Source organism: Alcanivorax sp., from assembly GCF_002733835.1.
GTDB lineage: Bacteria > Pseudomonadota > Gammaproteobacteria > Pseudomonadales > Alcanivoracaceae > Alcanivorax.
Window position 1 is genome coordinate 1 of record NZ_NVWY01000006.1, and the last position, 115,343, is coordinate 115,343.

The following is a 115,343-nucleotide window of genomic DNA, read 5'->3' on the forward strand; positions in this document are numbered from 1 at the left end:
CACCCGCTGGCATTGATCAGCAATTTTGACTGGCGGCCTCAGTGGGAAGAAGAGGTGGTGGGTGCCGCCCGCAGCCTGAAAGCCAGTGGGGCGCAGTTGGCCGACAAATTGGCGTCGCTTGAGAAGGCCTTGGGCATCAGTCTGGGTGTGGTGAGCCTGCCCAAGCTGGCGGCCATGGCCGAGTGTGGGCAGGTTTTGCTGGACGCCTACCGCCAGCAGGCCTCATTTGCGCTGGAGCCGGATGCAACGGATCGACTGGACGCGCTGGAAGAAGCCGTTACACAGCTGAAGGCCTACATTGATACGCAAGCGAAGCTGAGTTGCACCTATGAGCCGTTGGCCTGGCAGAAGCTGGATGCGGCGGTGCTGGGGCAAGCCTGGGCGGAAGCCAATGACACCTGGTGGCCCAAGAGCTGGTTTGCCAAGCGCAAGGTCGTCAAGCAAATGCGGGAAGGCGGAGCGCAGGGTGATCCGGACCCGACCAATGATATTCCCGTGCTGAAACAGTTGCGGGAAACCGGTGGTCATATCGACCGCCTCGATGGTGTGCTGAAAGGCCTTCGGGAATGGGATTCCTATAACTCAGACCCCAGCGCCATGGCCGCGCTGAAGGCGCTTGGTTCACGGGCTCGTGTTGCGGTTGGCAAGCTGGCAGATGATGCGGAATCCCTGGCGACCCTGCGCGGCAAGATTCGCACGTTGCTTTATGATGCCAACGACCTGTTGGCACCGGATGCGCCAGTGGGGCGAACCATCAATGATTTCAAGGCGGCCTTCGAAGCCTTCTCTGCCAACAAGGAAAAGTTCGAAGCACTGATCGGTGCCTCGCTGGATGGTCGATTGCCTGAAGGTGTGGCCGCCCTTGAGTCTCTGGGCGTGCAATGTCAGGAAATTATCGATCATCACATCGCCCTGCGGGATTGGTGTGCTTGGGTGCGCCGTCGCTCCGAGGCACTGGACTTCCAGCTCGGCCCGCTGGTCGAAGCCATCGAAAATGGCTCTGTGCCCGCCTTCCAAGTGGAAGAGGTCTTCGAGGCCGCTTATTGCAGCTGGTGGTCGTCGGCGGTGATCGGTGAGGATGAGGTGCTGCGTACTTTCTCTTCTCCGGAGCATGAGGCGACGATTGAGAATTTCCGCGAGCTGGATACCCGGTTCAGTGATCTGACCGCGAAATATATTGCCGCAAATCTGGCGGGTGAGATCCCGCACCAGGAGACCACCAAGAAAAAATCGTCCTGGGGCGTGCTGGCGCATGAACTGCAGAAGAAGATGCGTCACAAACCGGTGCGGGAAATGATGGAAACCATCCCGGACGTGATCACGACGCTGGCCCCCTGCTTGATGATGTCGCCACTGTCGATTGCGCAATTCCTGTCCGCCGGGCAGGCTCAATTCGACGTGGTGATTTTCGATGAGGCTTCCCAGATCACCGTGTGGGATGCGGTGGGCTCTCTGGCCCGTGGCAAACAGGTGATTGTGGCCGGTGATCCGAAACAGATGCCGCCCACCAACTTCTTTGGTCGTTCTGATGATGACCCGGATGGCGATATCGACGGCGAGGGGGATCTGGAAAGTATCCTGGATGAACTGATCGGTGCGAGTATTCCCCAGCGCGTGCTGAACCTGCATTACCGTTCCCGAAGAGAAAGCCTGATTGCCTTCTCCAATAGCCGCTATTACGACAGCTCCCTGATTACCTTCCCGGCGCCAGTGCACCCTGACAAGGGGGTGTCACTGGTGAAACCGGAAGGCTTCTACGCCCGAGGCAAGGCGCGTCATAACCAAGGTGAGGCCAAGGCCATCGTGGCGGAGATCGTGCGTCGATTGACTTCAGACGACCCCGCTGTTCGTAGCCAGTCCATTGGGGTGGTGACGTTCAATACCGAGCAGCAGAGTCTGATTGAGGATCTGCTTGATAAGGCAAGAGCGGAAGACCCGGGCATCGAATGGGCCTTCTCCGAGGACGAGCTGGAACCGGTGTTCGTGAAGAACCTGGAAACCGTGCAAGGGGATGAGCGGGATGTGATCCTGTTCAGTATCACCTATGGTCCGGATGAAGCCGGTCACGTCACCATGAACTTCGGCCCTCTCAACCGTACCGGTGGTGAGCGCCGCTTGAACGTGGCCATGACCCGCGCCCGTTCCGAAATGGTGGTGTTCTCCACCATGCCGCCGGAACGTATTGATCTGGCCCGCACCCAGGCACGCGCCGTGGCGGACCTCAAGCACTTCCTGGAATACGCTGAACGTGGTGCCTCCGCCTTGGGCGCGGCGGTACACGGCTCCATGGGTGACTTTGAATCCCCCTTCGAAGTGGCCGTGGCCAGAGGGCTGCAGGAAAAAGGCTGGACAGTGCATCCCCAGATTGGCGTCTCCGCCTACCGCATCGACATGGGTATTGTTCACCCCGACAAGCCCGGCATTTATCTGGCCGGAATCGAGTGCGATGGCGCCATGTACCACAGCTCTGCCTATGCCCGAGAGCGCGACAAGATCCGCCAGGGTGTATTGGAAGGGTTGGGCTGGACGCTGTTCAGGGTGTGGTCTACTGACTGGTGGACGAATAAGCATAAGGCTCTTGAAGAGCTGGATGTGATGCTGAAAGCGCGACTGGCAGCGTCTGAGTAATTAGGAAATATCAATAAGGCTTTTGCGGGGGTAGATCTGACAGTCTGACCGCTCGGTGTAAAAGGATGAATGTTATGTTTAATAGAAAGCTACTAATGCTTGCATCACCGGCTGCCTATTTTGCGTTGGAGGCGTACGAAAAGGGGGTTGGTAATGGTAGGGAGGTGCCCGAGCCAGAGAGAAAAAAGCCGGGGATGTCTGATAAGGAAAAGAATTTGGCTATTTTTCAGGCTGCATTGATTGGCTCGGCAGCTCATTCGGATGGAATTCTTCATAGCGAGCAAGAAGAGTTACTTAAAACGTACATTGATGGAATATGTTCCACCTACTCAGGGGTCTCTGATGAGCTTTTGTTAAAGATAAGAAGCTTGCTTTCCAGAACTGTGCCATTTTCAGAACTAAGAGATATTTTGGGAGCTGTTGATAAGAGTGCAAATGGCTTTCTTGAACTTAGAAATAAGGTGAGTGATGTAGTAAAGGCAAACTCGCGTGTTGTTGATGCGGAGAGGGCGTTTGTTTTTAAATGTGAGCTCTTGTTCGAAGGCATGCCGGATGTGCATATTTTCAAATACAAAATTCATATTTCTGAAAGTGATATTGATACCGAGTACATGAGTTGCTTGAGCAGTGAAGATGTGAGGAGCCGTTTCCCAGAAACAGATGTTACTGCATTGAACGATGGTGTTCTCTACACGGTTCACCCATCTAGTGCCTCAGAGCTGGTGCCTTTTGAATATCTTCTGAGCGATAGTTTTGCTGCCAGCAAGCATTCTGAGCTTATTAATGCCGCCAGAGAGGCGGGAGCGAGCCGAATAAGAATTGAAGTCGCATCATCTCAGTCAGGTAAGTGTCAGTCGGGTAAGAAGGCTGGCCTGGATATGGAAGTGAAAGTCCATGAAGACGCAGGAACGGACTCTGCCCGCTGTAGTGCTGGTGTTTCCGGAAACAGGATGATCGATGACTTTCATAGCCTTGATGAGGGAAAGGTCATCGAGTATGAGTTTGAAGGGAATAGGCCATCTGGTTGGTTTAACTTTAAAGGGCAGTCTGCGGATCAGATTCTTTCTCAGTCAAGGTGGCTTAAAGAGGATGATAATTTAGTTACCTTGGTTAAAGGTTTTTTTGGAAAAAATAGGCTTGTTTCTCATAGTTTTGAGACTGATTATTCAGCGGTTGGGAAGGGCATGAAACTTGGAGGGATAGCCGCGAAATGTGATTTTCCAATGGTAAAAGCCAGCTTGTCTCACGACTGTGAGGAAAGGCGAGAGGAAATGATGAAAAGAAATTTACGTTACTACGTGGATTTTAGGAAAAGGTAAGAATGAATCGCCACCGTTTGAGCCGAGTCGAAATTTTGGATGACCCGGTGCAGGGCATGCGGGCATTTGATCTCAATAGCTACCTGCGTAATGGCAATATGAATCTCCCTTACGGAGAGCGGATTTCTCTTGAGCTTCTATTTTACGATCAGGCGGGGGCCACCTTTACGAAACCCCTCTCCATCAGAGCCAAAAGCTGGCTCAGTATGACGAGGGGGTTATTAAAATGACGGTAGATGTTGAGCATACGGAAGAACTGAAATGGTGGATTCTCGGCTTTGGTGCCAAGGTCGCCGTGCTTGCCCCGGCATCACTCCGTGACGAGATAAAGGCTGAACTGGATACGGCGGTGCTGCGCTATCGGTAGTTGAGGTGGGGGTTATTCGCCCCCGCTCACTTTTGCCGAAAGGGCCTCTTTCAGGCTGGTTGACTGCTTTGAGACACTGGTGTCTTGGTTGGCCTCATTGCGATAAAACTCCTCCGTAACCTGAAGCCCCTCATCCTCTGAATACTCGAACTGCGCATTCATCAGGCCTGCCTGAGCAACCTTGTCTAACTCGGCCTGATTGATTCCCAGATTCACCTGAGCCTGGGATTCTTCCCTGGCATGGGTGACAGCCCCTTTCATGGATTGTTCTGCACGTAGGGTCAGATCCACGTAGTAGATCGGTGCCCGGTGGCTCTGGGCGGTGCTCTTGCCGCGTAGCTTAAGCTCTAAGGGCAGGGAGGCCAGGTTGCCGCCACTGATGGCGTGGAAGTAGCGCAGTCGTGCGGCCAGGGTGCGGATGCTGTTGTAGCCGGTGGTCCGGAACACGAAGCAGCCCAGTTCATCCTCTTCCCCGATCCGTACATACAGCCGCCCGTAGGGTTTGCACAGCCCATGGCTGCCGTAGTCACAGAGGTCCGGTGATGGGCAGGGTAGGGATTCCAGGCCGTTCTCGGTATGGCGTCGGCAAGTCTCTCCGTTGCCTGCACACAGCGGCCTGCCGCTCTTGCGGTCAAAGAAGGTGTATTCCGCCCGTAGGTTCAGGTCAGGGTCATTGAAGGGCAGGGTGACGGGAATGCTTCGTAGCTTTTTGCCCTGTACCTCCTGGCGCAGGGCCTCATCCAGCGGGTGCGGTAGCCAGCCGTCCCGGGTCTGTATCTGGGTGGTGATGGTGAATTGGTCGTCTTTCTCCGGCAGACGCTTGCCGTTCTTCTCCACTACGCGACCGATGCTAATGCGGCCAATGACGGGTGGGGTAATCGCGAGTCCTTTAATCATGGGATTCTCCTGATGGATAACAGGCATAGGCGCAGCCGGGCCAAGCCCGGCTGTTATGCCGTGAGTCGTAGAGGTTAAGCATTGGGACGAACCAGGAAGCGACGGCTCCCGGCTTTGTGCTTGGGGTATTGCTTGAGCAGATCCGGCTGGTCCTGCAGCAGGGCTTTGGTGTCCAGGCTGGTGGAGTCCTTGCTGCGCTTCCAGGTCACGGAGCCCTCCGTGAAGGTGGCCTTGCTGGCCAGCCCCATGGATTGCTGGATGCGTTGTTTGAGGGTGGATTCCCGCTCGGTCAGTCGGCTCAGCGTGTCACGTAAATCCAGTAGCTCATTGAAATCGCCTTCCATGGCAGGGTTGTCCGCCAGGTTGACGGTCTCGCCCTGATCGCGAGGATAGAGCGCCTGCAGGGCCTGACCGGCAGAGCCGGAGCCATCCGGGTCCGGTGGGGTGTCGGCTTCTACCAACTGCCAGAACTCCCGCTCCAGCTCGTACAGGTGAGCGATTAACGCCTCATCCCGCTTGATGCGGTGAATCTGCAGCTCCTGCCCGCAGATCAATACGGCCACATCGGCTGCTTGCTTGCCGGTGACGGCCAGCTGATGCTGCACCTGACACTGGATGTACTCGGGAACCCCGTCCGCCCAGAGCTTGGCGCCGTACTGGCCAGTGGTCTTGCACTCCAGGATCTGTACATCGTCATTACCGACGACGGCGTAATCTAGGTTGGCCAGCATCCAGGGCTTGTCGTCATCCGGATGCTGCAGCACGGCATTCACCCGCCGTACTTTGTTGCCAGTGATCTTGGCGTAAGCCTCGGCTACCTTCGGCTCCAGCAGGGTGCCCCAGTACAGGGGGGATTGAATGTCATCGGGATCAGGGGCGGGCAACAGAGCATCCCGCCCGGTCTTGATCATCCACAGTTCCAGTGGCGACTGGTACGGGCTGATGCCCACTGCCGCTGCGGCATCACTGGCGCCGATACCTTGCTTACGGATCTTCAGCCAGTCTTCGCGGCTCATGCGTTTGGTGGACACCAGGCGCAGGGCAGGGCGCTGGGTGGGAATCGTGCTTTTCGGTTGTGCCATGAGTGTTCTCCTGACAAAGAAAAGCCCCGGCACAATGGCCGGGGCTAGAAGTAAGGGAAGGGGATGGAATGCGAGAGATGCCAAACTGACATCATGTGGCGTGCCCTGACGACGAGGGCGACTCATCGCCCATCTCGAAGAAGTCATTCACTAGCGCTTCGATATAACGCTCAGCCTGTTTGTTGCTTGGCAGATGGCCAGTAGTGAGCAGTTGCTCACCCAGCCACTCGCCTAACTCACTGACCACTTCGTACTCGAAGATGCCGGGGCGGCCACGGGGCTGATACCAGATGTGGGAGACCGTCTGCCAAAGCGGGTCCAGGTATTCACAGGACGCGATGATCAGCTCGATGCAGCCACTGTCCCAGGCTTCCAGTATCCGGCGGGGCCGGCCAGGATCGCCGGGGTGGCACATCAGGCCTTCATGCAGGAACGCACCCCACACCGCTGACAGTTCAGCAGGCATAGGGCGACAGTCCCATACCGCCAACAGGCGGTAGAGCCATTTCAGATTCATGGTGTTCTCCAGTTGTCTTTTAAAAGGAAGTAGAGAGAGGGGAGAGGTAAGCGGTCAGCGTGGATCAGGCGAGGAGCAGAGAAGTTTGCTCCAGAGCACGCTGCTTGATCTGGGCTCCCTTGCCGAACCAGGCAGAGTCCAGCCGGTTGTCGGTACTGCGAGCGCGGCGTTCATGGTCCACGAACTCGGTGACCGCATTCAGCAGGCCGTAGGCCGTGTTCTTGGCGGACGCCAGCTCAGACCCGCGACCGGCACCCTCATACAGAGCCATGGCTTTCTTCATGGCCTGTTCGTTGGCCTTCACCGGCATGCCAGGTGGCTGATAGCCGGTATCCGTGAAGATGGTCTGCATGACCTTCTCGGCGGTCTTGCGGGTGATGCGCCGCTCGCTAAGGGCCTTCAGGCGATACATGAAGTCATCCCAGGCAGAGACGGAAATCCCCAGCTGCTTCTTGACCGCTTGCGGATCGAAGGTGGTGCTGTGGCGGACCTTCACCGCATGCGTGTTGCCATTCAGCGCTACCGCGAGGGTGTTGTTACACACCACCCGAATACTGGTGAACTGCGCCGTGGTCGCCAGGGTGCCGTCACAGGCCGTGGCCAGCAGCACGTAGCCGTTGGTTTGGTCATTGCCTGCCAAGGAGCCTGTTTGCCCAGTGCGAGCCAGCGCCCACAGCTTGCGGCCCCCTTTCAGGACGCCCGCCGTCTCCAGCTCAAAGCCGGATTGCTCGGTGAGATCGCGGTAGAACTCCAGTACCTCACGGGGCTGAACCACCTTGAAGCGGTTACTCACTACCGACAGCGGTGCCTGATTGTCGGAGCGGAACAGCACCTTCTGATCCGGGAAGGAAGAAATCTGCCCGAGAGTGCCTGCCTCGCTACTGATAAAGCGCACCGGGGTCTCACGGATCTCCCAATCCATGCCGGCTTCGCGCATCCAGACTTCCAGCGGTTGTTGGCTGGCCAGCTGGTTGCCCAGCCCGTGCCAGGGTGTGCGGCCCACATAGGCCATGTTTTCGACAAGATGTGCCATGGTGAATCTCCAATGAATAATGAGAGGGTGATGAGAAAGGAAGGGGTTAAACCATGCCGCGTTCGGCCAGGCTGACCCACTCGGAACGGGACACCACAAAGTGGTCGAGCACCCGCACATCAATCAGTGCGAGGGCATCAGACAGGCGCTTGGTGATTTGCTGATCTGCCCGTGAGGGCTCACAGCAGCCGGAGGGGTGGTTGTGGGCAAAGATCACGGCGGCGGCATTGCACGCTAAGGCGTGCTGTACGACCACGCGGGGATACACCGCCGCGCCATCAATGGTGCCGGTGAACAGGGTCTCGAAACTGAGCACCTTGTGTTTGTTGTTGAGGAAGATGGCGGAGAAGACTTCGTTCTTCTCCTGGGCCAGGGCCAGCTGCAGGAACTGGGCGACATCGGTAGGCGCGGTCAGCGCTTCCCGGTCGGTGAGCTCATCCAGCAGGATGGTGGCAGCAGTGCTGACAATTTCTTCAGGTTTCACGCAGCCCTGTACGTGGTACAGGCCCTGCTCGTTCTTTACGAAAGTGGGAATATCCATTCAGGTCTCCAAAACGGCATAAAGAAACCCGCATAAGGCGGGCTTCAAGAATGAGTAGATAAGGGGTAAGAGAAGGGGTTACTCGGAATCCAGGCGGAAGCTGTGCTCGCAATCCAGGCATTCCAGATTGTCGAGATAGGTGTCATCGAGCTTGGCTCCCAGCGCAGCGCCGGCTTCACCGCCGGCGACTCCTCCGGCCAGGCCGCCAAGCACGGCACCGGCGATGCCGCCAATAGCTGATCCAGCAGGCCCAAACGCCATGCCAACGGTAGCCCCTACGCGAGCTCCGCTAGTCGCCATGGCAACGCCGCTGGCGGCACCAGCAACAGTGCCGACAGAACCGCCAACCTTGCGGCCATTTTGCAAGGCGACGACCCGGATAGAGCGGCAGGACGGACATTGAATGATCATGAAGCCTCCATGAAGTGGGACCAGGAAGGCCATTCCTTCCTGGCTTCATGGGGGTGATATGTGGGTAAAAAAAACTGGAATCGAGCATGTGAACTTGCAAGCAAGAGTGAAAACCTAGAATTTAACCACGGTAGTTTAATTTTTCTTATATTCGTGCTGTTAGTCGAAAACCAAGCCTATTGAAATTTGTGACATGTTGTCGTGTCATAGAACCTAACGGTTGTAGATACTCGGCATCTGTAGATGAAATAGCCGTTATACAGATTACTAGCTAGGTGCTTTGTGTGTCAGAAGATCAAATTAAAAACATAGAGAATCGTCCGAAGGAGCTCGAAAACCTTCCTTTCTATAAAAATCTACCACTGATGCCAATCAGAATTGATGTCGAGGGGGCTATTGGTGACTTTTTGAACTACGACATATTTCAGCTCGACGGAGTTCAACCACTAGAGAAAAGACATGTTGAAGCTAATAACGGATTGATAGGTGTCAATGCATCTCAGGAGTCGATTGAAATATATAAAAAAGAGCGTGTTAATTTTCAGCTTATATATGTTGTCATTAATGCCTATGGCTTCAGAGATGAAAATGGCGAGTTAGTAGGTAAGCCCTACCGTATTTCGTTAATGCCAGCTAGCAAAAGAGGGGCGATTTCCTCTGTCCCGCCGGAATGGGTAGAGAATATCGATCTTGAGCGAATGGGTGGAGTTCCAAAACTGTATAAAGGGTTTAATCCGTTTCGAGGTGCGTTTGGTTTACATATGTTAGGCATGCACGATTACTCGGATATTGAGTCGGACATGCTGGGTTTTGTTCATAGCGTATATGCACTAGCCGACAAGTTCGAACACAGTGAGGTGCTTCTGCCAGGAATCCCGAAGCTGCAAGGCCATGGCCAAGTCCTGAAAGACTATAAGAAATATAGAAATAACTGGTATTTTAAGAGTTTTAGAAAGCTGAAGCCTAAAAAAATATGGGGCTGTGATTCGCCCATTGAATTGTTTCTCTTGCATGCGATGGATTCTATCGGATTGAACCCTGAGCTACAAACAATTATCTGCGAGGATGGGTTTACAGTTCCTGGCTTTCATAAGCTTTGGGAGAATCTAAAATCTCGGAAGCGTCTGAAAAGTATTACTGATGCTGATTTTTATTTTCCGGATAAGAGGCTGGCTGTATTTTGTGATTCGGTCGCCCACCATTCATCGCCAGAAGCCAAGAAGAAAGATCGAGAAATTGATGAGAAACTGAATAAAATAGGAATCCAGAGCCTGCGGATTTGTGGCACTGATATTGCGAGATCGCCAATGGAATCTGCACGGATTGTTGAATCTGAGTTAAGGAATCAATATAAGGACTTGGTGAGATGAATGGGGTTATTAAAATCTGTGCTAAAGCACCGGGGTAGAGGGGGTAGAATTATTGGTAATAATTAATCTTTAAACGAGATGGTCTTTGCCAAGACTTGGCCGAATTGATGAGGTTGATGGGCCGCTGACATGATTGAAGGATGATTTAGGAAAGAATCAATCCGGACGAGAACCAATAATTTCTGGCTATATTGGTTTTTAGGTCAGGCGTGAAGCTGCGCAGGGAGAATATGGAAATGGATAATAAAAGGGAATAAATGGAACATCCAGACGATTTTTTAAAAGTTATTTTTCATGAGTTCAGTGGAACCGGGGATGATTTAGCTCTCTGTGCAGGATTTGAACGTGGGGAATGGAGGAATGACCAGTTAGCAGACCACATGATGGAGTGGCTGCCCGAGTTCGCATTGGATTATTCAGAGTTGAGCGATATAGGTCACGCTAATGCATTGAGGATGACGAAAAAGGCAGCAAAAATTGTTTATCAAACAGAAAAATACGGCTTAAGGGGAGAGTTTGGTGAGATTTTGCTGCATATAGCTATTCGTCAAGTTTATGAAACGCTGCCTGCTGTCAGCAAGATTTATTATAAAAGCGCAGTTAATGAAACAGTAAAGGGATTTGATGCTGTGCATGTTGTCAGGAAAGATGGTGATCTTGAGCTGTGGATAGGTGAGACTAAGTTCTATGAAAATATAACCAGGGCTGTTTATGATGTTTCTAAAGAGGTTGTTGACCATTTGGAAACTGATTACTTGAGGTCAGAGTTTATTCTCATAAAAAATAAAATTGACCCCGCTTGGCCAGAGGCTGAAGAACTTAGTAAGTTGTTGCATGAGAATACATCTCTGGATTCTGTTTTCAATCAAGCGTGCATTCCGATACTGCTTACTTATGATAGCGATGTTGTCGGAGTTAGCGAGAGTGACAACGAGGAGTACAGAGAGAAAATTAAAGTCGAGATGAGAGATGCCTATGCTAACTTAAGAAGGAAAATAAATCATGAATATGAGAAAAGGTTCAATCAATATTTTCCTCTTGTTGTTCATGTTATCTTTGTCCCATTAAAAGAAAAAAAACAGCTTATAGCAGCTCTTGATGCACGACTTAAGGCATTGCAACTATGATAAATATTTCTGCTATTCGTGAAAAGCTAAAATCAGAAACCTGGACAAAAGATCCCTTCGTTATTCTCTCAGAAATAGCGAATGTTTGTTCTTCTAGTATCGATTTAGGCCGTGATCTGGTGATTCGAGCTCTTGAGGGGCAGGATTTCCTCGATCAAGAATATAGAAATATACTTAATGATTTGACGATGCAGGTGGGCCTCTACCCATATGTTTCAGATCTTGAGGAACTTTCTTTAAGAAATGCACTGATGCATGCCGCTCATCGGGCTGATGGGGTAATGGGCGAGTATGTTTTGCATAGGTCGCAAGCTCGCGTATTGAACTGGCTAATGTCAGGAGCTTCTGTGATCTTGAGCGCGCCTACTTCTTTTGGAAAAAGTCTTCTAATCGACATAATTATATCAGCAAAAAGATTTGATAATGTCGTATTGATAGTACCAACTTTGGCGTTGGTAGAAGAAACTAGGCGACGAATGTCAAGATTCGTCGATGAGTATTCGATAGTCACTTCTAGTAACCAAAAAATAGCTGATAAAAATATATTTGTTCTCACCCAAGAGCGTTATCTCTCTTTAGAAAATGATATCCCAAAAATTGATTTTTTTGTGATTGATGAATTCTATAAGCTTTCTATATCAAGTGATGGAGGTCGTTCGACTCTGCTAAATCAGGCTTTCCTGCGATTATCCAATACCGGGGCGCAGTTCTATATGTTGGGCCCTTCAATTAAGTCAATACCAGCTATTGTTAAAGAGAAGCTAAATTGCAAATTTCTCATTGAGGACTTTCAAACAGTAGCTGTTGAACTTCATTTTCTTAGGAAAAAGCCAAATAAGGATGAAGCTCTAGCTAATCTTTTGGATGAAATTGACGGCCAAACGATGATTTATTGCCAGTCTCCCGCAAGTACAAGAAAGTTAATTAAATCTTATCTTGATATAAGAGAAGTGGAGATGACTCAAGATGGTGAACTTTTAGAGGCTGCGAGGTGGACCTCCGAGAATTATCATGATGAGTGGTTAGTCTCTGTGGCTCTTCGGCATGGAATTGGAATTCATCATGGGCGCCTCCCTCGTGCGCTTGGGCGTTTTATGATCCGCGCTTTTGAGGAGGGTAAAATTAAAATACTCCTCTGTACTTCTACGCTGATTGAGGGAGTGAATACCTCTGCTAAAAATGTCGTGGTCTACGATAGTAAGCTTAATAGAAGATCACTAGATTTCTTCACTTTTAGCAATATTAAAGGGCGATCTGGTCGTATGTTTCGTCATTTCATGGGGAATATATTTGTTTTTGATGCTCCCCCTGAAGAAGAACTTCCCTTTGTGGATATGCCTGCCATAAACCCAGGAGAGAACACGCCAAGCAGTCTTCTGATTAATCTTTCAGAAATGGATGTTCCGCCGACACTTCGAGAAAAAGTTGACTCATTGTTAAGGCAAAAACTCCTTCCTGTTGAGCTTCTAAAACAACATTCAGGCATTGAGCCTGAGTATTTATTGGATACCGCTAAGGCACTGATTTCTTTAGAGGTTAAAGATTTGGAGCGCTATGTATGGGCTTCAAGGCCAGTGTATGATGACATCAAACTTACGTCTGATCTGATTTGGACGCAATTAGGTGGGGCGGCAGCAGCTAGGCAGAGTTCTATGCGAAGTGCAAGCATGATGACATTCTGGATATGGCGTCTTTACTCTTCGCGCAATGTGCCTCTATTTAGAAGAGAAATGATAATAAGCCAAATAGAGCGGAATACTTCGCCTGACGAAGCGGTAGAGAATGTGCTTGCCTTCTTGAGAGGCTGGGCATCGTTTAATTATCCTAAGTATCTTGCTGCGCTAAATGATGTCGTCAATCATGTTTTGCAATTGAAGGGCTTGTCAGGATGTAATTATTTACCTTTTGCTATGATAATAGAGCACTTATTTCAACCATCATCTTTTTCCGCACTTGAAGAGTATGGCCTGCCGACAGAAATTTCGGAAAAGCTCTTGAATGGAAGGGTTTTTAACAGGGACGATTCATTAGATGTGGTCGTGAACAATTTGCGAAACCGAAAGCTTGATCGTTTTGGTGATGGAATCTTTGAAAAGAGGGTCATTGAAGATTTTCAGCGGGGTATTGGTGCGAAGATCAGCTAGTTGATCGCAGCAATCTGACAAAATGTCCGCAGAGCGCGGCGTCAATTCAGGTGGTTGGCATGGAAAGTAATGTTATAGAAGGCATTGTGGTTGGTGCCTCTGGTGGCGCAATTGCTGGGCTCACAGTCTACGGGGTCAAATACCTGCATGAAATGGTCCGTGAAGTATTTGAAATGAGAAGAGTCAACGTATGGCTCCAAGGGAATTCAGTAGGCGGAAAGTGGCGTAGCACTAGGGTAATTGCGAGCTGGACTAATCTTACTGAAGATAGAGTTCAGTATTTGTGTAGCAAGAGCAAAAAAATAAAGCTTTCGACAGGGGTAAACGAAGGTTTGTGGGGGCACCGTGATTCAATAAATATTACGGACTGCTAGGCATTAAATGCAGATTTGGCTTCGGCTACCAATTAACCATTTTACTGGTATATTTTACACCCCTGATAAAAGTGTAGGAAATAGCGTCTAAACTATCGTGTTAAAGACAGATGGCCTTTTTATCCATATGTCAGATACCTTTGTATTATTGGTGTTTATCAATAAACCTATTCTTTGACTATTTTTCTTGTAAATCTTTGATCTCTGATGTATCGATTTATCTGCCATTAAGAAAATTCGATCTATATTTAAAATTCGAATTTGTAATAGGGATTCGATCAACAGGGAGCTTTCAATCTCGTGCCAGGATCTTGGCTGCAATAGGTGAGGTGATCATCTGAATCACTGCAAAAAAAGCGGCTGGGATCGCTATTTCAGAGGGTAATCCGGATGCGGCTACAAAAGCAGCTGCGATGCTGAATTCTTTTTTACTTACAGTAAAAATATATGTAATGACTTCTTTTCGGTCAATGGTTATCAATCGTGATGCCATTCCTACTAGATAACCAATCAGGTTCAGCAATAAGGCTGCGCCAGCAATCACAAAAGCGTACCAGCCATAGCCAATGATAGTCTCTGCGTTGGGGCCGACTACGGCTAGCAATATCAAAAGATATATAATTGATCCAAGCCCGGCATAAGCGGAATCATGTCGTCCAAAGAACGTAGGAAATCCTGTGCGTAAGCTCACACCTATGATAGTTGGGATGAGAACAATCAAGACCAGTTCGAGAATGATCGAACCGAGCGGGACTTCCAGTTTTATGCCTGTAAGCCATAGAAAAAGGAAAGGAACTATAAAAGGGGATAGCGCAGTGTTAACTGCATTAAAAACGGCAGCAAGGGCAATATTGCCTCGTGCCATCAGTACGAGGAGAGGGGACGATACATCTGTTGGCAGTGTGCCAAGTAAAGTCTGGCCTGCTGCCAGTGAACCGCTCCCAAAGAAGAGGCGACCCGTTAGCAACCCGGCAATCGACATTGGACCATAAACCAGGATCAGTGCCAAAAACTGCCTGGATGGTTTACGAAGTACCAATCGCACATCATGGGCGTCGAACGTCAGGCTGATAACAAGCATTAACAATGCAAGTAATGGTCCTATGAATGATGCAAAGAAATTCCCAGTCTCCGGTATTATTAATCCCAGTCCAGCTGCAACGATGACAAACCATACGAGGTGAGACTCAACGAAAGAGATTAGTCGGCTCATATTTCCAAGTTCCAATTGATGGTTTTTAACCGATGGCGGCGGGGCATTATCAGGTAATTTTTTTGAGCTGTTTTAGATGATTTCTGAGAGGGGGAGGCCCGCCATAGCCCCTTGAACTGAGCGTTTTGGCGGGCGGATCATAACATTAAGCGCCGATTGGCATCGGCGCTCATTCTTTCAGACTACAGAATCATCCTCTGCGCCATCCTCGATCCTGATGGCGCGATTGACGTCACTGACGAAGACGCGGCCATCACCACGCAGGCCCGTGTGGGCCTCGGACTTGAAGGCCTGTACAACCTCGTCCACGTATTGATCGTGGCAAACCACCTCAACTTTAACGTGTTTGACGAAGTCGGCGGCACCGTCAATCGGATTTGCCGCGCTGGTATGCACCTTACTGCGCCCAAAACCGCGCACTTCCGACACGCTCATGCCGGTAACGCCATCGATCCGATGCAGGGCTAGTGTTACCGCTTCCACCTTGTGGAGCTTGATGTAGGCTTTTATCTCTTGCATGTGACTATCTCCAGTTAGTGGCTTGCGCCGATATCAGCGGGCTTGTCGGCAAACCACTGATAGAGTGCGGGGAGGACAAGTAAGGTCAGCAGCGTGGCGGTTACCAGGCCGCCAACAACAACTGTTGCCAATGGCCGCTGCACCTCGCTGCCCGTACCACTGGCAAACAGCAGCGGGAACAGCCCCAGGGCGGTGGTTACTGCCGTCATGATGACGGCGCGCAGGCGTGAGCAGGCAGCTCTCACACTGGCTTCTGCAACGGGAACCCCGTCTCTGACCAACTCATTGAGATAACTGACCAGTACGAGGCCGTTTTCCAGCGCGATGCCAAACAAGGCGATGAAGCCCACGGATGCGGGCACCGACAAACTCTGGCCGCTCAACCACAATCCGACAATGCCGCCCACTAGGGCCAGCGGGATATTGAGCATGATCAGCAGGGCATTGCGCAGTGAATTGAAGTTCGCGTAGAGCATGAGGAACACTAGGCCTAGGGTGATCGGTACCACAATCATCAACCTTTTGTTGGCCTGTTGTTGAAGCTCGAACTGACCGCCCCACTTGAGAAAATAGCCAGGTGGCAAATCGACCTGCTCAGCAATGGCGGCATCGGCCTCGGCCACAAAGGAGCCTATATCCCGTTCACGTACATTGGTCTGAATGGTTATGAATCGCTGATTATTCTCACGCGTGATCTGCCGTGGGCCGACCACTTCCTCGATGTTGGCCAGCTCTTCCAGCGGGATGCGCTGGCCTGCGTCATTCTCGATGATCAGCTGCCGGATCACATCCGCTTCATCGCGTGATTTTTTCTCCAGGCGAACATAAATATCGAAGCGTCTGATTCCCTCAAACACCTGGCCGGCTTCACTGCCACCCACGGCAACGCTCAAGGTTTTCTGAACATCACTGACGTTGAGGCCATAGCGAGCAATCGCGTTGCGATTTAGGGTGATGCGCAGTTGCGGTGTGCCACCGATTTGGTCACGCTGAACATCCTGAGCACCGGGTACTGTGCGCATAACCTGCTCAATGGCCTGGGCTTGTTTGGCGAGCACGTCCAGATCATCACCAAACAGCTTGGCTGCAAGCTCTGCTTTGGTGCCTGTCAGCAGTTCATCCACCGCAGCGGCGATAGGCTGAGTGAAGTTGAACTTGGCGCCGGGAAAATTCTCGAACTTTTTGCTCATGGCTGCGTAAAGCCCGTCCAGGGATTCTGCGCTGACCCATTCCTCCTGTGGCTTGAGAGAGACGAAAATCTCCGCATTATTGACCGGGTCGGCATGAGCGCCGACCTCGCCACGACCAATGCGTGAGACCGCCTGGGTTACCTCGGGAAACGCCTTCTTCAGCTGCCGTTCGAAGACGGTGATGGTGTCTTCGGCTTTCTCCAGAGAAATGGACGGTGCCATGGTGGCGCGGATCAGCAGGTCGCCTTCGTTCAGCCGTGGCACGAACTCCGACCCAAGAAACGGCGCCACTGCAATACCTACAGCCAACACCACTCCGGCCACAGTTACGGCGATCCAGCGACGGGCGACCATGAGTTGCACCATTGGCTGATAGCCTTTCATCAGAAAACTGATGATGTCCTTGCGCGGCTTATCATCTTGTTTCTGTGGGCGTTTCATCAGCAATAACGAGGTCACCGGTGCAACCACAAGGGCGAAAATCAGTGAACCGAGCATAGCCACCGCCACGGTATAGGCCAGCGGTCGGAACGTTGCCCCTTCCACGCCCTGTAGGGTAAACAAGGGCAGGAACACGATGATAATAATACTAATGGCGAAGAGGATCGGACGTGCAACAGCCTGACAGGCTCGTGCGACGATATGCAGACGGGATTCATCCGGCGAGGATTCGCGCAGCATGCGATCAACGTTTTCCACTACTACGACCGCCCCGTCCACCATCATGCCAATGGCAATGGCTATCCCGCCCAGTGACATCAGGTTTGCCGAAATGCCGAAGAACTTCATGGCAAGGAAGGTAAAGCCCACAGAAAAGGGTATGGAGAGCGCTACTACCAGGCTCGGGCGTAGCCCTCCCATAAAGGCCAGTAGGACCAGTGCTACCAGAATGATCCCTTGTAACAAGGCGTTGATTACGGTGCTTACGGCGGCTTTCACCAATGTAGCCTGATCATAGTACGGCTGGACCTCAATCCCTTTCGGGAGGTTGTCGTTGATCGTTGCCAGCTCCTTCTTGACTGCATTGATCACCTCGGAGGTGTTGCTGCCGATCAACTTCAATACCATGCCGACAACGACTTCACCGTTGCCATCCTTGGTGGTAAGTCCGCGTCGAATCTCGCCACCAATCTTGAGCTCGCCGAGCTGCTCCAGATAGACGGGCGTGCCGTCGATGGTTTTGACCACGATGTTGCGCAGTGAAGCCAGGTCCGTGGCGAGGCCCACGGACCGCACGATGTACTCCTCATCGTTCTTGACAATAAACTGGGCGCCGGCATTAGCGTTGTTCTCCTCGATGCGCTCCTTGATCTGCGGTAGCGATACGTCGTAACGAATCAAGGCGTCCGGGTCCACGCGGACCTGAAACTGTTTTACCTCGCCGCCAATGGAAAGTACTTCCGTGACTCCCTTGACTGTTTGCAGGTTGAACTTGACGATCCAATCCTGGATTTCACGCAGCTGGGTATTGTTGTATTCGCCGCTAGTATCTTCCAGTACATAAAACAGAATCTGCCCGAGGCCGGTGGTGATCGGCCCCATGACTGGTTCCCCAAAGCCGTCAGGAATTGACTCACGGGCAACTTGCAGACGCTCACCCACCAGCTGTCGAGCGAAATAAATATCGGTGCCGTCCTCGAAATAGATATTTACCACCGACAAACCGAAGTTAGAGACCGAACGTACGTGATCCAGTTTCGGCAAGCCATTCATGGCGCTTTCAACGGGGTAAGTGACGTATTTTTCGACTTCCTCCGGTGCCAGCCCTTCGGTTTCTACGAACACCTGCACCAGAGACGGTGAGATATCCGGGTAGGCGTCCACAGGCAGGGTGCGATAAGCGAAGTAACCGCCGATCAGTGTTGCCAGAGATAACACGACCACCAACAGCCGGTTCTCCAGCGCAAAACGGATGATGCTTTGCATGCTGTTCTCCTGTGTTAGTGGTTGTGACCTGATTCAAATTCGCTTTTCTGCAGCTCTGCTTTGAGCACAAAGCCGCCCCTGGAGACATATTTTTCACCCGCTTCCAGGCCTTTCAATATTTCTACCTGATCGCTGTCATTGCGGCCAAGCTTGACCGCTCGTGGTTGCCAGCGCTCCCCTTGTCGCACAAATACGGTGGGCTGGTTTTCGAAATCAATAACAGCGCTTCTGGGTACTACCACGGCTGCAGGGAATTTACCGACGGTAATGGTCGCCTCGACGAACATACCAGGCTTCCACTCTCGGTTTTTGTTGGTGAGAAAGATGCGAGCTAGGCCGGTACGCGTCCCTTCATCTACCAGCGGGGCAACATAATCGATACGGGCGTCGACCGGTGCTGGGCCGTGTGAGGTTGTGATGCGCACAGGTTGACCGGTTTTCACGCGCGGTATCTGTTTCGGATAAAGGGCAATGTCTACCCACAGAGTTGATAAATCCGCGACAACGAAAGCGGTGTCGTCAGGGGATAAATGTTCGCCCGTCGCCACGTGTCTTTTGATCACCACGCCGTCTATCAAGGATTTCAGCGAAAAACGCACCAGTGTTTCTGAGCTTTCTGCCGCCGCAAGGGTTTCTCCAGCCTTAATATTGTCACCAATATTGGCCCGTACCTTGGTGATTTTTGCCGCGAAACGGGGAGTGATGTGGGCAACGGCTTCCTCGTTGAGTCGCACTTCCCCAGGCAGGGATACTTGCTGGTGAATCACCCCGGCCTGGGCAGACGCAATTTCACCACCGAATTCACGTAACAGCTCGGCGCTAAATGTCAGCTCGGGCTCTTCACTTTTCCCGTGGTCCTCATGGCCATTTTCTGCTGCGCGGTCCTCTTCTTTGTGTGCGCCATGGTTATCCTTATCGTGTTGCTCTTCGTCGTGGCTTTCCTCGTGCTCCTCTTCGTGGCCATCCTGGTGATCATCAGGCGAGCCTGATTCGTGCTGAGCGTGTTGCTTTTTTTCTTCTTTTTCATGGTGTTCTGATGCATAGACGGTACTGGAGCTAGCCAGCAGTAGAGTTGCCATCAGATGTGGGATAATTTTCATTGTGCGGTCTCCTGTTCACCGGCGTTGGAGAGCGTCATGCCGGTGAGGCGTTCAATCTCGTTACGGTGCTGGTGGAAGCGAGCTGCTAGGGCAATGGCACGCTCTTCAAGGGCAACTTGCTCTTGCTGGGCACTAGTCAGATCAAGCAGGCTGTAGCGGCCGGCCCGGTAACCTTGCTCAATATCGCGATACAGTTGCCGGGCAAGGGGCAGGGCGGTGTCCTCGACCAGGGACAGTTCTTCGCGGATAAGCTTCAGGTTTCGGTAGAGGGCTTCCAGGGTGGCTTCCAGCTCAATGCGGCGTGCCTTCTTTTGTGCCTGGCTTTCTGCCAGTTCTGCCTGGGCCTGGGCAATGTTGCCGCGATTGGGATTCCGTAGGTTTAATGGCAGTGAAAATCCAGCGACCAGGGTGTTGTTGTCGCTGAGCCGATCATGGCGAGCCCCCAGGGTGACTTCGAGGTCGCGTCGGCCATTGGCTTGTGCCAGGCGTATCTGGGCTTCACGCAGGCGGGTTTCGTTGGCCAATCTCAGCAAGTCAGGGGCCTGCTCCAGTTGCGCCTTGATGTCTGCCAGTGGCGGAAGCGTGGGTAAGGGACGCAGGGCGGTAGTTGGCAGCAGGTCCGCGACTCCCGTTTCTCCCCAGAGTGCAGCCAGCTGCTGGCTGGCGGTATCGCGTTTGACCTGGGCGCGTTGCAGAGCAATGCTGGCTTGGCGGCTGGCCAGGGTCAGGCGGGTAAGATCGGATTGCGGGGCCGCACCCGCATTGACCCGGCGTCGTGCGGCCGCTTCTGATTGCCGCGCCAAAGCCAAGCTTCGTTCTGCCAGTGCAACCCTTTCCTGGGCTTCAGCCAGCATCACATAACGACGCACGGCTTCGCCAAGCACCTCAAGCCGGGCCTGATCATAAGCGAGTTGAGTGTTGTCCAGCGACAGGCTGGCCACTTGGGTACGTTGACGTCGTTTGCCACCAAGTTCGATCAACTGACTCAGTGCTACGGTTATTTCCGCGCCATTGATGCCATCAGCTGGCTCGTCACCGGCCAGGTTTTCCGCCTCCACAGACAGGGAGGGCTGTGGCATCAGACTGGCCTGCAATTTTTCGGCATCAGCAGCACGTAATCGATAGGGGAAGGTAGCGAGCCCTGGATTTTTTTCGAGGGTCTCTGCTATGACTTCTTGCAGGGAAATCCGTTGCCCTGTATTGGTTTCTGGCGGCTCTGTTGCCATGGCCGATTGCCATACCAGCACTGCCGCCATGGCTGCTGCCCACAGGCAGGCGCCGCGTAATCGGTAAAACATGGGATTCTCCCGTTCAGACTGTGTCGAGCGGCAATTGTCGCCGCAGAAAAGCGTCAGACGAGCGGTTGCTGATCGGGAGGGGGAACCGGGGGACGGTTATGGTTGGAAATCAGGCGAGTGCGATAATGGCTTTCCCAGTCTTTTTGAGCACCACTGGGATAGTGTGCAAAACCGACAACAGGCAGGTTCATCGGTGAATGGCTGTGGCAGCCGTGGTGGCTTTCGCAATCAACGTTGTCGGAGAGTGGGGGGTGTGTGCCTGCATCGTGGAAGGCGCCATGCTGGATGTCAGCCAGAGTGCTGTCGTGGACAGAATGATCAGCTTCCTCACCGACTACGACCACAGCATTCAACAACATGAAAAGCGCAAGCACCATTGCCGTTACAGCGCTTTTTGGAGTATGGCGATGACTGGACATGGCGCTCTGTATCCAATGTTGGCTTTTGAGCAAGGCTAAGTATGCTAACAAGTCAGGCACACCTGTCAACCTGCCAGCATTATGAAGACTCATGGCGAGCCTGGCGCAGTATGGAGAACGCGCTGTGAGTAAATAGGCTCGCCATCACCAAGGCAAGAATCAGATCCGGCCATGGAGAATTCAGCCAGGCCACCAAGCCTGCTGCGGCTATAACCCCTACATTACCGATGGCATCGTTGCGGGAACATAGCCAGACTGACCGGATATTAGCGTCGCCGTTGCGAAAGCGCATCAGCAGAAGGGCACTGGTCACATTGGCCGCCAGGGCGAGTAGAGCAATGCCTCCCATCCAGCCTGCCAGGGGGGGTGCAGCGTTACCAAAACTCAGCAGAGTAGTAACTAGGATTACCAGCCCCATGACCAACAGAGATGCGCCTTTGAGGGTAGCGGCTCGGGTACGCCAAAGTAATGGCTTGCCGATTACCCACAGGCTAAGGGCGTAAGTACCTGTATCTCCGGCAAAATCCAAGGCGTCGGCCTGTAACGCCTTTGAGCCGGAGAGGGCGCCCGTCACAATTTCCACCGCAAACATAACCGCATTGATGGCAATCACAGTCCACAGTACCCGGCGGTATTGCGGACTCTGGCCATCGAATTCAATCTCATTGTTGCAACAGCCGGGCATGGAAACACTCCTTGCGATCTTGCCAGTTCGGGTGCCAGTATAAAACCTACAATAGTTGCAGGTTCAACCATATGCTCACTATCGGGAAGCTTGCGGATGCCTCAGGTTGCACCGTTGGTCTGATTCGCCACTACGAAAAAGAAGGGTTGTTACCGCCGGTGGCACGTAGTGAAGGCAACCAGCGGCGATATATGCAGATCCACTTGCAGCGCTTGCTGTTCATTCGTCACGGACGAGAGCTGGGCTTCACCCTCACCGAGATTCGTGAACTGATCGTGCTGTCCAGTGAGCCCCAGGCGTCATGTCAGGCTGTCGATGAGCTGACCCGCGCCCACCTAGAGCAGGTGAAAAACCGAATAAAGCGATTGCATGCTATGCGTGACGAACTGGAAAGGATGCTTGGCCAGTGCCAAATTGGCAGGGTAGCGGATTGCCGAATCATCGAAACGCTTTCGGACCATGAGCTTTGTGATCATAGCCAGGCTCAGGCTGATCACCTTCAAGGCTACCGAACGTTGTCGATGGCTTCCAGCAGCGAGTAGCGACGCTGACGCCGATAAAGTGACTGACAGCGTGAATCAGGGGCTGATCAACTCAACCGCGTGTGGTGTCGGGTTCCTATTGGAGGCCGGGGTGTGGTTAAGCCTGCCGGATGCATTACGGTATCAGATCTCAATGCGGAAAAGTCAGACCAGTAGACCGAGGAATACAAAGCAAACAATTGTCAGCACAATGCTACAAGCTGCTATGGCAACTAGGAATCCCCAGCGATCCAACATTAAAGGAAACAGGACAAACATGGGGGGGCGGAATTGGTCCTACCCACAAAAAGTAGACACTGTTATGCGCACCTGCGCTCAAACTCTGCTGGACTGATGTTTCCAATCGCAGAGTGTCTCTGTTTGCGGTTATAAAAGATTTCTATGTATTCAAAGATACCGGATCGGACTGCTTCGATGGAAGCATATTGCTCCGCATAGATCAGCTCCACCTTGAGCCTGCTATAGAAAGACTCCATTACCGCATTATCCCAACAATTACCCTGGCGACTCATGCTCGGCAAACAGCCTCGTGAACGAACCAGATCGAGATATTTCACGGAACGGAACTGAACCCCACGATCAGAGTGAATTATCAGTCCGGGCTGGATATCCCGATTTGCGTACGCCATTGCAAGTGCATCCATCGCCAGCCTCTCTGTCATTGAGGTATCCAGCTTCCAGCCAACGATGGCACGAGAATAAAGATCCATTACCGTCGCAAGATAGAGCCAGCGCCCATTGACCCAGATATAGGTGATATCCGTCACCCATTTCTGATTTGGCCCCTCCGCCCGAAACCGACGACGCAACCGGTTCTCTTCCACATTGATCATCGTCGGGCTGGCTGGGCGATAGTGAAACCCCTTACCGTTGCGTGCCCGGATACCCCGCAACCGCATGATATTGGCTACAAAATTCTTCGAACATGGCAGACCCGCATCTGCCAATTCATCAGCAAGCCTGGGGGCGCCATAGCGGGCCTTGAACTCCGCAAACAGTTCAACAACCTTGCTCTCCACCTGTTCGCGCCGTAGCTGAGCAGCACAGGGCGGGCGCTTCAGCCACTTGTAGAACCCTGAGCGGGATACGTTCATGGCTCGGCACATCAACACGACGGAGTAATGTCCCAAATACTCGGCAATGACCGCGTACTTCACTCTTGGTGCTTCGCAAAGTACGCAGCAGCCTTTTTTAGGAATTCGTTCTCCTTACGCGCTTCATTGAGCTCGCGCTTGAGGCGTCGCACTTCCTCGGATTCGTGTTTGGAGTAATCGACACCGTCCAGGCTATTGAATTGCTTATCGGAAAGGCGAGAAAACTGGCGGCGCCAGTTATAGATCTGGCCGGGGTGCAAACCCAACTCCTTGGCAACCGATACCGCCGTATTCCCTGGTTGGTCGGATCGGCGGACGGCTTCTCTACGGAAGTCTTCCGTATATGCTTGCCGCTGTTTCTTGGCCATGACACACCTCCATTAGGGGCTACCCTAACTATAAAGGGTGTCTACTCTCTGTGGGTAACTCGGGAATTGCATGCCAGGAGGTGTGCCTAGAGCGGTTGTTGATTCTCTTCGTGCTAAAAAAAGAGGTAGAAGTCCTTAGCTGCTAATGACTAATAGCGTTACTAGGCTTGAAGGTGTGTGCAGGTGGGCTCCGTATTGTCCGCTAGATTCCATGGTGATCCGTCACGATCCAGAAACCAAGTGTAGGTTATGGTATAGCAAGTGACCCTTTTGGCAATGATGGCCAGTTAAATAAGCCTAAACACACCTGTGCATCATCGGCGTATGTTGGCTCAGGTCCGCGCTCACAGGTCCTCCGGAGAATACATCATGGTTAAAGTCGGCCATGATAAAGGGATTGGTGAAAGGAATCATGACAGATCTCCATGGTCGTGCGACGGGCCAGGGAGCCTGGCGTGGTTTGTTTTTAATAAACGGCAAGCAGAACGGGCAAGAGGGAAGGGTGATGACAAGAACCATGTTCGCCGCGTTGCTGATGTTGTGTAGCTGTTCCGCACTGGCGTTGGATTACGCCGAGGCTACCGGGGGCGAGAGCAGGGTCAGTGTGGTGATTATTGATGATTATCGCGCGGTGCTCGAGTTGTTTGAACAGCTTCATTACACCGATAAAAGCTGGGTGGAAGGCGACCGCCATGTGCCCAGGCTTTACCTCTCCACAGTGCCGGAGCAGTGGGGCAAGGGTGTCAGCCGTGAGATCAGTGTCAGCCTCAAGAAGAAACTGTTCTTCCGTGCTGTGGGGCCGTTGATACTGCGCAGTAATGAATTGATTCAGCAGGACCGGGAACGCTTACTTGGCCTGCAGATGGAATCTGCGTTGTCCGTTGACGATAACCACTGGCTCCAGCAGCTGGCCGACCAGTACCGGGTGGAAACAGGCGGCAAGGAGCGAATCGCTGAGTTGTTACGCCGGGTCGATGTGATTCCGCCTTCGCTGATTTTGGCTCAGGCAGCGGAGGAGAGCGGCTGGGGGACCTCCCGTTTTGCATTCGCTGGTAACGCCCTGTTTGGGCAATGGACGTGGGGAGGGAAGGGGATCACTCCGCAGAGCCAGCGTAGCGGGATGGGCAATTACAAAATCGCGGCCTTTGATGCGCCACTGCAGTCGGTACAAGCCCATGCGTTGAATCTCAATAGCCACCCGGCCTATACGCATTTTCGCACTCTGCGGGCAAACAGCCGAAAGGCTGGCAGGCCGTATACCGGCCTCGATGCGGCCGCTACCCTTGATAGGTACTCCGAACGGGGGGCGGCATATGTGAAGTCCCTGCAATCAATCATTAAGTACAACAAGCTTCAGGGCACGGATGCTGCGCGTTTCGCAGACATGCATGCCATGGTGCTGGTGCCGGCGGATCAAGCTAGGTAGGCCCTCCAATCCCGCCACCGATCCTCCCAATTGACCGTTGATAACCAAACGCAACCAATCTGGTAATGCTCTGCCGCGAAAAAACCGGATGATAGGGTGTTTGTGGCTGCGTGTTTAAGCACTTGGCTATGAGCGGACGAATAACAATAAGGAGCAGGAAGCATGGCCCGTAAACTGTCCATTATGGATTCCGGCTGGCTGATGATGGAAACCCGTGAGACCCCGATGCATGTGGGTGGGCTGGCGTTGTTCGCCATTCCGGAGGACGCGCCTGCGGATTACATGGAAGGCATCTATCGCTATCTGGTGGAGGTGAATGGAATCTGCCGTCCCTTCAATCAGAAGATTCAGTCGCACTTGCCCATGCGCATGGACGCCGCCTGGGTGGAAGACAAGACTTTTGATATCGATTACCACGTGCGCCATTCTGCTTTGCCGCGCCCGGGGCGGGTGCGCGAGCTGCTGGCGCTGGTGTCGCGGCTGCACGCTCAGCGTCTGGATCCCAGCCGCCCACTCTGGGAGAGCTACCTGATCGAAGGGCTGGAAGGCAACCGCTTTGCCCTTTATACCAAGATGCACCATTCCATGGTGGACGGGGTGGCTGGTATGTACCTGATGCAATCGCGGTTGGCCACCAGTGCCAAAGACCGCTTGCCGGTACCCTGGTCCGGTGAATGGGATGCGGAGAAGAAGCCGAGAAAGAGCAGTGGTGCCCCTGCGGCAAATACGGGTATGAAAGGCACGGTGAATAACCTGCGCCGGGGCAGTGGCCAGCTGGTAGACCTGTTGCGCCAGCCCAAAGATGGCAATGTGAAAACGATTTATCGGGCGCCGAAAACCCAGCTCAACCGGCGAGTGACCGGCGCCCGACGCTTTGCTGCCCAGTCCTGGTCTCTGCCACGCATCAAGGCAGCGGCCAAACAGCATGGCGGTACCGTCAATGATATTTTTCTGGCCATGTGTGGCGGGGCCCTGCGGCGTTACCTGTTGAGCCAGGACGCGTTACCGGACCAGCCGCTGGTGGCTCAGGTGCCGGTGTCGTTGCGCAGTGCGGACCAGGCGGGCGACGGTGGTAATGCGATCACCACCGTGCAGGTCAGCCTGGGAACGCATATCGCCGAGCCGCTGAAGCGGCTGGCAGCGATTCAGGATTCCATGAAAGGGGTGAAGTCCCGGCTTGGCGATATGCAGAAATCCGAGATCGATGTCTATACCGTACTCACCAATGTGCCGTTGTCGCTTGGCCAGGTGACGGGCTTGTCCGGACGGGTAAGCCCGATGTTCAATCTGGTGATTTCCAATGTGCCAGGGCCCAAAGATCCGCTGTATCTCAACGGCGCCGAAATGTTGGCTTCTTACCCTGTGTCGTTGGTACTGCATGGCTATGCGCTTAACATCACCGTGGTGAGCTACAAGGACAGCCTGGAGTTCGGTGTTATCGGTTGCCGCGATACGCTGCCGCATATCCAGCGGTTTCTGGATTACTTTGAAGAGTCGCTGGTTGAACTGGAAAGTTGATTCGCTAACCGTTTGCTGTGGGCCGGGATTGTGCCTGCAGCGCTTGCGGCTGAGTGGCCGCCTATGGCAGCAGGCGCCACTCAGCAGTGATGCAGGCCTTGAAGCTTTTAGTCCCGGAAGAACCAGCGCACGCCAACCTCGTATTCAGTCAAATCCAGATCATCGTAATCGCGCAGCGTGGCAGATAGCCCAACTTGTTGGGTGACTTTATAAATGGCTTCGATAAGCGAGGCGGTATCCCGAAATAGCACATCGGATTCGCCGATTTCGAGGCCGATATGCCATTTATCGTTGAATTCGTGTCTGAGCCCGATGTGGTGGTACCAACCGCGTTCGGTAGAACCGTTTTGCAGCTCAAGTTTGTTGTGGTCTGAGCCGGCGAAAATGGACGTTTTGGCGTTGAATGGATAGTGAACCCCCAAGCCAATTACTGACCAGGATTCTTGCTGTGCGTTTTCTTCTGGCAATCGGACATTACCCGCATGGTAACGACCGCGGGCGTGGAACCATTTAAAGGCTGAGACACTGGCCTTTACGGTGCAGGAGCTGCTGTCGCCAAAACCGGAGTAGTCTGTGTTCTGTCTGGAGTAGCCAATGTCGACGTAATCGAAGGTATTGGAAGCTTGTGCTAATGGGCTAAGGAGACGAGGCGCTGCCAACGCAATGCGATAAAGGGTGTGCACGATGCAGTCCTTGTCTATTTTATTTATGCGGAGCGGAGGGTAGCGGAAATGACTTGAGGATGGGCAAGTAATTGACTGGTCCTGTGCCCCCCCCCCATCGCGCTTGCCCTGCCAGATAAAGGCGCGTTTGTGGTCTGTGCGCTGCTTTCTTGCTCCCTCCCTTGTTCTTCTTACCATCATCTTCCCCTAAAATACCCGGCAACCAATCTCTCTGGAGCAAGATTCGTATGGGCCGCGCCTATCAAAACCGTAAAGAGTCCATGGCGAAAACCTCGGATATGAAAGCCAAGGTATACAGCCGTTATGGTCGGGAAATTTATGTCAGTGCGAAATCCGGCGGCCTGGACCCTACGGCGAATCTGGCGCTGCGCAGCCTGATTGACCGTGCCAAAAAAGACCAGGTGCCCGGCCACGTGATCGACAAGGCCATTGAGAAAGCCAAAGGCGGCGGCGGCGAGGATTATTCTCCGGCTCGCTATGAAGGCTACGGCCCGGGTGGTTGCATGGCGCTGATCGAATGCCTGACGGACAACCCGAACCGCACCTTTGGTGATGTGCGCATGGCCTTCACCAAGACCAAATGCAAGATCGGCACCCAGGGTACGGTGAGCCACATGTTCGATCACGTGGCCATCTTCGTTTTTGCCCATGCGGACGAAGACGCGGTGCTGGAAGCGCTGATGGAGGCCGATGTGGACGTCAGTGAGATCGAAGATGACAACGGCACCCTGACGGTGTTTACCCCGAATACCGAATATTTCAAGGCCAAGCAGGCGTTGACGGAGGCTTTCGGCGAGCTGGAATTCGAGGTGGATGAAATCCAGTTTGTCCCGCAGAGTTACACTACCATCAGCGCCGAAGACATGGAGCTGTTCGACAAATTCATGGCCATGCTGAATGATCTGGACGACGTGCAGAGCGTGTATCACAACGTGGATCTGGGCTGATTACATCGTCCCGGCTTAATTGCCGGCAACATCTGCAACGGAGCATACCCCTGTGTTGGATAACGACATCCTTGCCGCCGCTGTCGCACTGGCCTCTGCCCTGCAAAAACAGCGTTTGATTCTGGCGACGGCGGAATCCTGTACCGGTGGGGGTATTGCCCAGGCGCTGACGGGGCTGTCCGGCGCGTCAACGTGGTTTGACCGGGGTTTCGTGACCTATTCCAACGAGGCCAAGGAGGAGATGCTGGGTGTGCAGGCCTCGACCCTGGCCTCGGTGGGAGCGGTCAGCGAAGAAACGGCCCTGGAAATGGCGCGGGGAGCCATTACCCATTCCCGGGCCCATGTCTCTGTCGCGGTCACCGGTATTGCCGGGCCGGATGGCGGCACGCCGGACAAGCCGGTGGGCACGGTCTGGATTGCCTGGGGGCAGAAGCTGGGCTACGCCGAAGCCCGCTGTTTCCACTTCGACGGTGATCGCGATGCCGTCCGTCAGCAGACCATCCTGGAAGCCATCTTGGGCTTGAATGCCCGCCTCAAGTAGCCACAATCGGGCTATTCATTTCAGTCTCATCGAGGTGGGGCTGGCACAGCATCAATATGTGAGGTTGCAATGGACAGCCAATGCTGTTCATAATACTGTCCATATTGCCAGCACTGGCCGAAAGGTCAGATGAGGCAGATCAGATACGGTTGGCGTCAATGAATGACGCGCCGAAAACGGAGAGGGGTCACAATGAGCGATAAAGGTAAGGCGCTGTCCGCTGCGCTGTCACAGATTGAGCGCCAATTCGGCAAGGGTTCCGTCATGCGCATGGGTGATCGCAAGCGCGAGCGCATGCCGTCCATCTCCACCGGCTCGCTGGGGCTGGACGTTGCCCTGGGTATTGGCGGGTTGCCCAAGGGGCGGATCGTGGAAATCTATGGCCCTGAATCCTCTGGTAAAACTACCCTGACCCTGAGTGTGATTGCCCAGGCCCAGAAAAAAGGCGCCACCTGTGCCTTTGTGGACGCGGAGCACGCGCTGGACCCGGATTACGCGGAAAAGCTGGGTGTTAACGTGGATGACCTGATCGTCTCCCAGCCGGATACCGGCGAGCAGGCGCTGGAAATCACCGACATGCTGGTGCGCTCTGGTGCAGTGGACGTGGTCATCGTGGATTCCGTGGCGGCCCTGGTGCCGAAAGCGGAAATTGAAGGCGAGATGGGTGACACCCACGTGGGGCTGCAAGCCCGCCTGATGAGCCAGGCGCTGCGTAAAATTACCGGTAATGTGAAAAACGCCAATACGCTGGTGGTGTTCATTAACCAGATCCGCATGAAAATTGGCGTAATGTTCGGTAACCCGGAAACCACCACCGGCGGTAATGCGCTGAAATTCTACTCCTCCGTGCGTTTGGACATCCGCCGTATCGGCGCAGTGAAACAAGGGGACGAAGTCACCGGTAACGAAACCCGGGTGAAAGTGGTCAAGAACAAGGTGTCGCCGCCGTTCCGTCAGGCCGAGTTCCAGATTCTCTACGGTCAGGGGATCAACCAGCTAGGCGAAGTGCTGGACCTGGGCGTGCAGCAGGGTTTGGTGGATAAATCTGGTGCCTGGTACGCCTACAAGGGCGACAAGATCGGCCAGGGCAAACAGAACGCTTGTGAGTATCTGCGTGAGAACCCGGCCATTGCCGAAGAAATCGAGACGGAAATCCGCGCCCGCTTGCTGCCGGACCCCACCTCGGAAGCGCCAGTGGAAGAGGACGCTGCGGCTGACGATGAGTGAACCGCTGACGGAGGCCGAGCTGCGCCAGCGGGCTGTTGCCCTGCTGGCCCGGCGCGATCACGCTCGTCGCGAACTGGTCACCAAGCTGCAACAGCGGCTGGGTGACCAGCCGGCGCTGACGGCCGTGCTGGCCTGGTGCGAAGAACACGGCTTTATTGATGACCGGCGCTTTGCCGGTTTTTTTGTGCGTGCCCGCATTGAACGCGGGCAGGGTGCCTTGCGCATTCGCCAGGAACTTCAGCTCAAAGGCGTGGATAACGACTGGATCGCCGAGGCGCTGGAGAATGCTGAGGTAGACTGGTTTGCCCTGGCCCGAGAGGTTCGCGCCCGACGCTTTCGGCAGTACCCCCAGGATCAGAAAGAAAAGGCCAAACAGCTGCGTTTTTTGCAAAGCAGGGGGTTTGATGCTGAACAAAGTTTTGCAGCCTTGGACGTCTCGGAAGACGATTTGGACTGATCGCTGCTTGTTCCGCCTGTCTATTAGGTAAAACGCGGAGTGAACCGAATCTCGGCCACTGCGCAGATGTCTTGCTGCAGGAGCGTTGCTGGCGGCGCGATGCCCCAAACCCGGAAAGGTTGTTCACCACGTTCACCCCATAGGGGTAGAGCTCACCGGTGAAGAGCGGGGAGGGCTCTGTGAACGTTGCTTTCTGTGCTGCGAGTGTTCTTGATCCAGGCATGAATCGCGGCGCCAGCGACGGGGCTACGGTGCGCTTATACAAGTGAGTGCCCTCAACGCGTTTTGCTGACGGGTGGGTGAGGGTATCCTTGTGCTCTGTGCCCCCGGATTGGAAACCCCATGGAATATCTTTCAGACCCCTGGCTAGCGGCCGCGTTGCTGGGCGCCGGTGTACTGGCGGGGTTTATCAATACTCTGGCCGGGGGCGGTGGTCTGCTGATCCTGCCGTTGCTGATGCTCACCGGCATGGGCGCTGCGCTGGCCAATGGCACCATGCGGGTGGCGGTGCTGATTCAGAGCGCGGAAGCGGTTCGCCAGTTCAACAAACGGGGAACTATGCCCTTTGCCGCCTTGCCGGCGATTCTGGTGCCGAGCCTGCTGGGCACCCTGGTGGGCGCCGTGGCGGCGGCGTTTCTTCCGGAAACCATCCTCAAACCGGTTCTGCTGACGACCCTGGTGGTGGTGGCTGTGCTGATGGTACTGCGTCAGGCGCAAATGTCGCCGGGGCCGGATGCGATCCCGCTGTCCCCGAACGCGAGCCTGCCCGGGTGGCTCGGCCTGTTTCTGGCCGGGGTGTATGGCGGTTTTGTGCAGGCCGGGGTGGGTTTTGTGCTGCTGGCGGTGCTGGCGGGGCAGCTGCATTACGATTTGCTGCGCAGCAATGCCCTGAAATTGGCGATCACCGGCAGTTTCACCGTGTTGGCACTGGCGATTTTTGTGTCCAGGGGGCAAGTCGCCTGGTTGCCGGGGCTGGTCGTTGCGCTGGGTAGCCTGCTGGGCGTGCGGCTGGGTGTGGGGTTCGCGCACAAGGTTTCCCCCCGTGTGCTCAAACGTATTCTGCTGGTGATGGTGCTGGCGGTATGTCTGGCGGCGGCGATCAAGGGCTAGAACCGAGCTATGCGCCGCTAGCGACTAGTTTCCAGCTATTAGATTAAAGAGGGGCGACTTCTGGTTTCGGGTTTTTCTCGACGCTTGAAGCTAGTCGCTTGCAGCTTACTGAACCATCGCAACCGGGCCTTGAGGGCGCTATACTCGGCCCTCTCTGACAGCCAGCCAATGATTGTTTCTCCTATGAAGAGTGCTGAACTACGCCAGGCCTTTCTGGATTACTTCGCCAGCCAGGGACACACCAAGGTGCCGTCCTCCTCGCTGGTGCCCCACAATGACCCGACCCTGTTGTTTACCAACGCGGGTATGAATCAGTTCAAGGATGTGTTTCTGGGCCGTGAGTCCCGGGACTACACCCGTGCTACCAGTTCCCAGCGCTGCGTGCGTGCCGGGGGTAAGCATAACGATCTGGAGAACGTGGGCTACACGGCGCGGCATCACACCTTCTTCGAGATGCTGGGTAATTTCAGCTTCGGCGACTATTTCAAGCGCGAAGCCATCAAGTTCGCCTGGGAATTCCTGACGGGCACCTTGGGGCTGCCTGAAGAGCGCCTGTGGATCACCGTGCATGTGTCCGACGATGAAGCGGCGGATATCTGGCTCAAGGAAATGGGCGTCAGCGCTGAACGCTTCTCGCGCCTGGACGAGGACAACTTCTGGCAGATGGGCGATACCGGCCCGTGCGGTCCCTGTTCCGAGATTTTCTACGACCATGGGGCCGATGTGCCCGGTGGCCCTCCCGGTTCCGAGAATGATGACCTGGATCGCTATATCGAGATATGGAACCTGGTGTTCATGCAATACGACCGCCAGCCGGATGGTGAGTTACAGCCGTTGCCCAAGCCCAGTGTGGATACCGGCATGGGCCTGGAGCGTATTGCTGCAGTCTTGCAGGGCGTACATTCTAACTACGAAATTGACCTGTTCCAGGCGCTGCTGAAAGCGGCGGCCACGGCTACCGGCTGCACCGATTTGGAAGAAAAGTCCCTGCGGGTGATTGCCGACCATATCCGTTCCGCCAGCTTCCTGATCTGTGACGGGGTGATACCGTCCAATGAAGGCCGTGGCTATGTGCTGCGCCGCATCATCCGTCGCGCCCTGCGCCACGGTCATAAGCTGGGCCAGGACAAGCCGTTCTTCTCCACCTTGGTGACCGCGCTGGTCGAGCAGATGGGTGAGGCCTATCCGGAGCTGGGCCGCGAACAGGCCCGCATCGAAAAAGCCTTGCTGGCGGAAGAAGAGCAGTTTGGCCGCACCCTGGCCGCCGGCATGAAGGTGCTGGAAGCGGCCATAGCCGAGCTGGATGGCAAGGAACTGCCCGGCGAGGTGCTGTTCAATCTTTATGACACCCATGGTTTCCCACCGGATCTCACCGCCGATGTGGCCCGTGAGCGGGAATTGACGGTGGACATGGACGGCTTTGAAAACGCCATGGAAGCCCAGCGTGAGCGGGCCCGTGGTGCCGGCAGCTTTGCCAATGATTACAGCGACCGACTCAATATCGAGGCGGTGACCGCGTTTTCCGGTTACGAAAAACTGGCGGACGACGACAAGATCGTCGGCCTGTTCAAGGACGGCGAAGCGGTTGATGCCCTGCAGGCGGGCGAAGAAGGCATGGTGGTGTTGGCCAGCACGCCGTTTTATGCGGAGTCTGGCGGCCAGGTGGGCGACAGCGGTTTCCTGGTGCAGGGCGATAATCGTTTCGCGGTGTCCGATACCAGGAAGCGTCAGGCGGCCCATGTGCATCTGGGCAAGGTGGAAAGCGGCAGCCTGAAGGTGGGTGGCAAAGTGTCTGCCTACGTGGATGTGGAGCGTCGTCGCGCCATCATGCGCAATCACTCCGCCACTCACCTGATGCACGCCGCTTTGCGTGAAGTATTGGGTGAGCATGTTCAGCAGAAAGGCTCGTTGGTGGCAGCCGACTATTTGCGCTTTGACTTCTCCCACGGCGAAGCTGTCAGCGAAGACCAGCGTGAGCAGATCGAGATTCTGGTGAATCGCCAGATTCTGGCCAACACCGCAGTAACCACCGAATTGATGGATATCGACGCCGCCCGGGAAGCGGGTGCCATGGCCCTGTTTGGCGAGAAATATGATGATCAGGTGCGCGTGCTGAGCATGGGCAGCGACGGCTTCTCCAAGGAGTTGTGTGGCGGAACCCACGTGAGCCGCACCGGCGATATCGGTCTGTTCCGGATTACCCTGGAAGCCTCTGCGGCTGCCGGTGTGCGCCGCATCGAAGCGGTGACGGGTGAACACGCCCTGGCGGTGATGCGCCAGCAGGAGCGGGCGCTCAGCGAAATTGCCGCCACGGTGAAGAGCTCACCGGACAATGCGGCCGAGCGGGTGCGCAGCCAGGCGCAGAAAGTCCGTGAACTGGAAAAAGAGATCGAACGCCTCAAACAGAAACTGGCTAGCGGCGCCGGCGGCGACCTGACCAGTGATGTGCAGGATATTAACGGCGTGAAGGTATTGGCGACGCAAATCGACGGTGCCGATAGCAAGACCTTGCGGGTCACCATGGACAAGCTGAAAGACAAGCTGGGTTCCGCGGTGATTCTGCTGGCCGCAGTGGAAGGCGATAAGGTGGCCTTGGTGGCCGGTGTCACCAAGGACCTGACCGCCAGATACAAAGCGGGCGATCTGCTCAAATTCGTGGCCGAGCAAGTGGACGGCCGTGGCGGTGGGCGCCCGGATATGGCCCAGGGGGGTGGGAATAATCCTGCTGCATTGCCCGGGGCCCTGGAAAGTGTAAAGGGCTGGGTGGCCGGGTAGGGCAACTCAGGTTGGAAATACCCGTTATTTCCGGCTTGAAAAACCCACTTTGGGGGCGGAATAGGTTGTAGATCATGCCCGCCAAACCACCTGAACATGAAATCCCGGCGCGTTTCTGGTACAGTAGCGCGCTCTTTTTTGCAGAAAAAGCGACTTTATGGCTCTTATCGTGCAGAAATACGGCGGTACCTCGGTAGGTACGGTCGAACGCATCCAGGCCGTTGCCGAAAAGGTAGCCGGCTTTCATAAACGGGGTGACCAGGTGGTCGTCGTCGTTTCCGCCATGAGTGGGGAAACCAACCGGCTCATCGAGCTGGCCAACGGCGTTACCGACAAACCCTCTCCACGGGAAATGGACGTGCTGGTGTCTACCGGCGAGCAGGTCACTATTGCCCTGTTGTCCATGGCGCTGCAAAAGCAGGGCCTCAATGCCCGCTCCTATACAGGTAGCCAGATTCCCCTGCGTACGGACAACACCTACTCCAAAGCCCGCATCGAAGAAATCGACGACAAGAAAGTTCGCGCCGATCTTGATGGTGGCAGTGTGGTGGTCGTGGCCGGTTTCCAGGGCGTCGATGGTGACGGCAACATTACCACGCTGGGCCGTGGTGGCTCTGATACCACCGCTGTGGCTTTGGCTGCTGCGCTGAAAGCGGACGAGTGCCAGATCTATACGGATGTGGATGGTGTTTACACCACTGACCCGCGAGTAGTGGATAACGCCCGCCGTCTGGACAGCATTACTTTCGAGGAAATGCTGGAAATGGCCAGCCAGGGCTCCAAGGTCCTGCAGATCCGCTCTGTGGAATTCGCCGGCAAATACAATGTGCCGCTGCGTGTTTTGTCCAGTTTCCAGGATGGCCCTGGGACACTTATTACCGTCGAAGACGAGGTTGATATGGAAAAGCCGGTAATCTCCGGAATTGCCTTTACCCGTGATGAAGCCAAGATCATCGTGCGTGGCGCCCCGGACACCCCGGGTATTGCCTACAAGATCCTCGGCCCGGTAAGCGCAGAGAACATCGAAGTGGACATGATCGTGCAGAACGTGGGTAAGGACGGCGCTGCCGACTTCACCTTCACCGTGCACCGCAACGATTTCGCCCGTGCCCAGGAAGCCCTGCGTAACGCCTCCGAAGAGCTGGGCAACCCGGAAATCATCGGTGACGACAAGATCGCCAAGGTCTCCCTGGTGGGTGTGGGCATGCGCTCTCACGCGGGCGTGGCGTCCAAGATGTTCGAAGCCCTGGCCACTGAAGGGGTGAACATCGAGATGATTTCCACCTCCGAGATCAAGGTGTCCGTGGTCATTGCCGAGAAGTACCTGGAGCTGGCAGTCCGTGCGCTGCACTCTGCCTTCGAGCTGGATCAGCCTTCAAGCTGAGCCCGTAGCTTCATCGTGGTGCCTGGCACAAGCCTTTGCCGCCACAGAACATTTTCTTCAGTCGACCGTATTCCCTGATACGGCGCTTCCTCAGAAAATGCCCTGTGACAACAAATTCTTGCGCCATACATCCACGCTGAAACCACAGCTCAACTTCTGCTGATCGGCATACCGTCAGGTAGGTATGGGGCGACGACCGGTTGGTCTCGCCCCTCTCACGGCAAGACTTGAGAATCTGATTCAGGCATACTACCGGCCCCGTGCCAGGGGTGGGTAAACGGTCTCTGCACCAAGGAGTCGTCACGGACGGCAACCCGCGAGCTTCAGGTACGGAAAGCGCTCACGGAAATGAAAGGACCCCAGGAGGGATCATTATGTTAATTCTTACGCGTCGAGTTGGTGAGACCCTGATGGTCGGTGACGAAGTGACCGTCACTGTGCTGGGTGTAAAAGGTAACCAGGTTCGTATCGGTGTGAACGCACCGAAAGAAGTTGCCGTACACCGCGAAGAAATTTATCAGCGGATTCAGCACGAAAAATCGTCAGATAGCGAGTCTGCCTGATTTTTGAGCTGTATTTTGTTCGCAAAATCGTTATGATGCGCGGCGAGTTTGGTGACAGCGCCGATTAAGAGCGTTCACCACCAAACCACAAGCAGTACCGCATTCCGGAGAGGTGGGTGAGTGGCTGAAACCAGCTCCCTGCTAAGGAGCCATACGGGAAACTGTATCGCGGGTTCGAATCCCGCCCTCTCCGCCATATTAGAAAACGCCCCGCAATGCGGGGCGTTTTTGTTTGTGGCGCCTGCCTTTGCTGCTGGCGACTCTGTTGTTCCGGACGGATGTCGCCCGCAAGCGCGGTTCTCATGTTTGTCGTGCTCTGCCTTGACACCAACTTGCGCTACACTACGCCCCCGAAACGCCCCTTGAATTTCACGGTAAAGAAGGTGACGCCATGACCGATACTCTGACCATTGCCCGCCCGGACGACTGGCATCTGCATTTCCGCGACGGTGATTTGCTGGCGGAGACGGTGCCGGCTACGGCCAATGTGTTCGGTCGTGCCATTGTGATGCCCAACCTGAACCCGCCGGTAAACACGGTGGCCCAGGCCGCAGAGTATCGTGAGCGCATCATGGCGCAGGTCCCGGCAGGGGTGAGTTTTGAGCCATTGATGGTTTTGTATCTCACCGACAGCACCCCGGTGGAGGAAGTGGAACGCGCAGCGAACAGTGACTTCGTGCATGCCTTCAAGCTCTACCCGGCGGGTGCTACCACCAACTCTGCCAGTGGTGTCACCGACCCGGGCAAGATCACTCACCTGTACGAAGCCATGGAAAAGCACGATGTGCCGCTGCTGGTACACGGGGAGGTGACCGATGCGGACATCGATATCTTCGACCGTGAAAAGGTGTTCATTGATCGTTACCTGAACACGATCCGCAGCCAGTTTCCGGCGTTGCGTATTGTGTTTGAGCACGTGACTACCTCGGAAGGCGTCAACTTTGTGCGCGAAGCCAACGCGCTGACCGCAGCGACAGTGACCCCCCAGCACTTGTTGATGAACCGCAACGATTTGCTGGTGGGTGGTGTGCGCCCGCACAATTATTGCCTGCCGATTCTCAAGCGTCGCCAGCATCAGGACGCCATCCAGAAAGCGGTGATTGACGGCCACAGTCGTTTCTTCCTGGGCACGGATTCCGCACCGCACGCCCGTAACAAGAAAGAAGCAGCCTGTGGCTGCGCGGGCTGTTACTCGGCGCGGGCGGCACTGCCGCTGTATGCGACCTTCCTGGAGCAGCACAATGCGCTGGATAAACTGGAAGGGTTCGCCAGCCACTTTGGTGCCGATTTCTATCGCCTGCCGCGCCACACCGACACCGTGACCTTGCAACGCAAGCCGTGGGAGGTGCCCACCATAATCGACGCCGCCGGGGAGCCGGTGGTGCCGTTCTTTGCCGGTGAGCAGTTGCCCTGGTCGCTGAGCTGATTGCCGTGGAAGAACGGATTCCGGTGGTGGTGCTCACCGGCTTTCTGGGCAGTGGCAAGACCACACTGCTCAATCGCTGGCTGAGCGAGCGCCGCGATGTAGCCCTGATCATCAACGAGCTGGGCGATATCGGTATCGACCAGCATCTCACCGGCACCGACGGAGTGTCGGTCTCGTTGCTGGCCGGCGGTTGCCTGTGCTGCGTGATTCAGGGTTCCCTGTCCACCACGTTGCGTAACCTGTTTATGGCCCGCAAGAACGGCGATATTCCCGCATTTACGACGGTGGTGATCGAAACCACCGGCGCGGCTGAGCCCTTTGGTGTGGTGGCGCCACTGGAGCAGGATCCCTGGCTGAAAAAGCGCTTTGTCTGCCAGTCAGTGCTGACCGTGGTCGATGCCCGCGCCGGTGCCGATGCCATTGCCGAGCATCCGGAAGTACTGGAGCAAATCCATAGCGCCGATGCGCTGCTGCTTTCCAAGACGGAACAGGCCGAGCCCACCGCCGTGCAGGCGTTGCAGGCGCAGCTGCACGGCCTGAATGCAACGGCGCGGCAATACCGGCTGGATACCAACTTTCCTGACGCGAGCTTGCTTGATGAATCGTTCCCGCGTCGTTGCCGGGTGACCGGCCTGTTTGCCCCTGTGGGGGGCGCGGCGCTTGCCGCTCAGTCGCTTGCGCTGGCCCCCGCGGAGAAGCAGGCGTCCCGCCATAATCTGTTCAGCGCTTCGCTGCGCTGGCCCCATGGGCTCGACTGGCCGTTATGGCTGGCTGCGCTCCAGCAGTTGCAGGCACAATGTGGCGATGCATTGGTGCGAGTGAAAGGGTTGTTGCGGGTGAACGGGTTGGATGGCCCCATGCTGGTTCAGTGGGTGGCCCAACAGGCGCCGGAGATGACACCACAGAACCGGTGGCCGGATCAGGACACCGACTCGCGCCTGGTACTGATTGTGCGCCACCCTGAGGCTGACTTCCCGGCCCAACAGCTGGCACGCTGGGAGGCCTTGTTGAATCAGTTGCAGGCTGCCCCTTCGGCCTGAATGTCCGGGCTGATCAACTCGCTTGATTGTTGCGGAGTCCCTATGGGTTACCTGTATTTGTCCATCGCCATTGTGGCTGAAGTGGTGGCTACCTCGGCGCTGAATGCGTCCCAGGGGTTCACCCGGTTGTGGCCATCAGTGGCCACCGTGGTGGGCTATTCCATTGCGTTTTATGCCCTTTCCCTGACCCTGCGTACGATTCCCATGGGGATTGCCTATGCGGTCTGGGCTGGAGTGGGTATCGTACTGATTGCGCTGGTGGGCGCGCTATTCTTTAAACAAATGCCCGATTTGCCCGCCATGCTGGGGATGGGGTTTATTATTGCGGGTGTGGTGTTGGTCACGCTGGTGTGCAGCACTGCCAGCCACTGAATGGCACTACATTAATTGCGCTGAATGAATGACAAGGAGAGGTCGTGACGGATCGAATCAATCAGGTAGAGCAGGCGGTAGACCGGGTTATTGAGGCCACAGGTGGAGAAATTCGCCTCGCCATGCCGCTGGGGCTGGGTAAACCCAACCGGTTTGTGAATGCACTTTATGCACGCGTGGAAGCGGACCCGTCCTTGAGCCTGGATATCTATACTGCTTTGTCTCTGGGAAAACCTGGAGCGGGCAGTGATCTGGAAAAACGTTTCCTTAACCCCTTTGCCGATCGGTTGTTTGGCGACTATGAAGCGTTGAGCTACCTGGCGGCGCAAAAACGTGGAAATTTGCCCGCCAACATCCGTGTCTTCGAGTTTTTCATGCAGCCCGGCAGCATGTTGGGCAGTGATGTGGCCCAGCAACATTACATCAGCAGCAATTACACCCATGTGGCGCGGGACCTGAATGCGCGAGGTGTGAATGTGGTGGCGCAATTACTGGCTCACCGGCAGGTGGACGGTAACGACGAGTACAGTTTTTCCTGCAACCCGGAAGTGACGCTCGACCTGATGCCCTTGCTCAAGGCCCGCCGGGAAGCCGGTGAAACCATCGTGGCCGTGGGGCAGGTGCATCGGGATCTGCCCTTTATGGGCAATGATGCCCGGGTGGACGATTGGCTACCGGAGATGGACCTGCTGGTGGATGACCCGGAAGGCCACACACGGTTGTTCAGTACCCCGAACATGCCGGTGAATACTCAAGACCATTTTGTCGGCCTGCATGCCAGTACCCTGGTGCGTGACGGTGGCACGCTGCAAATCGGTATTGGTGCCCTTGGCGATGCGCTGGTGCATCACCTGCGTTTGCGCGAGCAAGACAACCCCCGCTATCTGAGTGCGTTGAAAGCCTGGGGTGTGCCACCTGAGCATGACGCCTTGATTGAGCGGGAGGGGGGCACCGGGGTTTTTCGTGAGGGCCTCTACGGTTGCAGCGAAATGATGACCCATGGCCTGCTCACGTTGATTGACGATGGCATCATTCGCCGCCCGGTCTATGACTGGGCACCTCTGCAGCGTCTGGAAATGCACAACCCGGCAACACCTGGGTTGGCGCTGCTGGATGCCCTGCGCGAGCAATCGGCCATCAGTCGGCGGCTGGACCGCGCACAACTACGCACCCTGAAACGGTTTGGTATTTTCCGCGACGGCATTAGCAAACATGGTGACGAACTGCGGCTGCCCAATGACGTGACCGTGCCCAATGACCTGGACGATCGCACCACCCGTGAAGCCTTGAAGGCGGTGTTCGGTGAAAGCCTGGCCGGGGGGGTGGTGATGCACGGTGGCTTTTTCCTGGGGCCCCAGGATTTCTATGCGCGCTTGCGGGAGATGACGGACCAGGAGCGCAATAGAATCAACATGACGCGCATCAGTTTCATCAATCACCTTTACGGTGATGAAACCCTGAATCGTTTGCAGCGTCAGGATGCGCGCTTTATCAATACCGCGTTCACGGTCACCTTATTGGGCGCCGTGGCCTCGGACCAGATTGAAGATGGTCGCGTGCTCAGTGGTGTGGGCGGGCAATATAACTTCGTCAGCCAGGCCCATGAGCTGGAAGGCGCGCGTTCCATTTTGATGGTGCGGGCATGGCGCGAGCGCGGTGGTGAGGCCATGAGTAATGTGGTGTTCAGCTATGGGCACAACACTATTCCCCGACACCTGCGCGATATGGTCGTTACCGAATATGGTGTGGCGGATCTGCGTGGCAAGACCGATGAAGAAGTGGTCATGGCCATGCTGAACGTGGCCGATAGCCGTTTCCAGGTGGAGTTGATGGAGCAGGCCCAGGCGGCGGGAAAGCTGCGCCAGGATTATCAGATTCCCGAGGCGCACCGTCGCAATAATCCTGAGCATCTTCATGAGATTGCCGAACAGTACGGCAAGGAAAGCTTCCCGGTTTTCCCGTTGGGCACGGATTTCACCGAGGTAGAGCAGCGTTTGATGACGGCGCTCACTTGGCTGAAGGAGAAAGTCAGCCACAAGGAGTATCTGAAGTTGGGCCGCAAAGCGTTGTTTAACGAAGGCAGTCCAACCGAGTTTGCGGCGCAGCTGGATCGTATGGCGCTGACGGATCCGGATGGGGTGCGTGAACATATTTTTCAGCGGTTGTTGTTGACTGCGCTGGAAGCGACTCAGGAAAAATAGTGCACGGTGTCCGTGCCAGTCAGTGGGGCCGGGCGAAGCTGGCCCCACTAATAAGTGCGTTACTTCTACTTCTTTTCTTCCTTATCGCTTTCCTTGGGCGTTTTGCGGTCCGGGCGGGCGCCGCCGCCGGACAGGGCGCGCCAGAAAGGAATGCGGCGGGTTACCGCAACCATTTCGTCAACGCTGTCGCTGATGCCGGACAGGCGATCCACCGTGTCACGCAAGCCCACCAGCTCGTCCACATGCTCGGAAATCTTGAACACCACCATGTAGAACTCCAGTAGTGCCCGCAACACCGATGCCGCCACCAGAAACGTGAGCGGCGCGGCAAAGAAAAAGTAAAAAATGCCGCGCCAGGTGGATGCCATAAAGGCTTCTACGCAAAGGTACAGCAAGCCCATGGCGATGGCGGTCAGGGCAATGCCGTAGACCCCCGGCATGACCTGAATAATCATGTATTTGTCGAACTTGAAGTTGAACAGTTCGCGCCAGTATTGAACCACCCAGAAGTAACCTCGGCGGATTTTTTCGTTGAATTTTTCCGGTGCGGACGGCTGGAGGGTCTCCTCGCTGGCATCGCGTTGTTGATCTACCATTTTGCGTACTGCTCCTCGACAAAACCGTAGTGGCGTTCGATTGGCAGGCGGCGCCCGTCATCCAGGCGGAGCTCGCCATCGAAGTGACCAAACAGCTGATTGAAATTGCTGGCAAAAAGCCCCAGGTTGAGGCGCTCTTTGTGGTTTCCATTGGGGGTGAACTGAAGGTGTACCCGGCCGCACAGGCTGCGGATTGTCCAGGGTTGCATCAGCTCGTTACGGTTGTAATCAAATATCACTCCGCCGGTGGGGACCATGACATCATCGATCCACAGGCAGTTTTCGGAAAAGGTTGTCTCATTGACACCACAGGACAGGTTGAGCCCGATGCGGGTATCACCAACCCGGGTAGACAGGCAGGCCCAGTTCCAGAACGTTTCACGGCGCATATAGCCGGCGGAAAAATCATGGTGGCCGTTGGCGTCGATGGCGCTCAGGTCGGTGTGTTTGCCCTGACGTTGTAATGAGCCGGTGACGGCTTTGCCGGCTACCTTGTTGGCATAGACCCAGCCATTAATACCGGTGCGGGTGCACAGGGACATGGGCTGGTATGTGGGGCCCTCGTCCATATGGGCTTCCAGTGCCAGATCATCCAGCTTGATCGACAGACTTTTGCTCAATGCGCCCTGGTCGTCCTGCTGGTAACCCAGTCGAATATCCACGTTTTTTTGCCGGAATACGCTTTCGCCCTGTTGCGGTGATGCGGACATGCGCAGGTCCCTGCCCAGGGGGGAGCGCCAGGTGTATTCGTGCAGGGCGCCGGTTTGCGGTTCAAACAGGTAGAAAAAGGCCATGCCCAGGTAGCCGGTATGGGCAAAGGCGCAGCCGGCCAGCAGCTGATCACTGATGATGCCGAAATACTGGAACTGCTTGTAATGAAAATGCCGTGCAAAGGAAGAGGCGGGCTTGCCCATGGGAGTGCGGTAATCCGCTGCACGACCGTTAACGTGGGCGACGGTTTCCGGGAACACACCGAAAGCGACTCGGCCCTGGTTGTCCACCAGTGCCGGCGGTTGTTGTTGAAATGTCATGGGGTTGGCCAGCTGACAGGAACAATGAAGCCCGGTTGGTCATGGTGAGGGCCCGTGACCATGAGCGCGCGTGAATGGCTTTCAACATAGTCAATCACGGTGGCGCGATCAACGAAATTGGTACCTTTGTCTGACATAAACGGTGTGGGCCAGCACGGCCGCTCAATGATTGACCAGAGTCCGTCATCCAGCTCGTCGGTGGCGCGCCACCAGCCACGTTCGTGTCCGGGGTTTGGTTTCACACCGGAGGGTGGGATAGCGCGATGATAGAAGAGTCTGCCGCGGGTCAGCAGGGCCTGCCCGTGCACCTCCCAGCCCTGTTCGGCCAGTTGGGCGCGGGCCATGTCGGATCGGGAACGTGGTAATTGCTGCTGGTAAAGGTGGTGTGCCTTGCGGGCCAGGGTGTCGTGGCGATTGGGGCCGTACCACTGCTCGGCGGTGGCCAGATAGAATTTGAGTGCCAGCTCCCAGTGCCAAAGCTCGCCGCTGCGAAGGTCACGCACCAGCATGTCCAGTTCCCCCAGGGTGCGGCCTTGTTCGCGAATAGGCAGGTTACTGGCAATGCGCTCCAGGCCCTGGCTTGCATCAACCAGGGCAGCGACCCACTGCTCGAAGATCAGCCCCAGACGGCGCGGGCTGGGGTGGGCCTGTAATTGGGTGGCGGCGTTATGCAGTAATGCCGGATCGGCTTGCAGCTCTCGCTGCAGCAGATGTCCGGCATCGTGGAAGGGCGAGCAGGGCAACAGGGCGGGAGCCTGAACCAGCCAGCCAAGCTGACGGAGCAGGGTGTCTGTTGCGTTGTGAGTCATTACACCGATGTAGGCACCGATACTGGCTGCTCTTCACGTTTTTTCAGGGCACTGCGGACCTCGTCAGCCCAGTGCAACCAGGCTTGCTGGTCGAGGATGCCCCGGCGCAGGGTCAGGTAGGTAAACAGGTCCCGGTCCCGGCTGGTGTCATCCAGTTTGCTGGCCAGTGACTCGAAGGTGTTTAGCCGTTCACGGCGCAGGTCGGTCTGGTCGTCCAGCTCCCGGAGTATGGACGCACTGTCGGACAGATCGCCGCCGGCAATCTTGACCATGAACGCATCGCGGATGCGTGGTGGTGCGGCTGGCTTGCGAAGCCAGCGAATTAACTCGTCGCGTCCTTCATCCGTGATCCGGTACAGTTTTTTGTCCGGTTTGCCGTCCTGGGGGATATGGCGATATTTCACCATGCTCTGGTCGTTGAGCTTCCCCAGCTCCAGATAGATCTGCTGGTGGGTGGCGTTCCATACCAGCCCGATACTGTTGGCAAATTCGCGAGCGAGGTCGTAACCGCTGGCTTCCTGGTCTTGTAGCAGGACAAGTATGGCATGGCGCAAAGACACGGCTCACTCCTCGTTTTTTTGTGATGTAATACCAATTTGATAGTAGAGAGCTGTGTAGTTGCTGCGCAATCCGTTGAATAAGTAGTTTTGTAAAAACTTGGTGAAGTTAGCCTACAGGGTTCGGCAAGTGTAAGTATTTGTTATCAAAAGAGATGCAGTGTGTAGGCCGTGTAGCGGATAAAGGAAAGCGACGTTGCACTTTGATGTCAGTGCAACGTCAGCGGGGGTTGTCTTGGCGGGTGCGAGGGGGAAAGGAGAGCAGCATGCTCTCCTGATATTGCGCTGAGGCGAGCAGCTGCTCCGGACCCAGCTTGGGGATCAGGTTATTGATCAGGCTGCGGCTGGCTTTACGGGTGGTTTCCACGCCCACGCTGGCGACTTTGCGCAGCACCGGGCCGAAGCCGAGCAGCGCCATGGGCTTTTCGAAGTACCAGTCGATGGCTTCATCGGTGAGGGTGAGCAAGTAGGCGGTCAGTTCGCGACGGGCCTTGTCCTCTTCCCCCTCCTGGCACAGCCGGGTTACGTCCTTGCATTGGGCGCAGAGCGCCTCGCTAATGGGGAAGGCGACGTACCAGTGGTCGCCGTCGGTGGCAGGGTGGCGCACCTGATCCATATAGTCGGCGGCGGCCTTGTTTTGCGTCAGGTCCATTTTTTTTGCACTACGGCTGATCACCAGGTGGGTGGTCTTGCTGATGGTGCTGCAGGTCATGTTGACCACTTTGAACATGCCGGGGCTCAGGTCGGCGGCTTGTGCGGCACGGGTGATGAATGCGGCCAGCGATTCTTCGATAAACTGGGCCATGATGGCCTCAATTTCCTTGGGTTCCGGGCGTTTGGCGCCGCCCTTCATGCGTTGAATAAAGCCGTCGGTACGCTGGTGAAGGCTGTCACTGGAGCGGAAAGCCACGTGGGGAGTTGTCATTCTTTTATTCCTTTCAGGCAATCAGGCATGAGCCCCATCTTACCCAGCGGATATTCCGGGATGAATGACCCAAAGTGTTGGTCGGGTGGCTATTTCTTTTTCCGGGCGAATGGCAGATGATTCGCGACCGGCAAGCAACCTGCGTTTAGAGCGGGTCTGAGGAGAATGTCATGTTAGGCGTCGTCAACGCGGATGCGGATCAGGTGAAACGCTGGTTGCAGCAAGCCAATATCCAGCACTACATCTGTGAACATTGTCATGCACTGCACCTGTCTGAATTACAGGGCCGTGAAGGGGTGGTGGATGCGCGGTTGTTCGTGGAAGAAGACGGCATCCTGCTGACCAGTGAGCTGGAAGTGCGCCCGGCGACCCTGTTTGCGGTACAGGCGGAACTGAGCCGGCTGAATATGGCGTACCCGTCCGTGAAGCTGTTTCTGGATGTGAACGATGACTCCCTGCCTCGCCTGGTGGTGTGTGACCTGTTGCTGGGCCGCAAGGGGGTGAGCTTTGAGCAGTTCATCTATTTTGTGCAGGCAACCGTTGATGCTACCTCGCAATTGCTGGATGAATGCCAGGAAGAAGGCTGGCTGCTATGGCCGGACGACTTTGATTCTGACGCCAGTGGGGCGTTGCACTAACAACGAGAGGGCACGGCCAGTGCATGATAATGCGGATCTGTTGGGCGGGGTGGGCGGCAGCCCACTTGATGGCCTGATTGATGGGCTGGCCCGGCAGGGTTTCGCGGTGGCGCCCGGGTATTTCCCGGTGGCGCTGGTGCGGGCCTTGCGCGAGGAGGCGTGTTACAAGGACCAGCATGGTGAGTTTCGTCTTGCCGGCATTGGTCGTCGGCAGGAACACCAGAAGGATACCCGCGTTCGCAGCGATCGCACCTGTTGGCTAAAAGGTGACTCGCTGGCTCAGTGTCAGTTGTTTGAAGGGCTGGAAAACCTGCGGCTGGCGGTCAATCGCGAGCTGTTCATGGGGTTGTTCGAGCTGGAATCCCACTTTGCCATTTACGGGCCGGGGGATTTCTACCAGCGCCATGTGGATGCGTTTAATGGCAACAACGGTCGGTTGTTGTCCGTGGTGCTCTATCTCAACGAAGGCTGGCAAAGTGAATGGGGCGGGCGCCTGCGCATCTGGCCGGAGGCGGATGCGACCCGTGTGGCCACTGAGGTGGAGCCCCGTGCGGGCACGCTGGTGGCGTTCCTCAGCGAGAAAATTCCCCATGAAGTCTTGGCAGCTACCCGGGAACGCTACAGTATTGCCGGATGGTTCCGTTGCAACAACACTACCGCCGACTGGCTCGATCCGCCGCGCTGATACTGGGCTGCTTGCTGCTGCCGCACCCGGTAGCGGCGGCGCTATGTGCCGAACCGGGCCGTGATGGAGTCATGCCGGTTGGCAGCACCATCAATGGTTATTTCTCCGGCCCGGACAACCAGGCGTGGCCCCCGGGCACCCGCACTCTGACGTTGTCTCATTCCCGTGGCCGGGCAGGGCTGCAGCCCGGCGATCTTGCCCTGTTAATGCAGGTTCAGGGCGCCCCTATCAACACATCCAACTCCGCCGCCTACGGCCAGATACGTACCGATGCGCCTGCCTCGTGGGCGCAGGAATGGGTGCGTATCGAACGGGTGGACGGCGACCAGGTGCGTATTCTCGGCGCGGGTCCGGGGGGCGGGCTGTACCACCATTATGAGAATGCCCCGGCTAACCACGAACAGGGTCGTCGGCGCTGGCAGCTGGTGCGGGTGCCGCAATTCGATAGCCTGGGTCTGGAGCAGGATGTGGCTGCATTGCCCTGGAATGGCGTCACCGGCGGGGTGTTGGCAGTGGATGTGCGCCGCCAGCTGGATCTCAATGGCCACACCCTGTCGGTGCGCGGCACGGGTTTCCGCGGGGCGCCAGCGGTGTCATTGCAGGGGGCGCTGGGGCGGCCGGATGACTGGCGCTACAGCACGCCCAGCGTGGACGATCAGGCGGTGGGGTATGGCCACCATGGCAGCAAGGGCGAGGGCTTGGCAGGCACCCCTTTACTGCTATTGCCCGCTGCGACAACGGGCTACCCCCAGGGTGATATGGCCAGGGGCGCGCCTGCCAATGCCGGTGGCGGGGGGAATGGGCTGGATCTGGTGCACCGGCAGTTGGGTAACGGCGGTGGTGGCGGTAATGGTGGCGCCGGTGAAGCGGGGGCGCCGGAGCAGGGTGGCGGCGAGGGCGGCCACCCGGCGGTGGCAGGCTGGATACTGGGCGGCGGCGGTGGGGCGGCTGCCCGGCGCAGCGGTGAGGGAGGAAACGGGGGGCAGGGTGGCGGCCTGCTGGTGATTCGGACTGCACGGCTTGTGGGCGATGGCCTGTTGGATCTGCGTGGTTTGCCTGGTCGCGGGATCACGGGCGCAGGCCGGGCGGAGACCATTGGCGGCGGTGGTGGTGCCGGTGGGACGCTCTGGCTGGATGCACCTGCTGCAACGACGGTATCGGCAAGCATTGAGCAAACCGGTGGCGCGGGTGGCGGTGCCGGGGGCGCTGGCGGGGCAGGCCAGCAGCTGGCCGCCCGGGATGGCGTCATGCCGGCTTTTCGCCCGTTACCGGTTGCCGGTGTCGCAGCCGGCTATCGTTGTCGGCCGGCGGGCCACTGGATTACCGGGCAGCTGTTCGACGACAACGGCGCCGGGGAGCCCGCTCTGGCGTTTAACGGTCAGCCCGATCCAGGGGAGCGTCGTTTGTCGGGTTGGACTGTGAGTTTGGCAGGTGCGAGCCGTGAACCCGACAGGGTCACCACGGCGAAAGGCGGCCACTTCCAGTTCCGGCTTTCCGAAGCTCACAGTCAGGGGCAGCCCCTGGCCCTGACTCTGACTCTGCCTGAACGCTGGCACGTGCCGCAATTGCCGGGACTCAACGGTCAGGCCGGTAAGCAACAAGGTGAGACGCTGCGCTGGGACTTGCGGGCGCTGCCGGATCAACATTCCGGGCCGTTGTCACTGGGGCTGGTGTCTGATCCGCTCTGGCAGGGCCCCGACAATCAGCATCTGGAAGCCGGCAGCACCGCGGTACTGCGGTTTGAATATCGTGCCAGCCTTACCGGGCAGGTGCAGTTCGCCAGCGCTCACCCGGCGGTGCGCAGTTTGCTGATGGATCGCCATTGTTCCGGCAACAGCGAGCAATGGCAGAGCGGCAAAAGCCCTGCCTGGTCCGTCACGGCGGGTGAGCGGGTCTGTGTGCGAGTACCAATTTTGTTTCAGGGAAAAGGTACGGCCATTTCCGTGACCGCAACCACCGTAGCCACCGGTGCGCCTGACGGTTTCACGCTTTCACCCCAGACCGTCACGGTAAAAATTCTTCCTGCCCCTTGAAAGTGATTTGCAGGCCCCCATTTTCTTATCCAGTGACAACTGGCCGGTTGGAGCAATGCAGACAGTCTTGAGGACTGCCGGCGGCTCCGTGTCACATCAACCATTTTTAAACCGTTTTCCAGCGGACGCCTGCGGGGTCTGCTGGTGAGATTGGAATGAGGATAGTGTGATGAATACCGGATTTTCCCTCGCCCCGTTGTTTCGCCATTCTGTGGGCTTTGACCGTTTCGATGAGCTGCTGGACGCGGCACTGCGTGCTGACCAGTCCAATGGCTACCCCCCTTACGACATCATCCGCGAAAGTGATGGCCGCTACCGTATTGTGATGGCCATGGCCGGCTTTGCGCGCAGCGACCTGGATATCACCGTGCAGGAAAATGAACTGCGCATTCGCGGTAACCTGAAGACGGAACAGGACAGCGAGCGTACCTGGCTACACCGCGGTATTGCCCGCCGGGCTTTCGAGCGAACTTTCAAGCTGGCCGACCACGTGGAAGTGGAGGCGGCAGGGCTGGAGGATGGCCTGCTTACCGTGACGTTGACCCGAGTGGTGCCGGAAGAGAAAAAGCCCCGTGTGATCCCGGTTGACGGTGCGCCGACACCTACAAAAAGTAATTAATCGCTCACATTCTGTGACGCGGTTTTTGTGACACAGTAAAGGGGCCGTAATGGCCCCTTTTTGTTAGTTTCGGGAGTAGATAAAGGCAAAAGCTGCACCAATAACCGGATGGAACAACCGGGTGGTGTGGTTATCGCAAAAGGATCTGATCACGACAGTGAGCAGCATTCGGAAACACTGTCGGTCAGGAAGACTGGCGCACAGTTCGGTTTGCGTATTTCACACTACGCGCACAAAACGGTGGATTGTTCGCCATTTGTTCGCCACAGGGAGAGGCAGCAATGAAACGACTCTACTATTTCACCAAATCACTCGCGTCTGTTCAGGGCATTACCGGTGAACTGCGTCAGGCAGGGATCGGTGAAAACCGCCTGCATGTCATGGGCACCGACACCATGGCCATCGCCCAGGCTCATGTACACGGCACCACCCCGTGGGAAGAAACCGACATCATGCATTCGGGATTTCTCGGTGCGCTTATTGGCATGGCGGCTGGTTTGTTCGGCGGCTTCTTGCTGGCAGGGCTTGATCCCTGGGGAGCCAATCTGGAGAGTGGCGCCATTATCGGAGCGACCCTGTTTGGTACCTGTTTTGGCGCCTGGCTGGGTGGCTTGCGCGGCGTCTCGTCTACCAACCATCACCTGTCTCCGTATATCGACCGGGTAGAGCAGGGTGATTACCTGATGATGGTGGATGCCGATGACGATCTGCAGGCCACCAAGGTGGAAAAGGTCATGCATGGTCATCGCCATGAGGCGGAAGAAGCCGGCCGGGAAGAGCACTTCAGTCCGTTTGATTGAGTGAACGCCGGAGGCCAGATGCAGGACGCCGGACAAAGAAATCACCGCCAGGCTGCTTGACGCGACAAGTGATCCTTATACTGATTGGCGTCAGGCGTCAGGCGTCAGGCGTCAGGCGTCAGGCGTCAGGCGTCAGGCGTCAGGCGTCAGGCGTCAGGCGTCAGGCGTCAGGCGTCAGGCGTCAACTTTATCCATCCAATACCCCGCCACGTCCAGCATGCGGTGGCTGAACCCCCATTCGTTGTCGTACCAGGCCAGCAGTTTCAACTGGGGCCCCAGTAGCCGTGTGTGGTTGGTGTCCACCACACAGGAATAGGGCAGATGATTGAAGTCGCTGGAAACCAGCGCCAGATGGTTCATCGCCAATACCCCCTGCAACCCCCCATGGGCGGCATTGCTTAGGCTCTCATGGATATCCTCCACCGTGACGGGCTGTTCCAGCAGTAGCGTCACATCTACCAGCGACACATTCAGCGTGGGCACGCGTACCGCCATGCCGTCCAGTCGCCCGGCCAGATGCGGCAGCACTTTGCCCACCGCCCTGGCGGCCCCGGTACCGGTGGGGATCATGTTCACCGCCGCTGCCCGCGCCCGCAGTAAATCCCCGTGGGCCTTGTCCACCAGGTTCTGGTCATTGGTGTAGCTGTGGATGGTGGTCATCAGCCCCTGTTTCACGGTGAAAGCTCGGTCGAGCACATCCACCAATGGCGCCAGGCAGTTGGTGGTGCAGGAAGCGTTGGAAACGATCTGCTGGCTATCATCAAGCAGGCCGTGGTTAACCCCGTAAACCACCATGGCGTCGGCATCGTCCACCGGGTAGCTCACCAGCACGCGGCGGGCGCCAGCGTCCAGATGGCCCTGGAGCTGTGCGTGCTGCTTGTAGCGACCACTGCACTCCAGCACCAGATCCACCGAGTGCTCGCCCCAGGGTAACTGGTCCAGATCGGTGGTGGCGTAGCAGGGGACCCGGCGGCCATCAATCTCCATGGCGTCGCCGTCATAATGCACGGAATAGGGCCAGCGGCCGTGGGTGGTGTCGAAGGCAAGCAGGTGGGCAAGCACATTGAAATCGGCCAGGTCATTGATGGCGACCAGTTCAAAACGCTCCCGTGCCGGGTGTTCACTAAGGGCCCGAACGAGGCAGCGGCCGATGCGGCCGAAACCATTGATGGCAATGCGAATAGCGGGACTGTTGTTCATGGTGCCTCCCTGTCCGCGGATAGGCCGGGCAGGGCGCTTGCGACTTGCTGGCGACCCTGCTCTTGCTACTTCGAGTCTAGTCCTGCGGCCAGGACAGGGCCAGCCTGCTCAAGCTTTAGTCAGATGAACGCCCAGGCCCCGCTGTTCTCTTGCAATAGCCGTGGGCATTCGCCACAATGCGCGCTCGTTTCGCGGCTGCCATGCCCGAAACGCGTTATGGTCGACCCGTCGGTCCCCCCGCAACGATAAGCTGCGAACCCCGCCAGGCCCGGAAGGGAGCAACGGTAGCAGTGGACTTGTGTGCCGGGGTGCGGCTGGCGGGAAGACCGCTCTAATCTCTCCGCTACATGCCGCTCGCTTTCACGTAACACGCTTCTCCCACTGTCCTCCCCCCGGGAACTTCGATAGCATAAGCGCTCTGATTCCAATCCCTTTGTATTGGTGGCCATGATTGCCGCTGGAGTGCTATGAGTTATCAGGTCCTTGCCCGTAAATACCGCCCCCGTACCTTTGATGAACTGGTGGGGCAGGAGCACGTTTCACGGGCCCTGATGCATGCCCTGGATCAGGATCGGCTGCACCATGCCTACCTGTTCACCGGTACACGCGGGGTGGGGAAAACCACCATTGCCCGTATTCTGTCCCGCTGCCTGAACTGTGAGCAGGGTGTCAGTGCCCGCCCTTGCGGCGTATGCCCTACCTGTCAGGAAATTACCGACGGGCGCTTCGTGGATCTGATCGAAGTGGATGCGGCCAGCCGTACCAAGGTGGAAGACACTCGCGAATTGCTCGACAACGTGCAGTACGCACCGACCCGGGGCCGCTACAAGGTGTACCTGATCGATGAGGTGCACATGCTCTCGGCGCATTCGTTCAATGCGTTGCTGAAAACCCTGGAAGAACCGCCTCCCCATGTGAAATTCCTGCTGGCTACCACTGATCCGCAGAAACTGCCGGTGACCGTGCTGTCCCGCTGTTTGCAGTTCAGCCTCAAGGCGTTGCCGGCCGAGCAGATTGCCGGGCATCTGAAAGCCTTGCTCGACAAGGAAATGATTCGCTACGAAGAGCCGGCGCTGCTGTCGTTGGGTAAAGCGGCTCAGGGTTCCATGCGCGATGCGTTGAGCCTGACGGATCAGGCGATCGCTTTCGGCAGTGAGCAACTCAGCAGTGAGGCGGTGAACGCCATGCTGGGTACGGTGGACCGCAACCACGTCCTGACGCTGCTGGTGGCGCTGGCGGAGCAGGAGCCCGGTGGTGTGCTGCAGGCGTTGGCGACGGTCAGCGAGCATTGCCCCGGCGAGCTGGCCTTGCTGGATGAACTGATCAGCCAGCTTCACCAGCTGGCGGTGTGCCAGGCGGTGCCCGGCAGCTATGACGAGACCCAGCAACAGCTGGCGGCTGCACTCACTGCGGAACAGATTCAACTGTATTACGACGTGGCCCTGCGGGGCCGTCGTGATTTGCAGGATGCCCCCGATAGCCGCGCCGCACTGGAGATGTTGTTGTTGCGCATGGTGCTGTTTACGCCCAAGGGCGTGCTGGTGCAGGGGGACAGCCCCGCCGCAAAAAAGCCTGAAGCGGCAGCGCCGTCGGCAGAGCCCGGCGGTAAGCCGGATTTGCGTGCCCTGCTGAACAGCCCGCCTGCCGCTGCGTCTCATTCAGAACCTGCTGCTCGGCCCCCCGAGCCGGCTCCTGCCACGGTGACATCCGCGCCCGCTCAGCAAGCGGCTCCGGTAGAGACGCTGGCACCTGCGTCTGCGGATGACGCCCCGCCCTGGGATGAGACGCCGGTTTCTGCGTCTCCCTCGGCCTCGGCTGCCCTGGCCCAGGTGGAAGCGCACCAGGCAGAGCCTGTTGCTGAGGCTTCACCAGTGGCGACCCCGGCGCAGAGCGAACCTGGGCCAGACGCAGAGCCCGCTCCTGAGCCAGAAAACCTGGCGCCGCTGGCGGAGCCGACTAGTGAGGCGGAAGTGGCCACCTGGTGGGCCGCCTTGTTGTTGCGCCTGGACGTGGATGGCACGGTGCGCAATATCGCCCGCAATGCGGTGCTGATCAGCCGTGAGGAAAGCGTCTGGACGCTGCGCATCAGCCCCGGGCATCAGGTGCTGGTCAACAAGGAGCGGCTGGAGGAATTGAGCGGTGCGCTGGGCAATTACTTCCAGCGACGCATTCAGGTTCAGGTGGAATTTGAGCAGCAGCCGGGCGCGACCCCGGAGGTAATGGCCGAAGCGCGCCGGCAGGAATTGCTGGCCCAGGCGAAGGATACCCTGCACGCCGACCCGGTGGTGCAGCAGTTGGTCACAACCTTTGCGGGACGATTGGACGAAGAAAGCGTCACCCCGAAAGAGACAGTGGAATAAGTACGCTGGAAGCGAGATGCATGACGCCGGACGCTACAATCAAAATCACAAGCAAAGAGCGCAACAGGCTTGACGCGGCAGCGATGCTTTTAGACTGATCATGCGTCATGCGTCATGCGTCATGCGTCATGCGTCATGCGTCATGCGTCATGCGTCATGCGTCATGCGTCATGCGTCATGCGTCATGCGTCATGCGTTAATTTGGAGCAAACCATGGATTTCGATATTAACAATCTCATGCAGCAGGCTCAGGCAATGCAGGAGAAGATGAAGAAAATGCAGGACGAGGCCGCCAACAGTGAAGTGGTGGGCGAGTCCGGTGCGGGCCTGGTGAAAGTCACCATGAACGGTCGGCACGATGTGAAAGGCGTGGATATTGATAACAGCCTGATGAGCGAAGACAAGGAATTGCTGGAAGACCTGCTTGCCGCCGCGGTGAATGATGCGGTACGCCGGGTGGAAAAACAGCAGCAGGACAACATGCAGAACATGGCGGGTGGCTTTCCCTTCCCGCCTGGCTTCAAACCGTAAGCTCACCGACGAGACGCCGAGATTGTGAAACACGCGCCGCTGGTCGACCAGCTTATCAACGCCTTTACTTGCCTGCCCGGGGTTGGCCCGCGCTCCGCTCAACGCATGGCCTATGCGTTGCTGGACCGGGGGCGTGAATCCGGGCGCCGGTTAGGCGATGCACTGCACGCGGCCATGGACGGCGTGCAGCATTGTCAGCGTTGCCGGAACTATGCTGAAGCAGAACTTTGCCCTGTCTGCGATGATCCGCGTCGCGATGCCTCGCTGGTCTGCATCGTTGCCACCCCCGGGGATGTGCTGGCATTTGAGCAGTCCGGCGAATACCGGGGCCAGTACTTCGTGTTGATGGGGGAACTCTCGCCGCTGGACGGTGTGGGCCCCCGTGAGTTGGGGCTGGATGTGCTTGAACAACGTCTTAATGAAGGGCAGATCAGCGAGTTGATTCTGGCTACTGGCACGACTGTGGAAGGCGAAGCCACAGCCCATTATGTACTGGACCTGGCCCAGGACGCGGGAGTGGGTGTCAGCCGCATCGCCCAGGGGGTGCCCATGGGCGGTGAGCTTGAATTCGTTGATGGCGCTACCCTGGCCCAGGCGCTGAGAGGTCGCAGGCCCTTTGACGCCTGATAAAGGGCCCCTTCCTTGGGGGCTATCGAAAGCGTAAATCTCCTTTTCTACCCGTAAACACAAGCCGCGGTTTCGTCTGGTTTCCCTTGGCGGCTTTCTGTTATGGTTGGACCAAGCAAGCGCTAGGTTGTGCGCAATCCAATAATCCAAGGAGGTCCAGTGAGCGCCCTGAACTATTTCAATGAAACCCACCAGATGGTGCGAGATACCGTCCGCAAATTCGTTGAGCGGGAAATCCTCCCGGAGGTGGATGACTGGGAAGAAGCAGGGGAATTCCCCCGGGAGTTGTACAAGACGGCAGCGAATGCGGGCATTCTGGGTATCAATGCGCCGGAGGAGTTTGGTGGGACGGGCGAAGACGTCTTCATGAAAATCGCCGCCTGCGAAGAATTGGTGCGTTGCTCATCGGGCGGACTTTGCGCAAGCCTGGGATCGCTGGATATCGGGCTGCCACCGGTCTGGAAATGGGGCAGTGATGCCATGAAGCAACGGGTTATTCCCGAGGTGATTAATGGCGACAAAATCTCCGCCCTGGCCATCACCGAGCCCAATGGTGGTTCTGATGTGGCGAACCTGCAAACCCGTGCCGTGCGAGATGGCGATCACTATGTGGTGAACGGCGCCAAGACTTTTATCACCAGTGGTGTGCGAGCGGATTATTACACCGTGGCGGTCCGTACCGGCGACAAGGGATACGGCGGCATCAGCCTGTTGCTGATCGAGAAAGGCACGCCGGGCTTTACGGTGGGGCGCAAGCTGAAAAAAATGGGTTGGTGGGCCTCTGACACGGCCGAGCTGTTTTTCGAAGATTGCCGGGTGCCAGCGGAGAACTTGATCGGCCCGGAAAATGGTGGCTTTTATTGCATCATGAGCAATTTCCAGATGGAACGTTTGATTCTGGCGGTGACGGCAAACAGCACGGCTCAATTGGCGCTGGATGAAGCCATGAAGTATGTGAAGGAGCGGGAAGCCTTTGGTCGTCCCCTTGCCGGCTTTCAGGTGACTCGCCACAAGCTGGCGGAAATGGCCACGGATGTGAAAGCCAGCACTGAATTTACCTACCGGGTGGCGGCCCGGATCGCGGCCGGTGAAAACTGTGTGCTGGATGTGTCCATGGCGAAGAATGTGGCAACACGCTGCGCAGACAGAGTGACCTATGACGCCGTACAACTCTTCGGCGGCAGCGGTTACATGCGTGGCACGGTGGTGGAGCGTTTGTTTCGCGACAACCGGATTCTGTCCATTGGCGGTGGCACCCACGAAATCATGAACGAAGTGATCGCCAAGCAGATGGGGCTTTGAATTATTAGTTACGAGCTTCTAGCTACGAGCTGCTAGCTTCAAAACGGTAAAGATTTTTGGTCCCGAAACGCAAGAGGCCGCGCCCAATAAGTTTGGGCGCGGCCTCTTTGCTTTCCTGCGGAAACAAGCTCAATCGCGTTAAAGCTCGTAGCTAGAAGCTCCCGGCTGTTAGGTACACTCCGCCCGTGCCGGTGCCATCTTGCAGCGAACCTTGCGCAGCAAGCCGAGCATATCCGGGTCGTAGTAGCCTTCGTCACGAAGCTGGTTGCGTGCTTCCTGCATCATCACTTCGTACTCAGCCTTGTCTGCATCGGGAATTTCTACCCACCAGTGTTTGTCCACGTGTTGGGCTTCTTTATCCAGTTGGTCGGTGATGCGGTGCAGGTTGTTGTAGAAATACTCCCGCGACTTTTGCGCCATTTCCGCCGGGAATTTATCTTTCTTGGCGATCAGCTGAATGGTCAGCTGGGCCAGCGGGTAGTTGATGATGCCACCGTCCGGGCTCAGGCCCTTGTAGAGTTCCAGCGCGTTGTAGGCGACCAGCGGCGCAGCGATCACGTCCACCACCCCGTTGTTGAACTTGGTGGAGAAGTTGGTGATGTCTGAGGCAACCGGTGTGGCGCCGACCTGGGAAACCAGTTTGGCCTGGGTCTCATCGTATTCCAGTACCGCCACTTTCTTGCCGGCCGCTTTGGCCAGGGAGTTCACCTGGCGGTCGTTGACGAAAATATAGGCTGCCCCGGCGGGTGCAATCCCCATGATCTGGTAGGAGCCCTGGGACAGTTTGTCTGCGCTCTGGGGGTGGGCCAGCACCTGCAGCACCACCTTCATGTGGTCCATGGTAGGGATGGCACCAATGGAGTCGACAGTACCGGCGTATTTGTTGAACGCCCGGCCGCGGATGCCGGTAATCAGGGAGGCGTCACAAACCCCGGCTTTCAAATCTTCTGCCGCAATGGCTTCGTTAGTGTAGGGGACCAGCTCGGTTTCCAGGCCCCAGTCCAGTGCGGCGGCTTTCCAGTCTTTCATGGCACCCATGACCGGGCCCACGTTGCCGACAATGTCGAATACACAGATTTTGCGTTTGATGGTCTCTGCCTGCACGGAGAGGGAGGCAGTGAGCGCACAGGCCGTGACAACGGCGGTGAACAGCTTCTTCATCAGTCTCTTCCTGATTGTTATTGCTAGTATTTTGGCTGACGCCGGGAGCGTTTCCCGATACTAGTGCCAGAATCGGGGAAAGCAAAAACACCAAGCGTCAGGAATGCGGGATATTAAGTCAATGGCCCGGCGTAGCCGGTGTCCCGCTGTCGGGCGCATGGGCATCATCTGTTCTGGTGTGCATCTTCGGTGCTGTCCCAGGAAGGAGGGGGGATTTTTGCTTTGCGGCGGACCTCTCCAGGGGTGTGCCCGGTCCAGCCCCGGTATGCCTTGCTGAAACTGGCCTGGTCGCTGTAGCCCAGATAATCGGCAATTTTTTCCAGTGCCATATCGGTATCTACCAGATAGCGGGTGGCAAACATTTCACGAATTTCGTTGCGAAGCCCACTGAAAGCAAACCCGGACAAGCTTAAGTGGCGGCGTACAGAGCGAGGGCTCATCCCCAGCCGGGCTGCTACCCGTTCCAGGGTGCTGTCACGCCCGGGAGCGTTGCGGATTTCATGGCGTACCTGAATAACTACCTTGAGGCTTTCATCGCCCTGGGCCTGCTCCTGGGAGCGGGCAGTGGCCAGATAGTTGGCCACTGAGGCGTCATCATCACGAACTTGCCGGCCGGATAGCGGAAGCAGAACGCGGTTGTGATCGCAGTTGAATTTCATTTCGATGCCTTCGCCCAGGTGTTGAAAACTGGAGGCCTTGGCCGAGCAGGGGAAGTCGTATTCAAAGGTAAAGTGGCGACAGACAAGCGATGCCAATGCATGAATGCTGCCCATGTAGATGTTGGTAACAAAGGGCCTTAGCTCACCGAGATCCCAGCTGTCATGCAGGCGGATGGAAATGTCTTCGCCGGTGCAGTGGATCTCCATATCCATGATGGGTAATGAAACGCGCAGATATTGCACCACCATGTTGACCAGCTTGCGATAATCCTGTTGGCGAAGCAGAGCAAAACCCAACAGACCATGGCCCTGTAAATCCAGCTCCTGACCGAAGCGAAATGAGGCGGTGTCGTCTTTGAGAAGAGAGTCAGCATGACGCAGCATGGCGAGTAGCTGTCTCATGGTCAGGTAAGCATCAGGGTTATTCAATAAAGCGGGGTCGATGTTGGCTTCTTTGAGTACGGTAGTTCCACTTAATCCATGTTTTTGTGTGAACCGTAAGAAACGGCGGGCATAGCGGATAGAAATTAGCGGAACGTCCAGTGCCATCCCATTATTTTTCATTTTTCTGCCTTGGCCATGTGGCCTGACATTGTTGTTATTTTAGTTGTGATGCGCATCTCATAGAGCGCGTTATTGTTGCTGGCTTAAACCAGTGTTGCCATTTTTAACAAAAAAATGGCCGCTTTGACTATTAAGTAAATCACGGTCCATGTAGATCATGAGCACCGCTTTTTAACGCATAAAAATAAACATGGAGCGGGAAAATGCAACGGGAAAATGCATCTAGCCTGAAAGCCCGATATCTACCTTTGTCCAAGGTATCGGTACCCATAATGCGAAGAATGTATGAGATTTATTCTGGCTACTACGAAAATATAAGTTTGGATATTTTTTGCCAGGACATGGTGGAAAAGAGTGGCGTTTTTTTAGTGGAAGAGAGAAAAACCAAGCGCGTGGTTGGTTTTTCTACCCTGAAGGTTCTCGACATGAATGTGGAGGGGCGCAGGGTAAAAGGGGTATTTAGTGGTGATACCATCATTGAAGAACAATACTGGGGCAGTAAAGCCCTCCAGGTGAAGTTTTTCTTCCGGATGATTCGCGAAAAAATACGTCACCCGTTCCGTCCCATGTTCTGGTTGTTGATTTCCAAGGGATATAAAACTTACCTGCTGCTGGCAAATAATTTCCATAATTATTATCCCAATCCGGAAGGCAGGAATCAGCGACTCGCCCCCTTGGTTGATGCGTACTGCCAATCGCTATTCGCTGATTACTATTGCAATAAACGCCGCCTTCTTGATTTTGGTGAAGGCTATACGCACCTGAAATCCGATGTGGCGGGAATTTCTGATGAGATGCGTTTGGGCAATGCAAAAATCCAGTTTTTTGAAAAGCGGAATCCTTCCTGGCAGCGCGGTACGGAATTGCCCTGTATTGGGCAGGTTAATCTGAAGCTCCTGGTTAGCTACCCCTTCCAGCTATGGCAAAAACAGCGCCGTAAAACCAAGCCTGCAGTGGCAACTGTGGCCTGCGAATAAGCCGGGAAAAATCATGTTTGGACATCGTCTTCTGAAGCTGGCCGCCTGGCCAGGTGAGCGTCGTTTTGCGGCTGGCCGAGAGCGGCTGGAATCGGTACAGCGGCAGAAACAGGCCGCGCTGCTCAAGCGGGTGGCGGCCAGCCCGCTGGGGCGTAGCAACGCCATTCAGGCAGATTGGTCATGGGAAACCTTCGCTGACCGGCAGCCGGTTACGGATTATGAGCAATGGGCCGACGCAATCACCTTGTCGCGGGAGCAAGGTGATTGCCAGTTGATCGATTCCCCTTTGGTTCGCTGCCAGCCAACCAGTGGCTCCACGTCCGCGATTAAATGGATTCCCTATACCCGCCAGTTTCTCGGTGAACTGGATGCGGCCATCAGCCCCTGGATTGTGGATTTGTACCGGCAGTACCCCCGACTGGTTCAAGGGCGTCATTACTGGTCCATGTCCTGGGTGCCCACCTCGCTGCGCGACAATATGCGTGAGGACGTGAATGACGACATCCAGTTGATGTCCATGGGCAAGCGCCTGCTGGCCGGGGCAACCCAGTGTGTGCCGCAGGATGTGGCGTTGGCGAGAACCTCTGATGATTCCCTGTTTGCCACCCTTGCGTATCTGGTTAGCGACCCGTCTTTATCCATGCTTTCGATCTGGAGTCCTACTTTCGGGCTGGGGATGTTGCGTGCCATAGCGCAGTGGCGAGAGGAACTTGCAGAGGTACTCAACACCGGGCGCTGGGGAAACCGCATGCTTGGTGGTGCCGTGGACTCCTGCCCCTGGTCTCCGCAAGCGGCAGCCTTGCTGCGTGAGTGGGACGGCCGCTTAAACGCGGATTTTCTGATGGCGCTGTGGCCGAAACTGGCGCTGGTGAGTGCCTGGGATACGGCGGCCTCCACGCCGTGGGCAAAAGAGCTCCATGCGTTACTTCCCCAGGCCGCGTTTCAGGGCAAAGGACTATGGGCCACCGAAGGCGTAGTTACCATTCCCTATGCGGGCCGTTATCCACTGGCGTATCGCAGCCACGTGTATGAATTTCAGGATCCCACCGATGGCCGTATTTTCGCTCCCTGGCAACTGGAGGCCGGGCAGCAGGTCATGCCGTTGATGAGTACCGGCAGTGGCTTATTGCGCTATCGCCTGAACGATCTGGTGGAAGTGGATGATTTTGTCGGCGGTATTCCCAGCCTGCGTTTCCTTGGTCGAGCAGGAACCACTGATCTGGTTGGCGAAAAAATGACGGCGGCGGCTGTGGATGGTGCCATGGCGGCCCTGGCGTTGCCGGAGGAATTACTACCGGTATGCACGGTGGCGGTGGATCAATCCGCGCAGGGTTTACCTGGTTATGTGCTGTTACTGGAAGGGGAAAACCTGGCCGTAGCGCAGCACATAGCGGTGCAGATGGAGTCAGCGTTGCAGCTGCATTTTCATTACCAGTTGGCACGCAACCTGGGGCAGCTGGCCCCTTTGCGCTGCGTTATCCATCCGGGCATGCGTGAGCGTTATCTGCAGCACTGCCGTCAACGCGGCATGATCGAAGGCAATATCAAAATGGAGTCCCTGCAGTATTGGGCAGGGGCGCTACCAACCTGGCTGGAAGCGCGTACGGCACAAGCGCAAGATTGCGGGGTGCCGGTATGAGTTATCGCATACGGCCTGCCTGTGACCAGGATAACGGAGCCATCCTGGCGCTGTTGCAGGGGACGCCACAACACGGTGCAGTGACCCTGAATTTTGAGCGGAACCCGGATTACTTCCGGGGCGCTCAGGTGACCTGCGAACAGCCAGACGTGTGGGTGGCTGAGCCCAAGGGGGGCGCCGGTGAACTGGGTGCTGTCTACAATGTGGGCTGGCGCCACCTGTGGGTGAATGGCGAGGTCAAACCGATCCGCTATGCACACGATTTACGTATCGCACCGCAATTTCGTAATGGCCTGGTTCTGCACCGCCTGTTCCGCCAGTTGCGCAAGCAGTTGTCTGAGGGGGAGTGGATGCAGACCACGGTGCTGCGCGACAACGAGGCCTCACTGGGGTCCGTGGCCAGTGGCCGTGCCGGGCTGCCCACCTATTACCCCCATGGCACTATCGAGACCAGCCTGGTGTATACCCGGGCGCGCCATCAGCGGTTGCCAAAAGATGTGCAAATTCGGCAAACCGGTGAAGCCAACCTGCCTGCCATGGCAGCGTTGCTGCAACGGGAAGGGGCCAGCAAGCAGTTCTTTCCCTACTGGGATGTTTGCCGGGTACGCGGTGACGCTTATTGCTACGGACTGAACCCGGAGAGCTTTCTTGGGCTGTGGGTCAATGGGCAGCTGAAGGGGTTGCTGGGATTCTGGGATCAGCAGGGCATAAAGCAGACGCGCGTCTTGGGTTATGCACGGGGTCTGCGGGTTTTGCGCCACCTCTACAATACCCATAGCGTTTTACGCGGTGGCATGAAGCTGCCTGCGCCCGGTGGCATCTTGTCCTATCTCACCTTGCACAGTGTGGTGGTGGAAGATAACCAGCCCGAGTTGCTGCGTCTGTTGCTGGATCACGCCGTGGACCGTTTTCATGGTCGATATGATGCCCTGGTGTGTGGTTTCTTTGCCCAGGATCCTCTGGCACGTGTGCCGGCACGCTACCGCCGCCGTCTGTTATTGAGTGATCACTTTCTGGTGAGCTACGACGGTGACCCCCGGGCGCAACTGGATGACCGCCTGCCCTATGTGGAAGTGGCGCGCCTGTGAATACCTTGCCAGCCAGAGCATTGTCGTCCCGGCCGCCGGTGGATTATATCGGCATGTGGTACCGCGCCCGAGCCGGGCTGGGTATTGATGATCGCATAGAATTTATCTTCATCGATCCGTACAGCGGTGAACGCGACACCGTCGCCTTGCGCCATCGGGACCATGATGGGGTGGGCGGCATTACCCAGGCCTTGAAACAACGCGGGGTGACCCCGCCGGCCATGCCACTGAGCCGCCAGAAGCAGGCACCGCGCTGGTGGCAGCGTTGGCAACGGTTGCCGGACGACCTGCCTGCGGTGGAACCGGTGTGGCGCCGCTGGCGGGACTTGGCTGGGCAAGCAGAACCTGAAGCGATCGAAGCCAGCCCGGTCTGCGTGCAATGGTTGAATCCGGCGCAGACCCGCGCGCTGTATCAGCGAGCCCACCAGCACAAGGTATCCGTGAACAGCCTGCTGTTGCTGGCATTGCACCGGGCGGTCTGTGACACCCTGATGTTGCACGGCATTGCCGGTAGCTGGTGCTTTCCGGTGAACATGCGCGGTGTGGTGCCCATGTTGCGTGAGGACATGAACCTGTCCAGCGCGTTCTATCTCACTGTGGACCATGAGGACAAGGCCGCCAGGCTGGACCGCTCCGTGCGCGGCTACCTCAAGGCCAATGTGCACTGGCGGTATTGGCACCTGGCACGTATTGGCCGCTTGATTGGCCAGCGGGGGGTGAACTGGTTGTGTGGGCGTTTGCAGAAAGGCACCCGGCACTGCGGGTCTTTTTCCAGCCTGGGTGAGTGGGAAATGGACTTTGCCTCCGCCGGGATGCCCAAAGATACCGTGTTTGCCTGCTGTGGCCCGGGCAGCCCGAGCCATCCGGTCGCGAATGGTGTGATTGTGGTAAATGGCTGTATGAGCCTGTCCCTGAAAGTGCACTCTTCCCTGGGCGTGCCGCAAGCCACGGTACGCCAGTGCTTGCAGCGCTGGGTTAATTGGCTGGGAGTGGTTGAATGAAATTGCCTGCCGGTTTGCGTTCCCTCAGCTTGCGGACACTGGTGGCGTTGCTGGCCACCCTGGCCATGGTGATGGCCGTTTTCTCACTTTATCTGGTGCCGCCGGCCCCCCCGCCGGCCAAGGCCAAGGATAGCGTGTTGGCCCTCAATACCATCACCGTGGATTGGCGGGATGTGGTGATTCCGGTGTTCAGTCAGGGCCAGGCCACGGCGCGCCACGACCTGCCGTTGAGTCTTGAGGTCTCCGGGCGAATTCAGGAGGTAGCGCCGGCGTTTGCCGATGGTGGGCGAGTGGCTGCAGGCGATGTGTTGCTCAAGCTGGATCCGGAGCCTTTTGCTCTGGAGGTCACCTCGCGTCAGAACAGTGTCCATGCGGCGCGTCTGCACCTGGCCCAGACCCGGGCCAAGGCGCGGGTGTCCGGGGCTTCCGGGCGCTCATCGGCGCTGGGGCGGTTCGAGCCGCAACTGGACGAAGCCTTAAGCCGGCTGAGTGCCGCCCGTGCCAGCCTGCGTCAGGCGGAGCGTAACCAGGAACAGACCGAATTGCTGGCGCCGATCAGCGGGCGCCTGAAAGCTGTACAGGTGATGGCAGGGCAACATGTGCAGGCGGGCAGCAAGCTGGCCCAGCTGTACCAGGAAGATCAGGTGGAAATTCGCCTGCCGGTCCGTGATGAGTGGCTGGGCTTGCTGGGTATCGTGCCTGGTGATGACAGCACTCTGGAGGCGGTCAGTGTGATCCTTACCGGCCGTTTCGCGGGGCGGGAGGGGCACTGGGAGGGCAAGGTGGTGCGCCGTGAAGGGGGGCTGAACCGCAACCAGATGATGTACCTGATCGTGCAGGTCGCCAACGACGGTCAGTCATTGCCGCTGGAACCCGGTGTGCTGGTGCAGGCGGAACTGCGCGGTGCCGCGACGCCGGCGGTGGCGGTGCTGCCCCGTTCTGCCCAGGCCGGTGACCAGTCCGTTTGGGTGCTGGACGACGACCAGCGCTTGCGCCGTCAGCAGGTGGCGATACTGCATCAGGACAGTGACAACCTCTACCTCCACGATGGGGTTAACAGCGCGACGTCGGTGGTGTTGGCCGGTGACCTGCAATTGCTGGAAGGCATGCGGATCGATCCGCGTCCGGCCCAGACTGGTCTGGCCCATAACAGCGAAAACCGTGGTGAGGGACATCCATGAATCGTTCCATTGCCTGGTTCGCCAGAAATGGGGCGGTTGCCAACCTGTTGATGATGACCCTGCTGCTGGCAGGGCTGCTGGCCATTCCCCATACCCGTCAGGAAACCCTGCCCAATGTGCCGCTGGACCGCATCGGCATTTATGTGGCGTACCCCCAGGCCACCCCGGAAACCGTGGAATCGCTGGTCTGTACGCCGGTGGAAACGGCGGTGGACGATGTGGAGGGCGGTACCGAGCTGATCAGCGAATCCCGTGAGGGGTTATGCAGCGTGCAGCTGGATGTGCTGGAAGGGCATGACACGGGCGATGTGCTGGAGCAGATCCGCACGCGCCTGGATGCTCTGGATAACCTGCCCAAGGGAGCCGCCCGCCCGCGAGTGCAGGAGCTGATTGTGCGTAACCGGGTGGTGCGGTTGTTGCTTAGTGGCTCCTTGTCACGCACGGACTTGTACCAGCTGGGCAACCGGGTTCGCCGGCAACTTCTCAACCGTGATGCTATTTCCAGCGTGGATATTGAAAACCTGCCGGAACGGGAAATGGCGCTGCTGGTTTCCCGGGATGACCTGTATCGCTACGAGCTGACGCTGGATGGCATTGCGGCTGCAGCCAGCCAGAGCGTGCAGCGCATCGCCGGTGGTGTGTTGCGCAGCGACAAGGGCGACTGGCTGCTGCAGACCGGCGAACAGCCCGGTGATGCCCGTGCTTATGAGCAGCTGGTGATCCGCCAGTCGGACCAGGGCGACTTGTTGAAACTGGGCGATGTGGCCCAGGTGCAGGACGGCTTTTCCCGGGACACCCAGGCCGCCTGGCTGGATGGCAAACCGGCGGTGGCGCTGGATGTGTATCGGGTAGGCGATCAGAACGTGCTGGATGTGGCCGGAGCGGTGCGTAACTACCTGGCTGAGGCGGACTTGCCCCCCGGTGTCGGGTTGCAGGTGTGGAGTGATGATGCCCGCCAATTCAGTGAGCGCTCCAACCTGCTTTGGCGTAACGCCTTGCAAGGCCTGGTACTGCTGACGCTCATGCTGGCCATCTTCCTGACCCTGCGGCTGGCGGGCTGGGTGGCGCTGGGGATTCCCGTGTGCATGCTCGGCGCCTGCGCCATGCTGCCGTTGCTGGGTGAGTCCTTCAACACCATCTCCCTGTTCGCCTTTATTCTGGTGCTGGGGATTGTGGTGGATGATGCGGTGATCGTGGGCGAAAGCATTGATCACCAACGCCGCCAGGGGCTGACCGGTGGGCAAGCCGCTATCAGTGGGGCGCAACGGGTGGCGAAGCCGATTTTGTTTGCGGTGATGACCACGCTTTTTGCCTTTGCCCCCTTGTTGTTTCTGCCGGGGCCGGAAGGGGCATTGATGCGGGTTATCCCCATCGTCTCGATCACCATCTTGCTGCTGTCGTTGGTGGAGTCCCTGTGGATTTTGCCGGCCCACTTGAGCCACGATCGCCCGGCGCGGGGGCTGTGGCTGAAATCCGAACAACTGGCCACACGGCTTAACGATGGTCTGGAGCATTGGCTGGACCGGCGCGCCCGGCCCATTCTGCGGCGCTGCCTGCATTGGCGCTATGTGCTGGTGGTGGTGTTCGTGGGCCTGTTTATTTTCTGCTGTGCGCTGGTCAACAGCGGCTGGCTGACCATGGTGCTGTTCTCACGGGTAGAAGGGGATCGGGTGATGGCGGAAGTGGTGTTCCCGCAGGGGACCGGCGACCTGCGCCTGGCCCGGGAAGTGCGCGAGCTGGAAGACTCCGCCCATACCCTGGCACGTCAGCTGGCAGAGGGCGTTGATGATGATCAAGCCGAGGCACCGATCCACATCGATGCGGTGTTTGCCGAACAGGGCGTGCGCCAGAAAACCTCCAACGCCCGTGATCCCGGTGCGCGATATCGGGTTCGGGTGACCCTGGCGATCAGCGGTGATACCAGCGCCATGCCGCCGCGGGAAATCGCACGGCGTTGGCGTGACCAGCACGGGGTGATCGCCGATGCGTTATCGGTGAAGTTCCATGCCAGCCTGATGCAGGTGAAGCCGGACATTCATATCAATTTGTTCCACCCGGATCTGGCTACGTTGCAGCGTATGAGTGAACAGGTGGCGTTGGCGTTGACGCGCATGGAGGGGGTTCATGAGGTGGCCAATAATCTGCATGCCCAGCGAACTATTGTGGATATCAACCTGCGTGAAGAAGGGGAGCGAGCCGGCTTGCGCGCCGAGCAAGTGGGGGCGCAGGTGCGCAATGCGTTCCATGGCATCGAACTGGACCGCTGGTTCGAGCAGGACCAGGAGGTGCCGGTGATGCTGCGGCTGGCCCAGGCCGACAGCCGCCAGATTACCGATCTGGAACGGATGCCGGTGCAACTGGCCGACGGTGAAATGACCGTGCTCGCCGCCGTGGCCTCGCTATCGCGTCGCCAGGCGCCAGCCATGATCAGCCATTACGATGGGCGCCGCAGCGCCACGGTGAGTGCCTTTGTGGATGAGCATGCCACGTCCCCGGCTCTGGCGATGGCGGAGCTGCGCAAGGCGCTGCTGGATCCGATGATGGCCGCTGACGATAAAGCCGGCTGGACGGTGGCGGGCAAGCAGGCGGCGATCAAGGACTTCCTGTCACACCTGTCGATAAGCTATCTGATTGCATTGGCCGCAATCTTCTTCCTGCTCACCATTCTGTTCGGCGGTTATGGTCAGCCCTTGCTGGTGATGGCGGCGATTCCGTTTGGCCTGGTGGGGGCCTTTATGGGGCATTTTCTGCTGGGTTACAGCGTGACACTGTGGTCGCTGGTGGGAATCATCGCGGTGAGCGGCGTGGTGGTGAATGACAACCTGGTATTGCTCGATGCCATCAACGACCTGCGGGAAAAAGGCGCGTCGTTGCGCGATGCGGTGATTCGTGGTGTGAGCGGGCGGTTGCGGCCAGTGATGTTGACGTCCATCACCACCTTTGCCGGTGTCGCACCGCTGATGCTGGAAACCAGCGTGCAAGCCCGCTTCCTGATACCCATGGCTGTCTCGCTGGCCTTCGGGGTGCTGTTTGCCACCCTGGTGAGCTTGCTGTTAGTGCCCAGCCTGTTGGTGATATCCAATGATGTGAAGGGGCTGGTCACCCGCTGGCTGGCCCGCTGGCGAGCACCGGAAGCATCGGAACAGGATACCGTGGAGATGGCCTATGAACGCGGCCGCTTGTATGCAGGATGGGCAGGGGACAACCCGTATCACGATGCCGTGCTGGGCTCCGCCTGGGAGGCAGGCCGGCAGGATTACCTGCAAGGCCAGGCAGGCGCGCAGTGATGCAGGTTTCTGGCGGGGCTTGGTGCGTCAGGTTTTTGGCGTCAGCCGCCAAGCAAATCCCATGAACGCAAGAGGCCGCACCCCAAGCAGGGGCGCGGCCTCTTCGTTAACAGCAAGCGTTGCGGTTGTACGCGTTGTGGCGTGCCGCGTGGAGCCTGTTGCGTCTCTTTTTACGCCTTACCTTGATTGGCCACCGCTTCCGCTGCTTTTGCAGCCGCTTCTGCGTCGCCCAGGTAGTAGTTCTTGATGGGCTTCAGGTCGTCGTCCAGCTCGTAGACCATCGGCACGCCGGTGGGGATGTTGAGCTTGACGATTTCCTCGTCGGAAATGTCACCCAGGTATTTCACCAGCGCGCGCAGGCTGTTGCCGTGGGCGCAGATCAGTACCTGTTTGCCGGCTTCGATTTGCGGTTTGATGTCGCTTTCGAAGTAAGGCACGAAGCGGTCGACTGTGTCTTTCAGGCTTTCTGACAGGGGGATCTGCGCTTCGCTCAGGTCCTTGTACACCCGGAAGTTGCCGGCATAACGCTCGTCATCGCGCTCCATTTTCGGCGGTGGCGTATCGTAGCTGCGACGCCAGATATGTACCTGGTCATCCCCGTACTTGGCGGCAGTTTCCGCCTTGTTCAGGCCCTGCAGGGCACCGTAGTGGCGTTCATTGAGGCGGTAGTCACGGATCACCGGAATCCACATCTGGTCCATGTTGTCCAGAATGCTCCACAGGGTGCGGATCGCACGCTTGAGCACTGAAGTGTAAGCCACATCAAACTCAAAGCCGGCTTCCTTCAGCAGCTCGCCTGCGGTGCGGGCTTCCTCGCGGCCTTGATCGGTCAGATCCACGTCTTTCCAGCCGGTGAAGCGATTTTCCTTGTTCCATACGCTCTGGCCGTGGCGGACCAGTACCAGTTTCGTGCTCATTAGCGTTATTCCTGTGCGATTTCAATGCGGCGCAAAGAGTAGCAGAAATGCGCCGGGAAATTGAGCGCCACAGCCCGTATAATCGTCGCAAATTCTGTTGCCGCTGCCGGCAAGGCCTGTCCTGTGTGTTTTTTTGCAGACCATTTTGCCCTTTTCATGCGCAGCGATGACCTGTGAAAGCCGTTTCAAGGGCTTTTTCATTCCCGGATAAGGCGAAAACATGGCGTATCTTTGGTGCGAGGACAATCAGGCAATCAGTGAATGGCAAGCTGGGCTGACGGCGGGGACCCCGCTGTATCTGGACACGGAATTCATGCGCGAGCGCACCTTCTGGCCGCAATTGGCGCTGGTGCAGGTACACGACGGTGAACAAATTCGCCTGATTGATACCACCCGGGTGGACGGCCCCACACTGTCTCCGGTATTTCAGCAGCACACCCTGGTCATGCATGCCTGCTCGGAAGATCTGGAAGCCATTGCCACCTTTACCGGCCAATACCCGGCTGCCATCGAAGATACCCAGATTGCTGCGGCGCTGAGCGGCGAAGATATGCAGTGGGGGTACCAGAAAGTGGTCCAGATGCTGCTGGGTGTTGACCTGCCCAAAGGCGCAACGCGCACCAACTGGCTGAAGCGGCCATTGAGCGATGAGCAGCTTCACTACGCTGAAGATGATGTTAAGTATCTACCTGAGGTGGCCGGGATCCTCGCCGAGCGGCTCGATGGGCTGGGTCGACGGGGCTGGTGGGAAGAAGAGTGCGCACGCTTGCTGAACCAGGCCCGTAGCGAAATCCGGCCGCAGGACGCCTGGCGTAATGTGAAAGGCGCCGGTCTGTTACAGGGGCAAAGCCTGGCGGTGCTGGCGGCTCTGGCGCCCTGGCGAGACCAGATGGCGCGCGAACGGAACCTGCCGAAGAGTTTTGTGCTCAAAGATGCCCAATTACTGGATCTGGCCCGTGCCAGCCGCAGTGATCGTGGGTTGTTGGCGGATCTGGGTTTCCATCCCAAACAGATTCGCCGCGATGGCGATGCGTTACTGACACTGATGGAAGAGGGCCGTCGGCAGACTCCGCCGGAGCCGCTGCCTGGGCCGCCGGATGCGGCCCAGAAGAAACTGGCCAAGACCCTGCGCAGCCGGGTAGGCGTGATTGCAGAAAAAATGGACATGAAACCGGATGTACTGATGCGTCGGCGTTGGCTGGAAGCCCTTATCCGCAACCCGGAGCAGGTGCCGGAGCCGTTGACCGGGTGGCGTTACGACATCGTCACTCAACCTCTGCTGGAGTTGCTGAAGTGAGTGAGGGAGTGCTGAAAGGTAAACTGTTTTGTTCGATCTACAAGAGCCGTCGTAAAAGCGGCATGTATTTGTATGTGGATCGCCAGAAAGGCCTGAAAGACGTGCCGGAAGTGTTGATGGGGCAATTTGGCCACGCTGTACATGTGACCGACATGATCCTGAGCCCGGCGCGGCCTCTGGCTCGGGCGGATGTGGAGCAGGTTATCGGTAAAATCCGCGAGCAGGGCTTTTATCTGCAGATGCCGCCGCCGCCGGATGAAGACCTGTTCATGGCCGATGGCCATCCGGATAAACCGGCCGGGCGTGATGCCTGACGTGACCCGGCCACTGCGTGCGCAGTTCTGGACCCTGCCGCTGAGCGAGCTCAATGCCCGCGAGTGGGAGGCGTTGTGCGATGGGTGTGGCCGCTGTTGTCTGGTCAAACTGGAAGATGAAGACAGTGGCGAGCTGGCGTTTACCAATTTGGCCTGCCGCTTTCTGGATAGCAAAAAATGTCAGTGTCGTGTGTATCCGGAGCGTTTTCAGCGGGTCCCTGACTGTATTCAAGTGACTGAAGCCATTGCCCGGGATACCGACTGGTTGCCGTCCACTTGTGCGTATCGTTTGCGCGCCCATGGCCAGCCGTTACCCGGCTGGCACCCGCTGCTTAGCGAAAATGCGGGCAGCGTGAAGCAGGCGGGTATCAGCGTGGCCGGGCGCGTGGTGTCCGAGCAGCTTGTGCCGGAAGACGATTGGGAAGAGCATATTGTTCACTGGATCGACTGAATCCAGGCAAGGGCCTGGCAGTGGGTTCCATTACACGTGTAGGAGAAGTTGTGACAACACAAGCATATCTATGGGGCTGGTTCGTCTACCTGATCGGCAGCATCGGCGTATTGTTTGTCTGGTGGTGGCTGACACGTCCGCTGTCACGATGGGGCAAGGTACCGTTGCGAACCCTGTTGACGGCCCTGTTGCTGACCCCCTGGTCCGTTTCCCCGCAGCATGACGAATGGGCGCCGGCCTGGGTGGTCAGTCTGTTCGATGGCCTGGCCCAGGAGGATGTGAGCCTGTGGCGTGCTGGTGGGCCGCTGTTGGCCATGCTGGTAGTGGCATTGGTGGTGGCGGTGTTTGAACTGTGGCGGCAGCGGCGCAAACAAGCGGCCCTGTCGGTTCAGCAATGAGCCAGTGTATTTTCTGCCAGATCCAGGCGGGTACGCTGCCCGCCAGTGTGGTTTACGAAGATGAGCAGGCCATGGTGATTCTGGATCTGTTTCCGATCCGTGAAGCCCATTGCCTGGTGATCCCGCGTGAGCACGCGCCCTTGCTGGAAGGCCTGGATTCTGCCGTGACACACCATTTGATGGATCTGGCACGGCGGACCATAGTGGCGCAGAAGCGCGCTGGCCTTGCCGTCAAGGCACATAACGTGGTGGTCAACGATGGTCGTGAGGCTAATCAGCATGTGCCCCATGTGCACGTGCATGTGATTCCCCGACGCGGTGGCGATACGTTGGTAACGGCGCTGACCTGGGCAACCCGGCTACTCAACGTCTTCGGTATGGCGAAACGACGCAGACGTCTGGATCGCATGGCGGGTCTGTTGTCTGAGCATTTCCCGGATACACCCTGATTCCCGCTTTGCCTTATTGCTGCTGTGGCCTTGTTACCGGGCAGGCTTTCGCCAGGCGCGCACCCGAAGTGGCCAGTTCACGGTGCGTGTGTAAGGCCCCCACTGTTTTCGCAGCGCGTCACTGAATGGGGCGAGCGGGCTCTTCCCTGCCTTGGCGGCCTGCGTCAGGGCGGACCAGGTATCCAGATAACCAATGAACGCCTCCACGGACCATTCCCGTTTTATGGTGGTTTCGGCAAACCGCAGGCTTGGCCAATCCATCTGCGCGTCGGGATAGCCCGCCACCACGTCGGCCCGTTCCGCCGGCCACCATGGGCCCAGTGGGCCGTCATGGAATGCCCTGACCATACCCTCCAGTCCTTCCACATCGCACAGGCCATAGCTGATCAGGGCCAGCACGCCGCCGGGTTTCAGAACTCGCTCGACCTCGGTAAAGAACGCGGCTTTGTCGAACCAGTGAAAGGCCTGGGCGACGATGATCAGATCCACACAGGTATCCGGGAGAGGAAGTTGATGGGCCTGGGCTGCCAGAAATGCGGAGGCTGAAGCTGGCGCTGCCTGAAGTTGCGGGAGACTGATATCGGTGCCGATCACGTGCTGGAAGTGAGGTTCCAGGCCGCGGCTGGCCTGGCCGCTGCCGCAGCCCACATCTACAGCAATATGGGGGGCGGGGCTTTGGGCGCTGAGCCATTCAAACAGGGTGTCGGGGTAGGTGGGGCGAAACTGCTGGTAGTGCTGGCCACGTTGAAACAGGCTGTCAGTCACTGAAATAGCCGCTGGTATCGAAATGCGCAGCCCACAGTCGCCCATCGGCTCGCTCCAGGTCCAGGGCGACCCCTGCCAGCAGGTGGCCTTCCGGGGCCGCACACCAGGCGATGGTGCCGTAAAGGTGGTAAGTGCCGTGGTTTTCCAGCAGGGCAACCCACAGCTCCACATCCGTATTGGGCTTGATTGGCGCGGGCAGCTCTACGCTGATGCCGGCCAGTGAAATGTCGTGGGTGGTCAGATACAGGCGATCTTCCGGGGCCACGGAGTTCGAGCCGGCGGGCAGCAAGGTAAGTGACAGGCTCTCTTCCCGGCTTATCCGGGGGTGGCGTCGGTTGTCCATTGCTGTGGCCATATGACTTATCCGTAAATCATTCTGTCAACAACGTAAGCGGCTGTGGCCATGGAGGCAACCACCCCGAACAGGAACAGCAAGAATAGCAGGGCGGGTTTCACCGTCTTGGGAAGCGCTTCGGTTTCGCGTGAAGCGCGGGGTTCTTGCGTTTTACTCATCCGTTATCTCCCTGACATATCCGCATACTTTACAGTATCAGTTATTCCGGGACGATAGGAAACAGGGGCCTTGCAGGGCGGGTAACGCGAGCCCTGCAAGGGTTTTTGGCAGTTTGCGACCCTGATCACCCTGTGACGTCTATTTTCTGGAATAGCCAGTGATGCAGGTTGTCAGAGAGCAGCGGCACAAAGGCGACCAGCAACAGGGCCGTAAGCATGACGGCAATGGGTAGCAGGTATTTTTCGTAGCGCCGGTAGAAGGAACCGTTGATGACTTTGGCGCTTTCCACTTCGTCATCACCGACGACCTGACGGGTTAGCAGGTGATTCAATGCGACCGGGGGGGACAGATAGCCCAGCTCGAAGGCGACGAGGCTGATCATCCAGAAATGCAGTGGGGCGATGCCGTTATCAAAGGCGACCTGGGCGATGGTCGCGTTCACCAGAATCACTGCACCAAAGGGGTCCATGATCATGCCGATGATGACCATGGTCACCACCAACAACGTCATGGCGACCCAAATCGAAGGGAAGGTTTCCGGCAAGGCTTCCATGATGCCGGAGCGTTCCAATAGTCCCCCCATGCTGACGGTCAGTGCCATCAGCATGAGCAGGGCACCAATATGTCCGGTGGTTTCGTTAGTAGAAAAGCGCAGAGAGCTTTCCAGGGTGGTTCCAACGCCTTCTTCCTCAGCGGGCAGCTCTGATACCTCGCCGCTGGGTTTGAACAAATAATGGATAAGCAAACTGATGCCGAGAATCAGGTTTCGCCAGAACAGCCCGGTTAACGTATCGGAAAGCTGGTTGGCGGAGGTGCCAGATGGAATATTGCCGGCATCCAGTGCGTTGCTGACCAACCAGACGTCATAGCTTGAATGGATCAGCAGGAGAGCCAGTACGGCGGCGCAAAGGTGCAGGAAATGGCGGCTGAATTTTTCATAGATCAGCACAGCCAGCATGATCACCGGCAAGATGATGGGCGCATAGTTCTCGTTAAGCTGCGCATCCAGGACATCCCTGAAAACCACCACCACGGTGCCAATGACAATGACGTAAGGCAGCAGGGGGACAAGCCGTTTCAGGCTTGCGGGAACTGCCTGTGAGAACGGCGCGATGCGAGCTGGCTCGGTGCGCGCAAACTGACTGTAAATGAAGAACAGTAGTAGCGATAAACCGAAGACCTTGATGCCGGAAGTGAACAGTTCGTCTGTGGTTACGCTGTTATTCAAGGCGGCGATAATCACCACCAGCAAGCAGGGGCGAAGCACCACGCCCATGGAGCCAGACATGGCTGCCCCGGCCAGAGCCAGCTGTTTTCTCGCGCCAGCGCGGACCAGCTCATGGTATACGGTTGCACCAGCCGCGATGATAAAAATACCGGATGCGCCGGTATAGGCGGTAGGTATGGCGGTAACAGCAAGGATCACAAAACACATCAGCTCGGGTGACATGCGCCAGGGGCGCAGCACATCGAAGACCAGGTGCACCATTCTGGTCTGTCGCAGCATCATCCCTACCCAGATATAAAGCCCCAGGCTGAGAAACATGGTGGAAAATTCCATCATCATGCCCAGGTAGACACTGGTGCCGTGCAGATACCCCTGAGACATGAACTGGATGCTGGCACTGAGGCACATATAGGAGTACAGCGGAATCGTCAGGAATGCCTTGCCCCAGCCGCCGCCTTCTTCCAGATCTTTAGGGGGTGACAACAACTGCCAGAGAGAAGCGGCACTGAGAATGGCGAAGCCGCCTATCCAGAATTGATGCAAATAAAAGTGGTTCACCTGGACGCCATCAGCTATCGCTCTGATTTCCTCGCTGCGATAGATCAAGGCAGAAACCAGAAGCAGCACATTGGCAGTGAGCTGGCCAAGGGTGGAAACCAGATGGTCCTTGCGGGTGCGTGCCGGGCGCAAAGCGATATGGTGCCGGGTCAGTGTGGCCGTCGCTGCGCAAATGAGCAGCAGCAAGCAAAGAATCAGCCGTTTGTAGTCGCCCAGAATGCTGACCACCTGTGCCACGCCTCCCTCCAGGGTACGAAAGGCAACGACGCCGGGGGTGACCTTTTCCTGGACCATTTGGTAATTCGCCCACTTTTCACGGCACAGCGTTTGTGCGGATTCCAGCGACTGGCGCAACGCCTTTTCATCGATTTCGGTGCCAAAAAAACCGGCGAGGGGGTCGTCGGCCATTTTCTGTTTCTTTTCGGCAATGGCGCGTTCCAGCTCCCTGTCCAAGTCAGCATCCGCGTTGCAGGTGGGTTCGTTCAGTGCTCCTGCGCTACGTAACTGGAAGTAGTTGTCCCAGGTGTTTTCACCGATCGAGAGAAGTTGGGAGTGAATAACCTGCCCGGAAGCCAGGAAAATGGTCAGCAATAGCAGCAGCAGGGCAGGCAGGGAGGAAAACCACTCGCGGGCGGTACGCTGTTCCATGCGTAGGGGGGTGGCCATTTTTTGTCCTTGTTATTTTCCTGAGAGCAAAGATTTTGCAAATTAGCATACTGCTACCAGCAGGGAAAGGCGGGACCAATGACGTAACGAGGCAGGTGTAGTGCGTCTGGCTAGGTGCTGAGAGAAGAGGCCTGCTTGAGTGCTAGGCGGGTGTCCAGAAACGCAAAAAGGGCCCAGAGGGCCCTTTTTGGTGTTGCGGTTGACGTTAGTGAACGCCGGCCTGGATCTTCTGGAACAGGAACTCGTGGAGCGAGTCCGACATCAGCGGTACGTAAGAAACCAGCAGCAGCGCAGTCAGCATCACCGCGATCGGCAGCAGGAACTTTTCGTAGCGGCGATAGAAGCTGCCACCCGGTACCTTGGCGGATTCCACTTCCTCGTCCCCGACCACTTGCCTTGTCAGCAGATGGTTCAATGCGACTGGGGGCGATAGGTAGCCGAGCTCGAAAGCCACCAGGGTAATCATCCAGAAATGCAGTGGCGCAATACCATTGTCAAAGGCAATTTGCGCAATAGTTGCGTTGACCAGAATCACCGCCCCATAGGGGTCCATGATCATGCCAATGATCACCATGGTAACGACCAGCAGGGTCATGGCCAGCCAGATGCTCGGGAAGGTCTCAGGCAGCATTTCCATGACGCCTGAACGCTCGATAATACCGCCGACGCTTACCGACAGCGCCATTAGCATCAGCAGGGCGCCAATGTGGCCGGTGGTTTCGTTGGTGGCGAACCGCAATGAGCTTTCCATTTTGTCGCCGACACCGGGCTCTGGTTGATAATGCGGATCCATATCCGGTGTTTTCACCAGATAGTGGATTACCAGGCAGGCACCAAGGATGACGTTGCGCCAGAACAGCCCCCAGAACAGGCCTTCCAGTTGCTCTGCAGAGGTACCGGTGGGAATGGCGCCAGCGTTCAGAGCATCATTAATGATCCACAGGTTGTAGCAAGAATAGATCAGCAGTGGTACCAGGATCACGGTGAAGACATGCAGCGATTTCTGGCTCAGCTTTTCGTAGGCAAGAATCGCCAGCAACATCACCGGCAGAATGATCGGTGCGTAGTTCTCGTTCAGCTCCGTATCCAGCAGATCCCGGAAGAGCACCACAACCGTCCCCATGATGATCACATAGGGCAGCAGAGGGATCAGGCGTTTCAGGCTCTGGGGAACCGCTTCAGAGAACGGTGCAATACGTGCGGGGGCAGTACGGGCGAACTGGCTGTAAATGAAGAACAAGAGTAACGACAGGCCAAAGATTTTCAGGCCGGAAGTGAACAGTTCATCCGTGGTTACACTGTTGTTTAGCGCAGCGATGATAACCACCAGCAGGCAAGGACGTAGCACCACACCCATGGAGCCGGACATGGCGGTGGCAGCCAGAGCCAGCTGTTTGCGGGCGCCAGCACGAACCAGCTCGTTATAGATTGTAGCACCGGCGGCGATGACGAAGATGCCCGATGCCCCAGTATAGGCGGTAGGTACAGCGGCAACTGCGAGGACAACGAAACACATGAGCTCCGGTGACATTTTCCAGGGACGCAGCACGTCGAAGACCAGATGGGCCATCTTGGTTTGGCGCAGCAGCATACCGATCCAGATATACAGTGCCAGGCTCAGGAACAGAGTGGACAGCTCCATCATCATGCCGAGATAGACGCTGATGCCGTGATAGTAACCCTGGCTGATGAATTGCGCCCCGGCGGTAAGACACATGAAGCTGTACAGCGGAATGGTCAGCATTGCCTTGCCCCAGGTGCCGCCTTCTTCAAGGTCCTTGGGCGGACGAATCAGCTGGTACAGAGCAGCGAGTGACAGCAGCAGGAAGCCGGCGATCCAGAACTGGTGCAGATAGAAATGGTTTACCTGAACGCCGTCGGCAATGGCGCTAATTTCTTCGCCGCGGTACAACCAGGCAGACATGAGCAGCATCACGTTGGCGGCAAGTTGCCCGACGCTGGAAACAAAGTGATCTTTGCGGGTGTGTGCCGGGCGCAGGGAAATATGATGGCGGGTCAATGTGGCGGTCGCGGCACAGATCATCACCAGCAGGCAAAGCAGCAAGCGTTTGTAGTTCCCGAGGGTGGTCACCACTTTGGCAACGCCGCCTTCCAGTGTCCGGAAAGCAATCACGCCTGGGGTCGCTTTTTCCTGAATGAGTTCGTAGCGTTCCCATTTGCCTCGGCAGTTCGCTCTGGAAGACTCCAGGGACTTGCGCAGGGCATCTTCATCGACGTCCGTGCCGAAGATACCGGCTAGCGGGTCGTCAGCCATTTGCTGTTTTTTCTGCTTGATGGCTTTTTCCAGCTCCTGATTCAGGTCTGGATCACGGTTACAAGTGGGTTGTTCCACCATCCCCGCGCCACGCAAAAGGAAATAGCCTTCCCAGGTGTTTTCGCCGATTTTCAGTAGCTGAGAGTGAATGACTTCGCCAGAAGCCAGAAAAATGGTCAGCAGAAGAAGAATCAGGGTGGGAAGGGAGGATAACCATTCCGCCACGGAACGGTTTGCAACAGTCAGAGAAGGTTTATCCATTGTGCACCCGGTTATTGTTATACCGCCGTAAAAGCGAAAGAAAGAAAACGCTTGGGGTTTCAGCGCTTTATTCTCTGCATTCTAGGCCAGTGTAAACAGCTTGACTACCTGGCACCCGTGGAGGGGGTGACAGAATCTGAGTGGTTAGGGAAAAACGGGGCCAATTGGCCCCGTCCAGTTACCTGAAGCGTTTATTCAACAGGGTTTACGCATTCCGCGCGGGATGGCTCGTGCTTGCAGCGAATTTTGCGCAGCAGGCTCATCATGTCCTTGTTGTAGGTGCCCTCCTTGGTGAGGGCGATACGGGCATCACGCATCATTTCGTCGTAACGCAGTTTGTCTGCCTCAGGTATGCGCACCCACCACTTCTTGTTGACTTCGTTGTTGGCGTTCTCAATCACACGCATGGCGCGGTCAAACTGACCGAGCATGTATTTGCGCGATTGTGCTGCGAAGTCTGCGGGGAACTTGTCTTTTTTCAGAATCACTTGAGCCGTCAGCTGACCAAGTACGTAATCGATGATGCCGCCGTCAGGCTGCATGCCTTTATACAATTCCAGAGCAGAATAAGCTGCAATGGGGGCAAAACAGATATCCACGGAGCCGTTGTTGAAGCGACCGGAGAAGTTTGTGATGTCGGACATCACGGGGGACATGCCCACGCGGGACGCCATATTGGCCTGTGCCGTATCGTACTCAAGTACCGCGATGGATTTGCCGGACAGTTCGCCGACGGTATCGATGGTGCGGTCTTTTACGAACAGGTAGGCCGCGCCCATTGGCGCAACGCCGCCCACTTCATAGGGCCCGGAAACCAGTTTTTCATTGATGGAGGGGTTGCCGCTGGCGAGTACGGTGATCACGGTGCGCATGGCGTCGTAGCTGGGGATGGCGCCAATGGAATCCATGCTGCCGGTGTAGCTGTTGAACTGACGGCCACGGATGCCGGTAAGGACGGCGGCATCACACTGCCCGGCCTTCAGGTCTTCGGAGGCAATTTTTTCATCGGTGTAGGGCTTGAGTTCAAGATCGATGCCCCAGCCCAGGGCGGCGGTCTTGTAGTCCTTCATGATGTTATAGATATCGCCGTTGGCGCCGATAATGTCGAATACGCACATAGTGCGTTTCTCGGCGGCTTGGGCGGTGGGGGTAAGCGTCAATGCCAGAGCGGCAGTGGCGGCTGCAGTCAACGCTTTAACGTAGCGCATAATTGTCTCCTGGTTACTTCTTACAACTTATTCAAAAGCGGCCCGAAGGCCGCAACAGGCTTATAGCAAATCGTCAATATTTACGGCGGGGCCGGATTGGGCTTTGTCATCCCAGAATGTGCCGATGCCACCAATGGGGGTACGCTTGCCGGTGTTTTCAGTCCATTCACGGTCTGAAATGCCCTGCACGATGAAGCCGGCAATGGCGTCCAGCATGGCGTAGTCCGGGTCCAGATTCTGGTCGTTTGCCGCGTAATCACGGATAGCTTTGCGCAGGCGTTCGTCATTGCCTTTGCTGAAAGCGCTCATGGCATACAGGGCGCTGCCCAGGCGGATACCGCTGTCGAAGCCGGCCTTGGCAGAGGTTTCCAGCTCAGCCCACGCATCCGCGTTTGGTGGAGCCAGCATCGGCAGCAGGTTCCAGACCGCCGCACGGGTGCCACGTGGTACGCCCCACCATTTGTCGTTATCGAGACACTTCATGTTGCGCTCGACCTTGGCGGCGATATCGCGGGGTACGCCGACTGCGCCGTCGGAAGCGCCGTCGTTAAGCAGGGATTGCACGCCGGAAATATTACCGACCATCCATACCATTTCATCGAAGTCGGTTTTCAGTTTCGGACACTCGCCTTCCTTGACCTCACCGAAGGCTTCAACCGTGTAGTTGTATGCCTTGAACTGGCGTTGGGCTGCGACAGCTGACCAACGTTTCTGCTCGATACGTGCATCCTGGGCTTCGCTGACACGCCCGTCTTTCACAGAGCGCATGTAGCGCAGCTCTGCCTCAAGGGCGATTTGTTCCGCACAGGTGGCTGCAACGGTGAAGACCATGGTGCCGAGTTTGCTGGGATCAGAACCTACTCGCTCGAAGGACATCAGCAGGGGGGTTTGTGCCTCACCGGTGACGCAGGCCATGCGTACGTCGTCGTAGGTCATCATGTAGGGCAGCATTTCGGATCGACCGAAGCTGATGAGAACGTCACCGGTAGTCTTGTAGATGACGCCACAGCCTTGCAGAGCCAGGATGGCGCCCCCTACCAAGGCCAGACCGGAATGTCGTAGCATTTTTTTCATGGAAAGAGAACCCATTCGTAAGCTCCTTGTTATTGTTCTCGATTAGCGCGGTCAAAGGTACGAAAGTCAGCCAATTGGCACAAGCGGCAATTACAAAAAAGCCTGCAAGCAATTACAAACAATAAATTTGCTATATCATGGTTTCTGTTCGATAACCTATGGAATCCACAGGGAAAATACGACTTTATCATGAGCGATCACAGTGGCGTTAAAGACATGCGGGCCTGGCTTGCGGGCGAACGGAGTGGCCTTTCACTGGCGTTGAATACCGCCCGGGGAGGGCTGCGAATTCTCGAAACACTGGGTGTGGTCGGTCGTCAGGGGCTGGGCTGGGCATTGGGCGATCGCCCGCCAGTACCGGCTTTGCTGCGTACTACCTTCGAATCTCTGGGCACGACATACATTAAGCTGGGTCAGTTTATCGCCAGTTCACCGTCGATTTTCCCGGAGGAGTATGTCGAGGAATTCCAGCGGTGTCTGGACCGGACACCACCCCTACCTTTTCATTACATCCGGGAAACGATCGAGTCCGAGCTGGGGGACAGCCTGGAGACGCTCTATCAATTTGTAGACCCCAAACCATTGGCCAGTGCGTCAATTGCTCAAGTTCATGCGGCTAAACTGAAGAATGGTCAGGATGTGGTGATCAAGGTTCAGCGCCCGGGAGTGAAGAATGTTTTACTCACGGATTTCAATTTTTTGTACTTCGCCGCCAGAATCACCGAACGGTTGGCTCCGGGATTGTCCCGTTCTGCCATTTCGGGGGTGATTGAAGAGCTGCAGGCGGGGATGCTGGAAGAGTGTGACTTCATCAAGGAGGCGGGTAATCTCAAGGCGTTTAACGTCTTCTTGCGTGATACCGGCAATTCCCAGGCCATCGCGCCAGAGCCCGTAATGTCCCATACCACTGGTAAAGTCCTGACAATGGAGCGCTTCTTTGGGGTGCCTCTGACGGACATGAATGTGCTGAAAAAGTATACCGATGACCCGGCGGGCACTCTGATTTCTGCGCTTAACACCTGGTTCTCGAGCCTGATGCTGTGCGACTTCTTCCATGCGGATGTGCATGCTGGCAATTTGATGTTATTGGAGGATGGTCGGGTAGGGTTCATCGATTTCGGTATCGTCGGGCGGATTCGGCGCGAAGCCTGGGACGGCATGGCAACCTTCTTTGATGCTATAGGCCGAGGCGATGTCCGGCAGATGGCGGAAGCCATGGCAGTGATTGGCATGACCCGTGAGGAGGTGGATGTGGCGGCGCTGGCCCGGGACATCGAAGGCTTGCAGGGCGCGCTGGGTCAGGTTGATCCGTCCTCACTGGTGCAGGCGGATCGCAATGACAAGGAAGTGAATCGGTTGTTAATGGATATCGTGAAGATTGGTGAAAGCCACGGCATTCGTTTCCCGCGGGAATTTGCCCTGTTGCTCAAGCAGTTCCTGTATTTCGACCGCTATGTGCAGGTGCTGGCACCAGAAATGGATATGTTCAGTGATAACCGCGTAGACATGTTTGGTGCCATTGATGAAATGCCGGGTGGCTTTCTGCACTAATAGCAGCAAGCTACAACCTATGAGCCACAAAAAAACCGTACCTGCGAAGGTACGGTTTTTTTGTTTGGGCCTTGATGCGAGTGACGAGTAACGAGTTTCGAAACTCGTAGCTGTCATTCCACCGGATTGCTGCATTCCGCCCGGCTGGCGTCCAGCTTGCAGCGGATCTTGCGTTGCAGGGTCAGCATGGTGGCGTCGTAGTAGTCTTTCTTGCGTAGTTGCAGGCGGGCTTCCTGCATCATGATTTCATATTCCTTTTTGTCTTCCTGCGGAATCTGGATCATCCAGTGTTCCGGTACTTTTTCCGCTTCGATTTCCAGGCGTTCCATGATCAGGTGGTAACTGTTGTAGAACTCTTCGCGTACCAGTTGTGCCACTTCGTTGGGGAATTTGTCCTTGCGGCCGATTAGCTGCATGGTGATTTGCGCCAGCGGGTAATCAATGATGCCGCCGTCCGGTTCCATGCCTTTGTAGAGTTCCAGGACTTCGTAGGCAACCAGAGGGGCGGCCAGAACATCCACCACGCCGTTGTTGAATTTATTGGGTGCAGACACGATGTCTGACGCTACCGGTGTTGCCCCGATTTGCGAGACCATTTCAGCTTGTGTGGGGTCGTAATCAAGCACAGCCACACGCTTTCCTGCTGCATTGGCAAGAGTGTTGATGCTTCTGTCGTTCACGAAGACATAAGCGCCACCCGCTGGAGCCAGGCCCAGAATCACATATTCACCGCTCACCATTTTGTCGGCGCTCTTTGGGCTGGCCAGGACTTGCAGCAAAATCTTCATGTGCTCTTTGGTAGGGAGCGCGCCGATAGCATCAATGGTACCGGTGTATTTGTTGAACTGACGGCCCCGCAATCCGGTAATCAGAGCGGCATCACAAATGCCGGCCTTGAGATCTTCGGCAACCACGCTTTCGCTGGTGTAGGGCTGTACATCCAGGTCAACACCATATTGCAGCAGGCGCGTACGCTGGTCTTCGGCAGCCTTGAAAATTGGCCCGGCACGGCCAGCAATATCCCAGATACAAATGCGCCGTTTGAGCGGTTCACCCTGGCTGAAGCCCGCGGCTTTCTGCATGGCCTTGATGCGATCATCCAGGCTGCGGTTCTGGTCGAAGGCAATGGCGCGTAATTTGTCTGCCAGCGCGGGGGTGAGTTCCACGCCGGGTGCAAAGCGCTCCAGTTCGGCCTGTTGGGCGGGGGTCAGATCAAGGGTGTCATCGGCGTTGAGAGCCGTGCTGCCGATCAGCAGGGAAAAAAGGATGAAGTGACGAAGAAATCGCACGATAGCCTCCGTGGCTATTATTGTTTGTTGTTGGCATTCAGCGTTGGCCGGTTACGGCATGACTGTTCGGCATTGTGGGCAGGTAATGGTCGGCGCGTCGCTGGCTTGCCAGCCGGTACCGGTGGCGGTGCCGCCAATCGGGCGGCTTGGTCGGTGCGGAGAGTGGGGCGCGGGGAGTGGAGTGAACAAAAAGCGGGTTATTATTTATTCGGTGGACTGGCTGCATTCAGGACGGCCGGCATCCAGGTTGCAACGGATACGTTTCATGATGCTCAGCATGGCAGGGTCATAATAGCCGCTATCCCGCAGTTTTATGCGCGCGTCGCGCATCATGCTGTTGTAATCCCGTTTTTCGTCATCAGGAAGGGGGGTCCACCAATGGGAGGGAATGCGTTTGGCTTCTCTTTCCAGGGCAACTTGTACAGATTGAAAGCTGTCCGCGGCGATTTCGCGAATCAGTGCGGAAAACGCTGGCGGAAAACGATCGGAGTGGGCAATAAGCTGTGCGGTGAGTTGCACGATGGGATAGTCCACGATGCCGCCAGCCGGTTCCATGCCTTTGTAGAGTTCCAGGGCCTGGTAGGCGATCAGCGGAGCGGGTAAAACATCGACGCTGCCGTTGTTGAACTGACTGGGCGCGGTGGCCAGGGTGCTGGCCACGGGCGTGGCGCCGATATGCGTTACCATCTTTGACTGGCCGGGGTCGAAGTCGAGTACGGCCACTTTTTTTCCGGCAACCTTGCCTAGAGAGTTCAGGGCGCGGTCGTTCACGAACAGGTAGGCGGCGCCTGCAGGGGTGATGGCCAGCGTCTGGTATTTATTGCTGACCATTTTATCAGCCAGCTGCGGGTGCGCCAGGGTGCGTAGTAGCAGGTTTACATGTTCCAGGGTGGGCAGGGCGCCCAGTGCATCGATGCTTCCTGTGAAGCGGTTGAATTGGCGAGCACGGAAACCACTCATCAGGGCGGCATCGCAATGGCCGTTTTTCAGCGAGGCGACCAACACGCCTTCGTTGGTGAACGCTTCCAGGCTGATATCAATATTGTAGCGCAGCAAATCCACGCGCAGATTGGTGGCGCCGCTGTAGACGGGGCCGGATCGGCCGGAAAGGTCCCACAGGCAGATGTGCCGTTTGAGTTTTTCCCCTTCTGCCAGCCCCATGGACTGCCGTGCCTGCTTCAACTGTTGTTGTTGCTTGTCGGTAAGCGTCAGTGCTGAGCCATTGGCTGCAGCAACAAGAAGCACTGCCGTACATAGATATCGAAACGTCCCCATGACCGATCCTTTGTCATTTGATGAAACGCTTATAGCACGTTGCTGTGCGGCGAAGTTTTACCGCCTGTATGACAATTGTACGAAGCGCCCGGGAGGGCGCTTCGTTGCAGGCGTTGCGACTTGCCGAAGGGGGTTACTGGGTGATGCTGCACTCAGAGCGGGCCGGGTTGAACTTGCAGCGAATTTTTCGCTGCAATGTCAGCATGTCGCCACTGTAATATCCCTGGCCGCGAAGCGCGTCACGGGCGTCCTGCATCATCACTTCGTATTCCTGTTTGTCTTTTTCCGGGATGTTAATCATCCAGCGGTCAGGTACCCGTTTGGTTTCCTGTTCAATACGGCTCATTACCATGGGGTAGGCTTCAAACGAGGCTTCACGAATCAGTTGCGCTACTTCATTGGGGAACTTGTCCAGCCTGCCGATTAGCTGCATGGACAGTTGCGTTAGTGGGTAATCGACAATGCCGCCATCCGGGCTCATGCCTTTGTACAGTTCCAGAATTTCGTAGGCAACGAGGGGGGCCGGGAGGATATCAATCTGGCCGTTGTTGAATTTGTTCGGAGCGGAAACAATGTCGGTGGTGACCGGGGTGGCACCGATGGCGGCCACCATTTCTGCCTGGGTCTGGTCGTAATCGAGCACGGCCACACGGTGGCCGGCGGCCTTGGCCAGCGAGCTGATGCTGCGGTCGTTAACAAAAATGTGGGCCGCGCCGGCTGGGTAAATGCCCATTACCACGTAATCGCCTTGCACCATGTGTCCGGCTTGTTTCGGATGAGAGAGCACCTGCAACAGGGTTTGCATATGCTGGTTGTCGGGTACGGCACCAATGGCGTCCACGCTGCCGCTGTAAAGATTGAACTGACGTGCCCGCAGGCCGCTCATTAATGCTGCGTCACAGCGGCCAGCCTTGAATTCTTCCACCATCACCGTTTCGTTGGTGTAGGGCACCATATCCAGGTTGATGCCGTACTCCACTGCCAGCGCCCTCTGCTCCATGGCGGCATTGAAGACGGGGCCATTACGCCCGCCAATATCCCAGATACAGATAGTGCGCTTCAGGGTGCTGCCAGCGGGCATCTGATCAAGGCCAACCATCTGGCTGATGGCCTTGAGTCGGCTGCGCACAGGCATGTCGCGGGTATAAAAGACGTCTTCGAGTTTCTCCAGGGTGCTGTCGCTCAGGGTCACGCCAGGTAGCAATGCCTTGAGTTGAGTTTTCTGGGCGTCCGTCAATGTGGCCGCGCTGAGTGAGGAGCACAGCAGGCTGACGAGAAAGAAAAGTGTGGTGGTGGTGCGCATGGTGGTCTCCCTGACGCGGCATTCTTGTTATGAGCGTTACAATTAGCATGCTGTTGCCGGATAGGGGAGGGCTTTTGCGCAGAGGGTGACCGCGTTACGGCAAGCAGCGGCGAAAGGGTCAATGGTGGGCGATTTGAAAGCTCAAAGTTGAAACGGGGGCAGAGCCGGGGGGGCATTTCAGTCCAGTGGCCGCGCTGCATTTGGCCTCAGGCTCTGGACCGGACAGTGAGGTTCCAAACCTGATCGCGCCTTTTCAACTTTGAACTTTTCACTTTCAACTCATGGTTTTTACTTAGGCTGTGCGTCGATGGACGCCCCGTTGACGTCGCGGCTGTCTGGCCCCAGCAAAAACAGATAGGGCGCCATGATGTCAGCCGGGGTTTTCAGTGTCTGCGGGTCTTCGCCTGGATAGGCAAGGGCACGCATATCTGTGCGGGTGCCGCCGGGGTTGAGAGTGTTGACGCGAATATTGCTGGTGTTTTCCAGTTCTTCCGCCAGCACCTGGGCCAGGTTTTCGGTGGCCGCTTTGGAAACCGCATAGGCGCCCCAGAATGCACGGCCCTTGCGGCCCACACTGGAGGACGTGAACAGCAAGCGGGCATCGTCGCTGGCGCGCAGCAGAGGCAGCATGGCCTGGGTCAGGTAGAAAGCGCTGTTCACATTGGTCTGCATGACAGACTCCCAGGTGCCGGCACCATAGCGGTCCATGGGGGTGATATCACCGAGCATGGAGGCATTGTGGAGAATGCCGTCCAGGCGGCCGAATTCCTTGTCGAACAGGCCGGCCAGTTCCTGGAAATCTTCCGGGCGGGCGACCGTCAGGTTGACCGGCGCCAGGGCGGGTTCCGGCCCGCCAGCGGCTTTGATTTCATCGTAAACCGCTTCCAGTTTTTCCTGGGTGCGCCCCAGCAGGATCACCGTGGCGCCATGGGCCGCCAGTGTGAGTGCGGCGGTGCGGCCGATGCCGGCGCCGGCGCCAGTGACAAGAATAATGCGGTCTTTGAACGTATCTTGAGCGCATTGATAGTTGAGGGCGAGTTGCTGGATATCGGTCATGGTGGTTCCTGTGTTTCTTGTGCTGCAGGCGTGATGCCTGACGCCGTATGCGTTTAATCGTAGGGCGGAAATCCGCGCGAGTCACATGTGTGGCACATAAGCCTGGCCGTTGTGACGCTGGCTGATGGCGGGGGTGAATAATTGGCCCACTTCCGCCCTACGGTTAGTGTGTGGTTTTCTCGTAGAGTTTCTGCAAAAGCGGCAGCAGGTCGCAGCCTTGTTCCAGATAATAATCGGCCTGCCAGCCACGGGGATCGTCGTCCGCGTCGATATAGCCGAAGGCGGCCACGGCGGTTTCCATGCCCGCGTTCTGGCCGGCCTGAATATCCCTCAGGTGATCGCCCACATACAAGCAGTTGGCCGGGTTGACGTTGTCATCGTGGGCCGCGATCAGCAGGCCTTCCGGATCCGGTTTGCGCTGTTTGACGTGGTCCGGACAGATGACGGGTCCCACCCGTTGGTGGAGGTTGAGCCCTTCCAGGACCGGGCCGGTAAAGCGGGCAGGTTTGTTGGTGACGATACCCCAGGGCAGCTGTTGGGCGTCGAGCCAGGCGAGCACCTCGGCCAGGCCGGCAAACAGCACGGTATCCACGGCCAGGTGCTGTTCGTAGGCATTGAGTAGTTCGTCCAGCAAGAGCGCGAAGCTGGCATCGTCCGGCCCGACACCAAAACCCAGCTCGGTGAGTGCGCGGGCGCCATTGGAGACGTTGGCGCGCACGGCAGAGTAAGAGACTTCCGGGCGGCCGTGTTTTTTCAGCAGGGCATTCAGCACCGTGTAAAAGTCCGGTGCGGTATCAATCAGGGTGCCGTCGAGATCGAAGTAAACGGCTTCAAGGCGTTCCATCATTGGCTTGACGCCTGATGCTTGACGCCAGACGGCGAGGTGGATTCGTCAGGCGTCAGGCGTTCGGCGTTTGGCGTTTTTACCGCGTGCATCAGATAGTTCACGGATACATCCCGGTTCAGCTTGTACACCTGCGTTAGCGGGTTGTAGACCATGCCGGCAGTGTCTTTGACTTCCAGCCCGGCATCGCGGGCCCAGCCGGCCAGCTCGGATGGCTTGATCAGTTTGGCGTATTCGTGGGTGCCACGGGGTAGCAGGCGCAGCACATATTCCGCCCCGACAATGGCAAACATGAACGCCTTGGGGTTGCGGTTGATGGTGCTGAAGAACACCTGCCCGCCAGGTTTGACCAGGGCCGCGCAAGCGCGGATGACCGAGGATGGGTCTGGCACGTGTTCCAGCATTTCCAGACAGGTCACCACGTCATATTGACCGGCGCGCTGTTCGGCGATCTGTTCTGCCGGGGTTTGCAGGTATTCCACCGCCACGCCGGCCTGTTCCGCATGAATGCGTGCCACAGCCAGTGGCGCTTCGCCCATGTCGATGCCGGTCACGTCAGCACCACGGCGGGCCATGCCTTCGGAAAGCAGGCCGCCGCCGCAACCGATGTCGATGACTTTTTTGCCCGGCAGGCTGACGCGCTCGTCGATATAGTTCAGGCGCAGGGGGTTGATGTCATGCAGTGGGCGGAACTGGGAATTCGGGTCCCACCACTGCTCGGCCAGGGCATTGAACTTGGCGATTTCACCCGCGTCTACGTTCTGTTTGGAGGAGTGAGTCTGGGCTTGTTGTTCAGTCACGGTCGGCTCCGGCAATTTTTTCCTGCCACTGCTGGGCATTGTTGAGAATCAGGGCTTCATTGAGGGTGGTCAGCTTGCGGTCGTCCATCAGGCAGCGGCCTCCCACCCAGGTATGGGTGATCTGGTCGCGGGTGGCGGCATAAATCAACTGGGCCACCGGGTCATAGACCGGTTGGGTTTCCAGTCGGTTCAGATCCACGGCCACCATGTCGGCCTGCTTGCCAATTTCCAGGGAACCGATATCGTCGTCACGGCCCAGTGCCTTGGCGCCATTCAGCGTGGCCATTCTCAGTGTTTCCATGGCGGGCAGGGCATCGGCCTGCAGACTCACGCCCTTGGTCAGAAACGCGGCGGTGCGGGCCTCACCGAGCATATCCAGATCGTTGTTACTGGCGGCGCCGTCGGTGCCCAGTGCCACGTTGATGTTGGCCTTGCGCAGTTTTTCCACGGGGGCAAAGCCGCTGGCCAGCTTCAGGTTGGATTCCGGGCAGTGCACCACGTGAGTGCCGGTCTGGGCGACCAGGGCGATTTCTTCATCGGTGAGCTGGGTCATGTGCACGGCCAGCAGGCGCGGAGACAGCAGCCCCAGATTATGCAGGCGGGTGAGCGGGCGCTCGCCAGTGTTGCCCACGGCCATCTGGATCTCCCCGGCGGTTTCATGCACGTGCATCATCACGGGCACATCCAGTTCTTCGGCCAGGGTGAGTACCTTTTGCAGCGGTGCATCGGACACGGTGTAGGGGGCGTGCGGGCCAAACCCGATCTGAATGCGTGGTTCATGCTGCCATTCGTCCATGGCGTCCGTGGCCAGGCGCAGGTAGTCCTCCGGGCCGGACCCCATGGGGGTGGGGAAATCCAGCAAAGGACAGAACAGGCTGGCGCGCAGGCCGGCTTCCACGGTGGCGCGGGCTGCATGGGCGGGGAAGAAGTACATGTCGGCAAAGCAGGTGGTGCCGGAGCGGATCATCTCCGCCGCTGCCAACCGGGTGCCGTCGTACACAAAGCTCTCGCTGATAAAACGCCCTTCGGCGGGCCAGATATGCTTTTCCAGCCAGGTCATCAGGGGCAGATCATCCGCGATACCGCGCAGCAGGTTCATGGCGGCATGGGTATGGGCATTGACCAGGCCGGGGATCAGCAGGTGATCACCCAGATGCTGTTGCTCGTCGCTGCGCCACTTTTCGTTGGCCAGGGCGCTGGGCAGCAAGTCGGCAATGCGGCCGTCCTTGACCACCAGGGCATGGTTTTCCAGTACTGTGCCCTGCGGGTCGACGGGGGCGATCCAGCGGGCGTGGACGATCAGGTCGGCCTGATTGTCGCTCATGCATAACTCCTTGATCGAACAGGGGCCTGTGGCCCTGAATAGTGCGACGCAGTATAGCGTGTCAATGCAGATCTTGCCCTGACTGCGTGACGATAAACGTCTCGCGGACCGGAGTCGAAAAGCCATCTTGTGAGGATCGACGCGGATATGGCGCCGATACCGTCCAGCTGTGCTATCATCCGGGGCTTTTCCGGGCTTTGTTAACCGGAATTCGCGACGGCAGTGGGGCCGGGCAGGGTGTCTGCCCCCTGAAAATCCACTGCCTATAAGAACAGACTGCACGGGCGGCCATGGGCATCCCGTGAAATCGGCCCTCAGACGGGCCGGCTTGGGGAAGCCGCAGGGGCTTTCCCAACACCTTGTGGATAGTAAGGATCGCTATGACGGATCTCGCCAGAGAAGTTACCCCGGTCAACATCGAAGACGAACTCAAGCAGTCATACCTGGATTACGCCATGAGCGTGATCGTCGGGCGGGCGTTGCCGGACGTGCGCGATGGCCTCAAGCCGGTGCACCGCCGTGTGCTGTTTGCCATGCACGAGCTGAACAACGACTGGAACAAGCCCTACAAGAAGTCCGCCCGTGTGGTCGGTGATGTGATTGGTAAATACCACCCCCACGGTGATTCCGCGGTGTATGACACCATCGTGCGGATGGCGCAGCCTTTTTCCCTGCGCTATATGCTGGTGGATGGCCAGGGTAACTTTGGTTCCATCGACGGTGACTCCGCCGCTGCCATGCGTTATACCGAAGTGCGCATGGCCAAGATTGCCCACGAGCTGCTGGCCGATCTGGACAAGGAAACCGTGGATTTCGTCGACAACTACGACGGCACGGAAAAAATTCCCGATGTGATGCCCACCCGGGTGCCCAACCTGCTGGTGAACGGCTCTTCCGGTATTGCCGTGGGCATGGCCACCAATATCCCGCCTCATAATCTGGGTGAAGTGGTGGATGGCTGTCTGGCGCTGATTGATGACGATAGCCTGACCCCGGACGACCTGATGGAATACATCAAGGGCCCGGATTTCCCCACCGCAGGCATCATCAATGGCCGCGCCGGTATCGTGCAGGCTTACCGCACTGGCCGTGGCCGGGTGTATATGCGTGCCCGCGCCGAGATCGAGGCCACCGACAAGAGCGGCAAAGAAGCCATCATCGTCACCGAGATTCCCTATCAGGTGAACAAGGCACGCTTGATCGAGAAGATCGCCGAGCTGGTGAAAGACAAGAAAATTGAAGGCATCACTGAACTGCGCGACGAGTCCGACAAGGAAGGTATGCGCATCGTGATCGAGCTGCGCCGTGGCGAGAATGCCGAGGTGGTGCTCAACAACCTCTACCAGCAGACCCAGATGGAATCGGTATTCGGTATCAATACCGTGGCACTGGTAGACGGTCAGCCCAAGATTCTTAACCTGCGCGAGCTGCTGGATGCCTTTATCCGCCACCGCCGGGAAGTGGTGACACGTCGCACCGTATTCGAGCTGCGCAAGGCCCGTGAAAAGGCCCATCTGCTGGAAGGTCTGGCGGTTGCCCTGAGCAACATCGATCCGGTGATCGAGCTGATCAAGGCTTCCCCCAGCGGCGCCGAGGCGAAAGCCAAGCTGCTGGACAAGGGCTGGAAGCCCGGTGATGTACTGCAGATGCTGGAGCGTGCCGGCGGCGAAAACGCGGCTCGCCCGGACGGACTGGAAGAGCAGTACGGTCTGCGTGAAGACCTCTATTACCTGAGCCCGGAACAGGCCCAGGCGATTCTCGATCTGCGTTTGCAGAAGCTCACCGGGCTGGAGCGGGAAAAACTGATCAGCGACTACCAGGAGCTACTGGAGCAGATCGCTGAATTGCTGAAGATCCTCGGTAACCCCGAGCGTCTGATGGAAGTGATCCGCGAAGAACTGCAGGCGGTGCGTGAGGAGTATGCCGACGAGCGTCGTTCCGAAATCGTGGCCTCCCGTCAGGACTTCAGCATGGAAGACCTGATCGCCGAAGAAACTGTGGTGGTGACCCTGTCCAACGGCGGTTACGCCAAGATGCAGCCCATCGACACCTATCGCGCCCAGAAGCGTGGTGGTCGCGGCAAGTCCACCGGGCAGCTGAAAGACGAAGATTATGTGGAGCACCTGCTGGTAGCGGGCACCCACGACACCCTGTTGCTGTTTACCGATGCAGGCAAGGTGTTCTGGCTGCGTACCTTTGAGCTGCCCCAGGGCGGCCGGGCATCGCGCGGCAAACCGATTGTGAATTTGTTGCCGGCACTGGGTAATGAAGAGCGCATTACGGCCATTCTGCGTCTGGACGCGGAAATGGTGCGCCAGCAGAAAGCGGGTGGTGAAGAAGACGTTGCCGATGCAGATGATGTGGCGGACGTTATTGAAGACGAAGTGGATAGTGAGGTCGAAGGTGAAGCCGAGGCGGTAACCGATACCGTTCCCGGACCCTTTATCTTCATGGCCACCTCCAGCGGTATCGTCAAGCGGACTGCGCTGGCCAACTTCGCCCGTCCGCGCAGCTCCGGTCTGATCGCGGTGAAATTGCAGGAAGGCGAGCATCTGGTGAACGTGGCCATCACCCAGGGCCACGAAGACATCATGCTGGTTGCCCGCAACGGCAAGGCGGTGCGTTTCCATCAGTCCAAGGTGCGAGTCATGAGCCGTCTGGCCCGTGGTGTGCGTGGCATCAAGCTGGCCGAAGGGGTGGACGTTATTTCCCTGATCGTGCCGGAAGAAGATGGCCAGATCCTCACTGCCTCCGAGCACGGTTACGGCAAGCGTACTCCGCTCACCGATTACCCCACCAAGGGGCGTGGTGGCCAGGGCGTGATTGCCATGGTGATCAACGAGCGAAATGGTGAGCTGGTCGGTGCCACCCAGGTGTTCGGCGAAGAAGACATCATGCTGATTTCCAACCAGGGCACCCTGGTGCGTACCGGTGTCAATCAGGTGAGTACGTCGGGCCGTAACACCCAGGGTGTTCGCCTGATCCGCCTGGCTGATGGCGAGGCCCTGTGTGGTCTGGCCACCATCCCCGAGCTGGAAGGTGTCGAGGACGACATCGAAGAGGGTGAGGTGCTGGAAGAAGGGGATGTTACCTCTGAAGCACCGGAGTCTGACGCCTCCGACGACGCCGAGGAATAAACCGGTTTTAACGCGTCGGACGTCAGACGTCGGACGTCCGACGCAAAACCAGCCAACCCCGAGCCCGGTTTCGCCGGGCTTCTTTGATTAGACGGAGAACATGCATGTCCCGCGCCTATAACTTCTGCGCAGGTCCGGCGGCGTTGCCGCAGGCGGTACTCGAACAGGCCCAACAGGAAATGCTCGATTATCGGGGCCTGGGCCTTTCCATCATGGAAATGAGCCACCGCGATAACGTCTTTGTGGAGATTGCCGAGCAGGCCGAGAAAGACCTGCGTGACCTCATGGGCATCAGCGATGATTATGCGGTGTTGTTCCTGCAGGGCGGGGCGTCCAGCCAGTTCGCCATGGTCCCCATGAATCTGTTGGGTGAAGGGCAAACGGCGGATTACATCAACACCGGGCAGTGGTCCAAAAAAGCTATCAAGGAAGCCGGCCGCTACGGCAATATCAACGTGGCGGCCAGCAGTGAAGACACCAACTTCAGTACCGTGCCGCCGCAGGACAGTTGGGCCCTGTCTGATAACCCGGCCTATGTGCATTACTGCCCCAATGAAACCATTGGCGGCCTGGAATACAGCTTTGTGCCGGCGGTGGGTGACACCCCGCTGGTGGCGGACATGAGTTCCACCATCCTGTCCCGGCCAGTGGATGTGAACCAGTACGGGCTGATTTATGCCGGTGCCCAGAAGAATATTGGCCCGGCTGGCCTGACTCTGGTCATCGTTCGCAAGGACCTGCTTGGCAAGGCCGGCGCCAATGTGCCCGCCATGCTCAATTACCAGATCCATGCCGACAACGGCAGCATGTACAACACCCCACCCACCTATGCCTGGTACCTGTCAGGCCTGGTGTTCTCCTGGCTGAAAAAGCAGGGCGGCGTGGGCAACATGGGCGAAATTAACCAGCGCAAGGCCGAAAAGCTGTATGGTTTTATTGATAACAGTGGCCTGTACAGCAATCCGGTAGAGGTCATCAGTCGCAGCCGCATGAATGTCCCTTTTGTGCTGGCAGACGATCGGCTTGATAAACCCTTTCTGGATCAGGCGCAGGCAGCTGGCCTGCTGAATCTCAAAGGCCACCGCAGCGTGGGTGGCATGCGCGCCAGCATCTATAACGCGGTGCCGGAAGCGGCGGTGGATGCGCTTATTGCCTTTATGGCAGAGTTTGAGAAAAAGAACGCCTAGACGCCTCACGCACCATGCACCACGCCATGCCTGGCAGGGTTGCAGTAACGGGAAGCGCAGTGAATTGTTTGAAAAGGTGGGTAGGACAATGAATTTGAACGGTTGGCGCCAGATCGTAACCAACGCCCCCACGCCTGTTCGCGTGTTGCGTGAAGCGTGCAGCGTGCTTGCGAGGGCAATATGACCGATTCCCTGGACAACTTGCGTAACCAGATCGATGAGCTGGATCAAAAACTTCAGGACCTGCTCAACGAGCGCGCCACCCTGGCCCATAAAGTGGCCGAGGTGAAAACGGCCACCGATCCCAACCCGGTTTTCTACCGGCCTGAGCGTGAAGCCCAGGTGCTGCGTCGGGTGAAAGAGCGTAACCAGGGGCCGCTGGATGGCGAAACCATGGCACGCTTTTTCCGGGAAGTGATGAGTGCCTGCCTGGCACTGGAACAGCGCATGAAGGTGGCGTTTCTGGGACCGGAAGGCACCTTTACCCAGCAGGCCGCGCTTAAGCATTTTGGTCATGCAGTGGAGAGTCTGCCGCTGGGTGCCATCGACGAAGTGTTTCGTGAAGTGGAGTCTGGTGCCGCCAACTACGGCGTGGTGCCAGTAGAAAACTCCACTGAAGGGGTGGTGAACCACACCCTGGACACCTTCATGACCTCCAGTCTTAAAATCTGTGGGGAAGTGGAGCTGCGCATTCACCATCACCTGCTGGCCGGTGAGCATACTCGCCAGGACAAGGTGACCCGTGTGTACTCCCATCAGCAAACGCTGGCCCAGTGTCGTCAGTGGCTGGACGCCCACATGCCCGGCGTGGAGCGGATCGCGGTCAGCTCCAATGCCGAAGCGGCCCGCCGCTTGAAAGACGAGTGGAATGCCCTGGCCATTGCCGGGGAAATGGCGGAAGAGTTGTATGGCCTCACTGCCGTACAACGCAACATTGAAGACCGCCCGGACAACACCACCCGTTTCATTATCATCGGTCGCCAGGACACGCCGGCCTCCGGCTGCGACAAGACCAGCCTGATGATCAGTGGCAAAAATCGCCCGGGGTTGTTGTACGAAGTGCTGTCCCCCTTCCGGGACGAAGGCATCAACCTGACCCGCCTGGAATCCCGCCCCTCGCGGACCGCCAACTGGAGCTATGTATTCTTCGTGGACTGCGAAGGCCACAAGGAAGACGCCACCCTGCAGGCGGTGCTGGACAAACTGGAAGCCGCGGGAAATACCATCAAGCTGTTGGGTTCATACCCCAAGGCCGTTCTATAAAATCCGGGTCTGACGTCGGAGGTCTGACGTCAGACGTTTTGCGGTTTTTGCGTCGGACGTCCGACTTCAGACGTCTGATCCCGATCAGATAACCCCGGTGGCCAGGGCTGGCAACCAGGGTGTAAAGGGAGTCCCCACATCATGACCTGCGACTACATCAAACTCGCCAACAACGGTATCCAGCAGCTCAAGCCCTACGAACCGGGCAAGCCCATCGAGGAACTGGAGCGTGAGCTGGGCGTCACTGATATCGTCAAACTGGCCAGTAACGAGAATCCTCTGGGCGCGAGCCACAAGGCGTTGCACGCCCTCAAGCATCTGCACGAGCTGCATCTGTATCCGGATGGTGCCACGTTTTCTCTGAAAGCTGCGCTGTCGGCGAAGCTGGGTGTGGACAGCGCGCAGCTGACACTGGGCAACGGCTCCAACGATGTGCTGGATCTGGTTGCCAGGGCGTACCTGCAGGAAGGTGACGAAGCAGTTTTCTCCGAATACGCTTTTGCGGTGTACCCGATTGTGACCCTGGCTTGTAATGCCAAACCGGTCCAGGTGCCGTCCAATTTGTTTGGCCATGACCTGGCGGCCATGGCGGAGGCGGTGACCGAGCGCACCCGGGTCATCTTCGTGGCGAACCCCAACAACCCCACCGGTACCTGGTTCAATGCCCATGCGCTGGACGAGTTCCTGTCACGAATTCCCGAGCGGGTGATCGTGGTGCTGGATGAGGCCTACGTGGAGTACGTGGAAGAAAGCCACTATCCGAATGGTATTGAGCGACTGGCCAAGTACCCGAACCTGGTTGTTACCCGCACCTTCTCCAAGATCTACGGCCTGGCTGGACTGCGGGTGGGTTATGGCATTTCCAGCCCGCAGATTGCCGATGTGCTGAATCGCGTGCGCCAGCCGTTCAATGTGAATACGCCGGCCCAGGTGGCGGCGGAAGCGGCCCTGCAGGATGACGATCACATCGAGAACTCCCGCAGTGAAAACACCGCTGGCCTGGTGCAGATCGCCGAAGGGCTGCAGAAACTGCATCTTGAGCAGATTCCCTCCGTGGCCAACTTCATTGCTTTTGATTGTGGCTGTGACGCCATGCCGGTCTATGAAGGCTTGTTGAAGCAAGGGGTGATCGTGCGTCCGCTGGGTGGCTACGGCATGCCCAACCATTTGCGCGTTACCGTGGGCACCAGCCGCGAAAATGAACGCTTTCTGGATGCGCTCAAGCATGTGCTGCAGGATTTGGCGAATGGGTAACGTCAAGCCGTTGGTGTCTCCCCCTGTAGGAGCGCCGTTCAGGGCGCGAACCGTACTTGGCACGGCCTATCGCAAGCAGGTTCGCGCCCTGAACGGCGCTCCTACAGAGGAAGGTGGGCGCTCGAATGTCTGAACCACTCTTCAATCGCATCGCCATCATCGGCCTGGGCTTGATCGGCGGCTCCTTTGCCGCTGCCGCCCGGGAAAATGGTCTGGCCGGCTCCATTGTGGCCGGCTCCCGCTCGGCGCGTACCCTGGAGCAGGGCATTGCCCTGGGGGTGGTCGACGACGGCAGTCAGGATCTGGCGGAAGCGGTAAAAGGCGCGGACCTGGTGTTCGTGTCCACTCCGGTGTCCGCCATGGGCAAGGTGCTGGCGGCGCTCAAGCCGGGGTTGTCGCGCACTGCCATCGTCACCGACGGCGGCAGTGTAAAAGGCAATGTGATCACCGCCGCTCGTGAGGCCCTGGGGGAGCATTATTCCCGCTTCGTGCCCGGCCATCCCATTGCCGGCAAGGAAAAGAGCGGGGTGACCGCCGCCGACGCCACCCTGTATCAGGATCACCGCGTGATTCTGACGCCCACGGACGACACCGACCCGGCGGCCACAGCCAAAGTGCGCGCCACCTGGACGGCCATGGGCGCCGAAGTGCTGCAGATGTCGCCGGATTACCACGACCAGGTCCTGGCAGAAACCAGCCATTTGCCACATCTGTTGGCGTTCTCGCTGGTGGATACGCTGGCCAGGCAGGGAGATTCCACCGAGATCTTCCGTTATGCTGCCGGCGGTTTTCGCGACTTCACCCGCATTGCCAGCTCCGATCCGGTGATGTGGCACGACATCTTTCGTGAAAACAAGGCGGCCTTGCTGCAGGCGCTGGACCAGTTCAGCGATGGCATCGGCCGCTTCCGCCAGGCAGTGGAAAATGAAGATTCCGATGCCCTGATGGGCATCATGACTCGGGCGAACACCGCCCGGGCCCACTTTTTGGCTATGAACGGGCGCACCTCCTATACGCGCGCCCACCATGTTCAGTGTGCAGGTGACGACGTAACCATGACAGACAGTAATGACGCCGGCCGGAATCCCACTTTTGTGGTCACACCGGGTGGTCAGCTACAGGGCCGCCTGCGCGTGCCCGGCGACAAATCCATGTCCCATCGCTCCATCATGCTTGGTTCGCTGGCAGAAGGGGTGACCCAGGTAGAAGGCTTTCTGGAAGGGGAAGATGCCCTGGCGACCCTGCAGGCGTTCCGCGACATGGGGGTGGTGATTGAAGGCCCCCATAACGGCCAGGTGACGATTCACGGGGTGGGGCTGCATGGCCTCAAGGCACCGGGAAAAGCGTTGTACATGGGCAACTCGGGCACCTCCATGCGCCTGCTGACCGGCTTGCTGGCCGGCCAGGCCTTCGATGTGGAGCTGACCGGGGATGCCTCCCTGTCCAAACGCCCCATGGAGCGCGTCGCCAAACCGCTGCGGGAAATGGGCGCCCAGATCACCACAGGCGAGCAGGGGCGTCCCCCGGTGCGCATTCGCGGTGGTCAGCCCCTCAAGGGCTTCCATTACGACCTGCCAATGGCCTCCGCCCAGGTAAAATCGGCAGTTCTGCTGGGTGGCTTGTATGCCGAAGGAGAAACGTCGGTGACCGAACCGGCGCCCACCCGGGACCATACCGAGCGGATGCTGGGCGGTTTTGGCTATGAGGTGCGCCGTGACGGCCCCACCAGCGCGCTGACTGGCGGTGGCACACTGTCCGCCGGCAGCCTGGAAGTGCCGGCGGACATCTCGTCGGCCGCCTTCTTCCTGGTCGGCGCGTCCATCGCGGCAGACAGCGAAGTGACCTTGCCGCACGTGGGCATCAACCCCACTCGCACCGGTGTGATCGATATTCTCAAACTGATGGGGGCGGATATTCGCCTGGAAAATCAGCGAGATGCCGGCGGCGAGCCGGTGGCAGACCTGGTCGTCAAGGCGGCGCCGCTCAAGGGAATCGAGATCCCCGAAGCGCTGGTGCCGCTGGCCATTGACGAATTTCCGGCGATTTTCATCGCAGCGGCCTGCGCCGAAGGCGAGACGATATTACGCGGGGCGGAAGAGCTGCGGGTGAAGGAATCCGACCGCATCCAGGTGATGGCCGATGGCCTGGCGGCGCTGGGTGTGAGCCACGAAGTCTTCGAAGACGGCATTCGTATCACCGGGGGCGAGTTCGGTGGTGGGGAGGTCCAGTCCCACGGTGATCACCGCATCGCCATGAGTTTTGCCATGGCGGCCCTGCGCGCGACAGGCCCGATTACCATTCATGATTGTGCCAACGTGGCCACCAGCTTCCCCGGGTTCGCCCAGTTGGCGACCCATGCAGGCCTGAAGCTGGAGGTGAAATGACCCCTGTTTTGACGATTGACGGGCCGGTTTCCTCCGGCAAGGGCACCGTGGCCCGGTTAGTGGCGATTCGCCTGGGGTGGCATCTTCTGGACTCGGGTGCGCTCTACCGGGTGCTGGGATATTATGCGAGGAATCAAGGGGTTGCCCTGGATGACGAGCCCGCATTGATTGCACTGGCGAAGGCCTTGCCGGTGCGATTTGTAGAGCAGCAAGGCCACACTGCGGTGATCCTCGATGGTGAGGACGTCTCCAATATTATCCGCCAGGAAAGTGTTGGTGAGCTGGCCAGCCAGGTGGCTGTGCTGCAGCCCGTGCGCGACGCCTTGTTGGCCCGTCAGCGGGTTTTTGCCGAATCTCCCGGGCTAGTGGCCGATGGCCGTGATATGGGCACCGTGGTGTTTACCTCTGCGCCCCTCAAGATTTACCTCACCGCCAGCGCTGAAGAGCGCGCCAGACGGCGCTTTGAGCAGTTGAAGCAGAAGGGCTTTGGTGCTACCCTCGCGACCCTCGTCGAGGACATCCGCACCCGGGATGACCGTGACATGAACCGTGAGGTGGCGCCATTGCGCCCGGCAGACGATGCCGTGGTGATCGATTCCACCACCATGACGGTTGATGAAGTGGTAGACCGGATTCTTGATGAGGCTGCCGCACGCCAGTTGGCGTAACGGTAGCGCACACTTCGTTAGCGCCCTTCGGTGGACCACCATCGTGGGGCAACTCTGTGTTAAGCGGCCGATCTGCTCAACCCTGAAAAAGTAAGCCAGCTGGAGAAGGGCGGATCTCATCTATTGACTAACCCATGTCTGCTGGTTGGCATGTGCGAAAACTTGAGTGAATTTCATGACTGAATCTTTTGCTGATCTCTTTGAAGAAAGCCTAAAGGACCTGGACGTTGCCCGTGGCTCCATTATCAAGGGTACCGTTGTATCCATCGATAGCGACTGGGTAACCGTTAACGCAGGCCTGAAATCCGAAGGCATTATTGCCCGTGAAGAATTCCTCAGCGAGGCAGGCGAGCTGGAAATCGTTGAAGGCGACGAAGTCGATGTTGCTGTAGACGCCATCGATGATGGTATGGGCTTCACCCGTCTGTCCCGTGAAAAAGCCAAGCGCGCCGAAGTTTGGGGCGAGCTGGAAAAAGCTTTCGACGAAGACGAGATCGTAAAAGGTATGATTTCCGGCAAGGTGAAGGGTGGCTTCACTGTCGACATCGGCCCGATCCGCGCCTTCCTGCCCGGTTCTCTGGTAGATATCCGTCCGGTTCGCGATGTTGCGCACCTGGAAGGCAAAGAGCTGGACTTCAAGGTCATCAAACTTGATCCCAAGCGTAACAACGTCGTGGTTTCCCGTCGTGCAGTGATGGAAGCAGAGCACAGCGCAGAGCGCGAGCAGCTGCTGGAATCCCTGCAGGAAGGCATGGAAGTCAAGGGTATCGTGAAGAACCTGACCGACTACGGTGCGTTCGTGGACCTGGGCGGTATCGACGGCCTGCTGCACATCACCGATATGGCCTGGAAGCGTATCAAGCATCCGAGCGAGATCGTGGAAGTTGGCCAGGAAATCGACGTCAAGGTACTCAAGTTTGACCGCGAGAAGATGCGTGTTTCCCTGGGTCTGAAGCAGCTGGGCGAAGATCCGTGGCACGACATTGTGGGCAAGTACCCGGAAGGTACCCGCGTGAAAGCCAAGGTAACCAACCTGACCGATTACGGCTGCTTTGCCGAAATCGAAGAAGGTGTGGAAGGCCTGGTTCACGTTTCCGAAATGGATTGGACCAACAAGAACATCCACCCGTCCAAGGTTGTAGAGATCGGCGACGAAGTGGAAGTGATGATCCTGGACATCGACGAAGATCGTCGTCGTATCTCCCTGGGTATCAAGCAGTGTCAGTCCAACCCGTGGGATGCCTTCGAACAGAAGTACCAGAAAGGCGAGCGCATCAGCGGCAAAATCAAGTCCATCACTGACTTCGGCATCTTCATCGGCCTGGAAGGCGGCATCGATGGTCTGGTGCACCTGTCAGACATTTCCTGGGAAGAGCAGGGCGAAGATGCCGTGCGTAACTTCAACAAGGGCGATGAGCTGGAAACCGTGGTACTTTCTATCGACGCAGAGCGCGAAAGAATTTCCTTGGGTATCAAGCAGTTGACAGATGATCCGTTTGCTCAGTATGTTGCTGCAAACGACAAGGGAACTATCGTTAAGGGTGTTGTGAAGGCAGTAGACGCGAAAGCGGCTATTGTTGAGCTGGCTGAGAACGTTGAAGCCACCCTGCGCGCGAGCGAAATCAGCCGTGATCGCGTTAACGATGCGACCGAGGTGCTCAAGGTCGGTGACGAGGTGGAAGCCAAAATCACCAACGTTGACCGCAAGAACCGTGTTCTCAGCTTGTCCATCAAGGCGAAGGATCAAGCTGATGAGCGTGAAGCCATCGAAGGTCATCAGGAGCAGCAAGACGCCAACGCTCCGAAGACCATTGGTGACTTGATCAAGAAACAAATGGAAAGCAGCAACGAGTCATAAACGGCTCCTCCCGGGGGCCGGCATCGCGCCGGCCCCACTGGGCTGGGAGCCCAGGGAGTAAGCTGTAATGGCATTAACCAAGTCAGAACTGATTGAGCGCATTGCCGACCGGCAAGCGCAGCTGTCCCCCAAGGATGTGGAGCTGGCAGTAAAGACCTTGATCGAGCAAATGGCCGATTCCCTGGCCGGCGGTGGTCGCATTGAAATTCGCGGCTTCGGCAGTTTTTCCCTCCATTTCCGCGCCCCCCGTGTGGGTCGCAATCCCAAAACCGGTGCCAGCGTCGAGCTGCACGGTAAATACGTTCCTCACTTCAAACCTGGCAAAGAGCTGCGTGAGCGGGTCAATGAATCGCTGAGTGCAGACTCCGGCGAAGATGTTGATAATAACGGCAGTGACGGCAATCAAGCTGCCGCCAGTTAGTGTTGCCTGGCTTTCGAGCCTGGCCAGAAAAGGACGTTCCCGATGCGAAACCTTTACCGGATCCTCGTAATTCTGGCCGTTGTGGCCATTTTTCTTGTCGCCTTCCTGTTTGTGACCAGTAACCGTGATCTGGTGATGATCGATCTCCTGGTGGATGCCTGGCAGTGGCAGGTCTCACTGGGTGTGCTGGTGGTCTCTGTGCTGGCCATCGGCTTGCTGGTGGGCTTGCTGGCCGGGGTTGGCCTGCGTGGCATCAAGGGCCTGTTTTCATGAGCGAATCGTTGTGGCTCATTCCCCTGTTCTTTGTGGCCATTTCTGCCGGTTTTTTCATGGGGCGACGCGAAAGCAAGCGCCGCCAGCGCCGCCGCATGGCGTCCCTGTCCAAGGATTATGTGGCGGGCATTAACTTCTTTCTCAATGAAGAGCCAGACAAGGGCATCGAGGCTTTGCTCAACAGCCTGGATGTAAGTGAAGAAGGGCTGGAAACTCACCTGGCTCTGGGCAAGCTGTTCCGCAAACGCGGCGAATTTGACCGTGCCGCGCAGTTGCATACTCATCTGCTTGAACATGGCGACTATGGTCGGCCGGTACAGGAAGAAATTCAGCTGGAGCTGGCCCAGGATTATCTGGCCAGTGGCATCTTTGATCTGGCCGAACAGGTACTGCTGGAAATGCTGGACCAGGATTGCCAGGCCAAGGATGAAGTGTGTGAACAGTTGATGGGCCTGTACGAGCAGGAGCGTGACTGGGTGAACGCCATCAGCATGGGCGAGCGCCTGCTCAAGAACCGTGCGAACCTGGCGCCGGTACTAGCCCAGTTTTGCTGTGAGCAAGCGGAAACCCTGCGTCGGGACGGCGACATTAATCCAGCCCGCCGTATGCTGCGCCGGGCGTTGTCATTCGATAACCAGTGCGTGCGTGCCAGCCTGGCGGAAGGCGATCTGGAAATGGCGGAATCCAACTGGGGCGCCGCGATTGATGCCTTTCAGCGGGTCTGGAACCAGGACAGTGACTTTTTTGATGAAACACTGGATCGTCTGCGGCAGTGTTTTCAGCATCAGGAAAAGGAAGAAGACTTCATCCAGATGCTGGCCGATTACAGTGCAGAGAAACCCAGCACCACGCGTATTCTGTTGCTCTCGGAAACGCTTAAAGAGCGTTATGGCGACAAGGAAGCGGCGGACTTTATCCGTGAATACATGAAGGCCAACCCGTCCGTGCGGGGGCTCAACCGCATCATCGACATGAGCCTGGCCAGCACCGCCGAGGGCGAGGCCCGTGAGCATCTGGACATGCTCAAGCAGGTTTCGGAAAAGCTGCTGAGCGACAAGAGCCTGTACAAGTGCCGCCGCTGTGGCTTTGAAACCCCATTGATGCAATGGCGCTGCCCAAGCTGCAAACGCTGGGGCACCATCAAGCCGGTGGTGAAGGAAGTTTAAAGCCGCTACCAGCTGCCGCTGATTGGCTTAAGAACCAGGGCGCTCCCTGGATTCCGGGGTTTCTACGGAGCTGCTGTAGGAGTCCCGCTTGAGGGACGAACCGTGCGAAGCACGGAATCGACCGCAGGGCGATCAGGCATTTCCGGGCGCTACGGGCCTCTAAATAATGGCTTCCCTTTGGTGGCCTCGCTACGTTCGGTTCGCACCTCAAGTGGTGCTCCTACAAAACCGCCCGCAGGACGATTAACGCTTGCTAATGGCAATTCTTGAACCCGGTTATCCCTGCGCCTACTATAGCCCCGCCTACTCACCACTCAGGAAGCTTCTATGCCCATTTCCAGCCCCGTTATTGTCGCTCTGGACTATCCCGATGCCGCCCAGGCTCTGGTCATGGCAAAGCAACTGGATCCGGCCAAGGTGCGGGTAAAGGTGGGCAAGGAAATTTTTACCCGCAGTGGCCCGGCGGTGGTGGAATCGTTGCACAAGCTGGGCTTTGAGGTATTTCTGGACCTGAAATTCCACGACATTCCCAACACCGTGGCGGGGGCTGTCGCTGCGGCGGCGGACATGGGCGTGTGGATGGTGAACGTGCATGCCAGTGGTGGCCAGCGGATGATGGAAGGCGCGGCCAATGCCATTGCCAATCACGCCCGGCGTCCACACCTGATCGCCGTGACGGTGCTGACCAGCATGGATGACAGCGACCTGCAGCAGGTGGGCGTGGTGGATGTGCCCAAGGTACAGGTGCAGCGCCTGGCAGAGCTGGCCAGAGCGTCAGGCATGGATGGCGTGGTCTGTTCAGCCCAAGAAGCGGTAATGCTGAAACAGGCCTGCGGATCGGCCTTTGAACTGGTGACCCCGGGGATTCGACCACAAGGGTTCGAGGCAGGAGACCAGCGTCGGGTACTGACGCCGGTACAGGCTCGTGATGCGGGTGTGGACTATATGGTAATCGGCCGGCCCATCACCCAGTCCGCCACACCTACGGATGTAGTCGACGCTATATTACAAAGTCTGGGCTAATCTGCTTACAGCACCGTTTGTGGCTGGCGGATAACAGCAGTATTTATACCTCCTTAAAGTGAGATTTCCATTCAGAATAAAGAATACGGAGATCTCATATGAAATCCTGTTACATTGCGATTCTGCCTCTGCTGATGGCCTTGGTGATGCCCGCCGCTGCCGTCGAACTGCAGCCTGCTGGCACAGACGCTGTCAAAACCGCCGCCGCAGAACCCGCCAAAGCGGCTGGGGTGACAGCAGAGAGCGGTGCCGTCAATTTAAATACTGCCGATATGGCCGAACTGGAAAAACTGCACGGGGTTGGCCCCAAGACGGCCCAGGCGATAATTGATTTCCGTGACAGCCAGGGGGAATTTACCAGCCCGGATCAGCTGCTGGCCATCAAAGGCATTGGCGAGAAAACGCTGGCAAAAATGCGCGACCAAATTGTGCTGCAATAACCAATAGCACACGCGCTGAGAGTGGACGGACTGCGCGGGAAATACATCTCGCGCAGCCATTCAGCCAGTGAATCAGGGGTGGGGTTCGTTGTTGCCTTCGCCATCCTGATGTTCGACGGCGCTGAGGTCGTCGGCACGATCCACGTCCCGTTCAGGTCGTGGCGCCTTGGGAGGTGCGGGTTCGCCGTTTTCCTCCGGCTTTTCCACTTTTCCGCCTTTCTCCCCTTTGCTTTCTTTTTCCTTGCTGGCTTTCTCTGCCTGGGCTTCCACTTCCTCGGTGCTCTTCTCTTCACCGATACGGAAGGCCGCAAAGCCGGCGTGGACCACCTGGTTAACCGCCATGCCCAGCACGCGCCCGTTGTAGGGGGCGATAATGGCGCTGCCCGTATTGCTGATCGGGTCGGTGACGGTGCCGAGAATCTGGCCCTTTTTCACCTTGTCGTTGAGTTTTACCTCGGAGAGCAAAATCCCGCCCTGGCTGGCACGAATCCATTCTGATTCGAAGAACACCGGCTGCGGGGCGCTCCAGAAACGGCTGGCCTTACGCATTTCCAGGTTTTCCAGCAGGGTTTCGATGGCCTGTACGCCATAATTCACTGCCTGGGTTTCCAGCCGGTTGGGGCCACCGGCTTCCATGGTCACGGCAACAATGCCGTCTTTCACCGCGGCATCGCGGAGCATGCCGGTGACGCCGGGGCTGTGCAGCACTGTCATGCCGCCAAAGTGCTTGGCAAAGGCGACCACATCCTGGTTATCCAGATCCGCACGTAGCTGAGGCAGGTTGACCCGCTTCTGGGAGCCGGTGTGCAAGTCCACCAGGTAGTCGCAGTGGCTGACGATATTGCCGAACAATGAATGAGCCACGCGACTGGCCGCGCTGCCATTCTTGTTGCCGGGAAAGTAACGGTTCAGGTCGCGGCGGTCGCTCAGGTAGCGGGTACCACTGCGAAAACCGTCCAGGTTGACGATGGGGACACCAACCACGGTGCCGGCCAGTTGATCCGGTTCCAGTTCGTACATCAGGCGGCGGACCATCTCGATGCCGTTCAGCTCATCGCCATGGATGGCGGCGGTGAGGCAGAGTTTGGGGCCGGGTTTGTCACCGTGGGCGACCAGTACCGGTACCGGCGTGGCAATGGACGCGAAGGACTGATCCGGTGTCCAGTGCAGGGTGGCGAAAGTGCCGGGTTCCACTGTCTGGCCCAGCAGTGGCAGGGCGGAGGGTTTTTTCTGCTCTGCCTCGGCGTTGCCAGCCTCTTCGTCTGCATCACTCTGGCTGCTGTCCGCCCGGTGAGGGGGCTTGTTGGGGGTGTCGGCGTCGGTTTCCTGTTGTCGCTCCAGCGCCCGCTCTTCGTCTTCCACTTCGGTGGCCCACACGGGCTGAGCCAGGGCGGTGAGCAATGACAGGGCGAGTAATGAGAGAGTGCCCAGGGTTATCCATGACAGGCGTTTGTGCACAAACGGCTCCTTGCGTGTCGTTTTCCGTACGGCCGGCGCGGCGCACCGCGCCTGCGCTAGCCCTGTTGGTCCAGCTCATCCCAGCGGGAAAAAGCCACTTCCAGTTGCTGCTCCAGCTCACTTTGCCGGGCTTGTGCGGCACTGATATCAGCCGGCTCACCCTTGTAAAAATCCGGGTCGGACATGCGTGTCTGTACCGCGTCCAGATCCGCTTCCAGCTGTTCAATGCGAGCGGGTAATTGTTCCAGCTCCCGTTGATCCTTGTATGACAGCTTCTTGCGGGCGGGAGCAGGCTTTTCCGCTACTGCTGCCGGCTTGGCGGCTTTGACGGTTTTTTCCCGCTTGGGTTCCGGGCGCTGGCGTAACCAATCCTGGTAACCGCCCACATAGCTGTTCAATTCACCGTGCTCGAAGACCAGCGTGGAGGTCACCACATTGTCGATGAACTCACGGTCGTGGCTGACCAGCAGCAGGGTGCCCTGGTAGTTGATCAGCTGTTCCTCCAGGAGTTCCAGGGTTTCTGCATCCAGATCGTTGGTGGGCTCATCGAGTACCAGCAGGTTGAAGGGCTTGGTGAACAGCTTGGCCAGCAGCAAACGGTTGCGCTCGCCGCCGGACAGGGATTTCACCGGCTGGCGAACCCGGGCGGGGTCGAACAGGAAATCCTGCAGATAGCCGATCACATGCTTGTTCTGGCCATTCAGATTGATCACATCGGAGCCTTCCGCCACGTTGTCGATCACGCTTTTTTCTTCGTCCAGGGTGTCGCGCAGCTGGTCGAAGTAGGCCACCTGCAGCTGGGTACCCTGTTTCACCGTGCCGCTGTCCGGAGCCAGGCGATCGAGCAGCAGGCGAATCAGGGTGGATTTACCGCACCCGTTCGGGCCCAGAATGCCCACCCGGTCGCCGCGCATCAGGGCCACGGAAAAATCGCGGACAATCTGTTTGCCGCCCACGGCGTAGCTGATCTTGTCGGCTTCCACCACGATCTTGCCGGAGTTGTCGCTGCTCTGGATGGTCAGGCTGGCGGTGCCGGTGCGGCTGCGGCGCTGGGAGAATTCGTCGCGCATGGCTTTCAGGGCACGCACCCGGCCTTCATTGCGGGTACGTCGGGCCTTGATGCCCTGGCGAATCCACTTTTCTTCCTGGCTGAGCTTCTTGTCGAATTCGGCATTGGCTTTTTCTTCCGCATCCAGCGCCGCTTGTTTACCGCTCAGGTACTTTTCATAACTGCCGGGCCAGCTGGTCAGCTTGCCGCGATCCAGTTCGATGATGCGGGTGGCCAGTGAACGAATGAAGGCCCGGTCGTGGGAGATAAAGACCAGGGTGGTGCCAAAGTTTTTCAGGAATTCTTCCAGCCACTGGATGGATTCCATGTCCAGATGGTTGGTGGGTTCGTCCAGCAGCAGAATGTCTGGATCCTGTACCAGAGCGCGGGCCAGCAGTACGCGCCGCTTCATGCCGCCGGAAAGGCCAGCGAAAGACATATCGCCGTCCAGATTGAGCTTGGACAGCACCGTGTCCACCCGCTGGGACAGCTGCCAGGCACCGCGGGCCTCGATCTCGGTGCTCAGCTCTTCGAAGCGGGCCAGTATCTTGTCGTCCCCGTCACCCAGGTGATGCACCAGTTCGGCGTGCTCGCTAAGCAGGGCGCCTTGCTCCCCCAGCCCTTCGGCCACCATGAAGTGCACGCTGTGCTCCTGGTCATCGGGCACTTCCTGTTCCAGCCGGGCCACACTCAGCCCCTGGGTCTTCTCGATCTGACCGTCATCGGCTTGAATTTCTTCGGCGATGACCTTCATCAGGGTGGACTTGCCCGCCCCGTTACGGCCGATCAGACACAGGCGCTCACCCACGTCGATGGACAGGTTGACGTGGTCCAGCAGCGGTTGTTGGCCATAGCTGAGTTGAATGTCGCGAAGGGTAATCAGTGGCATACTTTATAAGTCCAGGCATCAGGCAACACGCAGCGTGCAACACGGTCTAAACAGGGCAATGGCAAGGCATGAGAATCAGTGCCTCGCGCCTGGGCCTTTAGGCGAGGAGAATAGAGGCCGGAAAAGCGTGGTTTGTCACGTGCTGCGTGCAGCGTCTATCTAATTGAACGCGCAGTGTAGCAGCTTGTTACGGGCGTGTACTGGTACTTGGCGCCAGGCCGCTGCAGCATGGTCTGGCAAAGAAAGGCTGGCCGCAGGGCCACCACAGGACAAGAAAGAGCAAGGACGGGAGGGGTAATGTCGGAATTTCTGCGCGAACGCTACGAAGAGGTGGATCTGACGCCGGGGCAGGGCAAGATCACGGCGACGATCTCCATCGGGCTGGGTTGTTTGGCGCTGCTGGGAAGTTTCTGTTTTCTTTATCCGGAACTGTTTACCACGCCCGAATTCAGGGCGTTTTATAATGCCGAGATCTTGCGGCTGCTGCTGTTTATTGGCATTGGTATCGGGTTTACCTGCGGGTTTTTCAGCGTGTTTCGTCACCAGGAACGGCGTTACGGCATTATCGGCATGGTGCTGGCCTGCATGGCTGCGCTTATCGGTTCCGGGCGCCTGGATGTGCCGCCGGTGGATGGACGCAGCCTCTATGCCGGCCTGGATTATTTCATCCTCACACTGCTGGTGCTGGGGCTGGTCTTTATTCCGCTGGAGCGCGCCTACCCGAAGAACCGGGAACAGAAGACCCTGCGCGGTGGCTGGGTGACGGACATGAAGTACTTCCTGTTCAGCCACGTGGCCCTGCAGCTGATCAGCTTTTTCACCATTATCCCTATTCAGGTGTTGCTGCACGACAAGGTGGACATCGGCTTCCAGCAGGCCATCGCCAGCCAACCCCTGTGGCTGCAGTTTATTGAAATTCTGATTGTGATCGATCTGGGCAGCTACTGGATTCACCGGGCCTTCCACGAAGTGCCCTGGCTATGGAAATTCCACGCCGTGCACCATTCCACTACCCAGATGGACTGGTTGGCCTCATCACGGCTGCATGTGGTGGAAATCATTGCCAACCGTTTTATTGGCTATCTGCCGATCTTTATCCTCGGCTTCTCGCCCTCGGCGGTGTATGCCTATCTGGTGTTCGTGTCTTTCCATGCCATCTTTATCCACGCCAATGTCCGCTTCCGGTTCCCGGGCGTGCGCTGGCTGATCGCCACCCCGGAATTTCATCACTGGCACCATTCTTCGGAAGACGAAGCGGTAGATAAAAACTACGCCGCCTTCCTGCCCATCTACGATAAACTGTTCGGCACCCTGATCATGCCGGATCGCCTGGCCGCCGAGTACGGCACGCGGGCCAGCACCCAGGTACCGGAAGGGGTGGTCAAACAGTTCCTGTTCCCGTTCCGCCGGGGCTGAATATGCATTCCCATCGCAACCCTCAAAGATGAATTTATGGATGACGTGATAGACATGCTGCGCGAACGGCATGATGGCGGTCTGGTGGCCCTGGAACTGCCAGACGAAGACCGGTTGGTGGAAATTGAAGAGCAGCTGCTGATTTCACTGCCGGGGGACTACAAGGAGTTTCTGCTTAACGCCAGCGACATCGTCTGTGGCAGCCTGGAACCAGCCACGGTGATGGACGACTACGCCCACAATTTCCTCCCGGAAATGGCCGCCAACGCCTGGGATCAGGGCCTGCCTCGCTACCTGATCCCCATCTGCGAAACCGCCAACGGCACCTACGCCATGTCCCAGGAAGGGGAGGTAGTGCTGTGGGAGCCGGGTAGCGGCATCAACGAAGACGAGGTATGGGGCAGCATCTGGCAATGGGCCAGAGAAGTCTGGCTGGAAAGCTAACCCAAAGCCATCAACATGTCCCCTGTAGGAGTTCCCTTCCAGGGGACGAACCCGAGCCCAAGCGAGGTGATTTCATTGTAGGAGCGGTGGTTCCACCGCAATGAAGAGCCTTGCTTCGCAAGGGTTCGCACCTCGAGAGGAGCTCCTACAGCGCGTCGGCCAGGCGTTTCAGAATCCGGCAAGATCCAGTTCATTATTAATCAGCACCACACACTGCGACGCAAACAGCATGGTCGGCCCCAGGCTGATCTTTTCGGTGCCCAGTCGCTTCAGGCTGTTAAAACTCTTCTTCGGCATGGGAATGTGATCGGTAAGCAGGAAGCAGGGCTTATCGGCAAATTCCAGCTCGCGAATGCTCTCGCCTTTCGGGTCCATCATGTACAGCTGATGCCCATCCTCAGCCAGCTCCTTTACCAGCTTTTCAAAGCTCTGCGTGCGCACGGTAATCCCGCTCTCCACCGCCTTCATCTGTTCCTTGCCCATGCCGGCAGAAGCATCCAATGCCCGCACCACCTTGGTCAGCAGCGCCTGCTCATGAAACCCGCCAATATCCCGCATCTCCGCCGCCACAAAGGTGATGGTGCGGGAATAGTCCTGGGTGCTTTCCAGCACCAGATGCACCACCACATCATCACGGTGTGACTGAGCCACAAAGATCGCATTCATCAACGTATGCGCCAGAATCTCGCTATGGGCATCGCCGCCCACATTGGCAAGCAGTGTCTGGCTGTTGGTGGAGGCCGCGCGGGCACGGAGGACGAAGGTGCGCATGGAATTGGGCTCTGGAGAATGTGGGCGTGATTGTACATCAGTGGCTGTGTGATCGTGGATGTTCGCGCAATGAACCTGGCTGGTCGGCCGTTTTCAGCGGAACGTTCCGCATAACTCGGGGGGGGCAAAATTTCAACACACTGATTTCAATCGATATTCCAGTGCCGGGGATCGGGATAGCAGGGCCGGAGTTCAAAGGAAGGTTCCTTTGAACTCCGTGTAGGAGATTGGCTATTTCAGTGTAGTGATTGTAGTTCCCCCGTTTTAGTGGACACCTTCTCCTAAACAAAGGGCCTGGCCTGTTTTGGGGGCTGTTGGTGGCAGCGCAATTGATTTGACCAAGGCAAGACCGGAAATTCAGTAACGGTTTCTATGCACGGAACCGGTAGCAGAAACCGGGGTCTGTTCTTTTCAAGTGTCTTGAATAAAACAATATGGCCTGACTCCAGGGCTCCTCCAGGAAATAACTCATGTATAGAAAAATCGTGATTGGAATTTATTTGATTCTGCTTGTCAGTCAGTACGGGTATGCAGAAGAGGGGGTGTCTTTAAAGCGGCCGGATGGCTCTGCAATCACTTTCTATCTGGACAAGAAAGGAGGCCGACATCTGCTGGTGCTGATGCAGGGCTCAGACTGCAATAGTGTGGCCCATAGCAAGGTGATTAATGATCGCTTTGCCACGGCGCTGGATGATGCGGATGTTCTGACGGTAGAGAAATATGGCCTTACCCGGTCGGTTTCCTGGAACGGTTTGGGTGATAGCTCGGAGTGTCCGGCGTCGTATTATGAGCATGATTCTCCGCAACAGCGGGCTGACGACTATTTGCGGGTGATGTCCTGGCTGGATGACCAATTTCACTATGACCACATCACGCTACTCGGGGGGAGCGAGGGGGCGTTGGTCGCGGCGATGGTGGCGTCCCGTAGTGATGCGGTGAGTGCAGTTATCTCGCTTAATGGCGGAGGCCGGTTTTTCGTTGATGATGTGCTGCACAGTATGGAAATTGAGCTTCCTCCAGCAGCATTCGAAGAGGCGAAACAGGGTTTTCTCGCGTTTGCCGCCTCTGTCGAAGCCGCCGAAAACATGGACCTTGCGATGAGCGGCCATGGATTTCGTTGGTGGAAAAGCATGCTGGCAGCCGATCAGACTGAATTGCTGCTGAGCATCCGAGCCCCTTTGCTGATTATTCAGTCCGAACTGGATAAGAGTGTTTCGCCAAAGCTGGCTTATGATCAAGCGAGAATGCTGATGCAAAACAGGAATAACGTCGAATTTCTCACGGTTAAGGGAGTTGATCACAAGTTTCATGACCCTTCTGGGAAGGATCGTACAAGCGCAATCGTCTCTTCCGTTAAGGAATGGTTAGGAAACAACCAGATAACAAGCGAAATCCGGTGATGATGTAGTTCCCCCGCTTTAGTTTAGTGAACACCTTCTCATAACCGTGTAGCGTATCTGCAGTCAGACTTCTTTTTCCCGTTCCTTGCCTTCAGCAGGGAAATGGGAAGATTGGCCTTGTCCTCGATAGGCTGAGTTCAGGAGAAATTCAATGCACACCAGTGAACTACCACCGGGCATGAATCAAGCGGATCGTGTGATTCTGTTTGATGGTGTTTGCGTACTGTGCAGCTACTGGGCGCGGTTTCTGGTGCGTTTTGATTCTCGCCGTCGATATAAGCTGGCGACTGTGCAGTCTGATGAAGGGCGTGCGATTCTGGCCTGGTGCGGTTTGCCGCTTGAGGAATTTGATACGTTGGTGCTGGTGGAGCAAGGCGCGTTTTATGTGCGTTCTACCGCCATTATTCGGGTGCTTAGGGGGCTTCCTTTCCCGTGGCCATTGGCGGCGGTGGCGCTGATATGCCCGCGTGGCATACGTGACTGCCTGTACGACCGTATGGCGCGCAATCGCTACCGTATTTTTGGCAAATATGATGCCTGCGTGCTGCCTTCGCCGGACCATGCAGACCGTTTTCTGGGGGCGAAATAGGCGATGACTCTCCAGGTCTGCCGTTTTTCCATCGCCTTTATCTGGCTTTACCAGGGTATTGTGCCGAAGTGGCTGGGGCCCCATGCGGATGAGCTGCGCATGAATATGGCGCTTGGTCTGAACGAGGCACAGGCGCACCTGCTTTCTTATGTGGGGGGTGGGCTGGAAGTGGTGCTCGGGTTGCTGGTGCTGGTCTTTTACCGCCAGCGCTGGCCCTATGTCATCACCATTGCGGCTCTGTTCGGGCTGTTCGCTTTCACTCTTTTGGTGGTGCCTGCGTTTACCGTATCTGCATTTAATTCAACCACAGTTAATCTTGCGGTCTGCTCACTGGCGGTCATTGCGCTTGCCGAGCTGCGTGTGATGGAATCCAGAGGCTGACGTGCACACTGGCGCTTGGGCGCGCAGACAGTGCGACAACCGATTACACCTGGAATGACTCCGAGACCACTATGTTTATTGCAATGAACCGCTTCAAGATCAAACCCGGCTGCGAGCAGGACTTTATCGCTATTTGGGAAGGCCGGGATACTTTTCTGCAAGAGGTGCCCGGCTTCAAGAGTTTCAATCTGCTGCAGGGGGCGAGCACCGAGGAGTACACGCTGTTCTCGTCCCACGCCACCTGGGAATCCCGTGAAGCATTTGAAGGCTGGACCAGATCGGATGCGTTCCGTAAGGCCCACGCCAATGCTGGCGCCCGCAAGGATATTTACCTGGGGCCGCCGCAGCTGGAGTGTTTTGAGGTGGTGCTGTAAGCCCAGCTCCCCCGCAGGAGCGTCGCGGTTACCCCATCGCGTTGCGAGAAACGATAAGCGAGAAGCGAAAACCTGACTTTCCCAACGTCCAGATGTTGATTTTCGAAACTCGCTGCTCGCGACTCGTCACGGTTGCTCTATCGCGCCGCCAGCGACGCTCCTGCGGTGGTTAGCGCGGATCGCTGCTTTCATTGGATTGTCCGTCGTTGGCTTCCGGTGGCGGGGTGTTGTCGTCCCCATTACCTTCCTTTTCTGCCGAATGTGTTTCCAAATTCAGCTGGTCGCCGTTGCCATTGCGGATATGGATATCCAGCTGGCTGAAGGCGATTTCCACGCCGTGCTCATGGCAGAGGGCATCGATGTGGCGGTTTAACTCGTCGGTGGCGGCCAGGCGGTCGTTGATGTCATCCACGTGGACGCGCAGTTCATGGTCCAGGGTGCTGGCGCCAAAGCCCATGAACAGTACAACAGGTTCCGGGTCGCGCAGTACGCGCCGGTTTTCTTTAGCGGCCTGGAGCAGGATGTCGCGGCATTTCTGCAAATCGGAGCCGTAGGCAAAGCCGACTTTGAGGATGATCCGGGTCACCGTATCGGACAGGGACCAGTTGATCAGCCGTTCGGTGACGAACACCTTGTTGGGCACCAGGATTTCCTTGCGGTCGAAATCGATCAAGGTGGTGGCGCGGATGCGAATGCGGCTGACGGTGCCATCCAGGTTGTTGATGGTAATCACGTCACCGATGCGAATCGGGCGCTCGAACAGCAGGATGATGCCGGAGATAAAGTTGGCAAAGATTTCCTGCAGGCCAAAACCCAGCCCCACGCCCAGTGCCGCCACCAGCCATTGCATCTTGTCCCAGCTCAGGCCCAGAGCACCCAGGGTGAGAATGATGCCGCTGGCGACAATCACGTAGGAGAGCAGGGTGGTAGTGGCGTAGCTGGTGCCCTGGCGCAGATCCATGCGCGATAGCACCAACACCTCGAGCAAGCCGGGCAGGTTGCTGGCGAGCAGGAAGGTCACGGCACCAATGACCAGCGAGGCAATCACGTCGCCCAGGCTGATTGGGGAGGTGGTGGCGGCCTGGCCGGCCCCTTCGGCGGTTTCCCACAGGACGATGTTGTCGGTATAGGCGAAGGCGTGCAAAACGTCTGCCCAAACCCAATACACCAGCAGGCCGACCACGGCCACCAGTGCCAGGCGTATCAGGCGCAGGGATTGCTGGTTCACTTGTTTCAGGTCCAGTTGCGGCTCTTCCACTTCCACGGCTTCAGCGCTGCTGGTGTCTTTTTGTTCGGCATCGCGTTGTGCCACGGCACGCTTGTAGGAAAGCCGCTGAGCAGCCACGGCGAGGCCGCGCACGGCGGTGGCATCCAGGACAATCCACAGCGCAATCAGGTAGAGGCTGTAGATCATGTGCCCGGTGAGGCGTACCGAGGTGTAATAGTAGCCCACGCCAGTCAGCACGATCAGGGTGAGTGGGGCAAGAATGCACAGGGCGGTGGCCAGGGTTTTCATGGTGCGGCTGTAATGGCGCCCGGGGTAGGACTGCGCCACCCAGGGCAGGCTCACCATGATGG

106 protein-coding genes, 1 tRNA gene and 1 other RNA gene (1 of these 108 running past the window's edge) are annotated in these 115,343 nt (G+C 57.3%); 65 read left to right on the forward strand and 43 right to left on the reverse strand.

Features of this window, described 5'->3' with window-relative positions; translation table 11 throughout:
* The 4 genes from COA55_RS04825 to COA55_RS04840 all read left to right on the forward strand — a co-directional run.
* Window positions 1-2,628, forward strand: a 2,628-nt coding sequence (locus COA55_RS04825; protein WP_290500856.1) for an AAA domain-containing protein, incomplete at its 5' end; no start/stop codon positions are given.
* Between the two features lie 74 nt (window positions 2,629-2,702).
* Window positions 2,703-3,947: a hypothetical protein gene (locus COA55_RS04830; RefSeq protein ID WP_035248187.1), complete on the forward strand. Its 1,245-nt coding sequence runs from the start codon at window positions 2,703-2,705 to the stop codon at window positions 3,945-3,947.
* A gap of 2 nt (window positions 3,948-3,949) precedes the next feature.
* Entirely contained in the window at window positions 3,950-4,177 is a 228-nt protein-coding gene (locus COA55_RS04835) for a hypothetical protein (RefSeq protein ID WP_052042817.1), read from the forward strand.
* Complete coding sequence (locus tag COA55_RS04840) at window positions 4,144-4,314, forward strand: WYL domain-containing protein (protein ID WP_363969666.1); 171 nt, start codon at window positions 4,144-4,146, stop codon at window positions 4,312-4,314. The genes COA55_RS04835 and COA55_RS04840 overlap by 34 nt, the downstream gene beginning before the upstream one ends.
* 12 nt (window positions 4,315-4,326) lie before the next feature.
* On the opposite strand, the gene COA55_RS04845 is transcribed toward COA55_RS04840, so the two are convergent.
* The 6 genes from COA55_RS04845 to COA55_RS04870 all read right to left on the reverse strand — a co-directional run bounded on the left by COA55_RS04845 (window position 4,327) and on the right by COA55_RS04870 (window position 8,795).
* On the reverse strand, window positions 4,327-5,211 hold the full coding sequence (locus tag COA55_RS04845; protein ID WP_290500857.1) for a hydrolase or metal-binding protein: 885 nt from the start codon (window positions 5,209-5,211) through the stop codon (window positions 4,327-4,329).
* A gap of 74 nt (window positions 5,212-5,285) precedes the next feature.
* Window positions 5,286-6,293, reverse strand: a complete 1,008-nt coding sequence (locus COA55_RS04850; RefSeq protein ID WP_035248182.1) for a lambda-exonuclease family protein — start codon at window positions 6,291-6,293, stop codon at window positions 5,286-5,288.
* A gap of 91 nt (window positions 6,294-6,384) precedes the next feature.
* Complete coding sequence (locus tag COA55_RS04855) at window positions 6,385-6,810, reverse strand: hypothetical protein (protein ID WP_052042814.1); 426 nt, start codon at window positions 6,808-6,810, stop codon at window positions 6,385-6,387.
* 64 nt (window positions 6,811-6,874) lie between these two features.
* Window positions 6,875-7,843 carry a DUF932 domain-containing protein gene (locus COA55_RS04860; RefSeq protein ID WP_035248180.1) on the reverse strand — a complete coding sequence of 323 codons (969 nt, stop codon included), beginning with the start codon at window positions 7,841-7,843 and terminating at the stop codon, window positions 6,875-6,877.
* A 46-nt stretch (window positions 7,844-7,889) separates the two neighbouring features.
* Complete coding sequence (gene radC, locus COA55_RS04865) at window positions 7,890-8,384, reverse strand: DNA repair protein RadC (protein ID WP_290500858.1); 495 nt, start codon at window positions 8,382-8,384, stop codon at window positions 7,890-7,892.
* A 78-nt stretch (window positions 8,385-8,462) separates the two neighbouring features.
* Window positions 8,463-8,795: a hypothetical protein gene (locus COA55_RS04870; RefSeq protein WP_290500859.1), complete on the reverse strand. Its 333-nt coding sequence runs from the start codon at window positions 8,793-8,795 to the stop codon at window positions 8,463-8,465.
* 284 nt (window positions 8,796-9,079) lie between these two features.
* Here COA55_RS04870 and COA55_RS04875 point away from each other — a divergent pair, with 284 nt between their 5' ends.
* The 4 genes from COA55_RS04875 to COA55_RS04890 all read left to right on the forward strand — a co-directional run bounded on the left by COA55_RS04875 (window position 9,080) and on the right by COA55_RS04890 (window position 13,810).
* Window positions 9,080-10,165, forward strand: a complete 1,086-nt coding sequence (locus tag COA55_RS04875) for a hypothetical protein (RefSeq protein WP_290500860.1) — start codon at window positions 9,080-9,082, stop codon at window positions 10,163-10,165.
* A 257-nt stretch (window positions 10,166-10,422) separates the two neighbouring features.
* A complete protein-coding gene (locus COA55_RS04880; RefSeq protein WP_290500861.1) occupies window positions 10,423-11,292 on the forward strand; it encodes a DUF1837 domain-containing protein in 870 nt (289 codons plus the stop codon).
* Window positions 11,289-13,436: a DEAD/DEAH box helicase gene (locus tag COA55_RS04885; protein WP_290500862.1), complete on the forward strand. Its 2,148-nt coding sequence runs from the start codon at window positions 11,289-11,291 to the stop codon at window positions 13,434-13,436. Before COA55_RS04880 ends, COA55_RS04885 begins: the two co-directional genes overlap by 4 nt.
* A gap of 59 nt (window positions 13,437-13,495) precedes the next feature.
* Entirely contained in the window at window positions 13,496-13,810 is a 315-nt protein-coding gene (locus COA55_RS04890; protein ID WP_290500863.1) for a hypothetical protein, read from the forward strand.
* A 292-nt stretch (window positions 13,811-14,102) separates the two neighbouring features.
* Here the strand turns inward: COA55_RS04890 and COA55_RS04895 are convergent, their stop codons facing one another.
* From COA55_RS04895 to COA55_RS04915, 5 genes are all read right to left on the reverse strand, one after another.
* On the reverse strand, window positions 14,103-15,023 hold the full coding sequence (locus COA55_RS04895; protein WP_272974541.1) for a bile acid:sodium symporter family protein: 921 nt from the start codon (window positions 15,021-15,023) through the stop codon (window positions 14,103-14,105).
* Window positions 15,024-15,200: 177 nt separating this feature from the next.
* The gene (locus tag COA55_RS04900; protein ID WP_272974542.1) at window positions 15,201-15,542 is read right to left on the reverse strand and encodes a P-II family nitrogen regulator; all 342 of its coding nucleotides are present in this window, start codon (window positions 15,540-15,542) and stop codon (window positions 15,201-15,203) included.
* A 14-nt stretch (window positions 15,543-15,556) separates the two neighbouring features.
* Window positions 15,557-18,658, reverse strand: a complete 3,102-nt coding sequence (locus tag COA55_RS04905) for a CusA/CzcA family heavy metal efflux RND transporter (RefSeq protein ID WP_290500864.1) — start codon at window positions 18,656-18,658, stop codon at window positions 15,557-15,559.
* Between the two features lie 14 nt (window positions 18,659-18,672).
* On the reverse strand, window positions 18,673-19,758 hold the full coding sequence (locus COA55_RS04910; RefSeq protein WP_290500865.1) for an efflux RND transporter periplasmic adaptor subunit: 1,086 nt from the start codon (window positions 19,756-19,758) through the stop codon (window positions 18,673-18,675).
* On the reverse strand, window positions 19,755-21,056 hold the full coding sequence (locus COA55_RS04915; protein ID WP_272974545.1) for a TolC family protein: 1,302 nt from the start codon (window positions 21,054-21,056) through the stop codon (window positions 19,755-19,757). The genes COA55_RS04910 and COA55_RS04915 overlap by 4 nt, the downstream gene beginning before the upstream one ends.
* Before the next feature lie 203 nt (window positions 21,057-21,259).
* Between COA55_RS04915 and COA55_RS04920 the strand changes: the two genes are divergently transcribed.
* Window positions 21,260-21,514: a hypothetical protein gene (locus COA55_RS04920; protein WP_290500866.1), complete on the forward strand. Its 255-nt coding sequence runs from the start codon at window positions 21,260-21,262 to the stop codon at window positions 21,512-21,514.
* Between the two features lie 40 nt (window positions 21,515-21,554).
* Here COA55_RS04920 and COA55_RS04925 read toward each other — a convergent pair whose 3' ends face one another.
* The gene (locus COA55_RS04925; protein WP_272974547.1) at window positions 21,555-22,160 is read right to left on the reverse strand and encodes a cation diffusion facilitator family transporter; all 606 of its coding nucleotides are present in this window, start codon (window positions 22,158-22,160) and stop codon (window positions 21,555-21,557) included.
* A 71-nt stretch (window positions 22,161-22,231) separates the two neighbouring features.
* Between COA55_RS04925 and COA55_RS04930 the strand changes: the two genes are divergently transcribed.
* Window positions 22,232-22,702, forward strand: a complete 471-nt coding sequence (locus COA55_RS04930) for a helix-turn-helix domain-containing protein (protein WP_290500867.1) — start codon at window positions 22,232-22,234, stop codon at window positions 22,700-22,702.
* A gap of 299 nt (window positions 22,703-23,001) precedes the next feature.
* Here COA55_RS04930 and COA55_RS04935 read toward each other — a convergent pair whose 3' ends face one another.
* Together COA55_RS04935 and COA55_RS04940 are read right to left on the reverse strand one after the other, a co-directional pair.
* Complete coding sequence (locus tag COA55_RS04935) at window positions 23,002-23,859, reverse strand: IS3 family transposase (protein WP_272974549.1); 858 nt, start codon at window positions 23,857-23,859, stop codon at window positions 23,002-23,004.
* A complete protein-coding gene (locus tag COA55_RS04940) occupies window positions 23,856-24,164 on the reverse strand; it encodes a transposase (protein WP_272974550.1) in 309 nt (102 codons plus the stop codon). The genes COA55_RS04935 and COA55_RS04940 overlap by 4 nt, the downstream gene beginning before the upstream one ends.
* A gap of 505 nt (window positions 24,165-24,669) precedes the next feature.
* On the opposite strand from COA55_RS04940, the gene COA55_RS04945 reads away from it, so the two are divergent.
* Entirely contained in the window at window positions 24,670-25,590 is a 921-nt protein-coding gene (locus COA55_RS04945; RefSeq protein ID WP_290500868.1) for a glucosaminidase domain-containing protein, read from the forward strand.
* A 162-nt stretch (window positions 25,591-25,752) separates the two neighbouring features.
* Window positions 25,753-27,108 carry a wax ester/triacylglycerol synthase family O-acyltransferase gene (locus COA55_RS04950; protein ID WP_063521435.1) on the forward strand — a complete coding sequence of 452 codons (1,356 nt, stop codon included), beginning with the start codon at window positions 25,753-25,755 and terminating at the stop codon, window positions 27,106-27,108.
* A 107-nt stretch (window positions 27,109-27,215) separates the two neighbouring features.
* On the opposite strand, the gene COA55_RS04955 is transcribed toward COA55_RS04950, so the two are convergent.
* Entirely contained in the window at window positions 27,216-27,791 is a 576-nt protein-coding gene (locus tag COA55_RS04955; RefSeq protein ID WP_290500869.1) for a hypothetical protein, read from the reverse strand.
* Between the two features lie 227 nt (window positions 27,792-28,018).
* Between COA55_RS04955 and COA55_RS04960 the strand changes: the two genes are divergently transcribed.
* The 13 genes from COA55_RS04960 (at window position 28,019) to COA55_RS05020 (ending at window position 41,834) form a co-directional block, all read left to right on the forward strand.
* Window positions 28,019-28,738, forward strand: coding sequence for a YebC/PmpR family DNA-binding transcriptional regulator (locus tag COA55_RS04960; protein ID WP_290500870.1), 720 nt, complete (start codon window positions 28,019-28,021; stop codon window positions 28,736-28,738).
* A 52-nt stretch (window positions 28,739-28,790) separates the two neighbouring features.
* The gene (locus COA55_RS04965) at window positions 28,791-29,279 is read left to right on the forward strand and encodes a CinA family protein (RefSeq protein ID WP_082872548.1); all 489 of its coding nucleotides are present in this window, start codon (window positions 28,791-28,793) and stop codon (window positions 29,277-29,279) included.
* Between the two features lie 192 nt (window positions 29,280-29,471).
* The gene (gene recA / locus COA55_RS04970) at window positions 29,472-30,506 is read left to right on the forward strand and encodes a recombinase RecA (RefSeq protein ID WP_063539305.1); all 1,035 of its coding nucleotides are present in this window, start codon (window positions 29,472-29,474) and stop codon (window positions 30,504-30,506) included.
* Window positions 30,499-30,963, forward strand: coding sequence for a regulatory protein RecX (locus COA55_RS04975; RefSeq protein ID WP_063521485.1), 465 nt, complete (start codon window positions 30,499-30,501; stop codon window positions 30,961-30,963). The genes recA and COA55_RS04975 overlap by 8 nt, the downstream gene beginning before the upstream one ends.
* Window positions 30,964-31,305: 342 nt before the next feature.
* A complete protein-coding gene (locus COA55_RS04980) occupies window positions 31,306-32,073 on the forward strand; it encodes a sulfite exporter TauE/SafE family protein (RefSeq protein WP_290500871.1) in 768 nt (255 codons plus the stop codon).
* Window positions 32,074-32,256: 183 nt separating this feature from the next.
* Window positions 32,257-34,848, forward strand: a complete 2,592-nt coding sequence (alaS, locus tag COA55_RS04985) for an alanine--tRNA ligase (protein WP_290500872.1) — start codon at window positions 32,257-32,259, stop codon at window positions 34,846-34,848.
* A 157-nt stretch (window positions 34,849-35,005) separates the two neighbouring features.
* A complete protein-coding gene (locus COA55_RS04990; RefSeq protein ID WP_063521482.1) occupies window positions 35,006-36,232 on the forward strand; it encodes an aspartate kinase in 1,227 nt (408 codons plus the stop codon).
* A 374-nt stretch (window positions 36,233-36,606) separates the two neighbouring features.
* The gene (gene csrA / locus COA55_RS04995; protein ID WP_035229872.1) at window positions 36,607-36,795 is read left to right on the forward strand and encodes a carbon storage regulator CsrA; all 189 of its coding nucleotides are present in this window, start codon (window positions 36,607-36,609) and stop codon (window positions 36,793-36,795) included.
* A gap of 106 nt (window positions 36,796-36,901) precedes the next feature.
* Window positions 36,902-36,991, forward strand: a tRNA-Ser gene (locus COA55_RS05000).
* Between the two features lie 195 nt (window positions 36,992-37,186).
* Window positions 37,187-38,221, forward strand: coding sequence for a dihydroorotase (gene pyrC / locus COA55_RS05005; protein ID WP_290500873.1), 1,035 nt, complete (start codon window positions 37,187-37,189; stop codon window positions 38,219-38,221).
* A 5-nt stretch (window positions 38,222-38,226) separates the two neighbouring features.
* Window positions 38,227-39,261, forward strand: coding sequence for a GTP-binding protein (locus COA55_RS05010; protein WP_290500874.1), 1,035 nt, complete (start codon window positions 38,227-38,229; stop codon window positions 39,259-39,261).
* A gap of 42 nt (window positions 39,262-39,303) precedes the next feature.
* Entirely contained in the window at window positions 39,304-39,633 is a 330-nt protein-coding gene (locus tag COA55_RS05015; RefSeq protein WP_290500875.1) for an SMR family transporter, read from the forward strand.
* A gap of 44 nt (window positions 39,634-39,677) precedes the next feature.
* Window positions 39,678-41,834: an acetyl-CoA hydrolase/transferase C-terminal domain-containing protein gene (locus COA55_RS05020; RefSeq protein ID WP_290500876.1), complete on the forward strand. Its 2,157-nt coding sequence runs from the start codon at window positions 39,678-39,680 to the stop codon at window positions 41,832-41,834.
* 65 nt (window positions 41,835-41,899) lie between these two features.
* Here COA55_RS05020 and COA55_RS05025 read toward each other — a convergent pair whose 3' ends face one another.
* The 5 genes from COA55_RS05025 to COA55_RS05045 form a co-directional block, all read right to left on the reverse strand.
* The gene (locus COA55_RS05025) at window positions 41,900-42,430 is read right to left on the reverse strand and encodes a DUF4282 domain-containing protein (protein WP_290500877.1); all 531 of its coding nucleotides are present in this window, start codon (window positions 42,428-42,430) and stop codon (window positions 41,900-41,902) included.
* A complete protein-coding gene (locus COA55_RS05030) occupies window positions 42,424-43,461 on the reverse strand; it encodes a DUF2804 domain-containing protein (protein ID WP_290500878.1) in 1,038 nt (345 codons plus the stop codon). The genes COA55_RS05025 and COA55_RS05030 overlap by 7 nt, the downstream gene beginning before the upstream one ends.
* Window positions 43,458-44,270, reverse strand: a complete 813-nt coding sequence (locus tag COA55_RS05035; protein WP_290500879.1) for a DUF1853 family protein — start codon at window positions 44,268-44,270, stop codon at window positions 43,458-43,460. Before COA55_RS05035 ends, COA55_RS05030 begins: the two co-directional genes overlap by 4 nt.
* Window positions 44,270-44,830 carry a PadR family transcriptional regulator gene (locus tag COA55_RS05040; protein WP_290500880.1) on the reverse strand — a complete coding sequence of 187 codons (561 nt, stop codon included), beginning with the start codon at window positions 44,828-44,830 and terminating at the stop codon, window positions 44,270-44,272. The genes COA55_RS05035 and COA55_RS05040 overlap by 1 nt, the downstream gene beginning before the upstream one ends.
* 217 nt (window positions 44,831-45,047) lie before the next feature.
* Window positions 45,048-45,752 (reverse strand): hypothetical protein, encoded by a 705-nt coding sequence (locus COA55_RS05045; RefSeq protein ID WP_290500881.1) that lies wholly within the window; start codon window positions 45,750-45,752, stop codon window positions 45,048-45,050.
* A 170-nt stretch (window positions 45,753-45,922) separates the two neighbouring features.
* On the opposite strand from COA55_RS05045, the gene COA55_RS05050 reads away from it, so the two are divergent.
* The 5 genes from COA55_RS05050 to COA55_RS05070 all read left to right on the forward strand — a co-directional run bounded on the left by COA55_RS05050 (window position 45,923) and on the right by COA55_RS05070 (window position 50,527).
* Entirely contained in the window at window positions 45,923-46,390 is a 468-nt protein-coding gene (locus COA55_RS05050) for a YbjN domain-containing protein (RefSeq protein WP_063519261.1), read from the forward strand.
* Window positions 46,391-46,409: 19 nt separating this feature from the next.
* Window positions 46,410-47,075, forward strand: a complete 666-nt coding sequence (locus tag COA55_RS05055) for a 2OG-Fe(II) oxygenase (RefSeq protein WP_290500882.1) — start codon at window positions 46,410-46,412, stop codon at window positions 47,073-47,075.
* Window positions 47,033-49,108, forward strand: coding sequence for a hypothetical protein (locus tag COA55_RS05060; RefSeq protein WP_290500883.1), 2,076 nt, complete (start codon window positions 47,033-47,035; stop codon window positions 49,106-49,108). The genes COA55_RS05055 and COA55_RS05060 overlap by 43 nt, the downstream gene beginning before the upstream one ends.
* 169 nt (window positions 49,109-49,277) lie before the next feature.
* A complete protein-coding gene (locus COA55_RS05065) occupies window positions 49,278-49,727 on the forward strand; it encodes an Hsp20 family protein (protein ID WP_155136092.1) in 450 nt (149 codons plus the stop codon).
* Window positions 49,728-50,008: 281 nt separating this feature from the next.
* Window positions 50,009-50,527, forward strand: coding sequence for a hypothetical protein (locus COA55_RS05070; RefSeq protein ID WP_290500884.1), 519 nt, complete (start codon window positions 50,009-50,011; stop codon window positions 50,525-50,527).
* Window positions 50,528-50,701: 174 nt separating this feature from the next.
* On the opposite strand, the gene gap is transcribed toward COA55_RS05070, so the two are convergent.
* On the reverse strand, window positions 50,702-51,727 hold the full coding sequence (gene gap / locus COA55_RS05075) for a type I glyceraldehyde-3-phosphate dehydrogenase (protein ID WP_290500885.1): 1,026 nt from the start codon (window positions 51,725-51,727) through the stop codon (window positions 50,702-50,704).
* Between the two features lie 226 nt (window positions 51,728-51,953).
* Here gap and ffs point away from each other — a divergent pair.
* The 5 genes from ffs to COA55_RS05100 all read left to right on the forward strand — a co-directional run bounded on the left by ffs (window position 51,954) and on the right by COA55_RS05100 (window position 56,547).
* Window positions 51,954-52,050: signal recognition particle sRNA small type (gene ffs / locus COA55_RS05080), an RNA gene on the forward strand.
* A gap of 144 nt (window positions 52,051-52,194) precedes the next feature.
* Window positions 52,195-54,087 (forward strand): DNA polymerase III subunit gamma/tau, encoded by a 1,893-nt coding sequence (gene dnaX / locus COA55_RS05085; RefSeq protein ID WP_290500886.1) that lies wholly within the window; start codon window positions 52,195-52,197, stop codon window positions 54,085-54,087.
* Window positions 54,088-54,300: 213 nt separating this feature from the next.
* Entirely contained in the window at window positions 54,301-54,618 is a 318-nt protein-coding gene (locus tag COA55_RS05090; RefSeq protein ID WP_290500887.1) for a YbaB/EbfC family nucleoid-associated protein, read from the forward strand.
* Window positions 54,619-54,642: 24 nt separating this feature from the next.
* Window positions 54,643-55,245, forward strand: a complete 603-nt coding sequence (recR, locus tag COA55_RS05095) for a recombination mediator RecR (RefSeq protein WP_007149477.1) — start codon at window positions 54,643-54,645, stop codon at window positions 55,243-55,245.
* A gap of 159 nt (window positions 55,246-55,404) precedes the next feature.
* Complete coding sequence (locus COA55_RS05100) at window positions 55,405-56,547, forward strand: acyl-CoA dehydrogenase family protein (protein WP_063519944.1); 1,143 nt, start codon at window positions 55,405-55,407, stop codon at window positions 56,545-56,547.
* A 168-nt stretch (window positions 56,548-56,715) separates the two neighbouring features.
* On the opposite strand, the gene COA55_RS05105 is transcribed toward COA55_RS05100, so the two are convergent.
* Window positions 56,716-57,708 carry a putative solute-binding protein gene (locus COA55_RS05105; protein ID WP_290500888.1) on the reverse strand — a complete coding sequence of 331 codons (993 nt, stop codon included), beginning with the start codon at window positions 57,706-57,708 and terminating at the stop codon, window positions 56,716-56,718.
* Between the two features lie 164 nt (window positions 57,709-57,872).
* Window positions 57,873-58,931 carry an AraC family transcriptional regulator gene (locus COA55_RS05110; RefSeq protein WP_063519942.1) on the reverse strand — a complete coding sequence of 353 codons (1,059 nt, stop codon included), beginning with the start codon at window positions 58,929-58,931 and terminating at the stop codon, window positions 57,873-57,875.
* A gap of 281 nt (window positions 58,932-59,212) precedes the next feature.
* On the opposite strand from COA55_RS05110, the gene COA55_RS05115 reads away from it, so the two are divergent.
* From COA55_RS05115 to COA55_RS05140, 6 genes are read left to right on the forward strand one after another with little or no spacing between them, the layout of a single operon-like run.
* Window positions 59,213-59,908 carry a hypothetical protein gene (locus tag COA55_RS05115; protein WP_290500889.1) on the forward strand — a complete coding sequence of 232 codons (696 nt, stop codon included), beginning with the start codon at window positions 59,213-59,215 and terminating at the stop codon, window positions 59,906-59,908.
* A 13-nt stretch (window positions 59,909-59,921) separates the two neighbouring features.
* Window positions 59,922-61,547 (forward strand): GH3 auxin-responsive promoter family protein, encoded by a 1,626-nt coding sequence (locus COA55_RS05120; RefSeq protein ID WP_290500890.1) that lies wholly within the window; start codon window positions 59,922-59,924, stop codon window positions 61,545-61,547.
* Complete coding sequence (locus tag COA55_RS05125; RefSeq protein ID WP_290500891.1) at window positions 61,544-62,635, forward strand: hypothetical protein; 1,092 nt, start codon at window positions 61,544-61,546, stop codon at window positions 62,633-62,635. The genes COA55_RS05120 and COA55_RS05125 overlap by 4 nt, the downstream gene beginning before the upstream one ends.
* The gene (locus tag COA55_RS05130) at window positions 62,632-63,636 is read left to right on the forward strand and encodes a hypothetical protein (protein WP_290500892.1); all 1,005 of its coding nucleotides are present in this window, start codon (window positions 62,632-62,634) and stop codon (window positions 63,634-63,636) included. The genes COA55_RS05125 and COA55_RS05130 overlap by 4 nt, the downstream gene beginning before the upstream one ends.
* A complete protein-coding gene (locus COA55_RS05135) occupies window positions 63,633-64,817 on the forward strand; it encodes an efflux RND transporter periplasmic adaptor subunit (protein WP_290500893.1) in 1,185 nt (394 codons plus the stop codon). The genes COA55_RS05130 and COA55_RS05135 overlap by 4 nt, the downstream gene beginning before the upstream one ends.
* The gene (locus COA55_RS05140) at window positions 64,814-68,104 is read left to right on the forward strand and encodes an efflux RND transporter permease subunit (RefSeq protein ID WP_290500894.1); all 3,291 of its coding nucleotides are present in this window, start codon (window positions 64,814-64,816) and stop codon (window positions 68,102-68,104) included. Before COA55_RS05135 ends, COA55_RS05140 begins: the two co-directional genes overlap by 4 nt.
* Window positions 68,105-68,274: 170 nt before the next feature.
* Here the strand turns inward: COA55_RS05140 and gpmA are convergent, their stop codons facing one another.
* Window positions 68,275-69,021, reverse strand: coding sequence for a 2,3-diphosphoglycerate-dependent phosphoglycerate mutase (gpmA, locus tag COA55_RS05145; RefSeq protein WP_290500895.1), 747 nt, complete (start codon window positions 69,019-69,021; stop codon window positions 68,275-68,277).
* Window positions 69,022-69,042: 21 nt separating this feature from the next.
* Window positions 69,043-69,243: a hypothetical protein gene (locus tag COA55_RS05150; protein WP_290500896.1), complete on the reverse strand. Its 201-nt coding sequence runs from the start codon at window positions 69,241-69,243 to the stop codon at window positions 69,043-69,045.
* On the opposite strand from COA55_RS05150, the gene rnd reads away from it, so the two are divergent.
* The 5 genes from rnd to COA55_RS05175 are packed head-to-tail and all read left to right on the forward strand — an operon-like array spanning window position 69,242 to window position 71,930.
* On the forward strand, window positions 69,242-70,318 hold the full coding sequence (gene rnd / locus COA55_RS05155) for a ribonuclease D (RefSeq protein ID WP_290500897.1): 1,077 nt from the start codon (window positions 69,242-69,244) through the stop codon (window positions 70,316-70,318). The two genes, COA55_RS05150 and rnd, sit on opposite strands and share 2 nt — an antisense overlap.
* Window positions 70,315-70,632, forward strand: coding sequence for a YcgL domain-containing protein (locus COA55_RS05160; protein ID WP_231880701.1), 318 nt, complete (start codon window positions 70,315-70,317; stop codon window positions 70,630-70,632). Before rnd ends, COA55_RS05160 begins: the two co-directional genes overlap by 4 nt.
* Window positions 70,625-71,083, forward strand: coding sequence for a YcgN family cysteine cluster protein (locus tag COA55_RS05165; RefSeq protein WP_063520998.1), 459 nt, complete (start codon window positions 70,625-70,627; stop codon window positions 71,081-71,083). The genes COA55_RS05160 and COA55_RS05165 overlap by 8 nt, the downstream gene beginning before the upstream one ends.
* A 50-nt stretch (window positions 71,084-71,133) precedes the next feature.
* The gene (locus COA55_RS05170) at window positions 71,134-71,481 is read left to right on the forward strand and encodes a hypothetical protein (protein ID WP_290500898.1); all 348 of its coding nucleotides are present in this window, start codon (window positions 71,134-71,136) and stop codon (window positions 71,479-71,481) included.
* Window positions 71,478-71,930, forward strand: a complete 453-nt coding sequence (locus COA55_RS05175) for an HIT family protein (RefSeq protein WP_290500899.1) — start codon at window positions 71,478-71,480, stop codon at window positions 71,928-71,930. Before COA55_RS05170 ends, COA55_RS05175 begins: the two co-directional genes overlap by 4 nt.
* Window positions 71,931-71,963: 33 nt before the next feature.
* On the opposite strand, the gene COA55_RS05180 is transcribed toward COA55_RS05175, so the two are convergent.
* The 7 genes from COA55_RS05180 to COA55_RS05210 form a co-directional block, all read right to left on the reverse strand.
* Window positions 71,964-72,695 carry a class I SAM-dependent methyltransferase gene (locus tag COA55_RS05180; protein WP_082904809.1) on the reverse strand — a complete coding sequence of 244 codons (732 nt, stop codon included), beginning with the start codon at window positions 72,693-72,695 and terminating at the stop codon, window positions 71,964-71,966.
* Complete coding sequence (locus COA55_RS05185; RefSeq protein ID WP_063521000.1) at window positions 72,688-73,050, reverse strand: PilZ domain-containing protein; 363 nt, start codon at window positions 73,048-73,050, stop codon at window positions 72,688-72,690. Before COA55_RS05185 ends, COA55_RS05180 begins: the two co-directional genes overlap by 8 nt.
* Before the next feature lie 5 nt (window positions 73,051-73,055).
* Complete coding sequence (locus tag COA55_RS05190) at window positions 73,056-73,208, reverse strand: hypothetical protein (RefSeq protein ID WP_156497094.1); 153 nt, start codon at window positions 73,206-73,208, stop codon at window positions 73,056-73,058.
* A gap of 125 nt (window positions 73,209-73,333) precedes the next feature.
* Complete coding sequence (locus tag COA55_RS05195) at window positions 73,334-75,661, reverse strand: TRAP transporter large permease subunit (protein ID WP_290500900.1); 2,328 nt, start codon at window positions 75,659-75,661, stop codon at window positions 73,334-73,336.
* Window positions 75,662-75,866: 205 nt separating this feature from the next.
* Window positions 75,867-78,197: a TRAP transporter large permease subunit gene (locus tag COA55_RS05200; RefSeq protein WP_290500901.1), complete on the reverse strand. Its 2,331-nt coding sequence runs from the start codon at window positions 78,195-78,197 to the stop codon at window positions 75,867-75,869.
* Between the two features lie 191 nt (window positions 78,198-78,388).
* Window positions 78,389-79,405, reverse strand: a complete 1,017-nt coding sequence (locus tag COA55_RS05205; RefSeq protein WP_063520994.1) for a putative solute-binding protein — start codon at window positions 79,403-79,405, stop codon at window positions 78,389-78,391.
* A 60-nt stretch (window positions 79,406-79,465) separates the two neighbouring features.
* A complete protein-coding gene (locus tag COA55_RS05210; RefSeq protein ID WP_290500902.1) occupies window positions 79,466-80,494 on the reverse strand; it encodes a hypothetical protein in 1,029 nt (342 codons plus the stop codon).
* Between the two features lie 174 nt (window positions 80,495-80,668).
* Between COA55_RS05210 and COA55_RS05215 the strand changes: the two genes are divergently transcribed.
* Entirely contained in the window at window positions 80,669-82,030 is a 1,362-nt protein-coding gene (locus COA55_RS05215) for an AarF/UbiB family protein (RefSeq protein WP_290500903.1), read from the forward strand.
* 113 nt (window positions 82,031-82,143) lie between these two features.
* On the opposite strand, the gene COA55_RS05220 is transcribed toward COA55_RS05215, so the two are convergent.
* From COA55_RS05220 to COA55_RS05250, 7 genes are all read right to left on the reverse strand, one after another.
* Entirely contained in the window at window positions 82,144-83,319 is a 1,176-nt protein-coding gene (locus COA55_RS05220; protein WP_290500904.1) for a putative solute-binding protein, read from the reverse strand.
* 204 nt (window positions 83,320-83,523) lie between these two features.
* Window positions 83,524-84,594: a putative solute-binding protein gene (locus COA55_RS05225; RefSeq protein WP_290500905.1), complete on the reverse strand. Its 1,071-nt coding sequence runs from the start codon at window positions 84,592-84,594 to the stop codon at window positions 83,524-83,526.
* Between the two features lie 133 nt (window positions 84,595-84,727).
* Entirely contained in the window at window positions 84,728-85,897 is a 1,170-nt protein-coding gene (locus tag COA55_RS05230; RefSeq protein WP_063518634.1) for a putative solute-binding protein, read from the reverse strand.
* A 288-nt stretch (window positions 85,898-86,185) separates the two neighbouring features.
* Complete coding sequence (locus COA55_RS05235; protein WP_063518635.1) at window positions 86,186-86,953, reverse strand: YciK family oxidoreductase; 768 nt, start codon at window positions 86,951-86,953, stop codon at window positions 86,186-86,188.
* A 163-nt stretch (window positions 86,954-87,116) separates the two neighbouring features.
* Window positions 87,117-87,800, reverse strand: a complete 684-nt coding sequence (locus tag COA55_RS05240; protein ID WP_290500906.1) for an HAD-IA family hydrolase — start codon at window positions 87,798-87,800, stop codon at window positions 87,117-87,119.
* Complete coding sequence (ubiG, locus tag COA55_RS05245) at window positions 87,797-88,597, reverse strand: bifunctional 2-polyprenyl-6-hydroxyphenol methylase/3-demethylubiquinol 3-O-methyltransferase UbiG (protein WP_290500907.1); 801 nt, start codon at window positions 88,595-88,597, stop codon at window positions 87,797-87,799. Before ubiG ends, COA55_RS05240 begins: the two co-directional genes overlap by 4 nt.
* On the reverse strand, window positions 88,590-89,921 hold the full coding sequence (locus COA55_RS05250) for a TRZ/ATZ family hydrolase (protein WP_290500908.1): 1,332 nt from the start codon (window positions 89,919-89,921) through the stop codon (window positions 88,590-88,592). Before COA55_RS05250 ends, ubiG begins: the two co-directional genes overlap by 8 nt.
* A 380-nt stretch (window positions 89,922-90,301) precedes the next feature.
* Here COA55_RS05250 and gyrA point away from each other — a divergent pair, with 380 nt between their 5' ends.
* From gyrA to COA55_RS05310, 12 genes are all read left to right on the forward strand, one after another.
* The gene (gene gyrA, locus COA55_RS05255; RefSeq protein WP_290500909.1) at window positions 90,302-93,058 is read left to right on the forward strand and encodes a DNA gyrase subunit A; all 2,757 of its coding nucleotides are present in this window, start codon (window positions 90,302-90,304) and stop codon (window positions 93,056-93,058) included.
* A 104-nt stretch (window positions 93,059-93,162) separates the two neighbouring features.
* A complete protein-coding gene (gene serC / locus COA55_RS05260; protein ID WP_290500910.1) occupies window positions 93,163-94,245 on the forward strand; it encodes a 3-phosphoserine/phosphohydroxythreonine transaminase in 1,083 nt (360 codons plus the stop codon).
* Between the two features lie 180 nt (window positions 94,246-94,425).
* Complete coding sequence (gene pheA, locus COA55_RS05265; RefSeq protein ID WP_290500911.1) at window positions 94,426-95,508, forward strand: prephenate dehydratase; 1,083 nt, start codon at window positions 94,426-94,428, stop codon at window positions 95,506-95,508.
* A 141-nt stretch (window positions 95,509-95,649) separates the two neighbouring features.
* Entirely contained in the window at window positions 95,650-96,762 is a 1,113-nt protein-coding gene (hisC, locus tag COA55_RS05270) for a histidinol-phosphate transaminase (protein ID WP_290500912.1), read from the forward strand.
* Window positions 96,763-96,887: 125 nt separating this feature from the next.
* Window positions 96,888-99,146 (forward strand): bifunctional prephenate dehydrogenase/3-phosphoshikimate 1-carboxyvinyltransferase, encoded by a 2,259-nt coding sequence (locus COA55_RS05275; RefSeq protein WP_290500913.1) that lies wholly within the window; start codon window positions 96,888-96,890, stop codon window positions 99,144-99,146.
* The gene (cmk, locus tag COA55_RS05280) at window positions 99,143-99,814 is read left to right on the forward strand and encodes a (d)CMP kinase (protein ID WP_063538617.1); all 672 of its coding nucleotides are present in this window, start codon (window positions 99,143-99,145) and stop codon (window positions 99,812-99,814) included. Before COA55_RS05275 ends, cmk begins: the two co-directional genes overlap by 4 nt.
* 175 nt (window positions 99,815-99,989) lie before the next feature.
* Window positions 99,990-101,672 carry a 30S ribosomal protein S1 gene (gene rpsA, locus COA55_RS05285; protein ID WP_063521265.1) on the forward strand — a complete coding sequence of 561 codons (1,683 nt, stop codon included), beginning with the start codon at window positions 99,990-99,992 and terminating at the stop codon, window positions 101,670-101,672.
* A gap of 67 nt (window positions 101,673-101,739) precedes the next feature.
* Window positions 101,740-102,093 (forward strand): integration host factor subunit beta, encoded by a 354-nt coding sequence (ihfB, locus tag COA55_RS05290; RefSeq protein ID WP_063521211.1) that lies wholly within the window; start codon window positions 101,740-101,742, stop codon window positions 102,091-102,093.
* 42 nt (window positions 102,094-102,135) lie between these two features.
* Window positions 102,136-102,366, forward strand: a complete 231-nt coding sequence (locus tag COA55_RS05295) for a lipopolysaccharide assembly protein LapA domain-containing protein (RefSeq protein ID WP_063521210.1) — start codon at window positions 102,136-102,138, stop codon at window positions 102,364-102,366.
* Window positions 102,363-103,532 carry a lipopolysaccharide assembly protein LapB gene (gene lapB / locus COA55_RS05300; RefSeq protein WP_063521209.1) on the forward strand — a complete coding sequence of 390 codons (1,170 nt, stop codon included), beginning with the start codon at window positions 102,363-102,365 and terminating at the stop codon, window positions 103,530-103,532. The genes COA55_RS05295 and lapB overlap by 4 nt, the downstream gene beginning before the upstream one ends.
* Before the next feature lie 327 nt (window positions 103,533-103,859).
* Complete coding sequence (gene pyrF, locus COA55_RS05305; RefSeq protein WP_290500916.1) at window positions 103,860-104,555, forward strand: orotidine-5'-phosphate decarboxylase; 696 nt, start codon at window positions 103,860-103,862, stop codon at window positions 104,553-104,555.
* Window positions 104,556-104,653: 98 nt separating this feature from the next.
* Window positions 104,654-104,995, forward strand: a complete 342-nt coding sequence (locus COA55_RS05310) for a helix-hairpin-helix domain-containing protein (protein WP_290500917.1) — start codon at window positions 104,654-104,656, stop codon at window positions 104,993-104,995.
* 72 nt (window positions 104,996-105,067) lie between these two features.
* Here the strand turns inward: COA55_RS05310 and COA55_RS05315 are convergent, their stop codons facing one another.
* Together COA55_RS05315 and COA55_RS05320 are read right to left on the reverse strand one after the other, a co-directional pair.
* Complete coding sequence (locus COA55_RS05315; protein WP_290500919.1) at window positions 105,068-106,453, reverse strand: succinylglutamate desuccinylase/aspartoacylase family protein; 1,386 nt, start codon at window positions 106,451-106,453, stop codon at window positions 105,068-105,070.
* A 56-nt stretch (window positions 106,454-106,509) separates the two neighbouring features.
* The gene (locus COA55_RS05320; protein WP_290500920.1) at window positions 106,510-108,390 is read right to left on the reverse strand and encodes an ATP-binding cassette domain-containing protein; all 1,881 of its coding nucleotides are present in this window, start codon (window positions 108,388-108,390) and stop codon (window positions 106,510-106,512) included.
* Between the two features lie 297 nt (window positions 108,391-108,687).
* Here COA55_RS05320 and COA55_RS05325 point away from each other — a divergent pair, with 297 nt between their 5' ends.
* Both COA55_RS05325 and COA55_RS05330 read left to right on the forward strand, forming a co-directional pair.
* Entirely contained in the window at window positions 108,688-109,806 is a 1,119-nt protein-coding gene (locus COA55_RS05325; RefSeq protein ID WP_063518916.1) for a sterol desaturase family protein, read from the forward strand.
* A gap of 36 nt (window positions 109,807-109,842) precedes the next feature.
* Window positions 109,843-110,250, forward strand: coding sequence for an SMI1/KNR4 family protein (locus COA55_RS05330; protein ID WP_290500921.1), 408 nt, complete (start codon window positions 109,843-109,845; stop codon window positions 110,248-110,250).
* A gap of 168 nt (window positions 110,251-110,418) precedes the next feature.
* Here COA55_RS05330 and trmY read toward each other — a convergent pair whose 3' ends face one another.
* Window positions 110,419-111,021, reverse strand: coding sequence for a tRNA (pseudouridine(54)-N(1))-methyltransferase TrmY (gene trmY / locus COA55_RS05335; protein WP_290500923.1), 603 nt, complete (start codon window positions 111,019-111,021; stop codon window positions 110,419-110,421).
* Between the two features lie 470 nt (window positions 111,022-111,491).
* Here trmY and COA55_RS05340 point away from each other — a divergent pair, with 470 nt between their 5' ends.
* From COA55_RS05340 to COA55_RS05355, 4 genes are all read left to right on the forward strand, one after another.
* A complete protein-coding gene (locus COA55_RS05340) occupies window positions 111,492-112,421 on the forward strand; it encodes a prolyl oligopeptidase family serine peptidase (RefSeq protein WP_290500924.1) in 930 nt (309 codons plus the stop codon).
* A gap of 151 nt (window positions 112,422-112,572) precedes the next feature.
* Complete coding sequence (locus tag COA55_RS05345) at window positions 112,573-113,010, forward strand: thiol-disulfide oxidoreductase DCC family protein (RefSeq protein ID WP_290500926.1); 438 nt, start codon at window positions 112,573-112,575, stop codon at window positions 113,008-113,010.
* Window positions 113,011-113,013: 3 nt separating this feature from the next.
* On the forward strand, window positions 113,014-113,391 hold the full coding sequence (locus COA55_RS05350; RefSeq protein ID WP_290500927.1) for a DoxX-like family protein: 378 nt from the start codon (window positions 113,014-113,016) through the stop codon (window positions 113,389-113,391).
* 71 nt (window positions 113,392-113,462) lie between these two features.
* On the forward strand, window positions 113,463-113,765 hold the full coding sequence (locus tag COA55_RS05355) for an antibiotic biosynthesis monooxygenase (RefSeq protein WP_063518911.1): 303 nt from the start codon (window positions 113,463-113,465) through the stop codon (window positions 113,763-113,765).
* 169 nt (window positions 113,766-113,934) lie between these two features.
* Here the strand turns inward: COA55_RS05355 and mscK are convergent, their stop codons facing one another.
* Window positions 113,935-115,343 carry the end of a mechanosensitive channel MscK gene (mscK, locus tag COA55_RS05360; protein ID WP_290500928.1) on the reverse strand. 1,948 nt of this gene lie beyond the right edge of the window, so the window shows 1,409 of its 3,357 coding nt (coding positions 1,949-3,357); the start codon falls outside the window, past its right edge; its stop codon occupies window positions 113,935-113,937.

Bases quoted from the DNA above. Each gene is read 5' to 3' on its own strand.
- COA55_RS05070 (WP_290500884.1), top strand. From the start codon at position 50,009: ATGAAACGACTCTACTATTTCACCAAATCACTCGCGTCTGTTCAGGGC.
- COA55_RS05235 (WP_063518635.1), bottom strand. From the start codon at position 86,953: ATGACCGATATCCAGCAACTCGCCCTCAACTATCAATGCGCTCAAGAT.
- rpsA (WP_063521265.1), top strand. From the start codon at position 99,990: ATGACTGAATCTTTTGCTGATCTCTTTGAAGAAAGCCTAAAGGACCTG.
- COA55_RS05345 (WP_290500926.1), top strand. From the start codon at position 112,573: ATGCACACCAGTGAACTACCACCGGGCATGAATCAAGCGGATCGTGTG.
- COA55_RS05175 (WP_290500899.1), top strand. From the start codon at position 71,478: ATGAGCCAGTGTATTTTCTGCCAGATCCAGGCGGGTACGCTGCCCGCC.
- trmY (WP_290500923.1), bottom strand. From the start codon at position 111,021: ATGCGCACCTTCGTCCTCCGTGCCCGCGCGGCCTCCACCAACAGCCAG.
- alaS (WP_290500872.1), top strand. From the start codon at position 32,257: ATGAAGAGTGCTGAACTACGCCAGGCCTTTCTGGATTACTTCGCCAGC.
- COA55_RS04855 (WP_052042814.1), bottom strand. From the start codon at position 6,810: ATGAATCTGAAATGGCTCTACCGCCTGTTGGCGGTATGGGACTGTCGC.
- COA55_RS05150 (WP_290500896.1), bottom strand. From the start codon at position 69,243: ATGTTTTCGCCTTATCCGGGAATGAAAAAGCCCTTGAAACGGCTTTCA.
- pyrC (WP_290500873.1), top strand. From the start codon at position 37,187: ATGACCGATACTCTGACCATTGCCCGCCCGGACGACTGGCATCTGCAT.
- COA55_RS04925 (WP_272974547.1), bottom strand. From the start codon at position 22,160: ATGCCCGGCTGTTGCAACAATGAGATTGAATTCGATGGCCAGAGTCCG.
- radC (WP_290500858.1), bottom strand. From the start codon at position 8,384: ATGGATATTCCCACTTTCGTAAAGAACGAGCAGGGCCTGTACCACGTA.
- COA55_RS05035 (WP_290500879.1), bottom strand. From the start codon at position 44,270: ATGACTCACAACGCAACAGACACCCTGCTCCGTCAGCTTGGCTGGCTG.
- csrA (WP_035229872.1), top strand. From the start codon at position 36,607: ATGTTAATTCTTACGCGTCGAGTTGGTGAGACCCTGATGGTCGGTGAC.
- COA55_RS04945 (WP_290500868.1), top strand. From the start codon at position 24,670: ATGACAAGAACCATGTTCGCCGCGTTGCTGATGTTGTGTAGCTGTTCC.
- COA55_RS04850 (WP_035248182.1), bottom strand. From the start codon at position 6,293: ATGGCACAACCGAAAAGCACGATTCCCACCCAGCGCCCTGCCCTGCGC.
- COA55_RS05350 (WP_290500927.1), top strand. From the start codon at position 113,014: ATGACTCTCCAGGTCTGCCGTTTTTCCATCGCCTTTATCTGGCTTTAC.
- COA55_RS04845 (WP_290500857.1), bottom strand. From the start codon at position 5,211: ATGATTAAAGGACTCGCGATTACCCCACCCGTCATTGGCCGCATTAGC.
- dnaX (WP_290500886.1), top strand. From the start codon at position 52,195: ATGAGTTATCAGGTCCTTGCCCGTAAATACCGCCCCCGTACCTTTGAT.
- COA55_RS04895 (WP_272974541.1), bottom strand. From the start codon at position 15,023: ATGAGCCGACTAATCTCTTTCGTTGAGTCTCACCTCGTATGGTTTGTC.
- COA55_RS05045 (WP_290500881.1), bottom strand. From the start codon at position 45,752: ATGACAACTCCCCACGTGGCTTTCCGCTCCAGTGACAGCCTTCACCAG.
- COA55_RS04830 (WP_035248187.1), top strand. From the start codon at position 2,703: ATGTTTAATAGAAAGCTACTAATGCTTGCATCACCGGCTGCCTATTTT.
- COA55_RS05310 (WP_290500917.1), top strand. From the start codon at position 104,654: ATGAAATCCTGTTACATTGCGATTCTGCCTCTGCTGATGGCCTTGGTG.
- COA55_RS04980 (WP_290500871.1), top strand. From the start codon at position 31,306: ATGGAATATCTTTCAGACCCCTGGCTAGCGGCCGCGTTGCTGGGCGCC.
- COA55_RS05325 (WP_063518916.1), top strand. From the start codon at position 108,688: ATGTCGGAATTTCTGCGCGAACGCTACGAAGAGGTGGATCTGACGCCG.
- COA55_RS05185 (WP_063521000.1), bottom strand. From the start codon at position 73,050: ATGGCCACAGCAATGGACAACCGACGCCACCCCCGGATAAGCCGGGAA.
- COA55_RS05140 (WP_290500894.1), top strand. From the start codon at position 64,814: ATGAATCGTTCCATTGCCTGGTTCGCCAGAAATGGGGCGGTTGCCAAC.
- COA55_RS05200 (WP_290500901.1), bottom strand. From the start codon at position 78,197: ATGGATAAACCTTCTCTGACTGTTGCAAACCGTTCCGTGGCGGAATGG.
- cmk (WP_063538617.1), top strand. From the start codon at position 99,143: ATGACCCCTGTTTTGACGATTGACGGGCCGGTTTCCTCCGGCAAGGGC.
- rnd (WP_290500897.1), top strand. From the start codon at position 69,242: ATGGCGTATCTTTGGTGCGAGGACAATCAGGCAATCAGTGAATGGCAA.
- COA55_RS04885 (WP_290500862.1), top strand. From the start codon at position 11,289: ATGATAAATATTTCTGCTATTCGTGAAAAGCTAAAATCAGAAACCTGG.
- COA55_RS04960 (WP_290500870.1), top strand. From the start codon at position 28,019: ATGGGCCGCGCCTATCAAAACCGTAAAGAGTCCATGGCGAAAACCTCG.
- hisC (WP_290500912.1), top strand. From the start codon at position 95,650: ATGACCTGCGACTACATCAAACTCGCCAACAACGGTATCCAGCAGCTC.
- COA55_RS05230 (WP_063518634.1), bottom strand. From the start codon at position 85,897: ATGCGCACCACCACCACACTTTTCTTTCTCGTCAGCCTGCTGTGCTCC.
- COA55_RS05205 (WP_063520994.1), bottom strand. From the start codon at position 79,405: ATGCGCTACGTTAAAGCGTTGACTGCAGCCGCCACTGCCGCTCTGGCA.
- COA55_RS05240 (WP_290500906.1), bottom strand. From the start codon at position 87,800: ATGATGGAACGCCTTGAAGCCGTTTACTTCGATCTCGACGGCACCCTG.
- COA55_RS04900 (WP_272974542.1), bottom strand. From the start codon at position 15,542: ATGCAAGAGATAAAAGCCTACATCAAGCTCCACAAGGTGGAAGCGGTA.
- pyrF (WP_290500916.1), top strand. From the start codon at position 103,860: ATGCCCATTTCCAGCCCCGTTATTGTCGCTCTGGACTATCCCGATGCC.
- COA55_RS05250 (WP_290500908.1), bottom strand. From the start codon at position 89,921: ATGAGCGACAATCAGGCCGACCTGATCGTCCACGCCCGCTGGATCGCC.
- ihfB (WP_063521211.1), top strand. From the start codon at position 101,740: ATGGCATTAACCAAGTCAGAACTGATTGAGCGCATTGCCGACCGGCAA.
- gyrA (WP_290500909.1), top strand. From the start codon at position 90,302: ATGACGGATCTCGCCAGAGAAGTTACCCCGGTCAACATCGAAGACGAA.
- COA55_RS04930 (WP_290500867.1), top strand. From the start codon at position 22,232: ATGCTCACTATCGGGAAGCTTGCGGATGCCTCAGGTTGCACCGTTGGT.
- COA55_RS05090 (WP_290500887.1), top strand. From the start codon at position 54,301: ATGGATTTCGATATTAACAATCTCATGCAGCAGGCTCAGGCAATGCAG.
- COA55_RS05320 (WP_290500920.1), bottom strand. From the start codon at position 108,390: ATGCCACTGATTACCCTTCGCGACATTCAACTCAGCTATGGCCAACAA.
- COA55_RS04870 (WP_290500859.1), bottom strand. From the start codon at position 8,795: ATGATCATTCAATGTCCGTCCTGCCGCTCTATCCGGGTCGTCGCCTTG.
- gpmA (WP_290500895.1), bottom strand. From the start codon at position 69,021: ATGAGCACGAAACTGGTACTGGTCCGCCACGGCCAGAGCGTATGGAAC.
- gap (WP_290500885.1), bottom strand. From the start codon at position 51,727: ATGAACAACAGTCCCGCTATTCGCATTGCCATCAATGGTTTCGGCCGC.
- COA55_RS05355 (WP_063518911.1), top strand. From the start codon at position 113,463: ATGTTTATTGCAATGAACCGCTTCAAGATCAAACCCGGCTGCGAGCAG.
- COA55_RS04940 (WP_272974550.1), bottom strand. From the start codon at position 24,164: ATGGCCAAGAAACAGCGGCAAGCATATACGGAAGACTTCCGTAGAGAA.
- COA55_RS05125 (WP_290500891.1), top strand. From the start codon at position 61,544: ATGAGTTATCGCATACGGCCTGCCTGTGACCAGGATAACGGAGCCATC.
- COA55_RS05165 (WP_063520998.1), top strand. From the start codon at position 70,625: ATGCCTGACGTGACCCGGCCACTGCGTGCGCAGTTCTGGACCCTGCCG.
- pheA (WP_290500911.1), top strand. From the start codon at position 94,426: ATGACCGATTCCCTGGACAACTTGCGTAACCAGATCGATGAGCTGGAT.
- COA55_RS05120 (WP_290500890.1), top strand. From the start codon at position 59,922: ATGTTTGGACATCGTCTTCTGAAGCTGGCCGCCTGGCCAGGTGAGCGT.
- COA55_RS05105 (WP_290500888.1), bottom strand. From the start codon at position 57,708: ATGAAGAAGCTGTTCACCGCCGTTGTCACGGCCTGTGCGCTCACTGCC.
- COA55_RS04890 (WP_290500863.1), top strand. From the start codon at position 13,496: ATGGAAAGTAATGTTATAGAAGGCATTGTGGTTGGTGCCTCTGGTGGC.
- COA55_RS05135 (WP_290500893.1), top strand. From the start codon at position 63,633: ATGAAATTGCCTGCCGGTTTGCGTTCCCTCAGCTTGCGGACACTGGTG.
- COA55_RS05340 (WP_290500924.1), top strand. From the start codon at position 111,492: ATGTATAGAAAAATCGTGATTGGAATTTATTTGATTCTGCTTGTCAGT.
- COA55_RS05025 (WP_290500877.1), bottom strand. From the start codon at position 42,430: ATGGTAGATCAACAACGCGATGCCAGCGAGGAGACCCTCCAGCCGTCC.
- COA55_RS05275 (WP_290500913.1), top strand. From the start codon at position 96,888: ATGTCTGAACCACTCTTCAATCGCATCGCCATCATCGGCCTGGGCTTG.
- COA55_RS04835 (WP_052042817.1), top strand. From the start codon at position 3,950: ATGAATCGCCACCGTTTGAGCCGAGTCGAAATTTTGGATGACCCGGTG.
- COA55_RS05195 (WP_290500900.1), bottom strand. From the start codon at position 75,661: ATGGCCACCCCCCTACGCATGGAACAGCGTACCGCCCGCGAGTGGTTT.
- COA55_RS05190 (WP_156497094.1), bottom strand. From the start codon at position 73,208: ATGAGTAAAACGCAAGAACCCCGCGCTTCACGCGAAACCGAAGCGCTT.
- recA (WP_063539305.1), top strand. From the start codon at position 29,472: ATGAGCGATAAAGGTAAGGCGCTGTCCGCTGCGCTGTCACAGATTGAG.
- lapB (WP_063521209.1), top strand. From the start codon at position 102,363: ATGAGCGAATCGTTGTGGCTCATTCCCCTGTTCTTTGTGGCCATTTCT.
- COA55_RS05215 (WP_290500903.1), top strand. From the start codon at position 80,669: ATGAGCGATCACAGTGGCGTTAAAGACATGCGGGCCTGGCTTGCGGGC.
- COA55_RS05330 (WP_290500921.1), top strand. From the start codon at position 109,843: ATGGATGACGTGATAGACATGCTGCGCGAACGGCATGATGGCGGTCTG.
- serC (WP_290500910.1), top strand. From the start codon at position 93,163: ATGTCCCGCGCCTATAACTTCTGCGCAGGTCCGGCGGCGTTGCCGCAG.
- COA55_RS05110 (WP_063519942.1), bottom strand. From the start codon at position 58,931: ATGAAAAATAATGGGATGGCACTGGACGTTCCGCTAATTTCTATCCGC.
- COA55_RS04910 (WP_290500865.1), bottom strand. From the start codon at position 19,758: ATGAAAATTATCCCACATCTGATGGCAACTCTACTGCTGGCTAGCTCC.
- COA55_RS04880 (WP_290500861.1), top strand. From the start codon at position 10,423: ATGGAACATCCAGACGATTTTTTAAAAGTTATTTTTCATGAGTTCAGT.
- COA55_RS05115 (WP_290500889.1), top strand. From the start codon at position 59,213: ATGTATGAGATTTATTCTGGCTACTACGAAAATATAAGTTTGGATATT.
- COA55_RS04950 (WP_063521435.1), top strand. From the start codon at position 25,753: ATGGCCCGTAAACTGTCCATTATGGATTCCGGCTGGCTGATGATGGAA.
- COA55_RS04915 (WP_272974545.1), bottom strand. From the start codon at position 21,056: ATGTTTTACCGATTACGCGGCGCCTGCCTGTGGGCAGCAGCCATGGCG.
- COA55_RS04975 (WP_063521485.1), top strand. From the start codon at position 30,499: ATGAGTGAACCGCTGACGGAGGCCGAGCTGCGCCAGCGGGCTGTTGCC.
- COA55_RS05030 (WP_290500878.1), bottom strand. From the start codon at position 43,461: ATGACATTTCAACAACAACCGCCGGCACTGGTGGACAACCAGGGCCGA.
- COA55_RS05295 (WP_063521210.1), top strand. From the start codon at position 102,136: ATGCGAAACCTTTACCGGATCCTCGTAATTCTGGCCGTTGTGGCCATT.
- COA55_RS05050 (WP_063519261.1), top strand. From the start codon at position 45,923: ATGTTAGGCGTCGTCAACGCGGATGCGGATCAGGTGAAACGCTGGTTG.
- COA55_RS04990 (WP_063521482.1), top strand. From the start codon at position 35,006: ATGGCTCTTATCGTGCAGAAATACGGCGGTACCTCGGTAGGTACGGTC.
- COA55_RS05065 (WP_155136092.1), top strand. From the start codon at position 49,278: ATGAATACCGGATTTTCCCTCGCCCCGTTGTTTCGCCATTCTGTGGGC.
- COA55_RS05225 (WP_290500905.1), bottom strand. From the start codon at position 84,594: ATGGGGACGTTTCGATATCTATGTACGGCAGTGCTTCTTGTTGCTGCA.
- COA55_RS04905 (WP_290500864.1), bottom strand. From the start codon at position 18,658: ATGCAAAGCATCATCCGTTTTGCGCTGGAGAACCGGCTGTTGGTGGTC.
- COA55_RS04860 (WP_035248180.1), bottom strand. From the start codon at position 7,843: ATGGCACATCTTGTCGAAAACATGGCCTATGTGGGCCGCACACCCTGG.
- COA55_RS05210 (WP_290500902.1), bottom strand. From the start codon at position 80,494: ATGGGTTCTCTTTCCATGAAAAAAATGCTACGACATTCCGGTCTGGCC.
- COA55_RS05015 (WP_290500875.1), top strand. From the start codon at position 39,304: ATGGGTTACCTGTATTTGTCCATCGCCATTGTGGCTGAAGTGGTGGCT.